A 115,343-nucleotide genomic window follows, 5' to 3' on the forward strand; every position below is an offset into this window, starting at 1 on the left:
CCTCGTGCGCCGGGGGCGACCGGGCGGTGACGGGCGGTGCGGAGCGGCCGTCCGGCTCGACTGGGGCGGGTCGGGGGCGCACACTCCGGGGGAGGGAGACGTCCGCCAACCGAATGAGGGAGGATCCGCCCATGGGGATCAGCCTGACCACCGATCGGCTCCTCGTCCGCGAGTGGACACCCGACGACGCCGAGGACGCCCTGGCCGTGTACGGCTCCACGGACGTCGCCCGCTGGCTGACGCCCGCGATGACGCAGGTCGCCGACGTCGAGGCGATGCGCGCGCGGCTGCAGGCCTGGGCGCAGGAGCAGTCGGGGCTGCTGCCGCCGCGCGGGCGGTGGGCGGTGGAGCGCCGGGAGGACAAGAGGGTGGTCGGCGGGTTGGGCATCCGTCCGCTGCCGCCGCACGAGGAGGACTTGGAGATCACCTGGCAGCTCGCCCCGCACGCCTGGGGCCAGGGGTACGCGACGGAGGCGGGTCTCGCGCTGCTGCGCTGGGCGTTCACCCAGGACGTCGAGGAGATCTTCGCGGTGGCCCGGCCGAAGAACGACCGGGCGCACGCGGTGGCGAAGCGGCTCGGGATGCGCTGGGTCGGTGAGACCGCCAAGTACTACGACCTGAACCTTCAGGTGTACCGGATCCGCCCGGCCGACCTGCCCGAGGGCCGTGACTGACGACGCCCCGGGCCGGCGTCAGCTCCGGCAGAGCCGCGCGGCGAGGTCGGCGGGCAGCGGGTAGCGGCGCTCGTCCGGGAGCAGCCGGCGGGCCTGTTCGGCGCGGCCGGCCCGGACCAGTTCGGCGGCGCGCCGGATCTGCGGGGTGAGGTCGGTGAGCCCGACGATCCACTCCTCGGCGTACCGGCGGACGGTCTCCCGCCCCAGGCCGACCTGGATGCTGTAGTGGTTGAGCGCCGCCCCGCGCAGCGACCGCTCCGGGTCCCACTGGACGTGCACCTCGGCCGCGGCCAGCCGCTGCTGGTCGCCGGTGGTCAACTCGCCCGCGGCCAGTGCCTGTTCCCATCCGGCCCGGGTGATCCGGACCGCCAGGACGCGTTCCTGCCCGGCCTTGGCGCCCCAGTTGCTGCGGTGCAGCAGCCAGGGCAGCGAGGGCTTGATCCAGGTCATCCGCCGGAACGAGAACGGCGCGACGAACCTCCCCGCGCGCAGCGCGGCGTCGGCGATCGCCGGCGCGTACGCCTGGTAGACGACGATCGTGCTGTCGTCGAAGTCTGCGCGCACGGCGTACAGGTCGGACGCCCGCCCGGACGCGGCGGGCCCACGGGACGAGCTGCGCTGCTGAGCCATCCCCCGACCCTGCCATCGCCGCGCCCCCGCCGGCCACGCATTTTCGGCGGGGGCTGCCTCTCGGCCGACGCCAAGCGCGGGACGGCCCGAGGATGTTGACGCGGCGTCAGCCGGTGGTGGCGACGCGTGCGGGCCGGACGGGGTGCTTGCTCAGCACCGAGACGCGGTTGAAGGCGTTGATGGTGATCGCCACCCAGATCACGGCGGAGATCTGCTCGTCGCCGAACACCGTCCAGGCCTGCGCGTAGGCCGCCTCCTGGGCGGTGGCGTCGGCGGGGTGGGTGGTCGCCTCGGCCAGTGCCAGTGCGGCGCGCTCGCGCTCGTCGAACAGCGCGGTGTCGCGCCAGGCGCTCAGCACGCCGAGGCGCTGCACGCTCTCGCCGGCCTGCAGCGCGGCCTTGGTGTGCACGTCCAGGCAGTAGGCGCAGCCGTTGAGCTGCGAGACCCGCAGGTTGATCAGTTCGACCAGGCGACGGTCGAACCCGGCCTCGGCGGCCGCCTCACGGACCGTCTCGGCGGTGGACCGCATGGCCCGGAAGGCCTGCGGGTGCTGCTTGTCGATGTAGACCCGCTGGTCGGGCGCGGTGGTCGCCACCTCGGTCACCTGAACTCCTCCGGCTGCGCGCTGGTGTTTGTCGGACACTACCCTCCATAATAGTTGAAGATGAAACGATTGGCGGAACGAGCCGCACGGAACTCCGGGTTCCGGACGGCCCGGGAGGGAACGACACCATGAGCACCACCGAGAACGGGCCCCGCCCGCAGACCGCCCGCGTCTTCCCGCCGCGGGACGTCCCGCTCGGCGGCCCGCGCGCGATGACCGTCCGGCGCACCCTCCCCCAGCGCGAGCGCACCCTGATCGGCGCCTGGTGCTTCATCGACCACTACGGCCCCGACGACGTCGCCACCACCGGCGGCATGGACGTCGCCCCGCACCCGCACATCGGCCTGCAGACCGTCAGCTGGCTGTTCAGCGGCGAGATCGAGCACCGCGACAGCCTCGGCGTGCACGCCTTCGTCCGCCCCGGCGAGCTCAACCTCATGACGGCCGGTCGGGGCATCGCCCACTCCGAGACCTCCACCGCCGCCACCACCGTCCTGCACGGCGTCCAGCTCTGGGTCGCCCTGCCCGACGAGCACCGGCACACCGGGCGCGACTTCCACCACCACGTCCCCAGCCCCGTCGCCCTCGACGGCGCCGAAGCCCGCGTCTTCCTCGGCACCCTGGCCGGCGACACCTCGCCGGTCCCCACCTTCACCCCCCTCCTGGGCGCCGAACTCACCCTCGACCCGGGCGCCACCCTCACCCTCGACGTCGACCCCGCCTTCGAACACGGCCTCCTCGTCGACCAGGGCGACATCACCTTCGCCGGCACCCCGCTCCACCCCGCCGACCTCGGCTACCTCGCGCCCGGCCCCACCACCCTCACCCTCACCAACCCCTCCCCCACCCCCGCCCGCCTCGTCCTCCTCGGCGGCACCCCCTTCGACGAGCCCATCGTCATGTGGTGGAACTTCATCGGCCGCACCGCCGAGGAGGTCGTCCAGGCCCGCGAGGAGTGGCAGCAGGCCTCCACCCGCTTCGGCGAGGTCCATGGCTACCCGGGCGACCGCCTGCCCGCCCCGGAGCTCCCGAACGTGGCCCTCAAGGCGCGCGGAAACCGTCTCTGACCTGCAAGACGCACCTCTCGGGGGTCGCGGGAAACGACCCGCCAAGGCATCCCGCGACCGCCTTCGACTACAGGCGAGGCACAGGCGAACGTCGCCGACCAAGCTCCTGGCCGCCCGTCTCGGACACCTCGCCGATTCCCATCTGCGGGCAGGTCCCGCATGCTGTGGGTGGATGAGTGCTGACCTTTTGCTGACTTTCCTGAAAGCGGCTCGGTCAGCCGGCGAGTCCGGCGAACTCCAACTGCTGGCGGAGGCCGCCACCGCCCTGTGCTCCTGGGACGAGACCTACGACCAGTGGACTCCGCAAGCCGCCACCCAGCGGTGGCTTCGCGTCCTGCGAGGTCCAGCTGCAGCGGAGGTGGCCGACGTGCTGCGCCGCTTTCCGGAATCGGCCCGCCACTACCGGGACCTGACGGAAGAAGCAGGTGTCGACCTGGCGATCGCCGCCGCCATGGTGTGGGCGCGGCAGAAACCGTCCGGCAGGGCTCGGCCGCCTGTTGGGGTGAGTGAACGCAGGCCCTACCCGACCGACTTGTCGGACGGGCAGTGGTCGTTGATCGAACCGGTGCTGGCGGCGTGGAAGGGCTGGCAGCGGTCAGTGGGTGGCCATCAGAGCGCTTACGCGATGCGGGAGTTCGTGAACTCGATCCTCTACCGGGGCAGGACCGACCGGGTCGCCCATGAACTCCTGCGCTGCTGGGTCCGCGAGCGGGCCCGCCGATTGGAGGACCCGACGGTGGTGGTGCTGGACACGCGGAGCGTCCACGCGGCCGCAGGGGTCCCTTCCTCCACGACCGGCCGGGGCGCGGCGGCATTGGTGCCGGACCGCAAGCGGGCCTTGGCCGTGGACGGCCATGGTCGACCAGGGCTTCAAGAAGCAGGGCATAGCGCACGGCAGGCGTGTGGGCATCGAACGGCCGGTGAAGCGAGTCGGCCATGGGCGCCAAGGACGACCTCGGCCCGGAGACGCTCGCGGGTGTCGGTGCCGCGCCTGCGGACGGCGGGGGCGAGGTCGGGATGGACGGTGGTGGTGTACCGCCCGCGCTGGAGTTGCTTGTCGGCCGTGGCCACGGCGTCGAGTCCTTCGTCGAGTTGGGCAGGAGAGAGGTAGACGTCGAGGTCGGGGCGGTAGCGCCAGCCGGGTCGGGTGAGGAACGCGCCGGGGTCGATCGGCAGGCCGTCGGTGACTGCGGCGGCGATCCCCAGATCGGTGTGCCGGCCGAACGCGACGTCAGGTTCCCCGGGTCGCAGCGCGGTGCCGGGGACGTCGAACGGCGATTCGGTGGCGACGCGGTGGCCCATCGTGCGCAGGGCCCGCACGGCGGAGCGAGTACGTTCCTCGCCGTCGCGCCCGGGATCGGAGAGGCGGAAGAACCCGGGTAGCTCGGTCGGCAGGAAGCCGACGGAGGGCAGCAGGGCGTCCGCCACCGGTCCCGTCATCCGCCCGCCGTGCGAGGCGTAGACGTCGGGGCGTCTGTGGTGGCGGAGGATCGTGACGTCGATGGTGTCGCCGTCGCCGATCGGGCCGGAGGTGTGGGTGGGAGCGGCGTTCGTCGGTGGGCCTCGGCCCGGGTTCGGGGCCGCTGGGCCGAGTCGGGGTCAGCGGCGGGGCGGTGGCGGCTGGGTGCCGCTCTGGTCCGGGCAGTTGGTTGACGGAGTGGGCGGGCGGGGAGAGTTCGGAGACGGGCCGGTTGGACGGGCTTGGGCCGCGTCGAGACGCGTCTGGTCGGGTTCGGACGCATGGGTGAGCGAGGGGGCCGTCCTGTTCGGCGACGGGACGGCGGTGAGCGCGGCGGCCTGCTGGGCGGCAGCGAGGACGAGTCCGGTGGGGAGGAGGGAATCGAACACCGCTGCTCATCTGTCCTGTTGCTGATCGCTGCTGGTTCGGCCGGTCGGCCTCCACTGCCGTGGCAGCGCCGGCGTGCCGGGCGTGCCGGGCGTGCCGGGCGGGCCGGGCGGGCCGGGATCGATCGAAGGGGACGAGGTCGGCACGGCGCCGCCCGTCGGAGCGCAGCGGGTCAACTGTTCACGGAGATGATCGACTTCGGGCTCGCGCTCAGGGCCGACAGATAGAATCGGTTGAAGCCCGCCACGGCGCCGGTACCAGGACCGAACCCGGTCACAAGGCGGCAGCCGACCAACCATCAGGTGATCCATGGCCAGCATCGCGGCGCTCCAGAACTGCGCCGAACGCCATCTGCACCACTACGTCGATCCATCGGGCCCGCGAGCGTTCCGGGTCTACGATCATCAGGGAAGCCCGGATCGGCTGGAACCACTCGACTGCCTCGCCCCGGCTCTGCTCAGCGTCCCCCTCGGCTACCGCCACGTCATTCCGCTGTTCCAGCCCGACGGCCCCGGCACACTCCTGCGGCACGCCATGCAAGCGGTCCTGGATGACGGCCGGTGCGCGACAGCCGATTTCCTCGACGTCGCGCTCGACGATCCTCAGGGGCCCTGGCAACTCGTCGATCAGGCGCTGGTCGCGAGCGGCGACGTCACGGGTGTCAAGGCAGTGGCGGTGACCAAGATCCTCCACCGCAAGCGTCCCCGCCTCGTGCCGATCTTCGACCAGGCCGTCTACCGCTTCTACACGGGACAGACGCCGCCCTCCGGTGCCTACCAGGACACGCCACGCAAGCTGTGGCCGCTGTACCAGACCGACCTGCGCACGCACCGCGAGTGGCTGACCGCACTGGCCTCGCCCGTGGTGACCCCGGACGGCAGACCGCTCAGCCTGCTCCGTGCAGCGGACATCGTCATCTGGGAACACCAGGTCACCGGCTGCGCGACCACTCTCGCCCCGGAGGGCAGCGTGCCCGTGTCAGGACAGGCTCCGATGGCCGGCTGAGCGTCTGGCCGTCGCTGGGCACCGCCGGTACGAAGCTCCCGACTGGCTCCTTCCTCCGATTCCTCCGGTGCACAGCAGGCGCGACGGCGAGCGACACGTCCACGGGAGCAGGGGGCCGTCACACGCGGTCTCCGTGTTCGGAACCCCGTGCGGGGAACGAAGTTGGTCGATCGGCCGATCTGGTGTCTCCGCTCGTGCGAGAGTCGGGCACCAGGCCGAGGACGCGGACCACGAGGCGAGCGACTTCGAGATCCGTCCCGCCCTCGAGGAGGCAGTTCCCGTGCGTGGAGCAGCCGGTTCGACGTCGTCGGCCGGGGTGCGGGCGAACGGACCGTCGTCGCCCGGGTCGCGGAACAGAGTCTTGGAAGCGCTCCGTGCACCCGGACCTCATCCTCCACGACCAGTGGCCGACGGCGAGCCGCCCGGAGACCGGCACCGGCTACTGACCGGATCCGCGTTGCGGTAGCGATTTCCTGACGGACCATCACCCGGATCGTGTCGTGTTCTGTACGCTTTTCATGCTGGGCGTGGGGGCGCCAGCACCGTGAACGTCGGGGGGCCCAAGTGAGCGTCCAGGAGACGCGGCGCGGCAGCGGACAGGCGGTGCGGATCGAGGACGAGGACGAACAACGCCGGTTGCCTGTCCACCATCTCGTCGGTCTGGCGGCCGGGGGTGTCTTCGGGTCGGGCTGGCTGGTGGGCGCGCAGAAGGCGTACGAGCAGGCCGGTTCCAGCGCCTGGCTGGCTTGGCTGGTCGGCGGCGGGCTGATGCTGGTGGTGGCCTGGGTCATGGTCGAACTGAGCAGTGCCGCACCCAAGACCGGCGGGCTGATCTTCCTGCCTTTGCAGAGCAGTGGACCGCTGGTGGCGACCGTGATCGCCGCCGGGCTGTGGATCTTCTACGCGATCAACTCGGCCAGCGAGGCCCTGGCGATGACCCAGGGCCTGTCCTGGAAGGTCTCCGGGCTGCTCGTCGACCACCGGCTCACCCTCGTGGGCTGGGGGTACACGTTGGTCTTCATGATGCTGATCTGCGCGGTCAACCTGATTGCACCGCGGCTCCTGTTCCGCTTCTCGACCGCCCTGACCCTGGCGAAGGTCGCCGTCCCCGTCCTGGCCGTCGTGCTGCTGCTCACCCACGGCGTGCAGCCCGGCATCCTGCCGTCGGCCGCCGATCCCCGCGGGCACGGCGGCAGTGCCGTGCTGGCCGCCGTGGTGAACAGCGGCGTGATATACGCCTACGTGGGGTTCCAGGCGCCACTGGAACTCGCCGGGAACGTCAAGCGGCGCGGGATCGGCGAGGCGGCCCGGCTGCGCTGGGCGGTCTTCGGGACGATAGTCGGCTCGACCGCCCTGTACATCGCGCTGCAGGTGGTCTTCGACCGGTTCCAGACGCACTGGCAGCCGCTGGGATTCCCGTCGCGCCAGGCCGTGGACGGGCCCGAATCGCCCTTCGTCGACTTCGCGTTCGCCGCCGACCTGAACGTTCTGGGGTGGCTGCTCAGGATCGACGCCGTGGCCTCGCCGTTCGGCGCCGGCGTCGTCTTCGGACAGGCCGTGACCCGCGAGGTCGCCGCGCTCAGCCGGGCCCACCTCACGCACCGGGGCCTGCAGAGCGCCCGCAGGGCCTCGCTGCGGCAGCGTTACGACGTCTACTGGCTGATCCTGCTGGCCGACTTCTTCATCGGGGCGATCGTGCTGTGGCTGGCCGGCGGGAGCTGGGCCCCGCTGACCGCCGTCACCGGGGTCCTGACGCTGATCATCTACGCCTTCCCCGGGGTGGTCCTGGTCTCGCTGCGGAGCAAGCTGGGCCGGCACTCTTCGCGGCGGCGCACCGTCCACGAGGGGCTGGCCCGGGTGAGTTTCACGCTGATCGCGCTGATCCTCTACGGCGCGGGTTGGGCAAGCATGTGGCGCGCCATGGCCTCGCTCGCCGGCGGCAGTGCCCTGCTGCTGGTACTCCCCGTCCTCTCGCGCCGGCTCCCGTTCCTCGGACGGATCTACGACGCCAAGGAGCACGTCACGCTCCTGCGCCACTGGCGCACCAGCGCGGCGGCCCGGGCGGCGATCTGGCTGACCGCCTACCTGGCCGCGCTGATGCTGCTGACGCTGCTGGGCAACTCCTCGGTCGGGACGCACCAGGAGTTCGCGGTGGGCGTGCTGGTGGCCGCCCTGGCGCTCGGCGCCTTCGAGATCCTGGTCAGGACCTCGCGCCAGCACGTGGGGCAGGAGGCCCCGCTGCTGCCGACGCCGACGCCCGCCCCCAACCTAACGAAGTGAGCGGACGACTTCCGCCGCCTCCGCGTCGTAGCCGTTCTCCCGCAGCAACTCGACCGCGTTCTCCCGGGCGTGGGTGTCGGCCCAGCGGCCCACCGTGGCGCGCAGCAGGAAGAGCCTGCGGTCGGCCGGCAGCGTGCTGTCCGGCTCGCGCAGCCGGGCGACGACGGCCGCCACGTCCTGGTGGCTGATGCGCTGCTCGTTCTCCAGGCAGCGCTCCAGCAGGTCCCAGCCGTCGCGCTCCGCGTCCCGGGCGTAGAGGCGGACCGCGATCTCCGCAATGACCTGCGCCGACCCCTCGGGCCAGCTGCCTGGGTCGGAGGGGTCCGCCAACTCCTTGAGGGCGAGGAAGACCGCGTCCGAGCGCCCGTCGACGCGCAGCCGCGTGACGTAGTCGACGAACAGTCCGGGGTCGGCGCCGTTGCCGAGCACGTGCGCGGTGAGCTTGCGCGCGGTCCTGCGCGCCACCCGGTAACGGTCGCTGGTGCGCTCGACCCGGCCGAGCAGCTCGGCCAGTTCGATCCCGGAGCGGCCCTCGACCTGTTCGGCCGCCGCGATCCACAGCAGTCGCCGGCACTCCGCCTCTGCGTTGAAGTTCGCCAGCACCTTGTCCAGGTCGGCCACCCTCGACCGCGGCCGGGGTCCGGCGGCCCCGCCGACCCCGACGGCGACGACGTCGGCGAGGAGGTCCTTGGTGGTCCGGGTGAGTATCTGGGAGCGGTGCCAGGCGATGACGAGCTCGGCAAGCTCGTCGTTGCTGCTCCGCGCCGCGGCGTGCCGTCGGATCTCGTCGCACTTCTCGGGCCGCGTGGTCGCCAACTGGCCGCAGATCTCGACGATGTCGTGCCGGGACAACCGGGCACCGACGTGTTCGACCAGGGTGTCGGGGTTGCCGGTCTCGCTGGCGATCAGCCGGGCGACGATCCGCCTGGTCGTGATCACCTGATCCGGGTCGGCCAGTTGGGCATCGACCCAGTTCTCCAGGATCTGCTCGGCCGGGCTGAGCTGGTAGAGCGCCCCGACCAGGTCGTGGAACTCGGCCGGGTCGGTGTCCGCCGCCTGCGTCGAACCGTGCCGGTCGATCGCGGACAAGGTCTGCAGGAGCAGCTTGGTGGCCTCCGGGTTGCAGCCCTGGTCGCGGAGCAGGATGTAGAGCAGCGCCTTGTCGAGATTGGTCCGTCCGGAGCTCGGCCGGGTGAAGACGCGCAGCGTCTTGTCCACCGGTCCCTGCGCCCGCCGGCACTCCCGGACGAAGACGGCGACGTCCGGCGCGGTCCGCTGGCAGGCGACGTCGTGCACGATGCCGTCGGTCAGCGGTGTGCCCCGCCCCGCTGCGCCGCGCCCCTCGGCCTCCCACTGCTTGCACGCGAGCTCCGCCGCCTGTTCGGCGCTGCGGCACAGGGCCGCGGTCGCCAGCATGTTGACGGAGTCCCAGTAGTTGAGGCGGTTCCGCGCGGGGAGGGCCGGGCTGGACGCGGGCATCGACGTCGAGGCCGCCGTGAGCAGATCGTCGATCGAGCGACTGACGGCGAACACGTGCAGCAGGCGGATCGCGGTGGCGGGCTGCGCCCCGTCGTCGTTGGCCGTACCCAGCCGGATGGCCTGCATGCGGCGCACGAAGCTCTCGATCGAGCAGGTGGTCACCCACCCGTAGCCGAGGGCCGAGGGGCGCTCCGGGCCGCCCCCGACGGCCTCGCCCGGCAGGCTGCCGCTCATGCGCGCGGCGCCCGCTCCACCCGGTTCCAGTACCGGGCGAAGGTCTCGGGCTCCTGGAACCGCGTGTTCGCCTTCTCGTCGAGGTGGCGCGCGAGGGACTGGCTGGCGTCGTCGGGCCGCCTGCTCAGCGTGCCGACGATGTCCCCGACCATCCGCTCGTCCCCGAACAGCACGTCGAGCAAGTAGTCCTGATCGATCATCAGGTGCCTGATCCAGTCCTCGGCGCTGACCGGCACCTGGCTCTGGTCCCGCAGCCGGCGCTCCATCCGGTTGGTGAACAGCGGGGTGCCGTCCCGGGCGTCGTTGAGCAGCATGCCCGGCACCTGGTGCGCGCAGCCCTCCATCTCCCGCCGCACCGCCTCGCGCAACAGGCCGATGGTCAGCCGGTCCTTGTGGTCCTTGGTGCCGCCCTGCAGGACGCGCAGCAGGTGTCCGCTGAACGGTGTGCACCGGTCCAGCGGCGCGGGCAGGCTCGAACAGCCCTCGGCGTCGGCGGCCCTGACGTTCCTGACGGCCGTGAAGACGCAGCTGCCCTCGTCCCGCCGGCCCAGCACCCCGGGCAGGACCATCGCCTCGTCCCCTCCGCTCAGGATCGGCAGCATGTTGGAGTAGCAGCAGTCGGCTATCAGGACCTTCAGCCGTGCCTTGGCCTTGCGCATGGCGCGGTAGAGGTACCAGCTGGAGAGCCAGGTCCACGGCTTGTCCTTGTACGAGGACCCCACCGCGAGGTGGACCTGACCGCCCGGCACGTCGCTCCAGTACTGGCCGTGGCCGACGTAGACCACCAGCAGGACGTCCTCGGGCCCGGTCGCGTCCGCGGCCCCCTGCAACGCCCGCATGACGTCGTCCGCGGTCCGCGCCTGCTCGCCGACCAGGACGCGGTAGCTCTCCGGACCCCACATCGCGTCGCCGGACAGGGCGTGCCCGTACATCAGGGCGCTCGCGCGGATCGTGGGATGGCCCGGCAGGCCCGAGTCCTCGGCGTACTCGCCCGGTCCGATCACCAGCGCCCGGGAGGCCATCTCAGCCGTCCTGCTCCTGCGCACCCGTCGCCTCGTCGTCGGGCAGGGCCTGCGCGTCGACCACGGCCTCCGGCCGGTCGAGCCGCTCCTCGCGCCAGCGCTCGACGACCTGTTTCACCCGCTCCAGCACCGCCTCGTAGGCCAGCTCGGTCGTCTTGCTCGCCACGGCCACCAGCAGGATCTCCACCAGGCCACCGCTGAGGACCTTGCCCTCGTCGACCGGCTCCTCGCGCCAGCCGAGGCCCGTCTGCGCGGCCAGCTCCTCCAGCAGCCGGGACGCGTCGTCCAGCCCCAGGGCCCCCTTGAGCGACACCGAAATCCTGGTCCCCACGCCCGCCCCCAGCCTGCTGCCGCCGACCCTTGCTCCCAGCGTACCCGGCCCAACGGCCGGACACCCGAGAGTCGCTGATGAACAGTCAGTCGAACTCGGCGACCGACGAGGAGACTCGCTGCCCATGGTCTTCCCTTCGTCCGGCGGCCGCTGCTCCTACGATCACCGGACCGAACCGGGCCCCGGCCGGACACGGCCGGCAAGGCTCCCGGTCAGGGACCTTCGGACCCTGCTGCGGCTTCGCCGGGCAGCCCGGGCCGGCGTCCAGCACCTCGGCTGTCCGCTCGCCGTGCCGGGCCGCGCACCGCCCGGTCAGAGCGCCGGTGAGCGGGGTGCACCCGATCCGCCGCCGCACCTACGTCCACACGAGCCGGCGGACGAGCTTCAGGACCTACGCCCTGCCGGTGCGCGCCTGCCGAGCTCCGCCCGATCCTCGCCGTCCGGGTGCACCATCGGCGTACCCCGGGGATCCGGCCGAGGGCCGGCCCGCTGTTCAGCGGCCCGCCGGAACCCGCCGGCGCAGCTTCGCGGCCTCGGCCTTCCAGGGCCGGCCCTCGTCCTCGCGGCCGGCCTTGCGGGCGAGGGCGGCGAGGGCCAGTCGCGGACGCCAGGTGGACCGGCTCAGGTCCTCGATCGCCACCGGGTGCGCGCGTTCGCCGAGTTCGACCGCGGCGCGGAAGGGCTGCTCCGCGCCCGCCGGGTCTCCGCTGTGCACCAGGAGCCCGTCCCGCAGGCACCAGGCGTCCGCGAACGCCTCGGCGCGTTCGATGGCGTCGCCGACGTGGCGGCGGGCCTCGTCGAGGTTGTTGCGGCCGGCCACCGCCGCACAGGCGAGGCAGTAGGGGACGATCGGCCGGTTGGGGTCGTCGGCCGGAGCGATCCACGCCCCGTGCTCGGCGGTCAGCGTCACCGCCGCCCAGTCGTGCAGCGAGCAGGGGGCGTGGAAGAGCGAGAAGCGGTAGTCGAGCCGGTCGGGCTCGTCGGCGAGCGCGACCTCGACCACCGCGGTCCGCCGTCCGGGAACTGGAGGAACTGGTCGCCGGCCGCTGGGACGGCAGCGCCCCCGAGGTCGCTCTCACCGCGGCCGACCTGACGGAGCCGGCGGCCCGCCGGCTGCGCCCCGCCGAACACGCCCTGCTGGCCTCGCCCGACGTCTTCCTGATGCCGGGTCAGGACGGCGAGCCCGACGTGGTGCCGGGCGAGGTCCACTTCGGCCTTCAGCTCTTCGGCAGCCTCCTGTGCTTCGTGGAGCGGACGGGCGACGCCGTGGCCACCGCCCGGGCCTGGACGGAGCGTCACGATCCGCGCGCGGGCCGGGTGATGAACGTGTCGATGAAGGAGCGGTTTCGCAGAGCATCGTCGTGCCCGGCGCCGAAGCGATCGGCCAGGACCCGGGGCCGCAGGCCGCGCTCGCCCGGGACGTGCAGGACCACCTTCGGGAATGGGCGCGCCGGGAGCTGCTGCCGATTGCGGATGCAGCAGGCCGAGCGGGCCGCGGTGCGCTGCGGCGACGCCGTCTGCACCCTGGCCCGGGACGCGGGCGGCCCGGTGCTGCGCGCCGCAGAGCGGCCGCCTGGCCGGTGCCTATCCTGTCGGGCGTCCCGAGGAGACCGTCGCCGTCCGCGGGTGGGTGCAGCCCGGAGGAAGCTCATCGAGGTTCACCGCCACCCAGTAGGTGTCCGGCGTGGTTGGGCACGGCAGCGGAGTCGGCCGGGTCATCGCACAGCCGAAGGCTGCTTCCCGGCCGAGCCTGCGGTACTCCCACCAATCGGTCGGGCAGCGGAACACCGAGCCCGTAGGCGTCGGTTCGGGCTGGATACTCGTGCACGGGCCGGTCGGGTAGTTGGAGTTGTCGCATGTGTACGCGCCGGGCGGTGTGCACAGGGCAAGCAGCGCCATCCCACCGAACAGCAGCACGAGCATGGTCACTCCCGCCCAGAAGCCCTGCGGGCCCAACTTTCGGCCCGGACCTTCCCCGTACATCTCGTCCCCCGTCCGCCGGACCCCACGCCTCCTGGAGGAAGTACCCGCCTCGCACCTGCCGCACCCCCTCCTCCGCTGGGCCGACGAGAGCGCCACCGCCGCCCGGGCGACCGCGAGCAGGCCGCCCACGCCGTCGGCAAGGCCGCCCCGGCCGCCCGCAACACCCGGGCCCGCCGCCGCACTCGCAGGCCTCGCCGCCGCAACCGGCGCTCTGCCCCGCCGAGGCCGCCCACGACCTCGAAGCGCTCCTCGAACTGGCCGAGCACGCGGCCACGGGCCGCTGACGCCCCGGCGAGCCGGTCCGATCGGAGCACCGACGCCCGAGCCGCAGTCGCCGCCACCGCGATGGCCGAGGTCGGCCAGCGCCGGACCCCGATGGTCACCGACGACGAGGAGCCGCGCGAGGCAACCTGGCGCGCGCGGGGTGCTGAACGCCGAGGACGCCCTCAAGGCCACCCACGCAGAGTTCCGGGTCGTCGACCTCGAAGCCCGGATCGCAGCTCCGCCGACTGATCCGCGCTACGCGGGGCGGAGTACCGGGTCGATCTCGGCCAGGACGTCGTGCAGCTGACGGGCCCCCGGGGCAACGCGGTCGTCAGTGTCCCGCAAGATCTCCTCGCACAGCTGCATCGCTCTGTCTCGGTCCGCGGAGAAGATGCTGAACACATCGACGATCGCGGTGTGGATCCAATCGCTGTGGTTCGGGTTGGCGACTGCCATCGCGGAGGCGACGACCGTCAGCCCGATCCTGTCCTTTCGCCGAAGCACGGCTTCTGCCGTCACCCGGGTGACGAAGGTGTCGCCCGGGTCGAGCACGAGCTCCAGCAGTGGCCCATGGGCCTCCGGCATGTCGGCGAAGGCCGCCAGGCCACGACCGGCATCAGCGCGGTCACGGTAGTCCTGGCTTCGTCCGAGCTCGCGGAGCGCCACGAAAGCAGCGTGCCGTGGGTCGCTGTCCCCTTTCAGCAGACCGCGCAGTCGCCTGACCTCGGCGATCAGGCGAGGCATGTCCTGTCGCGCGGAAGCGATGAAATCGAGGTCGGCATCCAGTTGCGAGTCCGGACTCACCTGGACCTGCTCTCCGTTGATGAACCGACTGAGATGGATCTCGTCGTCATCCACAGCAGTGGCCGGGGCGATCCGGATGCAGCTCGCCCTGCCGGTCGCACCGCGGGTCTCCAGCACAGGAATCCACGCACCCGCGGATGCGGCCTCGATGCGGTCCGCCATGGAATCGAGCTCTTCTTCAGTCGGCATGACGCGATCATCCGCGCCGACCGGGCAGACCGTCCACGGGATACCCAGCAAGCCAGGCCTGCACCGGTGTCCGGGCTCCTGGTCGATGCCGCTGCCGGTGGTCGGTTCTCCACGGCAGGTGCTCGGGGGCGGGGTGTGCGGGGTTTCCCGCAGCGACCGGCTCGTTGACCGGCGGTGGCCCTGCGACGGTGTCGCAGCGGCCCGCTAGAGTCCGCTGCGCCGTGTGCGGAGGCCCGGCGGGGGGGAACGTCCGGGCCGACGCGGGCTGCAGAGCCGGCGTGCCGTGCCCGGGTCGTCCGTCCGCGTCGGCTGCTCCGCTTCGACGAAGTCGACGGTGCCGGCGGCGTCGTCGCCGGCGGGCACCCGCAACGCCGGTGCCCGGCAGGGGTGGACCATCGGAGAGGAACGAACGGTCGTGTTCGAGGAGTGTCCGCAGTGTGGGGAGACAGGCAGCACCCTCAGGGCGCGCCGGGCGTACGAGGGTGACCCGCCCGCCTTCGAGGTGGCCCCGCCGCCCCCGCCTCCGGTGACCCGGGTCGCCACGTCCGAGCCCCGCTGGAACCTCCGTACCCGGACTGCGGCGTTGATCGTCGGCGGTTACCTGGCAGCTGGCCTGGTGGCGGTCCTGGCCGCCGACGCTGCCGGGCTGAGCGCGGCAGCCGTCCTGTCCGGGTTGCCGGTGCCCGGCGTCGTCGTCCTGGTGGTTCTCTGGCTGGCCCGCGGCCGGGCTCCGCTTCCCGCCGCCGACGCCGAGCAGGTGTCCTTTCACAACGCCATCTGGACCCGGCGGATGCAGGTGTGGGAGCACGCCTGGTTCTGCTCGGCCTGCCGGGTGGCGTTCTGGCCCGCCGGGGCGTTGAAGGCCGGTTTTCCCGCATCGCCCGCCGTGCCCGCCCACGAGATCCCGCTGACGATCGCCACGATGGCCGAGAGGGCGTACGGGCAGGCCTGACGGGGGCGGGACGGGCGGAGGCCGGCAGGCCCGGATCAACCGGGTGCCTGGGTCGAGGCGGCGGTGATGCCGGTCCGGGCGACGGCCTTGTCGAGCGGGTGGGGGCCGTCGGGTGCCGGTACCGTCCTCGGGCCACGGGTAGAGATCGACGGGCGTGAGCCGGTCCGCCTGGACGTCGCCGACGCCTGCCTCTCCGGCCGGACGGCGCGAGCGCTGCGCCCCGCCCCCCTTGCCGGACTTCGTGCGCGTCCGGGTGCTCTGGCGCGCCCTGCCGCCGCGGCTGGTCGCGTGGGTAGGTTCGCGCGTATGAAGCTCACCCTCCTCGCGGCCACCGCGGTCGCGGCGGCCGTTCTCCCTGCCGGTGCCGCAGTCGCTGCTCCCGCCGCGCCCCTCACCACCCGGGCGCCGGCCTCGACGCCGGGCCAGTGCCAGGACCACCTGGACGGCGGGATCTACTGCGGCTACGACCGCAGCAACGCCTACACCGAGCGCGGCGATGGCGGCGCGAGGGTGAAGGAACTCCAGTCGCTGCTGAACTACCACGGCTACCCGGTAGGGGTGGACGGATACTTCGGAGCTTCCACCGAGGAGGCCGTGAAGCGCTACCAGCGCAACGAGCACCTCACCGCGGACGGCAAGGTGGGCCAGGACACGTGGGGGTCCCTGCGCGTCTGACCCTCCGTCAAGGGCCCCGCACCGACAGGACGGACCGGGACAGCACGGTGGCCATTGATTCGGTGCACGGGTGGACACGGTCACCGCCACGGTCGAACGAGAGCCCCCGGCGAGGAGGCCCGGCCGAACCGGTGGCGCGGCCCCGACAGCGAACAGTCCCCGCGCTTCGCAGGACGGTCCGTCCGTAGCATCGGCCCACGGCCAGGACGCCGAGGCCGGGGACCAACTGCCCGGTGTGCGGGCTCGATCGGGGATACGAGCGCCGGGGTTCCGAGGGCTTGCCGCCCTCCTTCGGCATGTGCGCCCGCTGGTCCAGTTGAATTCGGCCACGAGGACGCCACGGACGCGATCGTGAGAGCCGCGCGGGAGCCCTGGAGCGGAGCCGGCTGTCCACCACCGCGAACAGCCCCAGGGCCGGGCTCTCCCCCGTGCAACTGGAGCACGCCGTGAGGCTGTCGCAGTAGGAGTGGACGCGGCCTCGGGATCCGCGTGACGGGAGCGGCCGATCGGTGCCGCACCCGCGGAATTCGATGCCGCCGGCGCCAGTGCCCGGACGGGTCCTGTGGTCGTCCGCCCCGCGCGAGCGAGGCCGGCTCGACGGAGCTCCCACCCGCCGGCCCCGGCCTTGGCCGGCTCGCTCCCGAACACTCGCCCTGCCGGCCGGCGAGCCGCGGCCCCGGTTCCGGACTGCGGCCCGCCTCGCCGTCATTCGGTGCGCGCCTCCGCCGGTCACTTCGGCGATGCCGGGGTGGGCCGGATACCAGAAATGCCCGCCCGCGCCGCGGAATTCACGCATCCCAACGGGGGCAGTGTGCGGGTGCTGTCAGTCCGGAACTGACAGGTTGCCAACCACTTCTGCGGGTCAACGGCCGCACTGATGACAACTCTTGACAGTGCTTCAGAGCCAAGACGATGATCACACCGCCAACCATCGACGACGAACGGGGTTGACGGGGAAACGCGCCTGAGCCGCCTTGCCTCGCATTCCTCGGGGGAAGGTGTGGGTCCTTGCTGATCCGTCCGATGACCGAGCACGAACTGACCGACGCGTACGGCATCCGCTACCAGCAGCTCTACCCGCACGGCGGGGAGGACCTGGCCCCCTGGGGGTTCGGCAGGGCCGTGGTCGAGCCCGGCGGGGCGACCGAGCCGCACCAGCACGAGGAGAACGAGGTCTTCGTCTTCCTGGAGGGCCGCGGCGAGATCACCATCGGCGAGGAGCGCGCGCCCGTCCACCCCGACCTGTCCGTGTTCATCCCCGGCGGCAGCCGCCACCACGTGACGAACGCCAGCAGCGACCAGCGGCTGGTCTTCCTCACCATCTACTGGCCGGAGAGCCACGGACCCGTCAGCCTCTGAGGAGCCCACTCGCGATGCCCGTGTTCAGCGTAGTCACCGCCGCACCGCCGACCCCGAACGGCGACCTCCACCTGGGGCACCTGGCCGGCCCGTACTCCGGGGCCGACGTCTACACCCGCGCCTGCCACCTGCGCGGCGAGGGCGCCCTGTACGCCACCGGCTCGGACGTCCACCAGAGTTACGTCCCGGCCAAAGCCCGCACGCTCGGCCAGGAACCCCTGGCGATGGCCCAGGGCTTCGCCGACGAGATCGCCGCCATCTTCGACTCGATCGGCTTCGCCGTCGACTCCTACGTCCGCCCCCAGCACTCGACGGGCCATCAGGAGGCCGTCCGCGACTTCGTGCTCGCGCTGGACCGGCAGGGCCGGCTGGAGCGCCGCACCGAGGACTGCCTGTACTGCGAGGGCTGCGAGCGCTACCTCTTCGAGGCGTACGTCCGGGGCGGCTGCCCGCACTGCGGCGTGGTCACGGACGGCAGCTCCTGCGAGGTCTGCGCCTGGCCCAACGTCTGCACCGACCTGGCCGACCCGCGCTGCACCGGCTGCGACGGGGTCCCCGTGCTGCGCTCCTACCAGCGCCTGGTCTTCCCGCTCGGCCGGTACACCGAGCGGCTCGCCGAGTACCACCGCCGGACGGTGATGAGCCCGCGGCTCCGCGCCTTCTGCCTGGAGCTGACCGAGGCCGGGCTCCCGGACATCCCGCTCAGCCACCCCACCGGCTGGGGTCTGCCGGTGCCGGTCGCGGGCTTCGAGGACCAGCGGGTCTACGTCTGGGCCGAGATGGCCCCGGGCTACCTCAACGCGGTGGCCGAGGCGCTCGGCCGCCGGGGCGACGCCGCCGACCTGCGGCAGGTGTGGGACGGCGCCGAGATCGTGCAGTTCTTCGGCTTCGACAACGGCTACTTCCACGCCGCGCTGATCCCCGCCCTGCTGATGGCCTACGACGAGGGGCTGCGGCTGCCGGACGCGCTGCTGACCAACGAGTTCTACGAGCTCGACGCGGCGAAGTTCTCCACCAGCCGCCGGCACGCGATCTGGGCGACCGACCTGCTGGCCCACGTGCCGGCCGACACCGTGCGCTTCGTGCTGGCCCTGGACCGGCCCGAGGACGAGCGGACCGACTTCACCTGGCAGCGCTTCCACGCCCTCGCGGACGGCGAGTTGGCCGGGCGCTGGCAGCCCTGGCTGGCCTCGGTGCTCGACCGCCTGGCGGCCGGCGCCGCCACCGGGCTCACCGGCCTGGGCGACGGGCACCGCGCGCAGCTGGCCGAGCTGGCCCGCCTCGCCGCCCGCGGCCACGGCGCCTACCTGGCCGGGAGCTTCTCGCCGCGCACCGCCGCCCGGACGCTCTGCGACCTGGTCGGCAGCACCGCCGAGTTCGCGGCCGCGCACCCCGAGGACGCCGCGACGCTCGCGGTGGAGGCGGCGGCCGCGCAGCTGCTCGCCCAGCTCGCCCACCCCGTCATGCCGGAGTTCGCCGAGCGGCTCTGGCGGGCGCTGGGGCACACCGGGCCGGTCCGCTGGACGGGCCTGCGCCCGCTGGCGGCCGAGGGCGCGGCACAGGCCGGGACCACCTTCTTCCTCCCGCAGCCCGCCGATCTGGAGGCCAAGGTGATGGACCGGTGAGCGGCCGGCTCCGTTGAGCACCGCGCTGGTCGTCGGGGCGGGGGTGGTCGGCCTCTCGGTCGCCCGTGAACTCGCCCTCCGCGGCCACCGGGTGACCATTGCCGACCCCAACCGGCCCGGCGAGCAGGGCCCTTCCGCGGCCGAGTCCCGCATTCTGCGCTGCGCCTACGGGGCGCGGAGCTGGTACGCGGAGCTCACTTGGCGGTCGCTCGGCCGCTGGCGGGAGCTGGAGCGCGAGAGCGGACAGCAACTGCTGGTCCCGTCCGGCGTGCTGAGCTTCGCCTCGCGGGGGACGGCCACCGGCTGGGAGGAGCGGTCGCTGGCCGCGCTGCGCCGCCTCGGCGTCCCGGCCGAGCGGCTGTCGCCCCGGGAGGTGGCCCGGCGCTTCCCCGCCGTGGGCACCGAGGGCCTGGAGTTCGCGCTGTACGAGCCCGAGGCCGGCGTGCTGCGCGCCCGCCCGGCCGTCCGGGCGCTGGCGGCCTCCTGCCGGGTGCTCGGCTGCGCGTTCGTGCGCGGCGAGGCCCGGCCGGCCGGGCCGGGGTGCGGGTGGACGACGCCGAGCACCGGGCCGACCTGACGGTCTGGGCGGTCGGCGCCGCCCTGCCCGGGATCTTCCCGGAGCTGGCCTGCGGGCGGCCGGCGGGCCAGGTGAGCTACTACCTGGATTCGCCCGCGCTGCCCTGCGGACCCGGGGCGCCGGCCTGGCTCGACCTGGGCCGTGCCATGTACGGCATCGGGGCGTTGAGCGGCGCCGGGGTCAAGGTCGTCCCCGACGTCGAGGCGCCGCCCGGTGTGCCGCCCGCCTCGCCGCCCGAACTGCCGGGCGCCGCCCGCGCCTACCTGCGGCAGCGGTTCCCGGCGCTGGCCGGGGCGCCGGTGCTCGCCGCCGAGACCTGCACCTACACGACCACCGAGAACGAGGAGTTCGTCCTGGGGCGGCACCCGGCCGCCCCGACCGTCTGGCTGGTCGGGGGCGACTCCGGCCACGGCTTCAAGAACGCGCCCGCATGGGGGAGTTACGTATGCGACGTACTGGAGGGCAAGACCTCGCCGCACCCGCGGTGGCGGCTGCGGCCGAGAGCGACGACCCGCTGACGGCGGCGCTGGACCGGCTCGTCCCGGATGCTCCGGGGCATGGCTTCGGGGCCGACATCGACGAGGCGCACACCGTGCTGCTGTCGGCGGCGGCCTCCCGGGAGGAGAAGGAGGCGGCGCTACGCCGCTGGTTCGGCGGCCACCAGCCGTGCGTCTTCGCCAAGGTGGCCGCCCGGCCGGACGCGGACCCGGCGCTCGACATCTGCTGGGTGGACGAGGAGGATCTGGCACGCGGCGCCGAGCACGTCGAGAAGCTGCTCCAACAGGCCCGCGAACGCTGGAAGTTGCGTGCCCTGGCGGGCCGCACCAGCAGTCTGCAGGTGATGTTCAACAGCGCCCGGCTGGCGCACGCCCGCCCCGGGCCCGAACTGCTGGAGGTTTTCCGGCTGCTGGTCGGGCTGTACCTGCCGGAGTGGGCGCCGATCGCGGCCGACACCATCTGCCTGGACGGCGTGCCACTGCGCCGGCCCGACGGGCGTCTGGAGCTCTTCGCGGCCAGCATGACGGTGTTCTTCACCGGCGCCCACCTCACCCGGGCGCACGACCACCGGGTGCCGGGCGGCATGCTGCTCAACGTCAACGCCGTGGGCCACCACACCCAGGCCGCGCACGACGCCGGCCGGTTCCGCACCCATGCCGAGGCCGTCCGCAACTCCCATGGCACGGCGCTGCGTTCGGTCGGCAACGGCGGCATCGGGCATCCGACCGGCCACAGCAGCACCTGGCACCTGGGCGGCGACCGCCCGACCGGCTACGGCCTGCGCCGGCCACCCCGGCCGGGCCATCTGCCGGCCGACGCCGACCCCGAGCGGTACGGCTCGCTCTACCACATCGACGTCACCGTCTCCTCGTACTACGCCGACCCGACCCCCTTCCCGCCGCCCGCCGCGGGGCCGGCTCCGGACGAATGGACCATGATGCTGGACTACTTCACCGCCGAGGAGAGCCCGGCCTACCACAACGCCGCGCTGATGACCGGGCTGCCCATCGGCCCGGAGCAGCTGCACGACGCGCCCTGGCGGCCGGAGCCCCGGCCGAACAGCCGGCGGGAGTTCTGATGGCCGGGCTGATGGACCTGCGCCCGGGCGCCACCCTGCCGGGCGGGGCGACCGTCCTGGGCGCCGTCCAGGTCCGCAGCGCCACCCAGCGCTGGGCGGAGTACCTGCTGACCGGCGGAACCGGCGGCGCGACGCTCTGGCTGGCGGTCGAGTCCCTGCCGGACGGCACCGAGCGCAGCTCGTACTGGCACCGCAGCACCGCCCGGGCGGCCGGCTTCGACCCCGATCTCCCCACCCTGGACGGCCAGTTGCTCGTCGTGGTCGAGCGCGGCGACGGCGAGTACCGGGCCGTCGGCGAGTTCGGCGGCCTGCCCGGCCTGCGCGCGGGCACCGGCCGGCTGCACTACGTCGACTACACCGGTCCCGGGCTCCGGGCCAGCCTGGAGCACTTCCGCCCGACGGACCACGACGGCCTCGACGGCTTCGACTCCCCCGGCCTCCTCGGCGTCGAGGCCCGGCCGCCCGCCTGACCCCCTCCCCCGCACCGACACCCTCACCACAGAACGGACCAGATACCCGTGGCCGACCGTCCCACCGAGTGGTGGAGCACCTTCTTCACCGACGTCTACACCGGCTCCGACCTGGAGCTCCGCGACGCGGCCACCGCCGAGGCGATGGTGCGCTGCGTCACCGGCGCGCTCGACCTGAAGCCCGGCGCCGCCCTGCTCGACCTGGCCTGCGGCACCGGCCGCCACAGCGTGCCGCTCGGCGCGGCGGGCTTCCGGGTCACCGGCGTGGACCTGATGGAGCCCTACCTCGAACAGGGCCGCGAGCGGGCCGAGCGCGCCGGGCAGCGGGTCTCCTTCGTGCAGGCCGACATGCGCGACCTGAGCGCCCTCCCCGAGGGCTCCTTCGACGCGGTGGTGAGCCTGCACACCAGCTTCGGCTTCTTCGACACCGAGGAGGAGAACCTCGCCGTCCTGCGCGAGGTCCGCGACCGGCTGACCCCGGGCGGCCGGCTGCTGATCGACGTGATGAACCGGGACTGGTTCCTCACCCAGAGCGGCGAGTCCTTCGGCACCGCGCCGGAGGAGTTCGTGGTCCGCAACTTCGACTCCAGCACCGGGACGACGTACCTGTACGAGGAGCGGTTCGACGCGCTGACCAGCCGGATCACCTGGAACATCCAGGCCTTCGACCCCGCCTCGGGTACCGTCGGCCGCAGCGTCACCGCCGACTACCGCGTGTACAGCGCCCACGAGCTCACCGCCCTGCTCACCCGCGCCGGCCTGAGCCCGGACGGGCTGCACGGGGACTACGACCTCAGCCCGTTCCACATCCACTCGCCGCACCTGATCTGCACGGCCGCCCGCCCGGCCGGAGAGGAGTGACCCCCATGCCTCGCACCTTCCAGGAGACCGCCCTCCACCGCATGATCCACGCCCAGGCGGAGGCCGTCGACCGCCTGGCCGAGGCCGACCTCGCACCGGTCGCCGAGCGGCTGGCCGGCGCCCGCCGGGTGCTGCTGCTCGGCACCGGCACCAGCCAGCACGCCGCCGAGCTCGGCGCCATGATGCTCGGCCACGCCGGGGTGGACGCCCGCTGGTCCTCCGCCGCCCAGTTCGCCCGCTGGGGCGCGCCGCTGCGCCCCGACGACGCCGTCGTGGTGATCACCCACACCGCCGAGACGGCCTACGCGCTGCGCTGCCGCGAGCAGGCGCTCGCCGCGGGCGTGCCCGCGGTCTCGATCACCGGCGTCGGCACCGCCGACTGGCCGGAGGCGGTCGAGACGGTGGCCAAGGAGCAGTCCGAGACCTACACCGTCAGCTACACCGCCGCCCTCACCGTGCTCGCCGGGCTCGCCCACCGCCTGGGCGCCGCGGACTACGGCCCCGAGCAGCTGCACCGGACCGCCGAGGCGATCCGCGAGGCCGGGCGGGATCCGGGCCTGGACGCCGTCGCCCTGCCCGCCCGGGCGCTGGCCGTGATCGGCGCCGGGCCCTGGGGCGTCACCGCCCGGGAGGGCGCGCTGAAGGTCCGCGAGGCCGCCCGCATCCTCGCCGAGGGCTACGAGTCGGAGCTCTACCTGCACGGCTCGGCCGTGCCGTTCGGGGCCGCCGACGGCCTGCTGCTGCTGGAGCCCGGGCCGACCAGGACGGCCTGACCGCCGCCCTCGGCGCGGCCGCCGCCGCGGAGGGCATCACCGTCGGCACCCTCTCCGCCACCGGCGCGGCCGCCGAGCTGCCCCCGGTGCTGGCCCAGCTCCCGCTCACCGTCCGCCTCCAACTGCTGGCCGGCCACTGGGCCGAACTCCGCCACCAGAACCCGGACGTGGCGATCGTCGGCGCCTGGGCCAAGACCGAACTGTGGGGCCTCGGCGCACCGTGACCCCCGCCCCGCCCCGGGGACACCCGGCTGGTCGGGATGAGCGGCAGCACCGTGTCCCCGGCAGTCGCGCCGGACTGCTGTCGGCCGGCCCGGTTCGGCCGCGCGGGGGCGCATCGCCGACAGCACCAGGTGCGCCTTGGCGCGGCGGAAGCGGCGGCGGAACACCGACCGGGCCTCGATCAGCGGGATCGCCCGCCTCGTGGCCCCGGGCTGTCCTGCCGCGCCCAGGCGGAGCAGTCACGGCATCCGTGCCTCGATCGCCGCGCGTGGACGGCCGGCGGCGTTCCCCTGCCGGGGCGCCGCCGGTGGCGGGTGGTCCGTCAGTGCTCCGGTCGCGGCGGCAGCAGCGGCACGCCGGTCATGACGGAGGCGATCGCGTCGGCCGTGAGCCGGTGCCAGGTCGCGGCGTCGCGCAGCATGCTGTGGCCGCCGTGGCGCATCGGGAGCGTCTGCACGCGGGCCCCGATCGCGGCCGCCCGGCGGGCGAAGGCGAACGACTCGGCGGCCGAGGTGATGCGGTCGCCCGGGTCGTGCAGGACCACCAGGTCCCGGTCGGCGAGTTGCCGGACCGGGTCGCCGGGGACGCACCAGGGCGCCAGCGCCACCACGCCGCGGACCTGCGGGTGGCCCGCCACCGCGAGCGCCGCCCGGCCGCCCATCGAGTGGCCGACCAGGGTGACGGCGAGCTGCGGCGCCAGGGCGGCCAGTTCGCCGAGGGCGCGGCGGGCGTCCCGGACGGGATCGGCCCGCGGGCCGTTCCAGCCGCGGTGCCGGTAGCGCACCAGGGCGGTCAGCAGGACGTCGCCGGGCAGGTCGCGGCGCACCGCCCGGCCGAACGGGATCATGCGGCGCGACGGCAGGTCGAGCCGGGTCGGCGGCTGCCGGCTCTCGGCCCGCCCGCCGGGGAGCAGCAGGACGGCGGCGCGTACCCGCGGCGGTACGTGGAGGAGCCGCAGGGCGGGCGGTTCCGTGACGGGCGGCGGTGTCATGGGCGTGTTCCCTCCGGTCGGACTGCCGGGTGTTCGGAGCGGGGCGGCTCCGCGGCTTGGTCGAAGGGCGGCCCGGCCGGTCAGTCCACCGGCGTCCAGGGGCCGAACCGCACCGGGACGCCCGGGGAGAAGAGCACGCTCGCCGGTGGTCCGGCGGCCTCCACGCCGGCGGCCGGGAGCAGGTCCTGGTCCAGTTCGCGCAGGCGGGCCCGGTGCAGCGGCCAGCGCGGGTGCTCGACCGGCAGGTACACGGTGCGGCCGCGGGTCCGGGTGTGCAGCCCCCAGCGGGCGGTGAGGAACTCGGCCAGCGGGCCCGGCCGTTCGAGCCCGGGGCCGACCTCGGCGCGGAGCACGCAGCCGGCCCGGCTGCCCGCCGGGCCCCGCAGCCGGCTGGCCAGGTGCAGCGCGCCGTCCTCGGCCGTCCAGTGGGTCTCCGACCAGCGGTACGGGAGGCCGAGCGCCGCCCGGCCCACCAGGACGGCGGCGAGCCGGGGGCAGTCGAGCGACCGGAACACCACGCCCCGGCGGCCCCGCCCGTCCACCGAGTACAGCCGGACGTTCACCTCGGGGAACGTCCCGAAGTACGGGATTCCTCCGCCGGGTCCGGGTCCCGTCCGCTCCGTGCCGAACACCACCAGCCCGACCCAGCTGGTGCCGTTGCAGACGTCGGGAGCCACGCCCGGCGGCATCAGGTCGGCCACGGCGGGGGGACGGACCGGCCAGTGCAGGAACAGCACGTTCCGCCAGTGCTGCGACAGGATCGGCCGGCCCACCCGCCGCGGCGCGGCCCCTGTCACGGGTTCGATCCTCACGCGTACCTCTCCCCGGCCGGTCGGCGCCACCTTCCACCAGCCTCCCACCGGCGGCCCGGCCGGCCCACGTGCCGCGTTGCCGCAGGGGAACGGGCGCGGCGGCGCGTGGCGGAGCGCGGCGGTGCGGTGCGGTCGCCTTCCGGGCAATCCGCGGCGGTCGCGGCTCCGAAGAGCGGGTGTTCCGCTTCTTCGTCCGTCGTGGCGGGTCCGTCGACCGCCGTGCTTGGGAGGATCGATCCCTGATGCTGCTTGTCCCGTCATCGGTCTGGCCGGCCGGCCTCCGGGCCGAGGGGGTGCCGCGGTGAGCGCCGTGGTCCGTCTCTCCGGCCCGGTTCGGCCCGGGCCCGATCTGAAGGAGCTGGTCGGCCGGGTCGCCCTGGGCGACCAGGAGGCGTTCGGCGGCCTGTACGACGCCGTGGCCGGTCCGGTGCTCGGGCTGGTGCGGCGGGTGCTGCGCGATCCGGCCCAGTCGGAGGAGGTCGCGCAGGAGGTGCTGCTGGAGGTGTGGCGCAAGGCCGCCCAGTACCGTCCCGACCGCGGCGAGGTGCTGGCCTGGGTGCTGACCATCGCGCACCGCCGCACGGTGGACCGGGTCCGGGCGGCCCAGGCGTCCGCCGAGCGGGAGCAGCGACTCGCGGCGGTCTCGCAGGGTCCGGCGTTCGACGAGGTCGCCGAGCAGGTCGAGGGCCGGCTGGAGCGGGAGCAGGTCCGGCGCTGCCTCAAGGGGCTCACGGAGCTCCAGCACGAGTCGGTGACGCTGGCCTACTTCCGGGGCTGTACCTATCCGCAGGTGGCGGCGCTGCTCGGCGTCCCGCTGGGGACGGTGAAGACCCGGATCCGGGACGGTCTGATCCGGCTGCGCGACTGCCTGGGGGTGACGGTGTGAGCACCGCCGACCTGCACACCCTCACCGGTGCGTACGCCGCGCACGCCCTCGACGACGCCGAGCGGGAGGAGTTCGAACGCCACCTGGCCCGGTGCCCCGCCTGCGCGCAGGAGGTCGCCGAGTTCACGGCCACCCTCGCCCGGCTGGGCGCCGCCCAGGCCGTTCCGGTCCCCGAGGAGCTCCGGAGGCGGGTGATGGCGGCTCTGGACACCGTCCGGCAGGAGCCGCCCGCCGGGCCGCCGCCGGGCCCGCGCCCGCTGCGGCGCAGGCTGCGCCGCTCGTGGCCGCGGTTGGCGCTGGCGGCCTGTCTGGCGCTCGCGGCCGCGGCCGGCGGCGTGGCCGTGCAGCAGCACGGCGAGAGCGAGCGGGCCCGGTCCCGGGCCGCCGCGCTCCAGCGGCAGCAGGCGCGGATCACCGAGCTGTTGACGGCTCCCGACGCGCGGATCGCCAGCGCCGGGGTGGCCGGGGGCGGCGGTGTCGCCACCGTGGTGTGGTCGCACGCCCGGGACGCCGCGGGGTTCCTCGCCTCGGGCCTGCCGGCCCTGGAGCAGGGCACCGCGTACGAGCTGTGGTTCGACGACGCGGGTTCCATGCGGCCCGCCGGCCTGATGTCCGACCCGGCCGGCGCGGTGCTGCTGAGCGGGCCGCTGAACGGGGCGCGCGGCGTCGGCGTGACGGTGGAGCCGGCCGGCGGTTCCGCCCGGCCGACGGGCGCGCCGGTGGTCCTCCTGTCGTTCGGCTGAACCCGCTCGTGCCCCCTGGCGGGGGGTGCTCACGTCGATGGCCGCTCCCGGCGGGGGAGCGGCCATCGGCGCGGTCCGGCCGTCAGGCGCGCCGGCGGGGCGGGAGCGGCAGGAAGGAGCTGGTGCGGGCGGTGTACTCGGCCCAGCCGGGGCGCTGCTGGGCGGCCATCCGGCGTTCCAGCAGGGGTTTCCCGCTGCCGAAGGCCAGCAGCCAGGTCATCAGCAGCGGGCTGGGCAGCAGGAGCAGCGCGGCGGGGTGGTGGGCGCTCAGCAGGTACAGGCCCCACCAGACGCAGGCGTCGCCGAAGTAGTTGGGGTGCCGGGTGTAGCGCCACAGGCCGCGGTCCATCACCCGGCCCCGGTTGGCGGGGTCCTGCTTGAAGCGGGCGAGTTGCCGGTCTCCGACGCTCTCGAAGAAGAGTCCGACGGCCCACAGGGCGGCCGCGGCGCCGTCGAGCGGTCCGAGGCGGTCGGGGAGGTACTGGGCGTACTGGACCGGCAGGGACACGAACCAGACCAGCAGGGCCTGGAGCAGGTAGACCTTCCGCAGGGCGTAGCGGGTGCGGGCCGGGCCCTCGGGTGCGCGGGACAGCATCCGGGCGTAGCGGGGGTCCTCGCCGGCGCCGCGGGAGCGCCACCAGATGTGCGCGGACAGCCGCAGGCCCCAGACGGCCACCAGGGCGGTGACCAGCAGGCGGCGGGCCGGGTCGCCGTGGCCGGCGGAGAGGAGCTGGCCGGTCACGGCGACGGCCGTGAAGGCGAGGCCCCAGGCGACGTCCACGCCGCGGTGGCGGCCGAGCCGGGCGCCGGCCGCGAACGCCGCCAGCAGCACGGCGAGCGCGACGCCGGCCGTGACGGCCAGGTTGAGGAGGAAGGCGCCGGTGTTCATGCGGGCTCCGGGTGCGGGTCGGCGGGGCGGACGGCGAGGATCTGGTCGACGCCCATCCGTCCCTCGGCGAAGGCCTGCGAACTGCCGGCCAGGTACAGCTCCCACAGGCGCACGGTGGGTCGGCCGACCATGGCGGTGAACTCGGTGCGGTGGCTGCGCAGGGTGTCGTGCCAGGCGTCGATGGTGGTGGCGTAGTGCCGGCGCATGGCCTCGGTGTGGACGACCTCGAGTCCGGCGTCCTCGATCAGGCCGACGGTCTGCCCGAGCGGGCGCATGTGCATGTCCGGCGCGATGTAGGCCTCGATGAACGCGCCGCCGCCCGGCGCCGCCGTGCCGCGCGACATCTGCTGGATCAGTACGCGCCCGCCCGGTTCGAGCAGGTCGTGCAGCCGGGCGGCGAACGCGGGGTACTCGTCCCTGCCGACGTGCTCGCCCATCTCGACGCAGCTGATCGCGTCGTGGCGGGACGGCTCGATGTCGCGGTAGTCGCGCAGTTGCACGTCGACGAGGTGGTCGACGCCGCAGCGGACCATGCTCTCGGTGGCCCACCGGTGCTGCTGGGCGGAGAGCGTGACGGCGGTGACCCGTGCGCCGTGGTGCAGGGCGGCGTGCCGGGCGAGGGCGCCCCAGCCGCAGCCGATGTCGAGCAGGCGCACTCCGGGGGCGAGCGCGAGCTTGCGGCAGATCAGGTCGAACTTGGCTTCCTGCGCCGCCTGCAGGCTCTGCCCTTCGTCGGTGTAGTACGCGCAGGAGTAGGCCATCGCCGGTCCCAGCAGGAGTGCGTAGAAGTCGTTGGACAGGTCGTAGTGGTGGCTGATCACGGCCCGGTCGCGGGCGCGGCTGTGCAGCGCGCCGCGGACGGCGGCGCGGCCGCCGGGGCGCGGTGGCGGGGTGCCGAGCGCGCCCAGGCGGACGGCGGCCGTCAGCAGGGCGGGCCAGGTCTGCGGGGCGGGCCGGGCGATCCGGCGTCCGGCCAGGGCGTTCCGCACCTGCGAGAGGCCGGTGGCGAGGTCGCCCTCGACGTCGAGCTCGCCCAGGATGTACGCGTCGGCGAGGCCGAGTTCGCCCGGCTGCCAGAGCAGTCGGCGCAGGGCCCGCCGGTGGTGCAGGACCACCACCGGCGTGTCGGCGGGGCCGGTGGTGGAGCCGTCCCAGGCTTTCAGGCGGAACGGGAGGGGCCCGCCGAGCAGGTCGGCGAGCAGCGGGCCGAGTACGGCGGCGGCGGTCACCGGGCCTCCTGCCCGCGGGTCAGCAGCAGTTGGTGGACGTCGAGGTATCCGGCGCGGAAGCCGGCCTCGGAGTGCGCGAGGTACAGCTCCCACATGCGGCGGAAGACCTCGTCGAAGCCGAGTGCCGCCACCTCCCGAGTGTGCCCGAGGAACCGTTCCCGCCACAGCCGCAGCGTCTCGGCGTAGTGCGGGCCGTACGCCGCGGTGTCGACCACCCGCAGGCCGCCGTGCCGTGCGGCGTTCTCCTCGACGGCGCGCAGGGAGGGGATCTGTCCGCCCGGGAAGACGTACTTGAGGATCCAGGTGTGCGTGCCGCTGCTGGCGAGCATCCGCGCGTGCGGCATGGTGATGGCCTGCAGCGCGACCCGCCCGCCGGGGGCGAGCACCCGGTCCAGGGTGGCGAAGTAGGCCGGCCAGAACGGGCGGCCGACCGCCTCGATCATCTCGACGCTGAGCACCGCGTCGTACCTGCCCTGCGCCGCGCGGTAGTCGCACAGCCGGACGTCGACCCGGTCGGCGAGGCCGGCGTCGGCGATCCTGCGGCGGGCCAGGGCCAGCTGCTCCTCGGAGAGGGTCAGGCTGACCACCCGTGCGCCGCGGGCGGCGGCGCGCAGCGCCAGCTCGCCCCAGCCGGTGCCGATCTCCAGCACCCGGGTGCCCGGGCCGACCCGGGCGAGGTCGAGCAGCCGGTCGATCTTGCGGTGCTGGGCCGCCGCGAGCCCGTCCCAGGACGCGGCCGGCGTGCCGTCGGCGCGGGTGGGGAAGAGCGCCGAGGAGTAGCTGAGGGTGGGGTCGAGGAACAGCGCGAAGAGGTCGTTCGACAGGTCGTAGTGCCGGTGGATGTTGCGCCGGGCGTTGCCGGTGGTCGGCCGTTCGCCGGCCGGCGTCCGGCGGACGGCCGCGCGGCGCAGCCAGGAGGTGCCGGGCGGGATCAGCTTCTCGGGCGCGGCGGCCAGGGCGGTCAGCAGGGCGACGAGGTCCGGGCTGTCCCAGTCGCCGGCCTGGTACGCCTCTCCGAAGCCGATCAGGCCGCTCGCCCCGACCCGGCGGAAGAAGTCCGCGGGGCGGTGCAGGGTCAGGACGGGGGCGCCGGGCCGGGCGGTCCGGTCAACCGGGCGGTCCGGTCGGTCGACCCGGATGCCGAGTCGGCCGGACGCCCGGCGCAGCAGCCGTTCCGCGACGGCGGCCCGCAGCCGGCCCTGCGGTACGCGGGCGACGTCCGGCCAGCGGCTCGGGTCGACGATGGGGGCCGGCGGGGCGGTGAGGTCGAGCTGGACGGTCATGCGGTGGACTCCTCGTGCGGGGTGTCGGACGGGGACGGCAGCGGGCACCCGGACGGGCCGCGCGGACCGGCGGGCCGTGGATGGACGGGCAGGCCGCGCAGCCACAGCCGGATGCCGCGGTAGCGGATGTGCGCGGAGACCGCGAGCGTGGGCAGCGGGTGGCGGAGCGCGGCGCGCAGCAGGACCGCGGCGCCGGCGGGCAGCGCCCGGCCCCGGAGGGTGGCGGTGAACGGGCTTCCCCCGTCGAGTTCCAGACGGACCGTCAGGTCCAGCCGGTCGCCGGGCTCGGGCAGCCGCATCCGGTAGCGGCCCGCCACCGGGAAGAACGGGGACACGTAGAACTCCTTGCGGGCCCCGGCGACGCCGTCCGGGCCGGGCCGCAGCAGGTAGCGGTGGCGGCCGCCGTAGGTGTTGTGCACCTCGGCGACGGTGCACAGCGGCCGGCCGGCGGCGTCCCGGCACCAGTACACGGTCAGCGGGTTGAACACGTGGCCGAGCACCCGTGCCTGGGTGAGCATCAGGACGCTGCCGCCGGCCAGGTCGGTGCCCTGCCCGGCGAGGAAGTCCGCGAGCTCGCGGCGGATCGCCTCCCCCGGGCGGAACCGGGCGAGCGGGCGCAGCCACCGGGGCACCGGGGGCATCCGGTCGAGGTCGACCAGCCAGAGGTAGCCGCGGTGCCGGAAGGCGTCGCGCAGCGGCGCGGTGCGCACGTGGGTGGTGACGTACGGGTAGAGCGCCGCGCCCCAGGGGCCCGGGAGGGTGCGGCGGCCGGGCCCGGTCATCGCGCGCCCGCGCCCAGCAGGGTGCGGGCCGCCGCGACGCCGGAGCGGCAGCCGTCCTCGTGGAAGCCCCAGCCGTGGTAGGCGCCGGCGAACGCGGTGCGGCCGGTGGCGAGTTCGGGCAGCCGGCGCTGCGCCGCGACCGTCCCGGCGGTGTACACGGGGTGCTCGTACACGGTGCGGGACACCACCGCGTGCGCGGGCAGCGGGGTGTCCCGGTCCTCGTTCAGGGTGACCAGGTAGTCGTCGAGGGTGTTCAGCCGCAGCAGCCGGTTGAGGTGGTACGTGACGCGGACCCGGTCGGCCGGGCCGTAGCAGGTCGGCATCCGGTAGTTCCACGAGGCGCGCGCCCAGGGTGCGCGCGGCAGCAGCGAGGCGTCGCGGTGCAGGACGGTGGGGTTGCGGGAGTAGCGGAACGCGCCGAGCACCTCGCGCTCGGCGGGGGTCGGGTCGGCCAGCAGCCGCAGTGCCTGGTCGGCGTGGGTGGCGATCACCACCGCCGCGGCGTCCGTGCTGCGCCCGTCGGCGGTCGTGATCGCGACCCCGTCCGGGTGGCGCCGCACCCGGCGGACCGGGGCGAGGCGGTGGACGGTGCCGAGCCGCTCGGCGATCCGCTGCACGTAGGTCCGGGACCCGCCGACCACGGTCTTCCAGGTCGGTGAGCCGGTGACCGCGAGCATGCCGTGGTTGTCGAGGAAGGTGAACAGGTAGCGGGCCGGGTAGTCGCCGGCCAGGTCCGGCGCGCACGACCACACCGCGGACACCACCGGGGTCATGTAGTGGCCGACGAAGTAGCGGCTGAAGTTCTCGGCGGCCAGGAACTCGCGCAGGCTCGGGTCGCCCGCGCCGGGGTCGGCGAGCAGCGCCTTGGCCCGCCGGTGGAACCGCGGCACGTCGGCCAGCATGGCCAGGTAGCTGGGGCGCAGCAGGGCGGACGGCTGCGCCAGCAGCCCGGCAGGGCCGCGCGCGCCCGCGTACTCCAGGCCGCAGCCGTCGCAGTGCACGGACATGCTCATCTCGCTGTCCCGGGTGCGGACCCCCAACTCCCGGAACAGCCGGGCCAGCTGGGGGTAGGTCCGCTCGTTGTGCACCAGGAATCCGGTGTCCAGGGCGAGTTCCCGCCCGTCGTGGCCGCGCACGGCCTGGGTGTGGGCGTGGCCGCCGAGGCGGTCGTCCGCCTCGAACAGCACCACGTCGGCGCCGGCCCGGTGGAGTTCGTACGCCGCGGTCAGGCCCGCCACCCCGGCGCCGACCACGGCGATCGGGCGGCCGGGGCGGCCGCCTCCGGGGCGCGGCTGACGGGGCGCGGGGGAGCCGGTGCGTTCGGAGACGGGCATCGTCACGGGGGCCTCTCTGACCTGGACCGCTGGGCGGCCGACCACGGTGTGCACCACCCATTCGGAGTGCTGCCCGTTGCGGATTGGCCGCCCGGGCGGCCAGCCGGGCCGCGGGCACCGGTGCGGAGCCGGCCGCGGCTCCGGGTCCGGTCGCGGCTCCGGCTCAGTCGAGGGCCCGGGCGGTGCGGAGCCGGAGCGCCAGGTCCTCGGGCGCGACCAGGGGCGCGGGGTAGTCGGGGGCGAGCAGCCACGGCCGGTGAATCGACGGGCCGGGCAGGTGGGCGAGTTCGGGCACCCACCGGCGGACGTACGCTCCGTCGGGGTCGTACCGGTCGGCCTGCCGGAGCGGGTTGAGCACCCGGTTCGGGCGGGTGTCGGTGCCGGTGCCCGCGACCCACTGCCAGTTCAGCTGGTTGTTCGCCAGGTCGCCGTCGACGAGCAGGCGCAGGAAGTGCGCGGCGCCGACCCGCCAGTCGTGGTGGAGCGTCTTGGTGAGGAAGGACGCGGTGAGCAGCCGGGCCCGGTTGTGCATCCACCCTTCGTGTTCGAGCTGGCGCATGCCCGCGTCGACGATCGGGTAGCCGGTGCGGCCCTCGCGCCAGGCGTCGGCCTCGCGCTCGTCCCGGTGCCAGCCGCCGTCCCGGGGGCGGTAGTCGCGGTGGGCGGCCTCGGGCCGGGCGGCGAGCAGTTGGTGGTGGAAGTCGCGCCAGGCCAGCTGCCGGACGAAGGCCTCCGCGCCGTCGCCGCCGTGCGCCCGGGCGCGGGCGGCCAGTTCGCCGGCCGACAGGCAGCCGAAGTGCAGGTACGGGGAGAGCCGCGAGGTGCCGTCGGCGGCCAGGGCGTCGTGCAGGTCGGCGTAGCCGTCGACGTCCCACCGCCGCCACTGCTGGCGGGCGGCGCTCTCGCCGCCGGGCGGCAGGCCGGGCGAGTGCGGACGGGCGGCGGGCAGTTCGGCGCTGCCGATGCCGTCCGGCGTGTCGAGTCGCCGGGGCGCCCCGTGCGGGGAGCGGCGCGGGGCCTGCTGCCAGGCCCGGTGGTACGGGGTGAACACCGCGTAGTGGTCGCGCCCGGCGGGGGTGACCCGGCCGGGCGGCACCACGGTCAGCACCGCCTCGTGGACGTGCAGCCGCCGGCCCAGCAGCCGGCGGAGCCTGGTCTCGCGGCGCCGGGCGAACGCGCTGACCCCGGCGGCCACGTGCACGGTGTCGGCGTCCGCCTCGGCGGCGATCCGGGCGGCCTGTTCGGCCGGGTCGCCGTGGCGCAGGACCAGCCGGGAGCCGATCCGCCGCAGCGAGGCGTCCAGGTCGGCCAGGCAGGCGGCCAGGAACGCCTGCCGGTTGGGGGCGGCGAAGCCGACCGCCGCCACGTCGGGGTCCAGGACGAACAGCGGTACGACCTGGTCGGCGGCGTGCCGGGCGGCGTGCAGGACCGGGTTGTCGTGCAGTCTCAGGTCCTGGGTGAACAGGGCGACGGCGACGGTCATCGGTGGTTCCTCGGTTCGGGTGCGGCGCGGGCCCGGTCACGGGCGACTGCCTGCCGTTCGGAGCGGACCCGTGCACCGGATTGCCCCGGCCGGGCGCGAAACGATGCACGATGGATGCGAGTCGCCTTCCGCTGCCGAAACGCTGCACGGTGGCGGCGTGAACCGGAGCACCCTCGCACGACCCGTCCCGCAACCGGCGGCCGCCGCCCCCGCCCGGGCCCGAGCGGCCGATCCGGCCCGGCTGATGGCCCTGGTGGCGCACGGCGACCAGGACGCGTTCGCCGCGCTGTACGAAACGCTCGCCCCGCCCGTGTACGGCATCGCGCTGCGGACGCTGCGCAGCCCGGCGCACGCGGAGGAGGTGACGCAGGAGGTCATGCTGGAGGTCTGGCGCACCGCCGCCGCGTACCGGCCCGAGCGCGGCAGCGTGCTCGCCTGGACGCTCACCCTCGGCCACCGCCGTGCGGTGGACCGCGTCCGCTCGACCCGGGCGGCCGGTGACCGCGAGGTCCGGGCCGCCCTGCGCGAGCGGCCCGTCGGCGAGTCGGTGGCCGAGCAGGCCGAGCGCCTCCTCGACGTCGAGCGGGTCAGGCGCGCCCTGGCCCGGCTCAGCCTGCCGCAGCGCGAATCGCTGGTGCTCGCGTACTACGGCGGCTACTCGCAGCGGGAGATCGCGCAGTACCTCGGTCTCCCGCTCGGTACCGTGAAGACCCGGATGCGCGACGGGCTCCGCCGGCTGCGCGCCGCGCTCGACGACCGCGAGCCGGTGGCACGGACGGCGTAGGGAGGACCCGGTGGCAGGGGAGGCATCCGTGAACGGGTACGGCACCGGGGGCCCGGACGACGGCGTCCGGACCGCCCCGCAGGACAGGCCGGCGGTGCGGGACGACGCACCGGACGCACGGGCGGCGGGCGGCGCCTCCGACGGCGCGGGCCTGCCCACGGGCGCCGTCGCCCGGCACCTCGGGGTCTCCCCCACCACGATCCGCTCCTGGGAGCGGCGCTACGGCATCGGCCCGTCCGGGCGCCGGCCCGGGCACCACCGCCGGTGGAGTCCGGCCGACATCGCCGTCCTGGAGGCCATGTGCCGCCTGACCGCGCGCGGCGTCCCGCCGGCCGAGGCCGCCCGGGCGGTGCTCGCCGCCGGGGCTGCCCGCCCGTCCCCCCGGCGCCGCCGGCGGACGAGGCGGCGGGCGGGCCGGGCGGCAGCCGCGCGCTGCACGTCGGTTCGGTCCGCCCGGAGTGCCGTGGCCTGGCCCGGGCCGCCGTCCGGCTGGACGCCCCCGAGGTTGCCCGCATCCTCCAGGACGCGGTCACCGCGCTCGGCACCGTCGAGGCCTGGACGGAGGTGATGCTGCCGGCACTCCGCGCGGTCGGCCGCAAGTGGGCCTCGGACGGCGAGCAGTACGTCGAGGTCGAGCACCTGCTCTCCTGGCACGTATCCACGGCCCTGCGGACCGTCGCCGTCCGCGCCGCCGCCCTGCGGGCGGTGCCGCCCGTGCTGCTCGCCGCCATGCCGGCCGAACAGCACACCCTGCCCCTGGACGCGGTCGCAGCCGGGCTCGCCGAGCGCACCCTGCCCTTCCGGATGCTCGGCGCGGCCGTCCCGCCCCGCGCGCTGCTGGACGCGGTCCGCCGGACCGGCCCGGGCGCCGTGATGCTCTGGTCCCAGAGCCCGCAGACCAGCGAGCCCGAGCTGGTCCGGCAGGTCGTCCGCACCGCCTGGGGCGCCCGGGGTTCCCGCAGCCACGCGATCGTCCTCGCCACCGGCCCCGGCTGGCACCGCTTCGACCCGCCGGAGGGCGCCGCCGGGCCGCGCACCCTGCTCAGCGCCCTCGACCTCCTCGAACGGGCCGTGACCGCCTGACCGGGCCTCAGCGGGTGCGGCCCGCGATCCCGGCACGGGCGGCCGGCGCGGCAGCCTGCTGCTGCTGCGCCCCGGGGTGGCGGTGGCGCCAGTAGGGGTTGTCGAACGGGAGCTTCCCGCTGACCCGGCCGTACATGCCGCAGGTGGCGATGACCAGGCCCATCACGAAGCTGAACACGACGTTGGGGATCCTGAAGGCCAGGACGTTCGCGCCGGAGTCCAGCAGGGCGAGGTTGACGAACCCGCTGAGGACGAAGAGGCCGCCCACCGCGATGGTGATCGTGGACGCCGTGCGGCCGCCGATCACGGCCCCGACGATCAGGACCGCGGCGGTGGCGATCGAGACCACGCTGAGCAGGCCGTTGCTCGACAGGCCCGCCACCCGCTCGCCGGTGGTGCCGAAGAACGCCAGGCCGTCGGCCAGGCCGAGACAGCCGAACGCCAGCAGGACGACGCCGCACAGGCCCGCACCCGCCCGGTGCACCCGGGCGAGTCGCCGGTCGGCGGGAAACTCGTCGCGGAAGTCCATGACAGTGCTCCTTCGCGTATCCGGAGGCCCCGTGCCTCCGGATCCCACCGTCACAGGCCGCGTGGCCCGTCGACAGTCGCAGCGAAGACGCACCGTTCGGCGACGGCTCAGTACAGGCCCTCCGGGGACGAGGTGGCGATCTGGAGCGGGCGGACGTTGGCGACGCCGTCGGTGGGCCACTGGTCGGTCGGGTGCCGGAGGGCCTGGTCGCGTTCCAGGATGTTGGGCAGGAACAGGTCCTCGTGGAGGACGGTGAGCCGGACCTGGCCGACCGTGCCGGGGGCGACCGGGGTCGAGCGGTCGGCCTTGTCGACCACCGCCATGGTGACCTGCGGGTAGTTCGGGACGTAGCTGATCAGTTCGCCGTCCCGCTCGACGTCCAGGCAGGCCGCGTTGCCGAAGGTGTTGCCGTAGGTCAGCCCGCAGATCCCGCCCTGGAGGGCGGTGGTGAAGCTCCGGTACATGTCGGCGCTGATCTGGGTGCCGCTCAGGCGTACGCCGTCGAGGGCGGCGACGAGTTCGGGCCGGTGCTGGCGGAGGGCCTGGAACAGCGCCGGGGTGGTGTTGACGTAGTGGACCCGGCCCGGCTCGAGGACATCGGCGATCTGCTCCAGCAGGTGGGCGGTGTAGTCGCCGACCTCGGCCAGGCGGCCCGTCCGGATCAGGCGCTTCACCCACCGGGGGTCCATGTCCACGGCGTACACCTGGCCGGCGTGGAGTTCGGAGACCTCCTGGACGCCGTTGCCGATCAGGTGCGGTCCGGTGGGGGTGGCCTGCAGCCAGGTGCGGCCCGGCTGGAAGCCCTCCCGCACGAAGGACCAGCGGCGCCAGAGCGCCCGGTGCCGCAGCATGTCGGGGGTGTAGAAAGCCCGGCAGGGGGTGCCGGTGGTGCCGCCGGTGTCCCAGACCCGGCCGACCAGCGGCCGGGGCACCGCCAGCGGGACGAGGTCCGCGGGGTCCTCGGTGCGCAGCCGGTCGAGCGGGAACGGGCCGAAGGCCGCGAGCTGGTCGTAGCGGGTGATGTCGCGCGGGTCGAAGTCCAGCCGGGAGAGCTGCCCGAGCCAGTAGGGGCTTCCGGTGACCGGGTCGAAGTGCCGGCGGACCACGGTGCGGGTCCACTCGTCGAGGTCGGTGTCCAGCCATCGCGCGATCTGGGCGTCCGGGTCGGCGCCGGTGGCGGCGGTCACGACAGGGCCGGGGCGCCGGAGAGGTCGATGCCGAGCTCGTAGGCGGTGGTCAGCGCCTGCTCGATGTGCTCGGGCCGCTCGATGTGCACCACCGGGAAGGGGAACGCCAGGATGCCCTCGGGAATCGAGGGGCCCATCACCAGCCCGAGCCGGACGCCCTGCTCCTTCATCCCGGTGTAGACGTCGACCAGGCTGATCGGGTCGGTGGAGTTGCGCTGGAAGAGGTCCCGGACGTCGGCGGCGGTGCGCAGCACCTTGGGCTCCAGGCAGGACAGCAGCGGGATCTCGGGGTCGCTGAACGGGATCGCGTCGATCCGCGGGGCCATGAACTCGCGGTAGGGCCGGCGCAGCGGGGTGTGGACGGCGATGGTGCGGCCGGGGAGCGGGACGACCGTTCCCGGCGGGACGTCGGCGGCGAGCGCGCCGAGTGCGTCGGCGTGGCCGGCCAGCATCATCAGGCGCTGGCTGCCGTCGGCCGTGGGGCCGAAGTCGCCGGCCAGGTAGACGCCGGGCAGGTTCTCGCCGGGGTGGCTGGGGGCGCCGTCGGTGACGGGGCCGAAGGCGATGGCTATGCCCTGCCGCGGGTCGTCGGCGGGCGGTTCCGGGGTGTCGCGGGAGGAGGCCAGCATCTCGAAGAGTTCCCGGCGCCCCAGCGATCCGGCGAGGCAGCTGGCGGTCATCGCGCCGAGGCTGAGGCCGCCGATGGCCGCGGGGCGCAGGTTGAACGAGGCGAGCACGTCGTGCACGCCGATCGCGAGGGCGGCTTCGCGGACGGTGCCGACGCTCTGGCGCTCCTCCTGGGCGGTCGGCAGGTCCTCCTCCAGGATCTGTCCGACCGTCAGCCCGGTCCACGCGGAGACCTGCTCGTACCAGCACTGCACGACCTCGTACGTCCGGTAGAGCTCCAGGCCGTGCGGCTCGGTCCCGACGCCGCCGCCGAACAGGTACCCCAGACTCATGACAGCTCCTGTGAATCGGTGTGAAAGGAGGGATTGGTGTGAAAGGAGGGAACGGTGGTGCGGCTCGGGCGTGGCGTGGCGGACGTGGTCGCACAATGCCGGAGAATGCGGCCTCCGACCGGACGTCCGGCGACCCGTCTCGCGCTGCGATATCGAGACGATATCCGGGTCTGGGAAAATCTCCGCCGGCCCGGCGGCGGACTGCATTTCCGGCCGCCGGAAAAGACTTTCCCGGCCCGCACTCGCGACGGCTCCCGCAACCGGGGAGGGGACGCCTTACCCCGTCCTCTTCCGGGAATCGATAAATTCCGGGAGAACACGGGGTGACCGTGCCCCGACGCCCGGCACCCCGGGGGAATGCGCCCGGGAAACGGCAGCCGGCCGGCGGGCGGCCCGGAAACTCCGGGCCTCAGGCGCGGAGCGCGCCGGCGAGGTGGTCGCGGAGCAGGCCGGCCACCTCGTCCGCCCGGCTGCTGAGGTAGAAGTGCCCGCCGGGGAAGACCTTGAGGTCGAACGCGGCCGTGGTGCGGTCGCGCCAGCGCTCGGTGTCGGCGACCGGCGCCCAGTGGTCCTGGTCCCCCACCAGGGCGGTGACCGGGCAGGCGACCGCGGCGTCGCGGTCGGCGCGGTAGGCCCCGACGGCGCGGTAGTCGCCGCGCAGCGCGGGCAGCACCATCTCCAGCAGCTCCTGGTCCTCGAGGAGCCGGGCGTCGGTGCCGCTCATGGCCCTGAGTTCGGCCACGATGCCCTCGTCGTCGACCGGGTGGGAGGCGTCGGGCCGGTCGTCGGTCGGCCCCTTGCGGCCGGAGACGAAGAGGTGGTCGACCCGGCCGCCGGCGCGCTCGATCCGCCGGGCCACCTCGAAGGCGACGAGCGCGCCCATGCTGTGCCCGAAGAGGGTCAGCGGGAGGTCGTCCCAGCGGCGCAGTGCCTCGGCCACCTCGTCCGCCACCCGGTGCAGGTCGTGCAGGCCGGCCTCCTCCCGGCGGTCCTGCCGGCCGGGGTACTGGACGGCCAGCAGGTCGACCGGGCCGTGCAGGGCGGCGGACATCGGGAAGTAGAAACTCGCCGAGCCACCGGCGTGCGGAAAGCAGACCAGCCGGCGCGTGGCCGTCGGCGAGGGGTGGAAGCGACGGCACCAGAGGTCGCTGTCCAGAGAGAGGGAGGTCATGGCGGCCTTTCATTCTCTTCTCGAAATCCGCGGCGGGCCGGCGGGCATGGGTGTGGCGATCGGGCGGGACATCCTTCGCACCGGCGGGCGGTCTGGTGCGCGCTTATACGGGGAGCTTTGAACGACGGTGATCGGTTACTCACGGGCACCGCATATGACAGCCTGCCATACCGCTCGGAATGTCAGCAAGTACCCACCGGAGCGCACCGATCCGCTCATGTCCGGGTTCAATTCCGGCCATCTCTTCGGTGATTGGCAAGGACGTTGCGATGCGGAGCAATCCGGTGGGTTTTACTTGGCTCCGTCCCGACGGTATCGGCCGGCCGGACCGCAGCCGTGTCGGCGGCACCGGTCCGGCCGCGCCCGCGCACCGCGGCTCCCGTCGCGGCGGTGCCGCGCGGCGCAACCCGGCACGAGCGCAACCCGGCACGAGCGCACGACCCGTGCCCGGGGCACGACCCGCACGCGGCGCACGACACGCACTCCAGGAACACCCACACCCAACAGGACCGTGTTGACGCGTACACGGCCCCCCAAAGAGGCCGGCGGCAGACCGGCCGTACGAAGAAGAGGACTCCCCCGTTGAACTTCCTGCTGCTGGGCCCGCTTTCGATCCGGTTGAACGCGTGCGAGGTGCACGTGTCGGCGCCGAGGCAGCGCGTGGTCATGGCGGCGCTCCTGTTCAACGCCAACCGGGTGACCTCGGTCGACCGGATCGCCGAGTACGTCTGGGACGGCGCCCCGCCGCCGAGCGCCGCCGCGACCGTCCGCACCTACGTGATGCGCCTGCGGCAGTCACTGGGCGAGATCGGCTCCGCCCGGATCCTCACCCGGGCGCCCGGCTACCTCCTCGAACTCGGCGAGCACGAGAGCGACCTCGGGCAGTTCACCGCCCACCGCCGGCGCGCGGCGGAGCTGGCCGAGCGCGGCGACCTGGAGGGCTCCTCCGCCGAGCTGGCCGAGGCGCTCGCGCTGTGGCGCGAGGAGCCGCTGGCGGACATCCCCTCGCAGACGCTGCGCGACGTGGAGGGCCGCTACCTCCAGGAGCTCCGCCTGCAGACGATGGAGCTGCGGTTCGACGCGGAGCTGTCGCTGCGCCGGCACGCCGAGATCGTGCCGGAGCTGGTGCGGCTGGTCCGGAAGCACCCCCTGCGGGAGGCCCTGGTGGGCAAGCTGATGCTGGCGCTGTTCCGCTCGGGACGGCAGTCGGAGGCCCTGGACCTCTACCGGCGCACCCGGGTGCTGCTCGTCGAGCAGCTCGGCACCGAGCCGAGCGCCGATCTGCGCGAGGTGCACCAGCGCATCCTGGCGGTCCACGACCGGCCCCGGACGCCCGCCCCGACCGCCCGGACCGCCCCGGCCGCCCCGGCCCCCTCGCCGGCGCAGCCCGCGAAGGCCCGGGCGGCGGCCCCCGCGCCGACGCCGGCCACCGGCTGGGACCGGCCCTGCTGGCCGAGTCCGGCGCAGCTCCCCTCGGTGCCGCTGCCGCTGTCGGCCCGCTCCGGCGCGCTGGCCCGGCTCCAGCACTTCCTCGCCGCCGGCTCGATGCCGGCGGGCATGGTGGCGACGGCGGTGGTGACCGGCCGGGGCGGTGTCGGCAAGAGCGCGCTGGCCCTGCACGCCGCGCACGCGGTACGCGGGTCCGCGGTGCACGGCCAGCTGTACGCGGACCTCGGCGGGGCGGCGCGGCCGCTGACCGCCCGGACGGTCCTGCCGCGGTTCCTGGCGGACCTGGGCGTGCCCCGGGACGAGATACCCGAGGGGGCGTCGGAGCGGGAGAGCCTCTACCGCTCGCTCACCGCGGGCCGCCGCCTGCTGGTGGTGCTCGACAACGCCTCCAGCACCGCGCAGGTGCGGCCGCTCATCCCGGGCAGCGGGGGCAGCAGACTGCTGGTGACCAGCCGGCGGCGGCTGGCCGACCTGGAGGGGGCGCGCACCCTTCAGCTCGGCCCGCTCGACGAGGCCGGATCGCTGGAGCTGCTGGGCAGCATCGTCGGCCCGGCCAGGGTCGGCGCCGAACCGCAGGCGGCCCGTACCGTGCTGACGGTCTGCGGGGGCCTGCCGCTGGCCATCCGGATCGCGGGGACCCGGCTGCTGGAGCGCCCGCACTGGAGCATCGGGCTCTTCGCCCGGCGGCTCACCGACGCCCCGCGGCTGCTGGACGAGCTGCACGCGGGCGACCTCGGTGTCCGGCCCTGCCTCGACGCCGACCACGCCGGGCTCCGGCGGGCCGCCGGGGCGGGGGTCGACCCGGCCGAGGTGTTCACCGCGCTGGGGGCCGCCGGCGCGTGGTCGGTCTCCGGCAGCCGCGTCGCGGTGATGTTCGGCTGCTCCGAGGAGCAGGCCGAGGAGGCCCTGGACGCGCTGGTCGAGGCGAACCTGCTGGGCGCGCCGACGGGGGGCCGCTACCCGCTGGACGCACTGCTGCGGGCCTACGCCCACGAGCGGGCGCAGGCGGTCGCCGCCCTGCGGCACGACCACTCGTACATGCGCGCCGGGTGACCGTCCCGGCGGCCGCTCGCCCCGATCCTTCTCGTCCCGTTCCCGTCCGTCCCGTTCCCGCCCGACCCGATCTCCTCCGAGAGGACCCTTCGCCATGGCCGACCAGACAGCAGCCACCCGCGACCTGCTCGCCTACGTCCGGGAGGTCTCCCTCCGTGACGACGACCTGCTCAGGGAGCTGCGGGAGACCACCGCGGACCTGCCCGGCGGGACCGCCATGCAGGTGATGGCCGAGGAGGGCCAACTGCTGGCCCTGCTGGTCGGGTTGACGGGGGCGCGGGCGGTGCTGGAGATCGGCACCTTCACCGGCTACAGCACCCTGTGCATGGCCCGGGCGCTGCCGGCCGACGGGGTGCTGGTCTCCTGCGACATCGAGGAGCGGTGGCCGGCCATCGGCGCCGAGTTCTGGAAGCGGGACGGCGTCGACTCGCGGGTCGACCTGCGGATCGGCGACGCCGCCGCGACCCTGGACGCGCTGCTGGCGGAGCGCGGACCGGAGAGCTTCGACCTGGTGTTCATCGACGCGGACAAGACCAACTACGTCCGCTACTACGAGAGTTCGCTGGCGCTGCTGCGTCCCGGCGGTCTGATCGTGGTCGACAACACCCTCTTCTTCGGCCGGGTCGCCGATCCGGCCGCCGTGGACCCGGAGACTGCGGGGGTGCGGGCGCTGAACCGGGTGCTGCACGAGGACCCGCGGGTGGAGCTGTCGCTGCTGGTGATGGCCGACGGGATCACCCTGGTCCGCAAGCGCTGAGCGCGGCGGGGCCCGGCGCTCCCGGGGCCCGGGAGCGCCGGGCCCCGCGGGCGTCACGGCGTGGCCGGGCCCCCTTCCGGCGTGTTCAGGTCGGGTGCGGCCACGTCGATGACGGTGGACACCACGCGTGGGCCGGGGGCCAGGTGCAGGCGCTGGAGTCCGCCGTCCTCCGGGGCCGGTGCGAGGACGTCGGCGCACGGGCACGGGGCTTCGTCGAGGCCCTCGAAGCCCGCGAACCGGTAGGCGATCTCCATCATCCGGTTGCGTTCGGTCGCCCGGAAGTCCGCGACCAGGTGGACCCCGGACCGGGCGGCGGTGTCGGCCAGCCAGTTCAGCAGGGTCGCGCCGGCGCCGTAGGCGACGACCCGGCAGGAGGTGGCGAGCAGCTTGAGGTGCCACAGGCCCGGGTGGCGCTCCAGCAGCAGGACGCCGACCGCGCCGTGCGGGCCGAACCGGTCGGTGAGGGTGACCACCAGGACCTCGTGCCGGGGGTCGGTGATCAGTTCGCGCAGCACGGCGTCCGGGTAGTGCACCCCGGTCGCGTTCATCTGGCTGGTGCGCAGGGTGAGTTCCTCGACCCGGGACAGCTCCTCGCCGGTGGCCCGGCCGATGCGCATCCGCAGGTCCAGGGAGCGCAGGAACTCCTCGTCGGTGCCGGGGGCGGCCTCCCGCTCGGCCTCGCGGCGGAAGCCGGCCTGGTACATCTGGCGCCGCCGCCGGGAGTCGACGGTGCTGGTCGCGGGGGTGAACTCGGCGAGGTCGGTGAGGGCGAGGACCTGCTCGGCCGGGTAGCACCGGACCTCGGGCAGGTGGAAGGCCACCTCGGCGCGTTCGGCGGGCCGGTCGTCGACGAAGGCGATGGTGGTGAGCGCGAAGTTCAGCCGGTCGGCGATCCGCTTCACCGACTCGGACTTGGCGCCCCATCCGATCTCCGGCAGGACGAAGTACTCGGCGAGGCCGAACGCCTCCAGCCGGGCCCAGGCGTGCTCGTGGTCGTTGCGGCTGGCGACGGACTGGAGGATGCCGCGGGAGTCGAGTTCGATCACCACCTTGCGCACCTCCTCCGGCAGGTGCACCTCTCCGTCCTCGAGCAGGGTGCCCTGCCAGAGGGTGTCGTCCAGGTCCCAGACCAGGCACTTGACGGTCGCAGCCATGTCGTCCTTCCTCGTCTCGTCGACCGCGGGCCCGCTCACGGCGCCCCCGGGGCGGAGAGGGCGTGCTGCGCCAGCATCAGCCGGCACAGCTCGTTGCTGCCCTCGATGATCTCCATCAGCTTGGCGTCCCGGTACGCCCGGGCCACCGTGTGCCCGTCCCGGGAGCCGGCCGAGGCCAGCACCTGGACGGCCGTCGCCGCGCCGCGGGCGGCCTGGGTGGCGCTGACGTGCTTGGCCAGCACGGTCGCCACCACCTGGTCCGGCGAGCCTTCGTCCCAGCAGCGGCTGGCGTGCTCGCAGGCCCGGGTGGCCACCTGCTCGGCCGTGTAGAGGTCGGCGAGGTGTCCGGCGACGAGCTGGTGCTCCGCGAGCGGCTTGCCGAACTGCTCGCGTCCGGCCGCGTGCGCGGCGGCCGCCGCCAGGCAGGCCCGCAGGATGCCGACGCACCCCCAGGCGACGGACATCCGCCCGTAGGCCAGCGCGGTGGTCACCAGCAGGGCGGGCGGCAGCCCGTGGCCGCCGAGGACGCTGTCGGCGGGCAGCCGCACCCCGTCGAGGTGCACGTCGGCGTGTCCGGCCGCGCGGCAGCCGAGCGGGTCGGCGATCCGCTCGATCCGGACGCCGGGCGCGTCGGCGGGCACCACGACGGCCACCGCGCCGTCCTGGTAGCGGCCGACGATGACCAGCAGGTCGGCGTAGTGGGCGGCGGTCACCCACTTCTTGTGCCCGTCGAGGACGACCGTGTCGCCGTCCCGGCGGACGGTGGTGGTCATCGCGGACAGGTCGCTGCCGGCGCCGGGCTCGCTGAAGCCGACGGCCGCCAGGTCGCCGCCGGTCAGCCGGGGCAGGTGGACGGCCGCCTGCTCGGCGGTGCCCAGGCGGTGGATGGTCCACGCGGCCATGCCCTGGGAGGTCATCACGCTGCGCAGCGAGCTGCACAGGCCGCCCACGTGGGCGGTGTACGCGCCGCTGCTGGTGCTGTCGAGCCCCCAGCCGCCGTACTGCTGCGGGACTTCGGCGCACAGCCGGCCCTCGGCGCCCAGCTCGCGGAGCAGGTCGCGCGGGATGAGGCCGGTCCGGTCCCACTCCTCCGCCAGGTCGCCGACCCGCAGGGCGACGGAGGCCATGGCGCCGCTCAGGTCCTCACCCATGCTGGCCGCCGGCGGGGGCCTGGAGGCGGGCCACCAATTCGGCCATCCGCCGCACGGTGCGGAAGTTGTCCAGCCGCAGGTCCGCGCCCCGGACGGCGATGGCGTAGGTCTTCTCCAGGTGCACCACCACCTGCATGGCGAAGAGCGAGGACAGGCCGCCGGCGTCGAACAGGTCGGTGTCGGCGTCCCAGGCGGTTCCGGTGCGTCCTTCCAGGAACTCCAGCAGTTCCTTCTCCAGGGTGTGGGTGTCGGGCGTGCTCATGGCTGTCTCCTTGTCGGGCTGTTCGGGGCTGTTCGGGGTGTTCGGGGGGCCTTCGAGGGTGTTCGGGCCGCTCAGGTGTAGTCGTAGAAGCCGCGTCCGGACTTGCGGCCGAGCCGGCCCTCGCGGACCAGCCGGAGCAGCAGTTCGGCGGGGCGGCAGCCCTCGTCGCCGGTGCGCTCGTGCAGCACGGTGAGGGAGTCGACGAGGTTGTCGATGCCGATCAGGTCCGCGGTGCGCAGCGGGCCGGTGGGGTGTCCCAGGCAGCCCTGCATCAGGGCGTCGACGTCCTCGGCGGTGGCGGTGCCCTCCTCGACGACCCGTGCCGCGTCGTTGATCATCGGGTGCAGGATGCGGCTGGTCACGAAGCCGGGCGCGTCCCGGACGGTCACCGCCCGCCGCCGCAGCGCCGTGAGCAGGGCCGCCACGGCGGCCATCGCGTGGTCGCCGGTCCTGGCGCCGCGGACCACTTCGGCGGTGCCGATCAGGTAGGGCGGGTTCATGAAGTGGGTGCCGACCAGTTCCTCCGGCCGTTCCAGGGCCCCGGCCAGTTCGTCGACCGGGATGGAGGAGGTGTTGGTGATCAGCAGGGTTCCGGGCCGGACCAGTCCGGAGACCTCGGACAGCACGGCGGCCTTGATCGCGGCGTTCTCGGTGACCGCCTCGACGACGGCGGTGGCTCCGGCGGCGGCCTTGAGCGAGGTGCCGGTCTCCAGGGCGCCGAGGGGCGTCCCGGCGGGCAGTGCGCCCATCAGTTCGGCCAGCCGGAGCTCGCCGTCGATCAGGTCCGCGGCGCGGTCGAGCCGTTCGCGGTCGACGTCGACCAGGTGGACCGGCAGGCCGTGCCCGAGGGCGAGGACGGTGATTCCGACGCCCATCACCCCGGCTCCCAGCACGGTGAGGGCGTGCCGCGGGGGTGAATCGTCGTACGGGGCGGTGGTCAACGGGTTCTCCTTCAGTCTCACGAGCCGTCGGTGGTACGGAGGGTGGTGGCGGGCAGGGTCGCGCCGAGCCAGTCGGCGACGGCGTCGCCGGTGGTCGCGACGTGCTGCTCCATGATCGAGAAGTGGTCTCCGGGGACGTCGACGACGGTGTCGGCGCCGGCCCAGGAGGCGCGCCAGTCGCCGGCGTCGGCGGACGGGCGGCCGAGCGGGGTGGAGGCGCGGACCAGCAGCAGCGGGGCGCCGACCGTCGGGGGCTTCCAGTCGTCGAGCAGCCGGAAGTAGCCGCCCATCGCGGTCAGCCGGGTGCCGTCCATCGGGGCCGCCCGGTCCTCGCGGGCGAACATGCCGCCCAGCAGGACGTCGTTGAACTGGGTGATGCCCCGGTTGTCGGAGAGGTAGGTGTCCAGCAGCACCACGGCCGCCGGGCCCGCGCCGCGCTGCTCCAGCGCGGCGGCCACTCCGTGGGCGAGCGTGCCGCCGGAGGAGGAGCCGGCCAGGATCAGCGTCCGGCCGGGCAGTTCGCGGAGCAGGGTCGTCGCCTGGTAGTCGAGCAGGGCCGCCATGTCGGCGGGCAGTTCCTCCTCTGCGGTGAACCCGGGGGCGTCCAGGGCGGCGACGGCGTAGCGGTCCCGGAAGCGGGAGGCGAAGCGGGCGTACTGGTGGGCGCCGCCGAGGGCGACGACGGAGCCGAAGCAGACCAGGACGGGGGCGTCGGCGCGCTCGTTCAGGCGCAGCAGCCGCGGGCCGGCGCCGGCGGCGGCGTGCTCGCTGCCGCGGTGGAAGGCCGGGCGCAGCGCGGAGGCGTTCTTGAGCAGCGCGATGCCCTCGTCGATCCGGCCGAGTGCGCAGGCCCGGCGGAACAGCACGCTCGCCGGGTCGGTGTCGGCGGGCTCGGTGTCGGGCGCGGCGGCGCCGGTCGGGGGCGCCGCTTCGGCCCGGGGGGTGTCCTCGGTCCGGGCCTCGGCGGCGAGGCGCGCGGCGAGCGCGGCGGGGGTGCCGCTGTCGAAGACGGCGGAGGGCCGCAGCCGCACTCCGGTGACGGCGGCGAGCCGGTTGCGGAGCTCGACCGCGGTCAGCGAGTCGAAGCCGACGGAGAGGAAGGGCGCGGTGGCGGACAGCGCCTCGGAGTCGGTGTGGCCGAGGACTTCGGCGGCCTCGGCGAGGACGAGTTCGCGCAGCACCAGTTCGCGTTCCTGCGCGTCGGCGGCGTTGTCGAGCCGGCGGCGCAGGGCCGCGGCGGCGGTCGGCGCCGCCTTCGCCCCGGCCGGCGCGGCCGGGGTGCGCCGGACCAGCGAGCGCAGCAGCGGGTGCACCGGGCCGTCGCCGCGCACGGTGAGGTCGAGGTGGGCCAGGACGACGGGGCTGCCGTCTCCCGGCGGGGCGGTGTCCGCGGCGCAGACCGTGTCCAGCAGGGCCATCGCCTCCTCGTCGGAGAGGCCGCGGGCGCCGCGCCGGTCGATCCGCCGCCGGTCGGGGGCGGCGAGTTCCGCCGTCATTCCGCTCATCCGCTCCCAGGGCCCCCAGGCCAGCGAGAGGCCGGGGAGTCCGAGCCGCCGGCGTTCCGCGACCAGGGCGTCGAGCGCGGCGTTCGCGGCCGAGTAGGACGCCTGGCCGGGGCTGCCGAGCACGCCCGCGGCGGAGGAGAAGACGAGGAACGCGGCGAGGTCCGCTCCGCGCGTCAACTCGTCGAGGTGGCGGGCGGCGTCGAACTTGGGCCGCAGGACGGCGGCCATCCGCTCCGCCGTCAGCCCGTCCAGCAGGCCGTCGTCGAGCACGCCGGCGGTGTGCACCACGGCGCACAGCGGGTGGCGTTCGGGGACGGCGGCGAGGGCGGCGGCCAGCGCCGGGCGGTCGGACACGTCGCAGCCGAGGGCGGTCAGCTCGGCGCCGGCGGCGGCCAGCTCCGCCGTCAGTTCCGGCAGGCCGGGGGCGTCGGCGCCGCGGCGGCTCAGCACCAGCAGGTGGCGCACGCCGTGCGCGGCGACCAGGTGGCGGGCCAGGACGGCCGCGAGCGCGCCGCCGCCGCTCAGCAGCACCGTGCCCTCGGGCGGCCCGAACGCGCCGGCCGGCCGGGCCGCGGGGTCGGGGGCGGGGGCGGCCGGCGGCCGGACCAGGCGGGGCGCGTACAGCACGCCGTCGCGCAGGGCCGCCTGCGGTTCGCCGGTGGCGAGCAGCTCGGCGAGCGCGTCGCCGAGGCCGTCCTGGTCCGGGCCCTCGATGTCCAGCAGGACGAACCGGTCGGGGTGTTCGAGCTGGGCGGCCCTGAGCAGGCCCCAGACGGCCGCCGCTCCCGGGTCCGCCGGCCGCGGCCGCGCGCCGTGCGGGCCGGTGGCACCCCGGGTGAGCACCACCAGGCGCGTCCGGGCGGTGGTGTCGTCGGCCAGCCGGGCCTGGACGCGGTCCAGGACCTCGGCGGCGACCGCGTGCACCGCGGCGGGGTCCGTACCGTCGGCGGTCGGGGGGCAGGTCAGCAGCACCGCGTCGGCGGTCGCGGGCCGGGGTTCGACGGGGAAGGCGGCGGGCAGCACCCGCTCGTCCCGCGGGCCGAGGAGGCCCCAGCGGGTGACGGGGCGCGGGCCGGGCCCGGCGGTGACCGGCGTCCAGCCGACGTGGAAGACCGAGCCGGAGGACGCCCGCAGCGCCGCGGTGGACGCCGTGCGCAGGGTGAGCGAGCCGACCGTCGCCACGGTGCGTCCCGCGGGGTCGGTGATCCGCGCGGTGACGGCGTCGGGGCCGTCGGGGCGCAGCAGGACGCGCAGGACCGGCGCGTCGGAGGCTTCGAGCGCGACGCGCTGCCAGGAGAACGGCAGCGGGACGCCGTCGGCGGGCTCGGCGGTCGCGGCGCCCTCGCGCAGGCCGGTGGTCTGGAGGGCCGCGTCCAGCAGGGCGGGGTGCACGCCGAAGCCGTCGGCGCCGGTGCCGGGGAGGCCGTCGGGCCGGGCCACTTCGGCGTGGATCGCGTCGGCAGTGCGCCAGGCGGCGCGCAGGCCGCGGAACGCGGGGCCGTAGGCGACGCCGCGGGCTTCGAGCAGCGCGTACAGCTCGTCCACGTCGAGCGGGACGGCGCCGGGCGGGGGCCAGGCGCCGGCCGGTTCGGCCGGGCCGTCCCGCTCGGCGGAGGGGTCGCGGGGGCCGACCGTGCCGGTCGCGTGCCGGGTCCAGGGCCGGTCGCCGGCGTCGGGGGCGGTTTCGGGCCGGGAGTGGAACTCGACCGGCCGCCGGCCGGTGCCGTCGTCGGCGCCCACCCGGACGCGCAGCTGGACGGCGTGGCCGTCGGGCAGCAGCAGCGGGGTGGCGAGGGTGAGTTCCTCCACGAGCGCGCAGCCGTGGTGGCGGCCCGCGTGGGCGGCCAGTTCGACGAGGGCCGCGCCTGGCAGGATCACCGCTCCGGCCACGGCGTGGTCGGCGAGCCAGGGGTGGGTGGCCGCGGAGAGCCGGCCGGTGAAGAGGGTGCCCGCGTCGTCGGGCAGGTCGATCGCGGCGCCGAGCAGCGGGTGGTCGGCGGCGGACTGGCCGCTGGCGGCCTGGTCGCGGTCGGCGGGCAGGGCGTCGAGCCAGTAGCGGCGGCGCTGGAAGGCGTAGGTGGGCAGGTCCACCCGCCGGGCGCCGGTTCCCGCGAAGATCCGCTCCCAGTCGACCCGCAGGCCCCGGACGTGTGCGGCGGCGAGGGCGAGTTGGAGCCGGCGGAGCCCTCCGGCTCCGCGCCGCAGGGTGTCGAGCACCACCGTCTCCGGGGCGCCCGCGTCGGCGGCCGTGTCCTCGATGCCGTACATCAGGGCCGGCTGCGGGCTGGACTCGATGAACACGCGGTGGCCGGCGGCGAGGAGCGCGCGGGTCGCCTGCTCGAACTCGACGGTCTGCCGCAGGTTGCGGTACCAGTACTCCGCGTCCAGGGCCTTCGTGTCCAGCAGGCCGCCGGTCACGCTGGAGTAGTACGGCACCGCGCCGGACTGCGGGACGATGCCGTCCAGGTCGGCGAGCAGCCGCTCGCGGACCTCTTCCACGTGCGCGGAGTGCGAGGCGTAGTCCACCTCGATGGAGGTCGCCCACACCCCTTCTTCCAGGAGTTCCGCGACCAGTGCCGCCACCGCGTCCGCGTCGCCCGAAACCGCTGTCGAGGACGGGCCGTTGACGGCGGCCACCGACAACCCGCCGGCGATCCGCTCCCGTACCGCCTCGACCGGCAGCGGCACCGAGGCCATGCCGCCCCGGCCCGCCAGCGCCGCCACCGCTCGGGAGCGCAGGGCCACCACTCGCGCGCCGTCCTCCAGGCTCAGACCGCCCGCCACCACGGCGGCGGCGATCTCGCCCTGCGAGTGGCCGACCACCGCATCCGGGACGACGCCGAACGAGCGCCACACCTCCGCGAGCGAGACCATCACCGCCCACAGAACGGGCTGCACCACGTCCACCCGCGCCAACAGCGCCTCCGAACCGAGAGCCTCCGTCAACTCCCAATCCACATAAGGCGCCAGCGCCCGCGCACACTCCCCCATCCGCGCCGCGAAGACCTCCGACCCGGCCAGCAGCTCCACGGCCATGCCCACCCATTGCGACCCCTGGCCCGGGAACACCAGCACCGACCGGCCCGGGACCGGCCCGCCGCCGACCGGCACGCTCACCGAGCCCTTGCCCCGCGACAGGGCGGCGAGCCCGGCCAGCAGCTCGTCCCGGTCCGCGCCCACCACCACCGCCCGCTCGGCGAACCGCGAACGGCCCGCCAGCAGCGAATGGCCCACGTCCAGCAGGCTCAGGTCCGGTTCCGCCGTGACCCGCTCGTGCAGCGCCGCCGCCTGCGCGCGCAGCGCCGCCGGGGTGCGGGCCGACAGGATCCAGGGGACGGCGGCCGGTGCGGCCGGCCGGTCGACCGGCTCGTCGGTGGCGGCGGGGGCCTGTTCGAGGATGACGTGGGCGTTGGTGCCGCTGGCGCCGAAGGAGGACACCCCGGCCCGGCGCGGCCGTCCGGTCTCCGGCCAGGGGGTGGCCTCGGTGAGCAGGGTGACGGCGCCCTCGGTCCAGTCGATCCGGGGTGAGGGGCGGTCGACGTGCAGGGTGCGCGGCATCAGGCCGTGCCGGATGGCGAGCACCGACTTGATGATCCCGCCGACGCCCGCGGCGGCCTGGGTGTGGGACAGGTTGGACTTCAGCGAGCCCAGCCGCAGCGGCTGCCCGGCGGGCCGGTCCTGCCCGTAGGTGGCCATCAGCGCCTGGGCCTCGATCGGGTCGCCGAGGACGGTGCCGGTGCCGTGCGCCTCGACCATGTCCACCTCGGCCGGGGCGAGTCCGGCGTGGGCGAGCGCGCTGCTGATGACGCGCTGCTGCGCGGGCCCGTTCGGGGCGGTCAGCCCGTTGCTGGCGCCGTCCTGGTTGACGGCCGAGCCGCGGATGACGGCCAGCACGGGGTGCCCGGCGCGCCGGGCGTCCGAGAGCCGTTCCAGCAGCAGCAGGCCCAGGCCCTCCCCGAATCCGGCGCCGTCCGCCGCGGCCGAGAAGGACTTGCTGCGCCCGTCGGGCGCCAGGCCGCGCTGGCGGCTGAATCCGACGTACAGGCCGGGGGTGGCCATCACGGTCACCCCGCCGGCCAGCGCGAGGGTGGTGTCGCCGGCGCGCAGGCCCTGGCAGGCGAGGTGGACGGCGACCAGCGAGGACGAGCAGGCGGTGTCCAGGGTGACCGCCGGGCCCTCCAGGCCCAGGGTGTAGGCGATCCGGCCGGAGGCGACGCTCGGGATGGTGCCGGTGCCGAGGAAGCCCTCCACCTCGTCGGGCACCCGGCCGAGGCGCGACCCGTACTCGCTGTAGATCACTCCGGTGTAGACGCCGGTGCGGCTGCCGCGCAGGGTGGCCGGGTCGATGCCGGCGCGTTCCACCGCCTCCCAGGACGCTTCCAGCAGCAGCCGCTGCTGCGGGTCCATGGCCAGCGCCTCGCGCGGCGAGATGCCGAAGAAGCCGGCGTCGAAGCCGGTCGCGTCGTGCAGGAAGCCGCCCTCGCGGACGTAGAAGGTGCCGGGGGTGTCGGGGTCGGCGTCGAAGCCGCCCTCGACGTCCCAGCCGCGGTCGGTGGGGAACGGCGAGACCGCGTCGCGCTCCTTGGACAGCAGCTCCCACAGGTCTTCCGGGGTGCGGACGCCGCCGGGGTAGCGGCAGCTCATCGCCACGACGGCGATGGGCTCGGCGGCGTCGTCGCGGAGCCGCCGGTTCTCCTGCCGCAGGCGCTGGTTGTCCAGCAGCGAGGCGCGCAGGGCGGCGACCACCTGGTCCGTGTCGGTGGGCATGGCGGTGGACTTCTCCTTCTGCGGCTGTCGGTCAGTCACGGTCGCCGTCCAGGGCCATCCGGACGAGGTCGTCCACGGCCATGCCGTGGATGTCGGCGGCGGGCGCCGGCGCCTCCGCCGTGCCCGGCCGGTCGGCGAGGGCGAGCAGCGCGTCGAGCAGGCCGGCCCGGCGCAGCGCGGCGGGCGGGATCGCGGCGAGCAGCGAGCCGATCTCGTGGTCCGCGCGGTCCGGCGTGCCGGTGGCGGCGGGACTGCCCGGCCCGTCGGGGGCCAGGCGCCCGGCGAGGTGGCGGGCGACGGCGGCCGGGGTGGGGTGGTCGAAGACCAGGGTCGCGGGCAGCCGGCGGCCGGTGGCGGCGCCGAGCCGGTTGCGGAGCTCGACGGAGGTGAGCGAGTCGAAGCCGAGGTCCTTGAACGCCTGGTCCGGGTCGACGGCCGCGGCCCCGCCGTGGCCGAGGACGTCGGCGGCCCGGCTCCGCACCAGGTCGAGCAGGGCGGCGAGGCGCTCCTCCGGGCCGAGGTCGGCGAGCCGGCGGCGCAGCGAGTCCGCTTCGGCCGCGTCCGCCCCGGAGGCGGGTCGGCGGGCGGCACCGGGGACCAGGGCGGACAGCAGGGCGGGGACGGGCCCGGTCCGGGCTGCCGTCCGGAGCCGGCCGAGGTCGATCTTGACCGGGACGAGCAGCGCTTCGTCCAGGGTGAGCGCCGCGTCGAACAGGGCCAGGCCCTCTTCGCTGCCGATGGCCGCGGTGCCTCCCCGGGACATCCGTCGCAGGTCGGCGGCGCCGAGCGTGCCGGTCATGGTGCTGCGCTGCGCCCACAGGCCCCAGGCGAGCGACTGGGCGGGCAGGTCGAGGGCGCGCCGGTGCTGGGCGAGCGCGTCGAGGAAGGCGTTGGCGGCCGCGTAGTTGCCCTGCCCGGCGTTGCCGACCGTGGCGGACGCGGAGGAGAACAGGACGAAGGCCGACAGCGGCAGCTCGCGGGTGAGGTCGTGCAGGTGGAGGGCCGCGTCGACCTTGGGCCGCAGGACGTGGCGCATCCGCTCGGGGGTCAGCGACTCGACCGTCCCGTCGTCCAGGACGCCGGCCGCGTGGACGACCGCGCACAGCGGCCGGTCGGCGGGAAGGCCGGCGAGCAGGGCGGCGAGCGCGTCCCGGTCGGCGACGTCGCAGGCCGCCACGTCCACCCGGGCGCCGTGCCCGCGCAGTTCGGCGGCGAGGTCGGCCAGGCCGGGGGCGGCCGCGCCGCGCCTGCCGACGAGCAGCAGGTTCCGCACGCCGTGCGCGGTCACCAGGTGCCGGGCCACCAGGCCGCCGAGCGCGCCGCCGGCCCCGGTGACGAGGACGGTTCCGCCGTCCGCGCCGATGCCGGCCGGCGCGGCCCGGTCCGGCTCCGCGGCGGCGGCCCGGGTGAGGCGGGCGGCGAGCAGCCGTCCGGAGCGGATCGCCAGCTGGGGTTCCGTTCCGGCCAGCGCCCGGGGCAGCAGGCCGGTCACGGCGGCCGGGTCGTCGGTGTCGATCAGCAGGAAGCGGTCCGGGTGCTCGGACTGGGCGGAGCGGACGAGGCCGCGGACTGCCGCGCCGGCGAGGTCGGTGACCTCCTCGCCGGCCGCCGTGGCGACCGCGCCCCGGGTGACGAGCACGAGCCGCGTGCCCTCCTCCCACCGCGGGTCGGCCAGCCAGTCCTGGACGAGCCGCAGGGCGTCGTCCAGCGCGCTGTGCACGGATGCGGCGTCGGGCGGGGACGGGACGGGCGGGGTGCGGTCGCACCAGGCCAGCACCGCGGTGGGCGACGGCGCTCCGGCGTCCAGCGCGGCGCCGAGCGCGGCCAGGTCCGGGTGGCTGTCCGGGAAGAGCTCGCCACCGCCGAGGACGGCCCAGCTCCCGAGGGGACCGGCGGGCGCGGTGGCGGGCGCCTCCGCCCACTGCACCCGGTAGAGGGACTCCGGGCCTCCGCCGGGGCGGAGGGCGTCGAGGTCGATCGGGCGGACGGCGAGCGCCTCGACCGACACGACCGGGAGGCCGTGCGGGTCGGTCGCGTCGATCGACACCGAGCCGTCCGGCCGGAAGCCGAGCCGCACCCGGAGCGCGGTGGCCCCGGAGGCGTGCAGCCCGACCCCGCTCCAGGAGAACGGTAGTCCGGCGGACGGCCGGCCCTGGCCCGCCCCGGTCCCCGGCTCGGCGCGCAGGAACAGCCCCTGGAGGGCGGCGTCCAGGAGTGCGGGGTGCACGCCGAACGCGGAGCCGGACCGGTGCTGGTCCTCCGGCAGGCGGACCTCGGTGAAGACCTCCTCGCCCCGGCGCCAGGCAGTGGTGAGCCCGCGGAAGGCGGGCCCGTAGCCGTAGCCGGAGGCGTGGAACCGCTCGTACAGGTCGTCGACGGGGATCGGCACGGCACCGGCCGGGGGCCACGCTCCCTCGCCGCCCGGTACGGGCGCGGGCGTCTCGGCCCCGGCGGTGATCCGGCCGGTCGCGTGCGCGGTCCACTGCGGGGTCGCCGCGTCCTCACGGCACGAGAACAGGTCCAGCGAGCGGCCCCCCTGCGCGTCCGGAGCGCCGACCCGCACCTGCACCCGGACGGCGGTGTCGACGGGTATCAACAGCGGCTGCTGGAGCGTCAGTTCCTCCACCAGCCGGCACCCGGCCTCGTCGGCGGCGCGTACGGCGAGTTCCGCGAAGGCCGCGCCGGGCAGCAGGACCGTACCGGCCACCGCATGGTCGGCCAGCCAGGGATGGGTGCGCAGCGAGAGCCGGCCGCTGAGCAGCAACTCCCCCGTGTCGGCCAGCTCGACGGCCGCCCCCAGGACGGGGTGGTCGGCCGGGTCGAGCCCGGCCGCGCCCACATCCGCCGCCGCGACGGGCGCCGGCTCGGGCCAGTAGCGGGTGCGCTGGAAGGCGTACGTCGGCAGCTCGACGCGACGCGCACCCGGGAACGCCCCCGACCAGTCGACGCCCAACCCGCGCTCCCACGCGCGACCGACCGCGCGCAGCACCTGCGCCGGGCCGCCCTCGCCACGGCGCAAGGTCCCCAACACCGCGGCTTCGACCCCCGCGGCCTCCACCGACTCCCCCACCGCCACGCCCAGCACCGCATGCGGGCTGGACTCGACGAAGAACCGGAAGCCCTCCTCCAGCAGCGCTTCGGTGGCCCGGCCGAACTCGACGGTCTGCCGCAGGTTGCGGTACCAGTACTCGGCGTCCAGCGCCTTCGTGTCGAGCCAGCCGGCCGTCACCGTCGAGAAGAACGGCACCCCACCGGAGACCGGCACGATGCCGTCCAGGTCGGCGAGCAACCGCTCCCGGATCTCCTCCACGTGCGCGGAGTGCGAGGCGTAGTCCACCTCGATCAGGCGCGCCCGCACCCCCTCGGCCTGGAACTCCTCCACCAGTGCGGCCACCGCGTCCGCATCACCCGACACCACTGTCGAGGACGGGCCGTTGACGGCGGCCACCGACAGCTGGCCCGCGATGCGCTCCCGCACCGCCTCCACCGGCAACGGCACCGAGGCCATGCCGCCGAGTCCGGCCAGCGCCCGGATGGCCAGGCTCCGCAGGGCAACGACCTTCGCCCCGTCCTCCAGACTCAGACCACCCGCCACCACAGCCGCCGCGATCTCCCCCTGCGAGTGACCCACCACCGCATCCGGCACCACACCGAACGACCGCCACACCTCGGCCAGCGACACCATCACCGCCCACAACACCGGCTGCACCACATCGACCCGGGCGAGCAGCGCCTCCGAGCCGAGCGCCTCCGTCAACTCCCAGTCGACGTACGGCGCCAGCGCCTGCGCACACTCCCCCATCCGCGCCGCAAAAACCTCCGACCCGGCCAACAGCTCCACAGCCATCCCGACCCACTGCGACCCCTGACCCGGGAACACCAGCACCGAACGGCCGTCGACCGGGCGACCGCCGTCCCACGCTCCCGAGTCGTCGTCGGCCATCCGGCCGAGCAGAGTGGGGAGTTGGTCGCCGTTCCCGACCAGGGCCTTGCGGTATTCGAAGGCGGTGCGCGCGTGCAGGGCGGCCCCGATGTCGCGCGGGTCGGATCCGGGGGTGCGGTCGAGGTGGCGGCGGAGCCGGTCGGCCTGGAGGCGCAGGGCCTGCGGGCTCTTCGCGGACAGCAGCCAGGGCACCGCCGGTACGACGGGGGTGCGCGCGGCCGGCGGGGCGTCGTCCTCCTGGGGAGTGTGCTCGAGGATGGTGTGGACGTTGGTGCCGCTCAGGCCGAAGGAGGACACGCCGGCCCGGAAGGGGCGGCCGTGGCGCGGCCAGGGCTGGTGCTCGGTGGCGAGGGCCAGCGCTCCGCGTGTCCAGTCGACGTGGCTGGAGGGCGTGCCGACGTGCAGGGTGCGGGGCACCTGTCCGTGCTGCATGGACAGCACCGTCTTGATGACTCCCGCCACGCCCGAGGCCGCCTGGGCGTGGCCGAGGTTGGACTTGAGGGAGCCGACCAGCAGGGGCTGTTCGGCGGGCCGGTCCTGGCCGTAGGTGGCCAGCAGGGCCTGGGCCTCGATGGGGTCGCCGAGGGTGGTGCCGGTGCCGTGTGCCTCGACCACGTCCACGTCGGCGCTCGTCAGGCCCGCGTCCGCGAGGGCGGCCCGGATCACCCGTTGCTGCGAGGGGCCGTTGGGGGCGGCGAGTCCGTTGCTGGCGCCGTCCTGGTTGATCGCCGAGCCGCGGACCACGGCCAGTACCGGGTGGCCGTTGCGGCGGGCGTCCGAGAGCCGTTCCAGCAGCAGGACGCCGACGCCTTCGCCCATGCCCATGCCGTCCGCGTCGTCGGAGAAGGCCTTGCAGCGGCCGTCCTCGGCGAGTCCCCGCTGCCGGGAGAAGCTGATCAGGGAGCCGGGGGTCGCCATCACGGCGACGCCGCCGACCAGGGCGAGCGAGCAGTCGCCGCCGCGCAGCGCCCGGCCGGCGTAGTGCATGGCGACGAGGGAGGAGGAGCAGGCCGTGTCCACGGTGACCGCGGGGCCTTCGAGGCCCAGGGTGTAGGCGACCCGGCCGGAGACGACGCTTGGTGCGCTGCCGGTGAGCAGGTGGCCGTCGCCTTGCTCGGACTGGGCGACGACGGCCGCGTAGTCGGCGTAGTTGACGCCGGTGAAGACGCCGGTGCGGCTGCCGCGCAGGGCGGCCGGGTCGATGGCGGCGCGTTCGATCGCCTCCCAGGTGGTCTCCAGGAGCAGCCGCTGCTGGGGGTCCATGGCGAGGGCCTCGCGCGGCGAGATGCCGAAGAACTCGGCGTCGAACTGGGCGACGTCGTGCAGGAAGCCGCCGTGCCGGGTGGTGGAGGTGCCGGGGTGGTCGGGGTCGGGGTGGTAGAGCGCTTCCAGGTCCCAGCCGCGGTCGGTGGGGAGTTCCGAGACGACGTCGCCGCCGTCGGCGAGGAGCTGCCACAGGTCCTCGGGGGTGCCGATGCCGCCGGGGAAGCGGCAGGCCATGGAGACGATGGCGAGCGGCTCGTCGGCGGGCGCGGGCGGCTGCGCGGCGGTGTCGGGGCCGGCGGGGGCGGGTTCGGCGTCCGGCCGGCCGAGCAGTTCGGCGCGGATCTCCCGGGCGAGTGCGGTGGACGACGGGTGGTCGAAGATCAGGGTGGACGGCAGCCGCAGTCCGGTGGCGGTGTTGAGCCGGTTGCGGAGTTCGACGGCGGTGAGGGAGGCGAATCCCATGTCCTGGAAGGCCATGCCGGGCCGGATCGCGTCCACCTCGGCGTGGCCGAGGACGGCTGCCGCGTGGGTGCGGACCAGGTCGAGCAGCAGGCGGTGCTGTTCGGGTTCGCCGAGGGCGGCGAGCCGTTCGCGCAGCAGTGCGGCGGCGGGTGCCGCGGCGTCGCCGGTCGTGGCCTCCAGGGCACGGCGGGCTTCGGGGACGCCGGTCAGCAGCGGGCTGGGGCGGCCGGAGGTGAAGACGGCGGCGAACCGCTCCCAGTCGACGTCGGCGACGGCGAGGACGGTCTCGTCGTCGTCGAGGGCCTGCTGCAGGGCGTGGACGGCCAGGTCGGGGGCGATCCGGGGCAGGCCGTGCTCCTCCAGGTTGAACAGGTCGGCGTCGGCTCCGGCGGCCCGGTCCTGGTAGGGGTTCTCGGCCTGCCAGATGCCCCAGTCGACGGTGGTGGCGGTGAGGCCGCGGGCGCGGCGGTGCTGGGCCAGGGCGTCGAGGTAGGCGTTGGCCGCGGCGTAGGCGCCGTGGTCGCCGCTGCCCCAGACTCCGGCGATCGAGGAGAACAGGACGAAGGCGTCGAGTTCGCGGTCGAGCAGGGCGTCGAGGTGTTCGGCGCCGGCGGCCTTGGCGGCGACGATCTGCTCGAACGCGGACATCGGTGTGCCGTCCAGCGGGGCGAGCGCGACGAAGGCGGCCGCGTGGACGACCGCGGTGACCGGGTCGCCCGCCGTCTCCAGGCCGGTGAGCAGTGCGGCGACGGCCTGACGGTCCGCCAGGTCGCAGACGGGCAGGGTGAGTCGGACGCCGAGGGCGGCCAGTTCCGCGGTGAGTTCGGCCGCGCCGGGTGCCTGGGGGCCGCGGCGGCCGGGGAGGACGAGGTGGGTGGCGCCGCTGCGGGCCAGCCAGCGGACGAGGTGCGGGCCGACGGCGCCGGTGCCGCCGGTCAGCAGGACGGTGCCGCGGGGCTTCCAGGGCGTCGTGCGGCGGCCCTCGTTCCGGGGGGCGCGCCGGAGGCGGCGGGCCAGCAGGCCGGTGGGGCGCAGCGCGAGCTGGTCCTCGCGGCCGGGGCCGGTGGCGGTCAGTGCGGCGGCGAGCCGGGTGCGGGCGCGGGCGTCGAGGTCGGGCGGCAGGTCGACGAGTCCGCCCCAGCGGGTGGACTGTTCGAGCGCGGCCACCAGTCCGGTGCCCCAGACCAGGGCCTGGCGGGGGTCGGTGACCGGGTCGTCGGGGCCCGTGGACACGGCCCCGGTGGTGGCGCACCAGAGGGGTGCGGTGAGGCCGAGGTCTCCCAGGGCCTGCACCAGCGCGACGGTGAGGGCCGTCCCGGCGGGCAGGGCCGGGTGCTCGGGGTGCGGCCGGTCGGCGGCGGCCAGCAGCGACAGCACGCCGGTCGGGACGCGGTCGCCGAGGGCGCCGGCGAGCGTGTCGGCGAGCTCGGTGCGGCGGACGGCGGCGTCCGTGAGCGCGGCCGTGACGACGGTGGCGCCCGCTTCGGTGAGGGCGAGCAGCGGGCCGCGGACCCGGGCGTCGTCCTCGTGTCCGGCGGGCAGGACGACCAGCCAGGTGCCGGCGGCGACGGCGGGCGGCGGCTCGGGCAGCGGCTGCCAGCCGATGCGGTAGCGCCAGGAGTCGACGACGCTCTCCGCGCGCCGCTGCTGGCGCCAGCCGCGCAGGGCGGGCAGCACGGGGGCGAGGGCGTCCTCGTCGACGGCGAGCCGGGCGGCGATCTCGGCCGGGGTCTCGTGGTCGACCAGCTGCCAGAAGGCCGTGTCGTGCGGGTCGGCGGCCGGGGCGGTGTCGGGCCGCGCCTCCGGCTCCAGCCAGTAGCGGCGCAGCTGGAAGGGGTATCCGGGCAGCGCGGTCGGGCGGGCGCCGGTGCCGGCGTACACCGCGGACCAGTCGACGGCGGCGCCCGCCACCCACAGTTCGGCGGCGGAGCGCAGTGCCCGGCGCAGTCCGCCCTCGTCGCGGCGCAGGGTGCCGACGACCACGGGCGGCTCCGCGGCGCCGGTGGCCTCGGCGGTGTCCTGGAGGGCCATGGTCAGCACCGGGTGCGGCGACACCTCGACGAAGACCTCGTGGCCCTGCTCGACCAGGGAGCGCACGGCGGCGTCGAAGCGGACGGTCCCGCGGAGGTTGCGGTACCAGTAGTCGGCGTCCATCTCCGTGGTGTCGAGCCGGTCGCCGGTGACGGTGGAGTACAGCGGGATCCGGGCCGGGAGCGGGCGCACGCCGGCCAGTGCGGCCAGCACCTCGGACCTGATCCGTTCGACCTGGGCCGAGTGCGAGGCGTAGTCCACGGGCACGGCGCGGGCCCGGACGCCCTGCGCGCCGCAGTGGGCGAGCAGTTCGGCCAGTGCCCGGCTCTCTCCCGAGACCACCACGGCGGCGGGCCCGTTGACGGCGGCCACCGACAGCTTCCCGTCCCAGGGGGCGATCTCGGTGCGGACCTGCTCCTCGGGCAGGGACACCGCGACCATGCCGCCGAGTCCGGCCAGCGCCCGGATGGCCCGGCTGCGCAGGGCGACGACCTTCGCGCCGTCCTCCAGGCTCAGCGCGCCCGCGACCACGGCGGCGGCGATCTCGCCCTGGCTGTGTCCGACCACGGCGTCGGGCCGGACGCCCCAGGACTCCCAGTGCGCGGCCAGCGCCACCATCACCGCCCACAGCGCCGGCTGCACCACGTCCACCCGGTCCAGCGAGGGCGCCCCGGGCGCGCCCGCCAGGACGGCGGGGAGCCGCCAGTCGACGTGGGCGGAGAGCGCGGCGTCGCAGGCGGCGAGGCGGTCGCGGAAGGCGGGGCTGTCGGCGAGCAGGTCCAGGGCCATGCCGGCCCACTGGGAGCCCTGGCCGGGGAACACCAGGGCGGTCCGGCCCTCGACCACCCGGCCGGTGCCCGTGACGACCTCGGCGGACGCGGCAGCGTCCGGGAGCTCCGTGCCCGCTCCGGACAGCGCGGCGAGGCCGTCCAGCAGGGCGTGCTGCCCGTCGCCGATCACCACGGCCCGGTGTTCGAAGGCGGACCGGGTGGTCGCCAGCGAGTACCCGAGGTCGGCCGGCCGGGCGGGCGCACCCGCCGCGAGCCGGGCGTGCAGCCGGGCCGCCTGCTCGCCGAGCGCGGCCGCGGTGCGGCCGGACAGCACCCAGGGCAGCACCGCCCCGGGCACCGGTTCCGGCCCGCCGGCCGGCTCGGGCTCCGACTCCGGCGCCTGTTCGAGGACGACGTGCGCGTTGGTGCCGCTCATGCCGAAGGAGGAGACCCCGGCGCGGCGCGGCCGGTCGACGGCGGGCCAGTCGCGGGCCTCGGTGAGGAGTTCGACGGCGCCCGAGGCCCAGTCGGCGTGCGGGGTGGGCGCGTCCACGTGCAGGGTGCGCGGCAGGATGCCGTGGCGCAGCGCGAGGACCGTCTTGATGACTCCGGCGACGCCGGCGGCGGCCTGGGTGTGCCCGATGTTGGACTTCAGCGAGCCCAGCCACAGCGGCCGCCCGGCGGGCCGGTCCTGGCCGTAGGTGGCCAGCAGGGCGTCGGCCTCGATCGGGTCGCCGAGGGTGGTGCCGGTGCCGTGCGCCTCCACGGCGTCCACGTCGGCGGCCGTCAGGCCCGCGTCCGCGAGTGCGGCCCGGATGACCCGCTGCTGCGACGGGCCGTTCGGCGCGGTCAGGCCGTTGCTGGCGCCGTCCTGGTTGATCGCCGAGCCGCGCAGCACGGCCAGCACCGGACGGCCGTTGCGGCGGGCGTCCGACAGCCGCTCCAGCAGCAGCATGCCGACGCCCTCGCCCCAGCCGGTGCCGTCCGCGGCCGCCGCGAACGGCTTGCAGCGGCCGTCGGGGGACATCGCGCCCTGCCGGCTGAACTCGACGAAGACCGCCGGCAGCGCCATCACGCTGACCCCGCCGGCAAGGGCGAGCGAGCACTCGCCGGCCCGCAGCGCCCGCGCCGCCAGGTGCAGCGCCACCAGCGAGGAGGAGCAGGCGGTGTCCACGGTGACGGCGGGGCCCTCCAGGCCGAGCGCGTAGGAGACCCGCCCGGACATCACGCTCATCGAGTTCCCCGTCATCAGGAACCCCTGGACGGCTTCGGCGGCGCCGGAGCCCAGCGTCGCGTACCCCTGGTCGATGGCCGCGGCGTACACCCCGGTGCGGCTGCCCCGCAGGGTGAGCGGGTCGATGCCGGCCTGCTCGACGGCCTCCCAGGACGTCATCAGCAGCATCCGCTGCTGCGGGTCCATCGCGACCGCCTCGCGGGGCGAGATGCCGAAGAACTCCGGGTCGAAGTCGGCCGCGCCGTCCAGGAACGCCCCCCGCCCGGGGACGGTGCCGCCGGACGGCCAGGCGCGCTCCCAGCCCCGGTCGCCGGGGACGGGCGCGACGGTGTCGCGGCCTTCGGCGAGCAGCTCCCACAGCTCCTCCGGGGTGCGGACCCCGCCGGGGAAGCGGCAGCTCATCGCCACGATCGCGATCGGCTCGCCGGCCCGGGCCTCGGCCTCCCGGAGCCGCTGCCGGGTCTCGCGGAGGTCGATGGTCACCCGGTTGAGGTAGTCGCGCATCCTCTGGTCGCTCACTGGACACCGCTGCTTTCGTCTCGGGCTGCTCGGGTCTCGTCCCGGAGGACGCGGGGGGTGCGGGGCGCGCGGGAGGCGCGGGACGGTGTCATGCGGACCCCAACTGCCGGTCGAGGTACTCGAACATCTCGTCGTCGCTGGCCGCCTCGATCAGCTCGGGGGCCAGGTCGTCCGGGTCGCCCGGGTCGCCCGCCGGGCGGGCGGGGGCGGCCGGTGCCGCGGCGGGCAGCGGGCGGGACAGCACTTCCCGGAGCCGGGCGGCGAGTTCCTCGCTGACGCCGTCCTGCGGCAGGGCGTCGAGCAGCGACTCCAGGGCGTCGAGCCCGGCCCGGACCGCCGCGTCGGCGCTCGGACGGGCGGCGCCGGCCCGCTCGGCGAGGTGGCGGGCCAGCGCCTCCGGGGTGGGGTGGTCGAAGACCAGCGCGGCCGGCAGCCGCAGCCCGGTCGAGGACGCCAGCCGGTTGCGCAGCTCGACCCCGGTGAGCGAGTCGAAGCCGACGTCTTTGAACGGGCGGGCCGGGCGGATCAGGTGCGGCGAGCTGTGGCCGAGCACCGCCGCGGCGGTGCCGCGCACCAGGTCGAGCAGGGTCCGGTGCAGTTCGGCCTCGGGCAGTTCGGCGAGCTGCTGCGCCATCGACCGGGTGGGCAGCTCCGCCGCGGCGGCACCGGTCCGGGCGGGCCGGACCAGGCCGCGCAGCACGGCGGGCAGCCGGTCGTCCGCCCGCAGCACGGACGGGGCGATCCGGGCCGCGAGCCGGTAGGCGTACGGGGAGTCCAGCGCGGCGTCGAACAGGGCGAGGCCCTCCGCCGAGGTCAGCGCGCCCGCTCCGACGCCCCGGCCCGAACCGACCGCGGCGGTCATCCCGCTGCGCTCCTCCCACAGGCCCCAGCCGATGGACAGGCCGGGCAGTCCCTCGGCCCGGCGTTCGGCGGCGAGGGCGTCGAGGACGGCGTTGGCGGCGGCGTAGTTCGCCTGCCCGGCCGCGCCGAACTGGGCGGCGCCCGAGGAGAACAGCACCAGCGCCGCGAGGTCGAGGTCCCGGGTGAGTTCGTGCAGGGCCAGTGCCGCGTCCGCCTTGGGCCGCAGGACCCGGTCGAGGTGCTCCGGGGTCAGCCCGGCGACCGTGGCGTCGTCCAGCACGCCGGCCGCGTGGACGACGGCGGTCAGCGGGTGCGCGGCGGGCACCGACCCGAGCAGGGCGGCGAGCGCGTCCCGGTCGGCGACGTCGCAGGCCGCGACGGTCACCGAGGCGCCGAGCCCGGTCAGTTCCGCGACCAGCTCCGGCATTCCGTCGGCGGCCCCGCCCCGGCGGCCCGCCAGCAGCAGGTGCCGGGCGCCGTGCGCGACGACCAGGTGCCGGGCCAGCAGCCGTCCCAGCGTGCCGGTGGCCCCGGTGACCAGCACGGTCCCCTCGGGGTCCGGCGCAGCGGGCAGCAGCAGGACGTTCTTGCCGACGCCCCGGGCCTGGCCGAGCGAGCGCAGCGCGGCCGGGGCCTGCCGGACGTCCCAGCCGGTGACGGGCAGCGGTTGCAGCACGCCCTGCTCGAACAGGTCCAGGATCTCGGCGAGCATCTCGCCGATCCGCTGCGGACCGGCCTCCATCAGGTCGAACGCCCGGTAGCGGACCCCGGCGTGCTGCCGGGCGACCTCCTCGGGGTCGCGGATGTCGGTCTTGCCCATCTCCACGAACCGGCCGCCGTTCGGCAGCAGCCGCAGGCCGGCGTCGACGAACTCCCGCGCCAGGCTGTCGAGCACGACGTCGACGCCCTGCCCGCCGGTGGCCGTCAGGAAGGTGTCGGCGAAGTCGGTGGTGCGGGACGAGGCGATGTGCTCGGCGTCCAGCCCGCCGGCCCGCAGCACGTCCCACTTGGCGGGCGAGGCGGTCGCGAACACCCGCGCACCGGCGTGCCGGGCGAGTTGCACCGCGGCCGTGCCGACGCCGCCGGCCGCGGCGTGGATCAGGACCGATTCCCCGGGCAGCAAGCCGCCGAGGTCGAACAGGCCGTAGTGGGCGGTCAGGAAGGCCACCGGCACGGAAGCGGCGCGGGCGAAGGACCAGCCCGCCGGTATCCGGGCGACGGTGCGGCGGTCGGCGACGGCGGTCGGGCCGAACGCGCCCGAGAAGATCCCCATCACCCGGTCCCCGGGCACCAGATCGTCCACGTCCGGACCCACCTCGATCACCGTGCCGGCGCCCTCGCTGCCCAGGCCCTGGTGCTCCGGGTCGGGGTCCAGGCCGAGCGCGGCGATGACGTCGTGGAAGTTCAGCCCGGCGGCGCGCACCGCGATCCGCACCTCGCCCCGGCCCAGCGGAGCGAGGGCATCCGGGGCGGGCTCCGCCAGGATGTCCTCGACGGAGCCCTTGCCGTCGGTGGTGAGCCGCCAGCCGGTGCCGTCCGGCAGCAACAGCGTGCCGTCCGGCCGTCCGCCGCGGACCAGCCGCGGCAGCAGCAACGAGCCGGTCCGCAACGCCAGTTCGGGTTCCCCGGCGGCGAGCGCCGCGGGCAGGGCCTCCGCCGGGTCGGCGGTCCCGGCCGCGTCGACGAGGAGGAAGCGCCCGGGGTGCTCGGCCCGCGCGCTGCGCACCAGGCCCCACAGGGCGGCCTGGGCGGGATCGACGGGCCGGTCGACCGGCCCGGTGCGGACCGCGTCCCGGGTGAGCAGGGCCAGCCCCGCCGCGGCGAACCGCTCGTCGGCCAGCCACTCCTGCACCAGGGCGAGGCCCCGGTGCGCGGTGGCGCGGACCCGGTCCGCGGGGTCGGGCAGCTCGGCGCTGGCCACGGCCGCCACGACGACCTCGGGGAGAGCGGCGCCCGCGTCGAGGGCGGCGCGCAGGGCGTCCAGGTCCGGCCAGGACACCGCACCGGGGACGGCACCGCCGAGAGCGGCCCAGGTCGGCGCGGCGCCCTCGGCCGGGTCGGCGGCCGGGGTCCAGTCGAGCCGGTACAGCAGCTCGGCATGGGCGGCCGCGGCGAGCGGCCCGCCCGCGGCCGGCGGCCGCAGCAGCAGGCCCTGGACGCCGATCACCTGCCGGCCCGACAGGTCGTGGGCGTGCAGGGTGACGCTGTCCGGCGCGTCGGCGGCGAGCCGCACCCGCAGCGTGGTGGCCCCGGTGATCCCGGCGGTCACACCGGTCCAGCTGAACGGCAGCCGGGCCCCACCCTCCTGGTCGGGCAGCAGCGCCGAAGACTGGAGGGCCGCGTCCAGCAGCGCGGGGTGCAGCACGCATCCGGCGGCGTCGGCGTGCTGCTGCTCCGGCAGCACCACCTCGGCGAACACCTCGCCGCCGCGCAGCCACGCGGCCCGGATGCCGCGGAAGGCGGGCCCGTACTGGTAGCCGGCCTCGGCGAAGCGCTCGTAGAGGTCGCCGGTGTCCACGGGTTCCGCACCGGACGGCGGCCAGCTCAGCAGACCGGCCGCGGCTGCGGCCTGGTCGCCGGCGGCCCGGGACGCCAGGATGCCGGTGGCGTGCTCGGTCCAGGGCGCGTCGGCGTCCCGGGCCGTCCGGGCGAACACGCTGAGCCTCCGCCGGCCCTCGCCGTCGGGCCCGGCGACCCGGAGTTGCAGGTGGGCAGCCTCCTCCGTTGGGAGCACCAGCGCCGACCCCAGGGTGAGTTCCTCGACCACCGGGCACCCGGCCTCGACCCCGGCGCGCAGCGCGAGTTCGAGGAAGGCCGTGCCGGGGAGCAGCACGGCGCCCGACACGGCGTGGTCCGCGAGCCAGGGGTGGGTGCGCAGCGAGATCCGGCCGCTGAGCAGCAGCTCACCGGAGTCCGCGACCTGCACCGCCGCACCGAGCAGCGGGTGCCCGGTCGTGGCGAGACCCGCCGAGGCGATGTCCTGGCTGGTGGTCGGCACGTCGAGCCAGTAGCGGGTGCGCTGGAACGCGTACGTCGGCAGCTCGACGCGGCGCGCACCGGGGAACGCCCCCGACCAGTCGACGTCCAAGCCGCGCTCCCACGCGCGACCGACCGCGCGCAGCACCTGCGCCGGGCCGCCCTCGCCACGGCGCAAGGTCCCCAGCACCGCCGCGTCGACCCCCGCGGCCTCCACCGACTCCCCCACCGCCACGCCCAGCACCGCGTGCGGACTGGACTCGACGAAGAACCGGAAGCCCTCCCCCAGCAGCGCTTCCGTGGCCTTCCCGAACTCGACGGTCTGCCGCAGGTTGCGGTACCAGTACTCGGCGTCCAGCGCCTTCGTGTCGAGCCAACTACCCGTCACCGTCGAGAAGAACGGCACCCCACCGGAGACCGGCACGATGCCGTCCAGGTCGGCGAGCAACCGCTCCCGGATCTCCTCCACGTGCACGGAGTGCGAGGCGTAATCCACCTCGATCAGGCGCGCCCGCACCCCCTCCGCCACCAGCTCATCCACCAGTGCGGCCACCGCGTCCGCATCACCCGACACCACCGTCGACGACGGGCCGTTGACGGCGGCCACCGACAACCGGCCCGCGATGCGCTCCCGCACCGCCTCCACCGGCAACGGAATCGAAGCCATGCCGCCCCGACCCGCCAACGCCCGGATCGCCAGACTCCGCAGAGCGACGACCTTCGCCCCGTCCTCCAGACTCAGACCACCCGCCACCACAGCCGCCGCGATCTCCCCCTGCGAGTGACCCACCACCGCATCCGGCACCACACCGAACGACCGCCACACCTCGGCCAGCGAGACCATCACCGCCCACAACACCGGCTGCACCACATCGACCCGCGCCAACAGCGCCTCCGAACCCAGCGCCTCCGTCAACTCCCAGTCGACATACGGCGCCAGCGCACGCGAGCACTCCGCCATCCGCCCGGCAAAAACCTCCGACCCGGCCAGCAGCTCGGCAGCCATGCCCACCCACTGCGACCCCTGACCCGGGAACACCAGCACCGAGCGACCGGACACCAGCCCGCCGCTCGGCGCCGCACCACCCTGCGCCAACGCGGTCAGGTGCTCGGCGAGGTTGTCCTCCGTGCCGACCAGTACCGCGCGCTGTGGAAGTGCGCTGCGGCCGGTGGCCAGCGAGAAGGCCACGTCCGCGGCGCGCACGCCGGTCCCGTCGCCGAGGCGGGCCGACAGTGCTGCGGCCTGGGCCTGCAACGCCTCGGGGGTGCGCGCCGAGAGGAGCACGGGGACGGCGGCGGGGGCGGCGGGGGCGGGGGCGGAAGCGGTCGGCTCGGCCGGCACAGCCTCCAGGATCACGTGCGCATTGGTGCCGCTGACGCCGAACGAGGACACGCCTGCCCGGCGCGGACGGCCCGTGTCGTCCCACACGCGGGCCTCCGTCAGCAGCCGGCCGGCGCCCGCCGACCAGTCCACCTCGGGTGTCGGGCCATCCACGTGCAGCGTCTTCGGCATCACGCCGTGCCGCAGCGCCAGCACCGACTTGATGACGGCCGCCACCCCGGCGGCTGCCGAGGCGTGGCCGATGTTCGACTTCAGCGAGCCGATCCACACCGGCCGGTCCGCGGGCCGGTCCTGCCCGTAGGTGGCCAGCAGCGCCTGCGCCTCGATCGGGTCGCCCAGCCGCGTCCCGGTACCGTGCGCCTCCACCACATCCACATCCGCGGCAGTCAGCCCCGCATCGGCCAGCGCCGCCCGGATCACCCGCTGCTGCGACGGACCGTTCGGCGCCGTCAGACCGTTGCTCGCACCGTCCTGGTTCACCGCCGAACCCCGCACCACCGCCAGCACCGGATGCCCGTTGCGCCGCGCGTCCGACAGCCGCTCCAGCAGCAGCATGCCGCTGCCTTCGCCGAAGGCGGTTCCGTCGGCGGCGGCGGCGAAGGACTTGCAGCGGCCGTCGGGGGCGAGTCCGCCCTGCCGGCTGAACTCGACGAACAGTTCGGGGCTGCACATCACGTTGACGCCGCCGGCCAGGGCCAGCGAGCACTCGCCGGAGCGCAGCGCCCGGACGGCGAGGTGCAGGGCCACCAGCGAGGAGGAGCAGGCCGTGTCCACGGTGACCGCGGGGCCTTCGAGGCCGAAGAAGTAGGCCAAGCGCCCGGAGACGATGCTTCCCGAGTTTCCGGTGCCGAGGAATCCCTCGACGTCCTCGGGGATGTAGGGCAGCAGTCGGGCGGCGTAGTCCTGCTGCATCAGGCCGACGTAGGTGCCGACCGGGGCGCCGCGCAGGGTGGCCGGGTCGATGGCGGCGCGCTCGAAGAGCTCCCAGGTGATCTCCAGCAGCAGCCGCTGCTGCGGGTCCATGGCGAGGGCCTCGCGCGGCGAGATGCCGAAGAACTCGGCGTCGAAGTCGGCGGCGTCGTGCAGGAAGCCGCCGTGCCGGGTGATGGAGGTGCCGACGCGCTCGGGGTCGGGGTCGTAGAGGGCGTCCGGGTTCCAGCCCCGGTCGGTGGGGAATTCGGAGATGCCGTCGCGGCCGTCGGCGAGCATCCGCCACAGGTCTTCGGGGGTGCGGACGCCGCCGGGGAGGCGGCAGGCCGCGGAGACGATCGCGATCAGGTCGTCGTCCGCGTCCCGGTCCCGGACGGCGGGCGGGGTGGGCGCGGCGGCCGTGGCGGTGTCCGTGAGTCCGGCGCGCAGGAAGTCCGCGAGCGCCGCCGGGGTCGGGTGGTCGAACACCAGGCTGGCGGGGAGCCGCAGGCCGGTGGCGGCGTTCAGGCGGTTGCGCAGTTGCACCGAGGCGAGCGAGTCGAATCCGAGTTCGCGGAAGGCGCGTCCGGCGTCGAGGGTGTCCGGCGAGGCGTGGCCGAGGACGGCCGCGGCGTGGGTGCGGACGAGTTCGACGAGCAGCCGGGTCCGTCCGGGGCCGTCGAGGGCGGCGAGGCGCAGGCGCAGGGCGTTGTCGTCGGCCGCGGCGGCTTCAGCGGCCCGGCGCGGCGGTGTGCGCACCAGGCCGCGGAGCAGCGGCGGCAGGGTGCCGTCGGCCGCCGCGGTCCGCAGCGCGGCGGTGTCGAGGCGCATCGGGACCAGGACGGGCCGGTCGACGGTGAGGGCGGTGTCGAAGAGGGCGAGTCCCCGCTCGGTGGAGAGTGGCGGCATGCCGGACCGGGCGAGGCGTCGTACGTCGTCCTCGCCGAGGTGTCCGGTGAGGGCGCTGGGCTGCTCCCACAGGGTCCAGGCCAGGGACTGGCCGGGCAGTCCGGCTGCCCGGCGCCGGGCGGCGAGGGCGTCGAGGAAGGCGTTGGCGGCGGCGTAGTTGGCCTGTCCGGGGCCGCCGAAGGTGCCGGCGGCGGAGGAGAACAGCACGAAGTGCGTGAGGTCGTGGTCGCGGGTCAGCTCGTGCAGGTGGAGGGCGGCGTCGACCTTGGGGCGCAGGACGGCGTCGATCCGCTCGGGGGTGAGTGCGGTGACGACGCCGTCGTCGAGGGCGCCGGCGGTGTGGACGACGGCGGTCAGCGGGTGCGCGGGCGGCAGGTCGGCGAGGACGGCGGCCAGGGCGTCCCGGTCGGCGGCGTCGCAGGCGACGACGTCGGTTTCGGCGCCGAGCGCGGCGAGTTCGGCCCGCAGTTCCTCGGCTCCGGCGGCGGCCGGGCCGCTGCGGGAGAGCAGCAGCAGGTGCCGGACGCCGTGTCCGGTGACCAGGCGGCGGGCGACGTGGGCGCCGAGCAGGCCGGTGCCGCCGGTGACGAGGACGGTGCCGTCGGGGTCGAAGGCCCGGAGCGGCCCGGCCGCGTCGTCGGCGGGGTCGTTCGCGGGGACGCGGGCCAGTCGGGGGATGCGGACCTGGTCGCCGCGGACGGCGGTCTGCGGTTCGCCCGTGGCGAGGGCCGCGGCGACGGCCGGGGAGGTGCCGTGCTCGTCCTCGGCGTCGAGGTCGAGCAGGGCGAAGCGCCCGTGTTCGGACCCGGCCGAGCGGACCAGGCCCCAGAGCGCGCTGTGTGCGGGGTTGCGGACGTCCTCCCCGTCCCGGGCGGCGACCGCGCCCCGGGTGGCGAAGACCAGGCGGGAGTCGGCGAAGCGGTCGTCGGCGAGCCAGCTCCGGATGTCGGCGAGGGCCCGGTGGAGGGCCGCGCGGACCGCCTCGGCCGGTCCGGCCGCGGGCGCGGGCTCGGCGCAGAGGAGCAGGACCGTCCCGGGTACCGGCTCCCCGGCCTCGGCGGCGGCCAGCAGCGTGGCGAGGTCCGCGGTGCGGTGGACGGGAATGCTGCCGGCGCGCGGGGGTGCGGCGACCCACTCCGTGGCGTAGAGGTCCCGGTGGTGGCGGCCGCGGGGGGCGGGGTCGGTGCCGAGGGCGGCGGTGCCCGCGGGTCGCAGGACGAGCGCGTCCACGGTCGCCACGGGGGCGCCGGTCGCGTCGGCGACGGCGAGCGCCAGCGCGTCGGGTCCGGCCGGGGTGAGCCGGACGCGGATCGTCCCGGCGCCGGTGGCGTGCAGGGTGACGCCGTTCCAGGAGAACGGCAGCCGTCCCTCGGGGTGGGCGTCCGCGCCGGGGGTGCCGGGCACGCCGGTGGCGTGCAGGGCGGCGTCCAGCAGGGCGGGGTGCAGGCCGAAGCGGGCGGTGTCGGGTGCGGGTCCGGCGGGCGCGACGGCTTCGGCGAACAGTTCGTCGCCGCGCCGCCAGGCCGCGCGCAGGCCCTGGAAGGCGGGGCCGTAGGCGAATCCGCCGGCGGCGAAGCGCTCGTACAGTCCGTCGAGGGCGAGGGGTTCGGCGCCGGGCGGCGGCCAGGGCATCGGCCCGGCGGGCTCGGCGTCGTCGGCCGCGTCCGGGGCGAGGACGCCTTCGGCGTGCTTGGTCCACTCGTCCTCGGGGTCGCCGTCGGCGGGCGCGTCGGGCCGGGAGTGCAGGCCGATCGGGCGGTGGCCGCGGGCGTCGGGGCTGCCGACGGTGAGGCGCAGCACGGTGCCGCCGTGTTCGGGCAGCACCAGGGGTGCCTGGAGGGTGAGTTCCTCGACGCGGGGGCTGCCGATCCGGGCGCCGGCCTGGAGGGCGAGTTCGAGGAAGGCGGTGCCGGGGAGCAGGGCCCGGCCGCCGACGGCGTGGTCGGCGAGCCAGGGGTGGGTGCGGGCGGAGAGGCGGCCGGTGAGGAGCAGGCCGTCGCTGTCGGCGAGGTGGACGACGGCGCCCAGCAGCGGGTGGTCCGCCGGGGTCAGTCCGGCGGAGCCGACGTCGGCGGCGGGCGCGGCGCCGTCCTCCAGCCAGTACGGCTCGCGCTGGAAGGCGTAGGTGGGCAGTTCGACCCGGCCGGGGCGGCGGCCGACGAAGACGGCGTCCCAGTCCGGGGAGACTCCGCGCAGGTGGAGTTCGGCCAGTGCCTCGGTGAAGCGGCGCGGGCCGCCGTCGTCGCGGCGCAGGGTGCCGACGGCGGTGGCGTCGGCGCCCGCGTCCTCGGCGGTCTCCAGGATCCCGACGGTGAGGACGGGGTGCGGGCTGCTCTCCAGCAGGACCTGGTAGCCGTCGGCGAGCAGGGCGCGGGTGGCCTGTTCGAACCGGACGGTCCCGCGGAGGTTGCGGTACCAGTAGTCGGCGTCCAGGGCGGTGGTGTCCGTCAGCAGGCCGCCGGTGAGGGTGGAGTAGAACGGGACGGCGGACGGGCGGGGGGTCAGTCCGTCGAGCGTGGCGAGCAGGTCGGCGCGGATGTCCTCGACGTGGGCGCTGTGCGAGGCGTAGTCGACGGGGATGCGCCGGCTGCGGACGCCGAGGGCGGCCGTCCGGTCGAGGAAGGCGTCGAGGGCGTCGGTGTCGCCGGAGACCACGGTGGAGGCGGGTCCGTTGACGGCGGCGACGGAGAGCCGGCCGTCCCAGGGGGCGAGGTGGTCGGCGACCTGGGCGGCGGGCAGTGCCACCGAGGCCATGCCGCCGCGGCCGGACAGCGCGCGGATCGCGCGGCTGCGCAGGGCGACGACCCGGGCGGCGTCGTCCAGGGACAGCGCGCCGGCGACGCAGGCGGCGGCGATCTCGCCCTGGGAGTGGCCGATGACGGCGCCGGGGGTGATGCCGTGGGAGCGCCACAGTTCGGCCAGCGAGACCATGACGGCCCACAGCGCGGGCTGCACGACGTCGACGCGGTCGGCGGGCGGGGTGCCGGGGGCGCCGCGCAGGACGGCTTCCAGCGACCAGTCGACGAAGGGGGCGAGGGCGCGTTCGCAGTCCGCGATGCGGGCGGCGAACGCGGGTGCGGAGTCGAGGAGTTCGACGGCCATGCCGGGCCACTGGGAGCCCTGGCCGGGGAACACCAGGGCCACTTCGCCGCCGGTCCCGGCGGTGCCGAGGACCAGTCCGGGGGCGTCGAGGCCGGCCGCCAGGGCGTCCAGGCCGGCCCGGAACTCCTCGGGGCGGGCGCCGATCAGCACCGCCCGGTGCTCGTGCGCGGCGCGGGTGGTCGCGAGGGCGTGGCCGATCTCGGCGGGGCCGGGCCCGGGGTGGGCGTCGAGGTGTGCGCGGAGCCGGGCGGCCTGGGCGCGCAGCGCCGGGGCGGTGCGTCCGGAGAGCACCCAGGGCAGCACGGCGGGGGCGGCCGGCCCGGCCGGGTCGGCGGGCTCCGGGACGGGCGGCTCCTCGGCCTGTTCGAGAACGACGTGCCCGTTGGTGCCGCTGACGCCGAAGGAGGAGACCGCGGCGCGGCGCGGCCGTCCGGTCTCGGGCCAGGGGGTGTTGGCGGTGACCAGCCGGACCGCGCCGGCGGTCCAGTCGATCTGCGGGGACGGCTCGCCGGCGTGCAGGGTGGGCGGGACGGTGCCGTGCCGCATGGCGAGGACGGTCTTGATGACGCCGCCGACGCCGGCCGCCGCCTGGGTGTGCCCGATGTTCGACTTCAGCGATCCGAGCAGCAGCGGCTGCCCGTCCGCGCGGTGCTGCCCGTAGGTGGCCAGCAGGGCCTGGGCCTCGATCGGGTCGCCGAGCGGGGTGCCGGTGCCGTGCGCCTCGACCACGTCCACGTCGGCGGGGGTGAGTCCGGCGTTGGCCAGGGCCTGCCGGATGACGCGCTGCTGGGCGGGGCCGTTGGGGGCGGTGAGCCGGCTGCTGGCGCCGTCCTGGTTGACGGCGGTGCCGCGGATCAGGGCGAGCACCGGGTGGCCGTGGCGGCGGGCGTCGGAGAGGCGCTCCAGCAGGAGCATGCCGACGCCCTCGCCCCAGCCGGTGCCGTCGGCGGCCGCGGAGAAGGACTTGCAGCGGCCGTCCCGGGCCAGCCCGCCCTGGCGGCTCATCTCGACGAACGGGACGGGCGTCGACATGACCATCGCGCCGCCGGCCAGGGCCAGGGTGCAGTCGCCGGCCCGCAGGGCCTGGGCGGCGAGGTGGATGGCGACCAGCGAGGAGGAGCAGGCGGTGTCGATGCTGACCGCCGGGCCCTCCAGGCCGAAGGTGTAGGCGACCCGGCCCGAGGCGACGCTGTCGGAGCTGCCGCTGCCGATGTAACCGGCCACGTCGTCGGGGACCTGGCGCAGCCGGACCGCGTAGTCCTGGTACATCACGCCGGCGAAGACGCCGGTCCGGCTGCCCCGCAGGGTCGCGGGGTCGATGCCGGCCCGTTCGAAGGCCTCCCAGGTGGTCTCCAGGAGGAGCCGCTGCTGGGGGTCCATGGCGAGCGCTTCGCGCGGGGAGATCCCGAAGAAGCCGGGGTCGAAGTGCCCGACGTCGTCGAGGAAGCCGCCCAGCGCGGTGTGGCTGGTGCCGGCGCGCAGCCCTTCCGGGTCGTCCAGGTGGTCGAGGTCCCAGCCGCGGTCGCCGGGGAAGCCGGTGATGGCGTCGGTGCCTTCGGTGACCAGCCGCCACAGGTCCTCGGGGGTGCGGACGCCGCCGGGGTAGCGGCAGCTCATCGCGACGACCGCGACGGGTTCGCGGGCGGCCTCCTCGGCCTCGGTCAGGCGCCGGCGGGTGTGGTGCAGGTCCGCCGTCACGCGCTTGAGGTAGTCCCTCAGCTTGTCGTCGTTCACCATCGGGGGCCGCCGTCCTGGTTCGCGGGTCGGGTCGGTGTCATGACCGGCCGAGTTCGTTGTCGATGAGGTCGAAGAGTTCGTCGTCGCTGGCGCTGTCCATCCGGTCCTCGATGGAGGCGGCCGCCGTGCCGTCGCCGTCGGCGGCGGGGGCCGCCGGGTCGAGGGTGCGCAGCAGTTCCCGGAGCCGGCCGGCCAGCCGTTCGCGGTCCGCCGGGTCGTCGGGGACGCCGTCGAGGGCGCCCGCCAGCCGGTCCGGTTCGGCGAGGCCGGGGAGCGGTCCGGGCCCGGCGTCGGGGAGCAGTTCGGCGGCGAGGTGCTCGGCGATCGCGGCCGGGGTGGGGTGGTCGAAGAGCAGGGTGGCCGGCAGCGGGTGGCCGGTGGCGGCGCGCAGCCGGTTGCGCAGTTCCACCGCGGTCAGCGAGTCGAAGCCGACCTCCAGCAGGCCGCGTCCGGGTTCGACGGCGGCCGGGCCGCTGTGGCCGAGCACCAGGGCGGCGTGCGAGCGGACCAGGTCGAGCAGGACCCGGCCGCGCTGCGTCTCGTTGAGGGTGCCGAGACGCTGCTTGAGTGCCTCGGGCCCGTCGGGTCCGGTGCCGGCCGCGGGGGCCGCGGCGCCGCGCCGGGCGGCGGGGCGCACCAGGCCGCGCAGCAGGGCGGGGACGCCGCCGGTGGCGGCCTGGGCGCGGACGGCCGCGGTGTCGAGCCGCAGCGGGAGGACGACCGGCTCGTCGAGGGTGCCGGCGGTGTCGAAGAGCGCCAGCCCCTGGGCGGGGTCGAAGGCGACGATCCCGCCGCGGGCGATCCGCCGCAGGTCGGCCTCGGTGAGGCCGCCGGTCATGCCGGTGCTGTTGTTCCACAGGCCCCAGGCGAGCGAGCGGCCGGGCAGCCCGTCGGCGCGGCGCCGGTGGGCGAGGGCGTCCAGGAAGGCGTTGGCGGCGGCGTAGTTGCCCTGGCCCATGCCGCCGAAGACGCCGGCGATGGACGAGAACAGGACGAACTCGGACAGCTTCAGGCCGGCGGTGAGTTCGTGCAGGTTGATCGCCGCGTCCACCTTGGGGCGCAGCACCTGCTCCAGTTGCGCGGGCGTCATGGTGGCGACGACGCCGTCGGCCAGGACGCCCGCGGCGTGCACCACGCCGGTCAGCGGGTGCGTGGGCGGCAGGGCGGCGAGCAGGGCGGCGAGGGCGTCGCGGTCGGCGGCGTCGCAGGCGGCGATCTCGGCGTGCGCGCCCAGGGCGGCGAGGTCGGCGAGGAGTTCCGCCGCGCCGTCGGCGGCGGGGCCGCTGCGGCTGGTCAGCAGCAGGTGCCGGACGCCGTGCTCGGCGGCCAGGTGGCGGGCGACGTGGGCGCCGATGGCGCCGGTGCCGCCGGTGATCAGGACGGTTCCGTCGCCGCCCCAGCCGGGTGTGCGCCCGGTGGCGGCCAGCGGTACCCGGGCCAGCCGGGCGACGTGGACGGTCCCGGCCCGGATCGCGAGCTGGGGTTCCCCGGAGGCGAGGGCCTCGGCGAGCAGGGCGGGCGGGGTGTCCGCGCCGTCCAGGTCCAGCAGGACGAAGCGGTCGGGGTTCTCGGTCTGCGCCGAGCGGACCAGGCCCCAGAGCGCGGCCGCGGCCGGGTCGGGTGCGTCGCCGTCGCCGGTCACCGGGACGGCGCCGGTGGTGACCAGGACCAGCTTGGTGCCGGCCAGGCGCTCTTCGGCCAGCCAGTCGCGCAGCAGGGCGAGCAGCGTGCCGAGGCCGTCGTGGACGGCGTCGCGGAGCGTTCCGGACGGTGTACGAAGGGCGGCCAGCACCGTCCGGGGCGCCGGGGTGCCCGCGTCGAGCCGGGCGGACAGCGCGGCGAGGTCGGCGACCGGCCGGCCGGGGAGCGTCCCGCCGCCGAGCACGGTCCAGGAGTCCGGGTCGGGGGCGGCGCCGGCCGTCGCGGCGCGCCCGGGCAGTGCCTGCCACTCGGGGCGGAACAGTTCCTCGTGGTGTCCGGCCCGGGTGGCCGTGAAGCGGTCGCGGGAGACGGGCCGCAGCACCAGGGAGCGGGCCGAGAGCACCGGCCGCCCGGTGGTGTCGCTGACCTGGACGGCGACGGCGTCGCGGCCGGTGGGGGTGAGCCGCAGCCGGAGTTCGGCGGCCCCGGAGGCGTGCAGGCGCACCCCGTTCCAGGAGAACGGGAGCCAGCCCTGCGCGGGCCCCTCCAGGACGTCGAACACCAGCGCGTGCAGGGCGGCGTCCAGCAGCGCCGGGTGCAGGCCGAACGCGGCGGCGTCCGGCCGCTGCTCCTCCGGCAGGCTCGCCAGGGCGTACACCTCGTCGCCGAGCCGCCAGGCCGCGCGCAGGCCCTGGAAGGCGGGGCCGTAGGCGAACCCGCCGCCCGCGAAGCGGTCGTACAGGCCGTCGGTGTCGAGCGGGACGGCACCGGGCGGCGGCCAGGCCCCGGGGTCCACCGGGGTCGCCGGGTCGGCGGCCGCGGCGGAGCCGAGAAGGCCGCTCGCGTGCCGGGTCCAGGGGGCGTCGGGGCCGGCGTCGGCGGCCCGGGCGTGGACGCTCAGCGGGCGGGTGCCGGCGGCGTCCGGGGCCCCGACGGTGAGCTGGAGGGCGACGGCTCCGCCCGCGGGGAGCACCAGCGGTGCCTCCAGGGTCAGTTCCTCGACCTGGTCGCAGCCGACCTGGTCGCCCGCGCGGACGGCGAGTTCCAGGAACGCGGTGGCGGGGAACAGCACGCCCTCGTAGACGCCGTGGTCGGCCAGCCAGGGGTGGCTGCGGACCGAGAACCGGCCGGTGAACAGGAAGCCGTCGGAGTCGGCGAGTTCCGTTCCGGCGCCGAGCAGCGGGTGGCCGACGGCCTGGAGTCCGGCGGCGGGCAGTCCGGTCGCGGCCGGGCCGGCCTGCAGCCAGTAGCCGGCGCGGTGGAAGGCGTAGGTCGGCAGGTCGACGGCGGGCCGGGCCGGGCCGTCGGCGTGGACGGCGGCCCAGTCCACGGGCACGCCCGTGACGTGCAGCCGGGCCAGGGCGGCCGTCGCCGCGGGCGCCTCGGGCCGGTCCTTGCGCAGCAGCGGCACCAGCGCGGGGCCGTCGGCGGCGCCGGTAAGGCAGTCGTGGCCCATGGCGGTGAGCGCGCCGTCGGGGCCGAGTTCGACGAACGCGGTGACGCCGTCGCGCTCCAGGTGGCGGATGCCGTCCTGGAAGCGGACGGTGCCGCGCACGTGCTCCACCCAGTAGTCCGGCGAGCCGAGCTGCTCGGCGGTGGCCGGCTCGCCCGTCAGGTCGGAGATCACCGGGACGGCGGCCTCCCCCGGGACGATCCGGGCCACCACGTCGCGGAACTCGGCGAGCATCGGCTCCATCAGGGGCGAGTGGAAGGCGTGCGAGACCCGCAGCCGCCGGGTCTTGCGGCCGCGCGCGGCGAGCTGGGCGGCGATCTCGTCCACCGCCGCCGCGTCGCCGGAGACCACGGTCGAGGCCGGGCCGTTGACGGCGGCGAGGCCGACCCGGTGCTCGCGGCCCGCGAGCAGCGGCAGCACCTCCTCCTCCGCGGCGGCCAGGGCGACCATCGCTCCGCCGGCCGGGAGGGCCTGCATCAGCCGACCCCGGGCGACCACCAGCGCCGCGGCGTCGGGCAGCGTGAACACCCCGGCGACGTGGGCGGCGGCCAGCTCTCCCACCGAGTGGCCGAGCAGCCGGTCGGGGCGCACGCCCCAGTGCTCGACCAGGCGGAACAGGGCGACGCCGAGCGCGAACAGGGCGGGCTGGGCGTACTCGGTGCGGTCGAGCAGGCCGTGGCCGGGGTCGCCGGGGGCCGCGTCGACCACCTCGCGCAGCGGGCGGTCGAGCAGCGGGTCGAGTTCCGCGCAGACCGCGTCGAAGGCGTCGGCGAAGACCGGGAACCGCGCGTACAGTCCGGCGCCCATGCCGGTGCGCTGGCTGCCCTGGCCGGGGAACAGGAAGGCGGTCTTCACGGCCGGGCCGGTCACCCCGCGCACCAGGTCCGCCGACGGCTCGTCGGCGGCGAGGGCTTCGAGCGCCCGGAGCAGGGACTCCCGGTCGGTGCCGGTGAGGGCGGCCCGGTGTTCGAAGGCGCTGCGGTGCAGCGCGAGCGAGCGGCCGAGGTCGGCGACGGCGAGGGCCGGGTGGTCCTCGACGTGCCGGAGCAGCCGGGCCGCCTGCTCGCGCAGCGCGTCGGCGCCGCGGGCGGAGAGCAGCCAGGGCAGGGCGGGCGCGTCGGCCGGCGCGGGGGCGGCCGGGGCCGGCACGGGGGCGGCGGCCGGGGCGGGTTCGGTGGGCTGTTCGAGGATGGTGTGGGCGTTGGTGCCGCTGACCCCGAACGAGGACACCGCGGCCCGCCGGGGGCGGCCGGTCTCCGGCCACGGGGTGTCGTCGGTGAGCAGCCGGACCGCGCCGGCGGCCCAATCGACGTGCGGGGTCGGCGCGTCGACGTGCAGGGTGCGCGGCAGCGTCCCGTGCCGCATGGCCTGCACCATCTTGATGATTCCGGCGACGCCGGCGGCGGCCTGGCTGTGTCCGATGTTCGACTTCAGCGACCCGAGCCACAGCGGGTCCTGCTCGCCGCGGTCCCGGCCGTAGGTGGCCAGCAGCGCCTGGGCCTCGATCGGGTCGCCCAGCTTGGTGCCGGTGCCGTGCGCCTCCACCGCGTCGACCTCGGCGGCGGTCAGGCCGGCGTCGGCGAGGGCCGCCCGGATGACGCGCTGCTGGGAGGGCCCGTTGGGGGCGGTCAGGCCGTTGCTGGCGCCGTCCTGGTTGACGGCGGAGCCGCGGACCAGGGCGAGCACCGGGTGGCCGTTGCGGCGGGCGTCGGAGAGGCGTTCGAGGACGAGCAGTCCGGCGCCCTCGGCCCAGGAGGTGCCGTCGGCGGCGGCGGCGAACGGCTTGCAGCGGCCGTCCTCGGCGAGCACCCGCTGCCGGCTGAACTCCACGAACGCGCCCGGGGTCGACATCACGGTGACGCCGCCGGCCAGCGCCAGCGAGCATTCGCCGGCCCGCAGCGAGCGGGCCGCGAGGTGGACCGCGACCAGCGAGGAGGAGCACGCCGTGTCGATGGTCACCGCGGGCCCTTCGAGGCCGAGGCTGTAGGAGATCCGCCCGGACGCCACGCTGCCGGCGCTGCCGATGCCGAGGTAGCCCTCGACCTCCTCGGAGGGTTCGGTGATCCGCGAGCCGTAGTCGTGGTGGCTGCAGCCGACGAAGACGCCGCTCGGGCTGCCCTTGAGGGAGAGCGGGTCGATGCCGGCCCGCTCGAACGCCTCCCAGGAGAGTTCGAGCAGCAGCCGCTGCTGGGGGTCGATGGTCAGCGCCTCGCGCGGGGAGATCCCGAAGAACGCCGGGTCGAAGCGGTCGGCGTCGTGCAGGAAGCCGCCTTCCCGCGCGTAGGTGCTGCCGGCCCGGTCCGGGTCGGGGTCGTAGAGGCCGTCCAGGTCCCAGCCGCGTCCGGTGGGGAAGCCGGTGATCGCGTCGCCGCCGCCCGCGACGAGCTCCCACAGCTCCTCGGGGGTGCTGACGCCGCCGGGGTAGCGGCAGCTCATGCCGACCACGGCGATCGCCTCGTCCTCGGGGACGGCGGCGGCCGCGGGCGGCTGCCCGGGGGCGTCGGGGGCCTCGGTGGCGGGTACCCCGGGCAGTTCGGCGCGCAGGTGTCCGGCCAGGGCGGTGGCGGTGGGGTAGTCGAAGGCCAGGGTCACCGACAGGCGCAGGCCGGTGGCCGCGGCGAGCCGGTTGCGCAGTTCGACGGCGGTCAGCGAGTCGAAGCCGATCTCCTTGAACGCCTGGTCGGGGCCGACCGCCTCGGGCCCGGGGTGGCCGAGCACGGCGGCGACCTCGCGGCGGACCAGGTCGAGCAGGGCCCGGTCGCGTTCCGCCGGGGGCAGTGCGGCGATCCGCAGGGCCGGCGGCTCGGCGCCGTCGGCCCCGGCCCCGGGCCCGGCCGCGGCGGCGAGCGCGTCGCGCACCTCGGGCAGGTCCGCGAGGGCGGCGCTGGGCCGGAGCGCGGTGTAGGCGCGGGTGAAGCGGTCCCAGGCGAAGTCGGCGACGAGGACGTTGGTGTCCTCGTGGTCGAGGGCGCGGAGCAGCGCGGTGGTGGCCGTGGCGGGGTCCATGGCGGGCAGGCCGTCGCGGATCAGCCGCTCGGCGACCGCTCCGGCGGCGAGGGTCTCGCCACCCCACAGGCCCCAGGCCACCGAGGTCCCGGGCAGTCCGAGGTCGCGGCGGTGCCGGGCCAGCGCGTCGAGGTGGGCGTTGGCGGCGGCGTAGCTGCCCTGGCCGGTGCCGCCGAGGGTGCCGGCGAGCGAGGAGAACAGCACGAAGGCGGTCAGGTCGAGTCCGCGGGTGAGCGCGTCGAGGTTGCGCGCGCCGTCGAGCTTGGGGCGCAGGACGCCGGCCGCGCGTTCGGGGGTGAGGGAGTCGATCACCCCGTCGTCGAGGACGCCGGCGGTGTGCAGGACGGCGCGCAGCGGGCGCTCGGCCGGTATCGCGGCGAGCAGCTCCGCCAGGGCGTCGCGGTCCGCGACGTCGCAGGCCGCCACGGTGGCCTCGGCGCCGAGCTCGCGCAGTTCGGCGAGCAGGGCCTCGGCGCCGGGGGCCTGGGCGCCGCGGCGGCTGGTCAGCAGCAGGTGCGCGGTGCCGGTGCGGGCGAGGCGGCGGGCGATCTGGGCGCCGAGGCCGCCGGTGCCGCCGGTGATCAGGACGGTGCCCTCGGGTGTCCAGTCGCGGGCGGGGGCGGTGTCGCCGAGTGCGGCGTGGACGACCCGGCGGCCGTACAGGCCGGTGGCGCGCACCGCGAGCTGGTCCTCGCCGTCGGGGTTGGCCAGGGCTTCGGCGAGCCGGGTCGCGGCCCGGTCGTCGAGGCGTCGCGGCAGGTCGACCAGGCCGGCCCAGCGCTGCGGGTACTCGACGCCGGCGACGCCGCCGAGGCCCCAGGTGAGGGCCTGCAGGGTGCTGTCGATCCGGTCGGACCGGCCGACCGAGACCGCGCCCCGGGTGGCGGTCCAGAGCGGAGCGTCGGTGCCGAGGTCGCCCAGGGCCTGGAGCAGCGCGACGGTCAGGGTGAGGCCGAGCGGGAGCTCCGATCCCTCGCCGTGCGGTTCCTCGGCCAGGGCGAGCAGCGACAGGATTCCGGCGGGCGGCCCGTCGGCGCGGTCGTGGGCGTCGCGGAGCAGGGCGGCGAACCGCGCCCGGTCGGTCGCGTCGTGGCCCGCCTCGACCAGGACGGGGGTGGCGCCGTGTCCGCTCAGGGCGTCCGCGGCGAACGCGACGGCCGGGTCCTCGGCGGCTCCGGCCGGGGCGACCAGGAGCCAGCTGCCGGTGAGCCGGGGCCGTTCGGCGGCCGGCAGGGGCTTCCAGGCGACCCGGTAGCGCCAGTTGTCGGCGGTCCGGTCGTCGGCCCGGCCGCGCGCCCACTCGGCGAGGGTGGGCACCAGGGAGGCGAGCGAGGCCCGCAGTTCGCCGTCCTCGACCCGCAGGGTGGTGGCGAGGGCGTCCAGGTCGCCGCGGTCGACGGCCGTCCAGAAGCCGGAGTCGGCCGGGCCGGTGCCGGTCGCGGCGGCGGTGCCGGCCACGGTGTCGGCGGGCCGGCCGGGGGTGCTGTCCAGCCAGTAGCGCTGCTGCTGGAAGGCGTAGGTGGGCAGCGGCCGCTTGCGTGCGCCGGTTCCGGCGAACACCGCGTCCCAGTCCACCGGCAGGCCGCGGACCTGGAGCTCGGCGAGTGCGGAGAGGAAGCGGCCGGGGCCGCCCTCGGTGCGGCGCAGGGTGCCGACCACGGCCCCGTCGGCGACCCCGGCCGCCTCGACGGCCTCCTGGATCCAGACGGTCAGCGCGGGGTGGGTGCTGCACTCGACGAAGGTGTGGTGCCCGTCGGCGACGAGCGCCTCGAGCGCCCGGCCGAACTCGACCGGCCGGCGCAGGTTCTCGTACCAGTACGCGGCGTCCAGGCCCGCGGTGTCGACGGGCCCGCCGCTGACGGTGGAGTAGAACGGGACGGCGGAGGTCCGCGGCGCGATGCCGTCGAGGAGGGCGAGCAGTTCCTCGCGGAGCTCCTCCACCTGGGGCGAGTGGCCGGCGAATTCCACGCCGGGGACCGGCCAGGCCAGGACGCCCACCTCGGCGTACTGCTCGCGCAGCCGTTCCAGGGCGGCGGGGTCGCCGGAGACCGTCACCGAGGTCGGCCCGTTGACCGCGGCGACGTCGAGTGCCCCGCCGTGGGCGGCCAGCGCCTCGCGCACGGCCTCGACCGGCTGCGGCACGAACAGCATGCCGCCGCGTCCGGTCAGGGCCAGCAGGGCGCGGCTGCGCAGCGCGACGATCCGGGCGGCGTCGTCCAGCGAGAGCGCGCCGGCCACGCAGGCGGCGGCGATCTCGCCCTGGGAGTGGCCGACCACGGCGTCGGGGACGATGCCGTGCGCCCGCCACAGTTCGGCCAGCGAGACCATCACGGCCCACAGCACCGGCTGCACCACGTCCACCCGGTCCAGCGGGGGCGCGTCGGGCTCCTCGCGCAGGACGGCGAGCAGCGACCAGTCCAGGTGCGGGGCGAGGGCGCGTTCGCAGGCCGCGATGCGGGCGGCGAACGCCGGGGCGTGGTCGAGCAGTTCGCGGGCCATGCCGGCCCACTGGGAGCCCTGGCCGGGGAAGACGAAGACGGTCCTGGTCGACCGGGCGACGGTGCCTTCGACCAGGCCGGGTGCGCGCTCGCCCGCGGCGAGCGCGGCCAGGCCGCCCAGCAGGGCCGCCCGGTCGCCGCCGACGACGGCCGCACGGTGCTCGAAGGCGGTCCTGGTGGTGGCCAGCGAGTAGCCGATGTCGGCGGACGCCAGCTCCGGCCGCCCGGTCAGGTAGGCGTGCAGCCGCGCCGCCTGCTCCTTCACGGCCGCGGCGGTCCGCCCGGACAGCACCCACGGGACGACGGCGGGGGCGGGCTCGGCGGCGGCGGTCAGCGCGGGTGCGGGCTCGGCGGGCGGCTGTTCGATGACGACGTGCGCGTTGGTGCCGCTCAGGCCGAACGAGGAGACTCCGGCCCGGCGCGGTCGGCCGGTCTCCGGCCAGGGGGTGGCCTCGGTGAGCAGGGCGACGGCGCCCGCCGTCCAGTCGACGTTCGGGGTCGGCCGGTCGACGTGCAGGGTGCGCGGCAGTTCGCCGTGCTCCATGGCCAGCACCATCTTGATGATGCCGCCGACGCCGGCGGCGGCCTGGGTGTGCCCGATGTTCGACTTCAGCGACCCGAGCCACACCGGCCGGTCGGCGGGCCGGTCCTGGCCGTAGGTGGCGAGCAGCGCGTCGGCCTCGATCGGGTCGCCCAGCCGGGTGCCGGTGCCGTGCGCCTCGACGGCGTCCACGTCGGCGGCCGTCAGCCGGGCGTTCGCCAGCGCGTCGCGGATCACCCGCTGCTGGGCGAGGCCGCTGGGCGCGGTCAGCCCGTTGCTCGCGCCGTCCTGGTTGATCGCCGAGCCGCGCAGCACGGCGAGCACCGGGTGGCCGTTGCGGCGGGCGTCCGAGAGGCGTTCCAGGAGCAGCAGGCCGACGCCCTCGGCCATGCCGAAGCCGTCCGCGGCGGCGGCGAAGGACTTGCAGCGCCCGTCCTCGGCGAGCCCGCGCTGCCGGCTGAAGCCGGTGAACGACAGCGGGGTGCCCATCACGGTGGCGCCGCCGGCCAGGGCCAGCGCGCACTCCCCCGAGCGCAGCGACTGCGCGGCGAGGTGGACCGCCACCAGGGACGAGGAGCAGGCCGTGTCCACGGTCACCGCGGGCCCCTGGAGGCCGAGTTGGTAGGCGACGCGGCCGGACAGGACGCTGGTGGAGATGCCCGCGATGAACAGGCCCTCCAGCTCCTCGGGGATGTCCCGCAGGGTGCCGCCGTAGCCCTGGTAGGAGGCGCCGGCGAAGACGCCGGTCGGGGTGCCGCGCAGGGTGGACGGGTCGATGCCGGCGCGCTCGATCGCCTCCCAGGAGGTTTCCAGCAGCAGGCGCTGCTGCGGGTCCATGGCCAGCGCCTCGCGCGGGGAGATGCCGAAGAAGCCGGGGTCGAAGCGGTCCGCGTCGCGGACGAATCCGCCCGCGGCGGCGTAGCTGCGGCCGGGCCGGTCGGGGTCCGCGTCGTACAGCGCGTCGAGGTCCCAGCCGCGGTCGGACGGCAGCCCGGAGACGGCGTCGTGCCCGTCCGCGACCAGCCGCCACAGGTCCTCGGGGGTGCGGACGCCGCCGGGGTAGCGGCAGCTCATGGCGACGATCGCGATCGGGTCGTCGTCGACGGCGGCGGGTGCCGCCGCCGGGAGCTGCCGGACGGTGGCGGGCTCGGCGGCGGCGCCGAGCAGGCCGGTCTCCAGTCGTCCGGCGAGCGCGGTCGCCGAGGAGTAGTCGAAGACGACGGTGACCGGGAGCCGCAGGCCGGTGGCGGCGTTGAGCCGGTTGCGCATGTCCACGGCGGTCAGCGAGTCGAAGCCCAGCTCGCGGAAGGCGCGGCCGGGGGCGACCGCGTCGGGCGAGTCGTGGCCGAGGACGGCGGCCGCGTGGGTGCGGACCAGCTCGACCAGCACCCGGGTCCGCTCGGCGGCCGGGAGCGGCTCCAGCCGTTCGCGCAGCGCCGAGGGGGTGGCCCCGGTGGCGGGCCCGCCGGTCTCCGGGCCGGCGGCCAGCGCGCTGCGCACCTCGGGGAGTTCGCCGATCAGCGGGCTGGGGCGGGCGGAGGTGAAGACCGTCGCGAAGCGCTCCCAGTCGATGTCGGCGACCACGGTCACCGTCTCGTCGTGGTCCAGGACCTGCTGGAGGCCGGTGATGGCGACGGCGGGCGGCATGAAGAGCACGCCGTGGCCGCGCAGGGTCTCCTCGGCGAGTTCGGCCGCCATGCCGCCGGCCCCGTCCTCGGGGCTCCAGATCCCCCACACCACGGAGGTCGCGGCGAGGCCGCGGCTGCGGCGGTCCTCGGCGAGGCCGTCGAGGTAGGCGTTGGCGGCGGCGTAGGCGCCGTGGACGGCGCTGCCCCACACCCCGGAGATGGAGGAGAACAGCACGAACGCGTCGAGCGTGTCCCGGTCGAAGAGCCGGTCCAGGTTGCGGGCGCCGCCGACCTTGGCGTGCAGGGTGTCGGCGAACTCGGCCGCGTCGGTTTCGGGCAGCGGCACCAGCAGCCCGGCGCCCGCGGCATGGAAGACGGTGCTGATCCGGTGGCCGTCCTGTTCGAGGCCGTCCTTCAGTGCGCGCAGGGCGTCCGGGTCGGCGACGTCGCACGCCGCCAGGGTGGCCCGGGCACCGAGCGCGGCCAGGTCCTCGGCGAGTTCCGGCGCACCCGGCGCGTCCGCGCCGCGCCGGCTGACCAGCACCAGGTGCTCGGCGCCCCGCCGGGCCAGCCAGCGCGCGATCTGCGCGCCGATCCCGCCGGTGCCGCCGGTGATCAGCACGGTGCCCCCGGGCCGCCAGTTCCGCCGCGGCGCGGCGTCGCCCAGGGCGGACCGGACCAGCCGCCGGCCGTGGCAGCCGGTGGCCCGGACGGCCACCTGGTCCTCGTCCCCGGCCTGACCGGCCAGCACCCGGCAGAGCCGCCGCGCGGCGTCCTGGTCCAGGTCCTCGGGGAGGTCGACCAGTCCGCCCCAGCGCTGCGGGAACTCCAGCGCGGCGACCCGGCCCAGCCCCCAGAGCAGGTTCTGCGCGGCGCTGACCCCGCTCCCGGCGTCCGTCTCCCCTACCGACACCGCGCCCCGGGTGGCCCACCACAGCGGCGCACCGACCCCGGTGTCGCCGAGGGCCTGCACCAGGGCCAGGTTGAGCGCGGTGCCCAGCGGGACGGCGGGGTGCGCCGGGTGCGGGCGCTCGTCGAGGCCCAGCAGCGACAGCACTCCCGCCACCGGCCCGGGCAGCCCGTCGAGGGACGCGCGTATCCGCTCGGCCAGCACGGCCCGGTCGGCCGCCGCCCCGGTGACCCGCAGGTGGACCACCGCGGCCCCGGCCTGCTCGACGGCCCGGACGGTCTCCTCCGCCCGGCGGGCCCCGTCCTCGGGCTGCCCGTCCGCGGACAGCACCAGCCAACTGCCGTCCAGGGCGGCCGCCGGGCCCTCGGGCAGGGCCCGCCAGGTCACCCGGTAGCGCCAGGAGTCGACCACCGAACGCTCGGTGCGCTCGCTGCGCCAGTGGGCGAGCGCGGGAAGCACCACGTTCAGCGGGTCCTCGGGCGCCACACCGAGGGCGCTGGTGAACCGGTCCAGGTCACCCCCGCCCAGGGCCTCCCAGAAGTCGTCGCCCCCGGCGGCCCCGCCCGCCACGGGAGCGGTGTCCTCCAGCCAGTACGGCCGCCGCTGGAAGGCGTAGGTGGGCAGCGGGACGCCGACCGAACGGTGTCCGGCGAACACCCGGTCCCAGTCGGGCAGCAGGCCGCCCACGTGGGCCTCTCCCAGCGAGGTCAGGAAGCGGTCGGGGCCGCCCTCGCCGCGCCGCAGCGTCCCCACGACCACGGCGGGCCCCTGCGCGGAGCCGGCGGCGTCGGCCGCATCGGCGCTCTGCTGCACACCGAAGGTGAGCACGGGGTGCGGGCTGGACTCGACGAAGAAGCGGAAGCCCTCCTCCAGCAGCGCTTCGGTGGCCCGGCCGAACTCGACGGTCTGCCGCAGGTTGCGGTACCAGTACTCGGCGTCCAGCGCCTTCGTGTCGAGCCAGCCGGCCGTCACGGTGGAGTAGAACGGCACCGCACCGGACTGCGGGACGATGCCGTCCAGGTCGGCGAGCAACCGCTCCCGGATCTCCTCCACATGTGCGGAGTGCGAGGCGTAGTCCACCTCGATCAGGCGCGCCCGCACGCCCTCCGCCACCAGCTCCTCGACCAGCTCGGCCACCGCGTCCACGTCACCCGACACCACGGTCGACGACGGGCCGTTCACCGCCGCCACCGACAGCTGACCCGAGATACGCTCCCGCACCGCGTCCACCGGCAACGGAATCGAAGCCATGCCGCCGAGTCCGGCCAGCGCCCGGATCGCCAGGCTCCGCAGTGCGACGACCTTCGCCCCGTCCTCCAGGCTCAGGCCACCCGCCACCACAGCCGCCGCGATCTCGCCCTGCGAGTGGCCGACCACCGCGTCCGGCACGACGCCGAACGACCGCCAGACCTCGGCCAGCGACACCATCACCGCCCACAACACCGGCTGCACCACATCGACCCGCGCCAACAGCGCCTCCGAACCGAGCGCCTCCGTCAACTCCCAGTCGACGTACGGCGCCAGCGCACGCGAGCACTCCGCCATCCGCCCGGCAAAAACCTCCGACCCGGCCAGCAGCTCGGCAGCCATGCCCACCCACTGCGACCCCTGGCCCGGGAACACCAGCACCGAACGGCCGGACGACACGCCGTCGCCCTGCACCAGGCCCGCCGCCGAGCGGCCCTCGGCGAGTGCCTTCACGCCGTCGAGCAGCCGCTCCGGGTCGGTGCCCACCACGACGGCCCGCCGTTCGAAGGCGGTGCGGGTGAGGGCGAGGGCGCGGCCGGTGGCGGCGGGCCGCAGGGGGCCGGGGGCGGCGTCCAGGTGTGCCAGCAGTCGGGCGGCCTGGGCGCGCAGCGCCTCGTCGGTGCGCCCCGACAGCACCCAGGGCAGCGGGTGCGGGCCGTCGTCGGCCGCGGTGTCGGCCGCGGGTTCGGCTTCCTCGGCCGGGGCCTGTTCGAGGATCAGGTGGGCGTTGGTGCCGCTGACGCCGAAGGCGGACACGCCGGCCCGGCGCGGGCGTCCGGTGTCGTCCCAGGCGCGGGCCTCCGAGAGGAGTTCCACGGCGCCCGAGGACCAGTCGACCATCGGGGTGGGCCGGTCGGCGTGCAGGGTTTTGGGCAGTTCGCCGTGCTCGATCGCCAGCACCATCTTGATGACGCCGCCGACGCCGGCCGCCGCCGAGGTGTGGCCGATGTTGGACTTCAACGAGCCCAGCCACAGGGGCCGTTCGGCGGGCCGGTCCTGGCCGTAGGTGGCCAGCAGGGCCTGCGCCTCGATGGGGTCGCCGAGGGTGGTGCCGGTGCCGTGCGCCTCGACCGCGTCCACCTCCGAGGCCGTCAGGCCCGCGTCCGCGAGGGCCGCCCGGATGACCCGCTGCTGCGCGGGGCCGTTCGGTGCGGTCAGGCCGTTGCTGGCGCCGTCCTGGTTGATCGCCGAGCCGCGGATCACCGCCAGCACCTGGTGGCCGTTGCGGCGGGCGTCGGACAGCCGCTCCAGCAGCAGGACGCCGACGCCCTCGGACCAGCCGGTGCCGTCCGCGTCGGCCCCGAACGCCTTGCAGCGGCCGTCGGCCGACAGCGCGCGCTGGCGACTGAACGCCACGAACGCGTCGGGGGTCGCCATCACGGCCACCCCGCCGGCCAGGGCCAGCGAGCAGTCGCCCGCCCGCAGGGCCCGGATCGCCAGGTGCAGGGCGACCAGGGAGGAGGAGCAGGCCGTGTCCACGGTCACCGCGGGCCCTTCCAGGCCCAGCGTGTAGGCGATCCGGCCGGAGGCCACGCTGCTCGCGGTGCCGGTGTCCAGCAGGCCCTGGACCTCGGGGAGGTGGCGCGAGCCCGCGCCGTAGTCGTTGCCGATCGCCCCGAGGAAGACGCCGGTGGCGGTGCGGCGCAGCGAGCGGGGGTCGATCGCGGCCCGCTCGACGGCTTCCCAGGCGGTCTCCAGCAGCAGCCGCTGCTGGGGGTCGGTGGCCAGGGCTTCGCGCGGCGAGATGCCGAAGAACTCGGCGTCGAACTCGGCGGCGTCGTGCAGGAAGCCGCCGTGCCGGGTGTAGGAGGTGCCGGGCCGCTCGGGGTCGGGGTCGTAGAGGCCCTCCAGGTCCCAGCCGCGGTTGACCGGCCAGGCGGAGATCGCGTCGGCGCCCCGGGAGAGCAGGTCCCACAGGAGTTCGGGCGTGTCGGCGCCGCCGGGGTAGTGGCAGGCCATGGAGACGATGGCGATCGGTTCGTGGCGGGCCTGCTCGGCCTCGCGCAGCTGCCTCCGGGCGTCACCGAGGTCGGCAGTGGCGCGCCTGAGGTAGTCGAGCAGCTTCTTGTCGTCGGACATCAGTGCCAGCTCTCTCTCAGACGTTCCCGAAGTCGTTGTCGATCAGGGCGAACAGCTCGTCCGCTGTCGCCGTTTCGGTCACCGTGGCGGTGTCCTGCACCGCCCCGGGAGGTACTGCCCCGTCGCCCGGTGCGCCGGCGCGTCGGCGCCAGCCGCGCAGCAGTTCGTCCAGTCGTTCGCCGACCCCGTCGCCGTCGTCCGCTCCGGGCGGGGCGGCCGTGAGGAGCGCGGCGAGCCGGTCCAGCTCGGCGAGCAGCGGCGAGGGCGGTGCGGGCGCGGCGGACAGTTCCGCGTCCAGGTGGGCGGCGAGCGCCTCGGGTGTCGGGTGGTCGAAGACGGCCGTCGGCGGGACGGCCAGCCCGGTGGCCTCGCACAGCGCGTTGCGGAACCGCACGGCGAGCATCGAGTCGAAGCCGACCTCGGCGAAGGTGCGTTCCGGGCGCACCGGGCCGGTTCCGGGGTGGCCGAGGACGGCGGCGGCGTGCCGGGTGACCAGGTCGAGCACCGCCTGGCGGCGGGCCCGCGGGTCCAGCGGGGCCAGTCGGGCGGCCAGCTGTTCGGCGGGGGTGCCGTCCTCGTCGGCTGCGGGCTGCGGCGCGGTCTCGGCGGGCGCGGCGGCGGGGGCGGCCGTGCGGCCCGGGGTGGCCAGCCAGTACCGGTCGCGCTGGAAGGGGTACGTCGGCAGCAGTACGGGGGCGGGCCCGGGCGTCCCGGTCCAGGGGGTCCAGTCCACCGGGCCGCCGCCGGCCGCCCAGGCCTCGGTGAGCGAGGCCAGCAGCCGGTCCCGGCCGCCGTCGCCGCGCCGCAGGGTGCCGACGGCCGACACCTCCCGCCCGGCCGCCGCGGCCACCGCCTCGATCCCGGCGAGCAGCACCGGGTGCGGGCTGACCTCGACGAGCAGGGTGTGGCCGGCGTCCAGCAGGGTGCGGGTCGCTCCGGCGAAGTCGACCGGTTCGCGCAGGTTGCGGTACCAGTAGGCGGCGTCGAGCGTCTCTCCGGCGACGGGTTCGCCGGTCACCGTCGAGTAGAGCGGGACGGCCGAGGCGCGGGGGCGGATCCCGGTGAGGGCTTCGCGCAGTTCGTCCTCGATCTCGGCGACCTGGGCCGAGTGGGCCGCGTAGTCCACCGGGATCGCCCGGGCCCGGACGCCTTCCCGCTCGCAGGCCGCGAGCAGGGCGGCCAGTTCCCGGGGCTCCCCGGAGACGACCACGGCCTCGGGGCCGTTCACCGCGGCCACGCAGGCGCGTCCGCCGGCGGGCAGCAGGGCCGTGGCGCGCTCGGCGGAGGCGGCGACCGACACCATGCCGCCGCGGCCCGACAGCTTCAGCAGCGCCTGGCTGCGCCACGCCACCACGAGGGCGGCGTCGTCGAGCGTGAGTGCTCCGGCGACGCAGGCGGCGGCGATCTCGCCCTGGCTGTGTCCGACCACGGCGTCCGGGGTGATCCCGGTGTCGCGCCAGTGCGCGGCCAGCGCGACCATCACGGCGAACAGCACCGGCTGGACGACGTCCACCCGGTCGAGCGTCGGGGCGCCGGGCGCGCCGCGCAGCACCTCGGTCAGCGACCAGTCGGTGTGCGGGGCGAGCGCCCGTTCGCAGGCGGCGACGGCGTCGGCGAACGCCGGGGAGGCGTCGAGCGCCGCCGCGGCCATGCCGGCCCACTGCGAGCCCTGGCCGGGGAAGACGAAGACGGTGCGGCCGCCGCGCGCCCGGTCCTGCACGGCGCCGGGGGCGGGTTCGCCCGCCGCGAGGGCGTCCAGCCAGCCGAGCAGCGCGGCCCGGTCGCGGCCGGTGGCGGCCGCCCGGAAGGGCAGCGCGGAGCGGGTGGTGGCGAGCGCCCGGGCGGCCGCGGCGGCGCCGACGGCGGGCTCGGCCCGCAGGTGCTCGCCCAGTCGGCGGGCCTGGCGGCGCAGGGCCGCGGGGGTCGTGGCGGAGAGCAGCCAGGGCACCGCGGCCGCGGTCTCCTCGGCCGGTTCGCCGTCGGTGTCCGCCTGCGGCGGGCCGTCGGCGGCGGGTGCTTCCTCGAGGATGGCGTGGGCGTTGGTGCCGCTCATGCCGAACGCGGAGACGCCGGCCCGGCGCGGGCCGCCGCCGTCCGGAGCGTCCCAGGGGCGGGCGTCGGCGAGCAGCCGGACCGCGCCGCCGGTCCAGTCGACCCGGCTGGACGCCTGCCGGGCGTGCAGGGTGCCGGGGAGCACGCCGTTCCGCAGCGCGAGGACCGTCTTGATGACTCCGGCGACGCCGGCGGCGGCCTGGGTGTGGCCGATGTTGGACTTCAGCGAGCCCAGCCAGAGCGGGCGGTCGGCGGGCCGGTGCTGGCCGTAGGTGGCGAGCAGGGCCTGGGCTTCGATGGGGTCGCCGAGCACGGTGCCGGTACCGTGCGCCTCGACCAGGTCGACCTCGGCGCCGGTGAGTCCGGCGGTGGCGAGCGCGGCCCGGATCACCCGCTGCTGCGCGGGGCCGCTCGGGGCGGTCAGGCCGTTGCTGGCGCCGTCCTGGTTGACGGCGGTGCTCCGGACCAGGGCGAGCACCGGGTGGCCGAGGCGGCGCGCGTCGGAGAGGCGTTCCACCAGCAGGACGCCCACGCCTTCGCCCCAGCCGGTGCCGTTCGCCCCGTCGGCGAAGGAGCGGCAGCGGCCGTCGGGCGACAGGCCCTGCTGGCGGCTGAACTCGACGAAGACGTCCGGGCTCGCCATCACCGCGGCGCCGCCGACCAGGGCGAACGAGCAGTCGTCGGCCCGCAGCGCCTGGCCGGCCAGGTGCAGGGCCACCAGCGAGGAGGAGCAGGCGGTCTCCACGGTCACGGCGGGGCCGCCGAGGCCGAGGGTGTAGGCGATCCGGCCGGAGGCGACGCTGGTGACGGTGCCGCTGAGCAGGTGGCCCTCGACGTCGGCGGCCGGGTCCTGCGGGCCGTTGCCGTAGCCCTGGGAGGCGACGCCGACGTAGACGCCGCCCTCGCTGCCGCGCACCGACGCGGGGTCGAGTCCGGCCCGTTCCAGCGCCTCCCAGCTGGTTTCCAGCAGCAGCCGCTGCTGCGGGTCCATGGCCAGCGCCTCGCGCGGCGAGATGCCGAAGAACTCCGGGTCGAACTCGGCCGCGCCGTCCAGGAAGCCGCCGCCGGTGGCGTAGAAGGTGCCCGGGTGCAGCGGGTCCGGGTGGTAGAGGTCCTCCAGCGGCCAGCCGCGGTCGGTGGGCAGCGCGGCGATCGCGTCCACTCCGTCGGCGACCAGCCGCCACAGGTCCTCGGGCGAGCGGACGCCGCCCGGGAACCGGCAGGCCATCGAGACGATCGCCAGGGGTTCGTCGGCCGTCGCGGGCCGGGCCGCGCCGGCGGCGGGGTCGGCCGTGGCGTCGGCGCCCGGTTCGGTGCCGCCCAGTTCGGCGAACAGGTGGGCGGCGAGGGCGGCCGCCGTCGGGTGGTCGAAGACGGAGGTGAGGGCGAGCGGCAGGGCGGTGGCCGCGACCAGCCGGTTGCGGAGTTCGACGGCGGTGAGCGAGTCGAAGCCCGCCTCCCGGAACGGGCGGTCGGCGGCGAGACCGACGGCCGACTCGTGACCCAGGACGGCGGCCGCCTCGGTCCGGACCAGCTCGGTCAGCAGCTTGCGGCCCTCGGGCCCGGACAGCCGGTGCAGCCGGTCCGACCACGACGGGTCGCCGCCCGTGCCGGGCCCGGTGCCGGCGGAGGTGTCGGCGGCCGCGGGGGCGCCGTCCGCCGCCCGGAACTCCGCGGCGGCCGGCAGGTCGCGCAGCAGCGCGCTCTCCCGGACCGACCCGAAGGTGGGCGCGAAGCGGCTCCAGTCCAGCGCGGCGACGACCGGTTCGGGCTCGTCCTGGGCCGGCGCCAGGCCGAGCGCGGCGAGCGCCGCGGCGGGGTCCATCGGCAGCAGCCCGTGGCGGCGCAGGGCGTCGCCGACGGCGCCTTCGGCCATGCCCGCGCCGGCCCAGGGGCCCCAGGCCACCGAGGTGGCGGGCCGGCGCCGGCCGCGCCGCGCCGCGGCGAGGCCGTCCAGGTAGGCGTTGGCCGCCGCGTACGCGGCCTGGCCGCCGCTGCCCCAGGTGCCGGAGATCGAGGAGAACAGCACGAAGGCGTCCAGCGGTTGGCCGTCGAGCAGGGCGTCGAGGTGGGCCGCGCCGCGCGTCTTGGCCGCCGTCCGCAGGGCGAGTTCCTCCGGTGTGCAGTCCATCAGGGCGGTGTCCGAGGTGAGTCCGGCGGTGTGCACCACGGCCCGGACGGTGTCGCCCTCGGCGTGCAGCCGTTCCAGGACCTGTTCCAGTGCGCTGCGGTCGGCGACGTCGCAGGCCAGCAGGGTGCTCCGGGCGCCGAGCGCGGCCAGGGCGTCGGTCAGCGCCTCGGCCCCGGGGGCGTCGGGGCCGCGCCGGCTGAGCAGGACCAGGTGGTCCGCGCCGCGCTCGGCGAGCCAGCGCGCCACCTGGGCGCCGAGGCCGCCGGTGCCGCCGGTGACCAGGACGGTGCCGCGCGGCGTCCACGGGGCGGGTGCGGGTGTCGTCGGCTCGGGTGCGGGGAGGAGCCGGCGGCCCAGCGCCACCGGGCCGCGCACGGCCACCTGGTCCTCGCCGTCCAGTCCGGCGAGGACCGCGCACAGCCCGTCCAGCGCGGGCCCGTCCAGCTGTTCCGGCAGGTCGACCAGGCCGCCCCAGCGCAGCGGGTGCTCCAGTGCCGCGACCCGGCCCAGGCCCCACACCTGGGTCTGCTCGGGGCGGACGCCCTCCGTGCCGTCGGCGGCCACCGCGCCGCGGGTGGCGCACCACAGGGGTGCGTCGGTGCCGCTCTCGCCGAGGGCCTGGACCAGCAGCAGCGTGCCGGTCAGGCAGGCGTCGAGCGTCGGCAGCTCCGGGTGGGGGCCCTCGGCCAGCGCGAGCAGCGACAGGACGCCGTCCAGGGTGCCGAACTCCGGGAGCAGCGCGGCCAGTTCGGCGCGTTCGACGGCGGGCTTGACCCGGGTCACCACCACGTCGGCGCCGTGTCCGGCGAGGGCCTGTTCGCAGGCGAGCGCGGTGTCCTCGGCGCCGGGTCCGTCGGGGACGACGAGCAGCCAGCGGCCGGCGAGGCGGGGCTCTGCGGGGACGGTGAGCGGCTCCCACCCGATCCGGTAGCGGTGCGGGGCGGCGGGGGTGGCGGTCCCGCGGCGGGCGCGCCAGGCGGCGGGGGCCGCGTCCGGTGCGGCTTCCGGCCAGAAGCGCCGGTGCTGGAAGGCGTAGGTGGGCAGGTCGACCCGCCGCACGTCGGTGCCGCTCCAGCCCGCCGACCAGTCGACCGCCACGCCGCGCAGGTGCAGCGAGGCGAGGGCGGTGCGGACCGCGTCCGCCTCGCCGCGGTCGCCGCGCAGCAGCGGCACCGCCCCGAGGCCGCCGGGGGCGGCGGCGGGGTCGGGGTCGGCGAGGCAGGTGTGGAGCATGCCGGACAGCACGCCGCCCGGTCCGAGTTCGAGGTACGTGGTCGCCCCCTCGGCCCGCAGCCGGCGGGCCCCTTCCAGGAAGCGCACGGTGCCCCGGGCGTGCCGCACCCAGTACTCGGGGGAGCGGAGTTCCGCGGCCGTGGCGGTGCGTCCGGTCAGGTTGGAGACGATCTCGGTGCCGGGCGCGTGGTAGGTCAGCGACTCGGCCACCTCCCGGAAGGCGTCGAGCATCGCGTCCATCCGGGCGGAGTGGAAGGCGTGGCTCACGCTCAGCCGCCGGGTGCGCCGGCCGCGGGAGCGGATCGCGCCGGCCAGGCGCTCCACCGCGTCCTCGTCGCCGGAGAGGACCACGGAGTCGGGTCCGTTGACGGCGGCGATGTCCACCGCGTCCGGGTCCTCGTCGGACAGGGCCCGGCGCACTTCCTCCTCGCCGGCCTCCACGGCCACCATCGCGCCGCCGCCGGGCAGTTCGTCCATCAGCCGGCCGCGGGCCGTCACCAGCGCGCAGGCGTCGGGCAGGTCGAGCACGCCGGCGGCGTGGGCGGCGGCGAGTTCTCCGACGGAGTGCCCCATCAGCAGGTCGGGCCGCACGCCCCAGTGCCGGACGAGCCGGAACAGCGCGGTCTCCAGGGCGAACAGCGCGGGCTGGGTGTACCGGGTGCGGTCGAGCAGTTCCGCGCCGGGGGTGCCGGGTTCGGCGAACAGGAGGTCGCGCAGGTTCAGGTCGAGGTGCGGGTCGAGGCCGGTCAGCACCTCGTCGAGGGCGTCGGCGAACACCGGGTCCTCGCGGTAGAGCTCCGCGCCGGCGCCGGCCCGCTGGCTGCCCTGTCCGGGGAAGAGGAAGGCCGTCCGGCCGGGGCGTCCGCCGCCGCCGGTGAGCAGCCGGCCCGCCGTGGTGCCGCGGGCGAGTGCGGTGAGCGAGCGCCGGACGGACGCCCGGTCCCGCCCGAGGACGGCGGCCCGGTGCTCGTGCAGGGCCCGGCCGGTGGCGAGCGAGTAGGCGACGTCCACCAGTTCGACGTCCGGGTCGGCGTCGAGCCGGCCGACCAGCCGGCCGGCCTGGGCCCGCAGCGCCTCCGGGGTCCTGGCGGAGAGCAGCAGCGGCACGGGCGGGCCGGTGCGGCGGGCGGTGGGGGCGGCGGCGACCGCCGCGAGGGCCACCGTGGCGGCGGGGACGGCGGCGGCCTCCGGGGTGGGGGCGGCCGGGGTGTCGGTCCGGTCCAGGGCGGGGACGGCCGCGATGGCGGGTGCCTGCTCGACGATGGCGTGCGCGTTGGTGCCGCTGATGCCGAACGAGGACACGCCGGCCCGGCGCGGGCTCCCGGTCTCCGGCCACGGGGTGTGCGCGGTGAGCAGCCGGAGGCCGCCGCCGGACCAGTCGACGTGCGGGTTCGGCGTCCTGGTGTGCAGGGTGCCGGGCAGTTCGCCGTGGCGGATGGCCAGCACCATCTTCATCACTCCGGCCACTCCGGCCGCCGCCTGGGTGTGGCCGATGTTCGACTTCACCGAGCCGAGCCACAGCGGCCGGTCCGCCGGCCGCTCCGGTCCGTGGACGGCCTGGAGCGCCTGCGCCTCGATCGGGTCGCCGAGGACGGTGCCGGTGCCGTGGGCCTCGATCGCGTCGATCTGGTCGGCGCGCAGCGCGGCATCGGCCAGGGCGGCGCGGATGACCTGCTGCTGGGACGGGCCGTTGGGGGCGGTGAGGCCGTTGCTGGCACCGTCCTGGTTCACGGCGGTGCCGGTGATCAGCGCGAGGACGGGGTGGCCGTGGCGCAGGGCGTCGCTGTGGCGCTCCAGCAGCAGCACGCCGGCGCCCTCGCCCCAGCCGGTGCCGTCCGCGTCCGCCGAGAACGCCTTGCACCGGCCGTCGGCGGCGAGCCCGCGCTGCCGGCTGAACTCCACGAACAGCCGCGGGGTGCTCATCACGCTCACGCCGCCGGCGAGGGCCTGCTCGCAGTCGCCGCGCCGCAGCGCCTGGACGGCCAAGTGCAGCGCCACCAGGGACGAGGAGCAGGCGGTGTCGACGGTGAGCGAGGGCCCCTGGAGGCCGAGGACGTAGGACAGCCGACCCGACAGCACGCTGGCGGTGTTCCCGGTGAGCAGGTGGCCCTCGGAGACTCCTTCGGCGCCTTCCAGCAGCGCGGAGTAGTCCTGGCCGTTGGTGCCGATGTAGACGCCGACCTGACGGTCCTTCAGCGCGGTCGGGTCCTGCCCGGCGCCCTCGACGGCCTCCCAGGCGGTCTCCAGCAGCAGCCGCTGCTGGGGGTCCATGGCGAGGGCCTCGCGCGGCGAGATGCCGAAGAACTCGGCGTCGAACTCGGGGGCGTCGTGCAGGAAGCCGCCCTGCCGGCTGTAGGTGGTGCCGGCGTGGTCGGGGTCGGGGTGGTACAGCCGCTCGGTGTCCCAGCCCCGGTTGGACGGCCAGTCGCCGACCGCGTCGGTTCCCTCGGCGAGCAGCCGCCAGAAGTCCTCGGGCCGGGCGACCCCGCCGGGGAAGCGGCAGCCCATGCCGACGATCGCGATCGGCTCGTTGCCGACGGCCTCGGCGGGCCGGGCGGACTCGTCGCCGCCGCTCGCCGCGTCCGGCAGGTCCCGGTCCAGGTCAAGGTCGAGCTCGGCGAGCAGCCGGTCCGCGAGGGCCGACGGCGTGGGGTGGTCGAAGAGGACGGTGGCGGGCAGGGCCAGTCCGGTGGCGGCGGCGAGCCGGTTGCGCAGCTCAACCGCCATCAGGGAGTCGAAGCCGAGCGCGGAGAACGCCCGTCCGGGCTGGACGGTGTCGACGCCGGGGTGGCGCAGGACCGTCGCCGCGTGGGTGCGGACCAGTTCGGTGAGCGCCCGGACCCGGTCCTCGTGGCTGGGCAGGTCGGCGATCCGCTGCCGCAGGGTGTCGGGAGCGCCGTCGCCCTCCCGGGGCGCCGTCGGTGCGGCGGCGTCCGGGGCGGGGCCGGCGGCGGCCGGGTCCGGCATCCCGTCGAGCAGGGCGGCGGACCGCAGGCCGATGCCCGCGGTGAAGCGCTTCCAGTCGACGTCGGCGACCACGACCAGCGCGTCGTCCGCCTCCAGCGCCCGGCCGATCGCGGTGACGGCCGTCTCGGGCTCCATCACCGGCAGGCCGAGGTCCCGCAGCCGGCCGGCGACCTCGTCCGAGAGCAGGCCGGGCCCGGCCCAGGCGCCCCAGGCCACGGAGGTGCCGGGCAGTCCGGCGGCCCGGCGGGCGGCGACCAGTGCGTCGACGGCGGCGTTGGCGGCCGCGTAGTTCCCCTGCCCGGGGTTGCCGACCACGCCCATCAGCGAGGAGAACACCACGAAGGCCGACAGGTCGAGGCCCGCGGTGGCCTCGTGCAGGTTCCGGGCGGCGGTCAGCTTGGCGCGCAGCACCACGGCGAGCCGCGCCGGGTCCAGGGCGTCGAGCACACCGTCGTCGAGGACGCCCGCCGCGTGGACGACGGCGGACAGCGGGTACCGCGCCGGGATGCCGGCAATCAGCTCCGCCAAGGCGGCCGGGTCGGCGACGTCGCACGCCGCGAAGGCCACCTCGGCGCCGAGCGCCGCCAGTTCGGCCCGCAGCGCGTCCGCACCGGGCGCCTCGGCGCCGCGCCGGCTGACCAGCAGCAGCCGCTCCGCGCCCTGCCCGGCCAGCCAGCGCGCCGTGTGCGAGCCGACGCCGCCGGTGCCGCCGGTGACGAGGACGGTGCCCCGCCAGCGCGGGCGGACGTCCGTTCCGCCGTCCCGGGCCTTCGGCACGGCAGGGGCGGGCCGGAGCCGGCGTCCGTGGACCCCGGTGGAGCGCACCGCCACCTGCTCCTCGTCGGCCGCGGCCCCCGCGAGCACCGCGCACAGGCGGCGGGCGGCCCGGGCGTCCAGCACCTCGGGCAGGTCGACCAGACCGCCGTGGCGGTGCGGGTGCTCCAGGGCCAGCGTCCGGCCCAGCGCGGCGGAGGCGGCCTGGCCGACGTGCCCGGGCCGCTCCGCGCCGCCCAGGACCGCCGTTCCCTCGGTCAGCGTCCACAGCCCGGCCCGGAGGTCCGCGTCCTCCAGCGCCTGGGCCAGCGCGAGGGTCAGCGCCGCGCCGCCGGGCAGGTCGGGGTGGTCGGGGTGGGGGCGCTCCTCCCAGGACAGCAGGGACAGCACGCCGGCGATCGGCTGCTCCCCCGCCGTCTCCGTGAGCAGCGCGGCCAGCTGCTCGCGGGTCGCGCCCGGATCGGCGACGACGCACGGGAGGAGCTCGACCCCGGCCTCACCGAGCGCGTCGAGGACGGCCGCCGCAGCGCCGCCCTCGGGCCGCAGCGCGAGCCAGCGACCGGGGAGGCCGTCCGCCGGCGCGACCGACAGGGGCGCCCAGGCCACCTGGTAGCGCCACGAATCCGCCGTCCGCTCACGGCGCCTGACGGTCCGCCAGGTGGCCAGCGCGGGCAGCACCTCGACCAGGGCCGCCCGGCCGACCCCGAGGATCTCGGCGAGCTCGGCGGGGTCCCGCCCTTCCAGCTCGTCCCAGCGCTCCTCCACGGGGGCGGCCGGGACGGCGGCGGGGGCTGTCAGCCAGTAGCGGGTGCGCTGGAACGCGTACGTGGGCAGCTCGACGCGGCGCGCACCGGGGAACGCCCCCGACCAGTCGACGCCCAAGCCGCGTTCCCAGGCCCGGCCCACCGCGCGCAGCACCTGCGCCGGGCCGCCTTCCCCGCGGCGCAAGGTCCCCAGCACCGCGGCTTCGACGCCGGCGGCCTCCACCGACTCCCCCACCGCCACGCCCAGCACCGCGTGCGGACTGGACTCGACGAAGAAGCGGTGGCCGGCGGCGAGGAGCGCTTCCGTGGCCCGGCCGAACTCGACGGTCTCCCGCAGGTTGCGGTACCAGTACTCGGCGTCCAGCGCCTTCGTGTCCAGCAGGCCACCGGTCACGCTGGAGTAGAACGGCACGCCGCCCGAGACCGGGGTGATGCCGTCCAGGTCGGTGAGCAGCTGCTCGCGGATCTCTTCCACGTGCGCGGAGTGCGAGGCGTAGTCCACCTCGATCAGCCGCGCCCGCACCCCCTGCTCTACGAACTCCGCCACGAGCGCAGCCACCGCATCCGCATCACCCGACACCACGGTCGACGACGGACCGTTGACGGCGGCCACCGACAACCGACCGAGCCGCTCGCGCACCGCCTCCACCGGCAGCGGAATCGAGGCCATGCCGCCCCGCCCCGCCAACGCCCGGATCGCCAGGCTCCGCAGAGCGACGACCTTCGCGCCGTCCTCCAGGCTCAGACCACCAGCCACCACAGCAGCCGCGATCTCGCCCTGCGAGTGCCCCACCACCGCATCCGGAACCGCGCCGAACGACCGCCACACCTCCGCAAGCGACACCATCACCGCCCACAGCACCGGCTGCACCACATCGACCCGGGCGAGCAGCGCCTCCGACCCCAGCGCCTCCGTCAACTCCCAGTCGACATACGGCGCCAGCGCCCGCGCACACTCCGCCATCCGCGCCGCAAAAACCTGCGACCCGGCCAGCAGCTCGGCAGCCATGCCCACCCACTGCGACCCCTGCCCCGGGAACACCAGCACCGACCGGCCGGACACCAGCCCGTCGCTCGACGCCGCAGCACCCTGCGCCAGCGCCTTGACGCCGTCGAGCAGTTCGCCGCAGTTCCCGCCCACCAGCACCGCGCGGTGCGCGAAGGACGCGCGCCCCGTCGCCAGCGAGTGGCCCACGTCCGCCGCATCGAGCCCGGGCTCCGCGGCCACCCGCTGGTGCAGCGCCTCCGCCTGCGCGCGCAGGGCCTCGGCGGTGCGCGCGGACAGCGGCCAGGCGACCGTCCCGGGTCGCGGGGCGTCCTCCTCTGCCTCGGCCGGCACGGACTCCAGGATCACGTGCGCGTTCGTCCCGCTGATGCCGAAGGAGGACACGCCCGCGCGGCGCGGCCGGCCCGTGTCGTCCCACGCGCGGGCCTCCGTCAGCAGCCGGCCGGCGCCCGCCGACCAGTCCACCTCGGGCGTGGGGCCGTCCACGTGCAGCGTCTTGGGCATCACGCCGTGCCGCAGCGCCAGCACCGACTTGATGATCCCGCCCACGCCCGCCGCGGCCTGGGCGTGGCCGATGTTGGACTTCAGCGAGCCGATCCACACCGGCCGGTCCGCGGGCCGGTCCTGCCCGTAGGTGGCCAGCAGCGCCTGCGCCTCGATCGGGTCGCCCAGCCGCGTCCCGGTACCGTGCGCCTCCACCACATCCACATCCGCGGCAGTCAGACCCGCGTCGGCCAGCGCCGCCCGGATCACCCGCTGCTGCGACGGACCGTTCGGCGCCGTCAGACCGTTGCTCGCACCGTCCTGGTTCACCGCCGAACCCCGCACCACCGCCAGCACCGGATGCCCGTTGCGCCGCGCGTCCGACAACCGCTCCAGCAGCAGCATGCCCGCGCCCTCGGCCAGGCCGAAGCCGTCGGCGGCTGCCGCGAACGCCTTGCAGCGGCCGTCGGGGGCGAGTCCGCCCTGCCTGCTGAACTCGACGAGCATGCCGACCGTGGACATCACGGTCGCGCCGCCGGCCAGCGCCAGCGAGCACTCGCCGGAGCGCAGCGCCCGGACGGCGAGGTGCAGGGCCACCAGGGAGGAGGAGCAGGCCGTGTCCACGGTGACTGCCGCTCCCTCCAGGCCGAGGGTGTAGGCCAGGCGGCCCGAGGCGACGCTGCCGGTGTTGCCGGTCAGCAGGTGGCCGCCCTCGTCGGCGCCCTGTTCGAGCGAGGGGCCGTAGTCCATGGTCATCGCGCCGACGTAGACGCCCGTCGGGGTCCGCCGCAGCGTGGCCGGGTCGATCCCGGCCCGCTCCAGCGCCTCCCAGGTGGTCTCCAGCAGCAGCCGCTGCTGCGGGTCCATGGCGAGCGCCTCGCGCGGCGAGATGCCGAAGAACTCGGCGTCGAAGTCGGCGGCGCCGGCGAGCGTGCCCGCCTCCCGCTGGTAGTACCGGCCCGGTGTGCCCGGGGCGGGGTCGTACCGTCCGGCGGTGTCCCAGCCGCGGTCGTCGGGCAGCGCGGAGACCGCGTCGGCGCCCGCCGACAGCAGCTCCCAGAGCTCGTCGGGGCTGCCGACCCCGCCGGGGTAGCGGCAGCCCATGCCGACGATCACCACGGGGTCGTCGTCCGCGGGCCGCCGCACCGGCCGGTCCGCGCCGGTGCTCCGCTCGGGCCGGTCGCCGCCGATCCGGGCGCACAGGTACCCGGCCAGGGCGGCCGGGGTCGGGCAGTCGAAGACGGCCGTCGCGGGGATGCGCAGCGCGGTCGCGGCGCTCAGCCGGTTGCGCAGTTCCACGGCGGTGACGGAGTCGAACCCCAGGTCGAGGAAGGCCAGGTCGGCGGGGACCGGCTCGGTGCGCCCGGTCACCGCGGCGATCTCCTCGTCCACCAGCCGGGTCAGGACGGCGAGCCGCTCCGCCGCGCCCAGGGCGGCGAGCTCCGCGCGGTACGCGTCGCCCGCGTCCGGGCCGTCGCCCGCGTCGTCCGGCCCGTCGGCGTCGGCCGGGCCGGGCTCCGTGAGCGCCGCCAGGACGGCCGCCGGCAGTTCGTGCACGCCGGCGTGCTCCTCGGCGGGCGGCGTTTCCCGTTCCGGGGCGGCGCCGCACACGTACAGGTCGCCGAGCGAGGCCAGGAAGCGGGCCGGGCCGCTCTGGTCCCGGCGCAGCGTCCCGAGGACGGCGGCCTGCGCGCCGTGTTCCTCCGCGCAGTCGGTGAGGGCGGAGGTCAGCACGGTGTGCGGGCTGACCTCCAGCAGGGCGCCGTAGCCGTCCCGCAGCAGGGCGCCGGCCGCCTGGTGGAACCGGACGGTGTTGCGCAGGTTGCGGCACCAGTAGTCGGCGTCCAGGGCCGGGGCGTCGAGTCGGTCGCCGGTCAGTCCGGAGTAGTAGGGCAGCCGCGGGGTGCGGGGCCGGATCGGGGCGAGGTCGGCGCGCATCCGGGGGACGATCGCGTCGATGTGCGGGGAGTGGGCGGCCAGGCCCACCGCGATCCGCCGTGCGTGCACCGCGTCGGCGGCGAGGTCGGCGAGGAGTTCGGCGGCGGCGTCGCGGTCGCCGGAGACGATCACGGAGCGCGGGCCGTTGTGCGCGGCGACGACGAGGCGGCCGTCCCAGCGGCGCAGCCGCGGTTCGACCTCGCCGGCCGGGGCCATGACGGCGACCATGTCGCCCTGTCCGGCCAGGGTGGCCTGGGCCTGGCTCCACAGCGCGACGACCCGCGCGGAGTCGTCCAGGGACAGCGCGCCGCTGACCGCGGCGGCGGTGACCTCGCCGACGCTGTGCCCGAGCACGGCGGCGGGTTCCACGCCGTGGGAGCGCCACAGTTCGGTGAGCGACACCGTCACGGCGAACAGCAGCGGCTGCACCACGTCGGCCCGGTCCGCGGCGGGCGCGCCGGGCGCGTCCGGGTCGCGGAGCACGTCGATCGGCGACCAGTCGAGGAACGGTTCCAGGGCCTGTGCGCACGCCTCCATCCGGTCGCGGAACACCGCGGAGGCGTCCAGCAGGTCCACGGCCATCCGGGGCCACTGCGCGCCCTGACCGGGGAACACGAAGGCGACCCGGCGGCCCGCGCCCGCGGTGCCCTCCGCCAGGCCGGGCATGCTCCGGCCGTCGGCGAGCGCGTCCAGCCGCCGCAGGAAGCCGTCCCGGTCGTCGGCCACCAGGGCCGCCCGCCGGCTGCCCGCGGCGGCGGTGCGCGCGAGGGCGAGCGCGATGTCCCGGGGGCTCCAGTCGTCACGACCGGCCAGGTACCCGTGCAGGCCGCGCGCGCCGGCCGCCAGCGACTCCCTGCCGCTGCCGGCCAGTGTCCACAGCAGCGGTGCTTCCGTACCGTCGGGGTGCGCCATCGTCTCTTCGGACTCCTTCACGGCGAGCGGGACCACCGGTCGCCGAACCGTGGCGGGCGACCCGCTCTCGCGGGTCGCCCGCCGACCGGGACGCCTTCGTCAGGCCCGGTGCGTTGCGCCACCGGACCTGCGACGTCGATCTTTCCTACGGCGGATAGCAGCCCGATAGCGCAGGCCGCGACACGACGCGGGCGGGGGAGCGGGCGGGGCGCGGAGCGGCGGAACAGCCCGCGCGCACCCCGCGCAGCGGGTCGGCCGTCCGGTCAGCCGGACTGCCGCGGGCCCCGGCCGCGCGGCGCCCCGAGCTCCCGCCAGATCCCGTCCAGCGCCGCCACGAACGCTTCGACCTGCGCGGGCTGGTGGACGGCCCCGGGCGCGCTGCGGAGGATCTCCTGCCCGGCGCGCACGCTCGGCGCGTTGATCGCCTGCACGTAGATGCCGTGGCGGTCCAGCAGCAGGGCGGAGATCCGCTGGGCGAGCGCGTCGTCCCCGACGAAGATCGAGACGATGTGCGAGCCGTCGGAGACGAAGGGGATGCCGTGCTCGGTGAGCAGCCGGTGCGTCAGCCGGGCGTTCGCGTGCAGCCGGTCGCGCTCCTCCTCCGAACCGCGCAGGTGCCGGACCGCGGCGAGCGCGCCCGCCACGACGGCCGGCGGCAGGGCGGTGGTGAAGATGAAGGAGCGGGACAGGCCGCGCACCGCGTCGACCAGTTCGGCGGGGCCGGCGATGTACCCGCCGGTGGTGCCGAATCCCTTGGCGAGCGTTCCCATGATGACGGTGAACTCGTCCGCGATGCCCAGGCCCGCGGCGATTCCGGCGCCCTCCGGTCCGTACATCCCGACCGCGTGGACTTCGTCGAGGAAGGTCATCGCACCGTACTCGCGGGCGATCCGGGCGATTTCGGCGAGCGGCGCGACGTCGCCCGCCATCGAGTAGACCGACTCCGCGACGATCATTTTCGGCCGGTCGGGATCGGCGGCGGACAGCAGTTCTTCCAGGTGCGCCGTGTCGTTGTGCCGGAATATGTGCTTCTGGGCGCCGCTGTGCCGGAGTCCGTCGATGATCGAGGCGTGGTTCATCTCGTCGGAGAAGACGACGCAGTCCTTCGGCCGGCCGGCCAGGACCGTGAGCGCTCCGTCATTGGCGGTGTATCCGGAGGTGAAGAGGAGGGCGTCCTCCTTACCGTGCAGATCCGCCAGTTCGCGTTCCAGCAGCACGTGGTAGTGGTTGGTCCCGCCGATGTTCCTGGAGCCGCCCGCGCCCGCGCCGTACTCGTCGAGGGCCTCGCGGGTGGCCGCCAGGACCAGCGGGTGCTGGCCCATGCCCAGGTAGTCGTTGCTGCACCACACGCTGATCTCGGCGGCGTCGCCGTCCCGCAGGCTCCGGGCCGCCGGGAATTTCCCGGCGAGCCGGCCGATCTCCAGGAACTCCCGTTCCGCCTTCGGGGATCCGCCCTCCTTCATGTGCAGGGCGAAGAGCTCCAGGTATTGGTTCATGACGACCCTTTCTCCGAAGGCTGCACCGATGCGGGGCCCGGACCGGCTGAGGGAATTGTCCCAGAGCGGAATATCACTTCGATGGCGCAGCGTGCGACAATTCGCTTTCCGCCGCGCGTCCGCTTTCCCGATTCGCACCCTGGTGGCCGCGCTTTACCTGTTGTAGGCTGTGCGGAAATTCCTCGGACCGGCACTTCTGGAGTTTCCCATGCCGTCGGACGAAACGTATGTCAGCAAAATCCTTGAGGTAATCTCCGCGGAACCGGAGAAGGTGGTCCTGTCCTGGCGCGACCGGACGCTCACCGCGGCGGAGCTGACCGCCCTGGTCCGGTCGGCCGCGCAGGCCCTGCACCAGCAGGCCGGCGGGAGCGGGACGGACGCCGTGGTCGCCGTCCTGACCGTCACCAACACCGCCCCGACCCTGGTCCTGCGGTACGCCGCGAACCTGGTCGGGGCCACGGTGGTCCACCTGCACACCACCAACGCGGTCGACCCTGCGGACCACCTGGCCGCCGAGGCCGAGCTCAAGATCCTCCGGGAGACCGGCGCGACGCACCTGGCCGTCGACGCGGAGAACCTCGCGGCCGCCCGCGAACTGCGCGAGCGGCTGGGCGCCCCGCTCACCCTGGTCGCCCTCGGCGACCTCGGCCCGGACGTCCTGGACCTGACGACCGGGGATCCGGACGCGCTGGACCCGGCCGGCATCGAGATCGCCCCCGACCGGCCCGCGGTGGTGACCTACACCAGCGGGACGACCGGCCGGCCGAAGGGCATCGCCTTCGACTTCCGGGCCCGCAACGGCTTCATCTCCGCCGGCCTGCAGATGGGCTGGCGCTCGGTCTACCTGGCCTGCCTCCCGCTCAGCCACTCCAGCGGCGCCACGGCCGACGACTCGCTCGCCTCCGGCGGCTCGGTGGTCCTGCGGGACGGCTTCGACCCGGGCGACGTGCTGCGCTGCATCGAGCGCCACGGGGTCACCCGGATGCTGCTCTCCCCTCCCCAGCTCTACCTGCTGATGGACCGTCCGGAGGTCGGCTCGACCGACCTGTCCAGCCTGCAGATGGTCACCTACCTGGGCTGCCCCGCCTCCCCGGAGCGCCTGGCCGAGGCGGTCAAGGTCTTCGGCGACGTGCTGCTCCAGGTGTACGCGACCAGCGAGGCGGGCTTCGTCAGCATGCTCTCGCCCGCCGAGCACCTCGACCCCCGCCTGCGGGCCACGGTCGGCCGCCCGATGCCCGACTGGGTCCGGATCACCGATCCGGACGACCACCGCGACCTGCCGCCGGGCGACATCGGCGAGGTCTGCGTCCGGTCGCCGTTCACGATGAGCGAGTACGTGGCCGAGCCCGAGCTCACCGCCCGGACGGTACGGGACGGCTGGGTGCACACCGGCGACCTCGGCTTCGTCGACGCGGACGGCTACCTGCACCTGCGCGGCCGGATCGGCGAGGTGATCAAGACCAACGGCATCAAGATCCACCCGGTGACGGTGGAGAACGCCCTGCTGGCCCATCCCGACGTGGTGCAGGCCGCCGCGTTCTGCGTCCGCGACCAGGACCGGATCGAGTACCTGCACGCCGCCGTGGTGCTGCGCGAGGCGGGCACGGCCGGCCCCGACGAACTGGCGGAACACGTCCGGACCGCCCTCTCGCCCAAGCACGTCCCCGCGCTGATCCGGGTCCGCTCCGCGCTGCCCCTCACCGGGGTCGGCAAGCCGGACAAGGCGCGGCTGGCCGCGGAAGCGGGCGGGTGAGACTCCCGTGACCCTCTCGGTGGCGGCGATCCTCGCCGAGTCCGCGCTGCGCCGGCCGGAGCACCCGGCGATCGTGTCCGGCTCCCGGAAGATCACCTACCGCGAGCTGTGGGACGGGGCCCGCAGGTACGCGGCGGTGCTGCGCGCGCGGGGCATCGGCCCCGACGACAAGGTGGCGCTGCTGCTGCCCAGCACCCCGCACTTTCCGCTGGCCTACTTCGGCGTGCTCGCGCTCGGCGCGGTCGCCGTCCCGGTCCACGCCCTGCTGCGGGCGGAGGAGATCGCGTACGTGCTGCGGGACTCCGGCGCGGCGGCGCTGATCTGCGCCGCCCCGCTGCTGGCCGAGGGCGGCAGGGCGGCGGAGACGGTCGGCACTCCCCTGCTCACCGTCATGGAGGAGGAGGCGGAGGCGGGCGTCCCCGGCCGGCAGCTGGACGTGCTCGCGGCCCGGAGCGCCCCGATCGACCGCCAGGTGCCGCGCGACCCCGCGGACATCGCGCTGGTCCTCTACACCTCCGGCACCACCGGCCGGCCCAAGGGCGCCCTGCTCACCCACCTCAACGTGGTGATGAACGTCGACACCACCATGCTGTCGCCGTTCGAGTTCACCGCGGACGACGTCCTGCTCGGCTGCCTGCCGCTGTTCCACACCTTCGGCCAGATCTGCGGCATGAACACCTGCTTCCGGGCGGGGGCGACCCTGGTGCTGATGCCGCGCTTCGACGGGCCGGGCGCGCTGGACCTGATGGTGCGGGAGGGCTGCACCGTGTTCATGGGCGTCCCGACGATGTACACCGCGCTGCTCGAAGCGGCCGGCGCCGACCCGCGCCGGCCCGCCCTCGACCGCGCGTTCTCCGGCGGCGCCGCGCTGCCGGTGGCGGTCCTGGACGCGTTCCGGGAGACCTTCGGCTGCCCGGTCCTCGAAGGGTACGGGCTGACCGAGACCTCGCCGGTGGTGGCCTACAACCAGAAGGCGTGGCCGCTGCGGCCCGGCACCGTGGGCCGGCCGATCTGGGGCGTCGAGGTCGAGATCGCCCGGGCCGAAACGGCGGACCGGATCGAGCTGCTGCCCGCCGGCGAGACCGGGGAGATCGTCGTCCGCGGGCACAACGTGATGGCCGGCTACCTGAACCGGCCGGAGGCGACCGCCGAGGCCGTGGTGGACGGCTGGTTCCGCTCGGGCGACCTCGGCGTCAAGGACGACGCGGGCTACCTGACCGTCGTCGACCGCAAGAAGGACGTGGTGCTGCGCGGCGGCTACAACGTCTACCCGCGCGAGGTCGAGGACGTGCTGGCCCGCCACCCGGCGATCGCCCAGGCAGCCGTCATCGGGCTCCCCCACCCCGTCCACGGCGAGGAGGTGTGCGCGGTGGTCCGGGCCCGCCCCGGCGCCGCGCCCGGCCCGGAGCTCGGCGCCGCGATCACCGCCTGGAGCCGGGAGCGGATGGCACTGTACAAGTACCCGCGCCGGGTGGAGTTCGTGGACGCCTTCCCCCTCGGCCCCAGCGGCAAGGTGCTCAAACGCGAACTCGTCGCCCGCTTCACCGCCGAGGGCCCGCACTGAGCCCGGGCCGCGGTGAAGCAGTGCCGGCTCAGCGGGGGCGGCGGTGGCGGCGAACGGCGTCGTGGGCCCGCTCCAGGCCGTCGACGATACGGGCGTGGTCGTGCTGGGCGAGGGTGACGTAGAGGGCGTCCACGACGGTGAGTTGGGCGGTCCGGGAGGCGGTGCCGCCGCTGCGGAAGGCGGTCTCCCGGGCGGCGGTGAGCAGCACCAGGTCGGCGGCAGCGGCAGCCGGGGAGCGGGGGCTGCTGGTGACGGCGGCGGTGCCGGCCCGCGCGGCGCGGGCCTCCTCCAGGACCTCGACCACCTCCCTGGCCCGCCCGGAGTGGCTGAAGCCGATGGCGAGGTCGCCGGGTTCGAGGAGCGCGGCGATCATCAGGGCGGCGTGCACGTCGCCGGCGAACACCGCGCCGTGGCCGAGCCGTTGGAGTTTCTGGCTGGCGTCCAGGGCGGCCAGTGCGCTGGAGCCGACGCCGACCACCAGGATGCGGCGGGCCCGGCGGACGCCTTCGCCGAGCGCGGCGAGCACGTCGAGGTCGAGCCCGGCGGCGGTCTCCTCGGCGGCCCGGGCGCTGGCCCGGCCGACCTTGCGGACCAGCTGGGCCGGGGCGTCCTCGGGGCCGAGGTCGCGGGAGAGGTCGAGGTCGGCGCGGTCGTCGGCGCGCAGGCGTTCGGCCTCGGCGGCGCGGGCGAGCCGGAGTTGGGCGTAGCCGCGCAGTTCGAGGCTGCGGCAGAAGCGGTGCACGGTGGTCTCGGAGGTGCCGGCGGCGCGGGCGAGTTCGGTGATGGTCCGCTCGGCGGCGAGACCCGGGTCGGCGCTCACCAGGTCGGCGATGCCGCGTTCGGCGGGCGGCAGTTGGTCGCGGCGGTGACGGATGCGGGCGAGCAGGTCGTCGGTCACGGCGCTGACTCCAGTGATGCGGGCGCGCGGCACTGGCGGAGGTCGGCCTGACCTGCGGGACCACCTCCTGCACGCCCTCGGCGTCCCGGAGGACGCCCGCGCCTGACCGGCCCCGGCCGGTGACCGGCTCGGCCTCGGCCTCCGGCGGGCCGCGACCCGTCCGGTCGACCCGGGTCAACCGGCGCGCGCAATGAGCACCCTCGTGCGCCCTTCCGGGCCCGGCGGCCGGGCGGGACGATGGCACCCGGCCGGTATTCCGTCCGGCCGGGCATCGGGGAGGAGAGGTCATGGGCGAGCACGAGAAGCCGGAACCGGATCCGGGAACGGGAACGCCTCCGCCGGGCAACGCGGACGGCAAGGTCGACAAGCCGCAGCCGGGCACCGGCAAGCACAAGAAGTAGGGGGGAACGCGGTGACCGCGGTCGACAGCACCACGAGCCCGTCCACGGCCGAGGCGTGGCGACAGCACCTCGACGCCGAGATGGCGCGCACCGGGCAGTGGCCGGAGCGCTCGCCGTGGATCCGCCCCGCGGTCGCCGCGCTTCCCCGCGACCGGTTCGCCCCCGCGCGCCTGTGGGACTGGGACGGGCACGCCTGGCAGCCCGTCGACCGCGACACCGACCCCGCACGCTGGCTCGAACACCTCTTCGGCCACCCGAGCCGGCCCGCGGTCACCGAACTCGCCGGCAACCTGCCCTCGTCCAGCCTGTCCGCGCCCGCCGTCGTGGTCGACATGCTCGACTCGCTGCTGCCGGAACCCGGCCACCGCGTCCTGGAGTTGGGCACCGGCACCGCCTGGAACGCCGCCCTGCTCGCCCACCGCGCCGGACCCGGCCTGGTGACGTCGATCGAGGTCGACCCCCGCCTCGCGGCGGCCGGCGCCTCCCGCCTGCGCGCCGCCGGCCTGGACGTTCACGTGCGGGCCGGGGACGGCACCGCGGGCCTGCCCGCCGGCGCGCCGTACGACCGCGTCATCGCCACCTACGCCGTCGAACGGATCCCGTGGCCGTGGATCGAGCAGAGCGCACCCGGCGGCCGCCTGGTCGTGCCCTGGGGCCGGCTCGGCCACGTCGCGCTCACCGTCGCCGAGGACCGCGGGAGCGCCACCGGCTGGCTCCAGGGCCTGGCCCGGTTCATGCCCGACCGCACCGGCGCCACCGCCGGCGGCCCGGAACGCGGCTTCACCGAGATCCGCCGCAGCGCCCCGCCCGGACCGGAGCGGCGCACCGAGCGGGATCCGGCCGAACTGCGGGACTGGGACCTGCTGTTCCACCTGCGGGTCGTCCTCCCGGAGGTCCGCGTGGAGACCGCGGCCGACGCGGACGGGGTGTCGGCGTGGATCCACGACGGCGCCTCCTCCTGGGCCACCCTCTCCTCCACCCCCGACGGCGTGTTCGTCCACCAGGGCGGCCCCGCCGCCTCGCCGAGGAGGTCGGCGCGGCCAGGGACGAGTGGGCCGGCCTCGGCCGCCCGGAGGTCTACGACTACGGCATGACCGTCACCCCCGACGCGCAGTGGGCGTGGTTCGGCGACCCGGCCACCGGACCGCGCTGGCCCACCCCGGCCGCCTGACCCGGCGCCGTTCTGCCGGCTCGGACCGGACGCCCGGCGAGCCCCTGCCGTGCGGCCCGGCGGGCGGCGGCGCCCGTCCGTACCCGGCGGGGCACGACGACACGGCCGGTGCGGGCACGGTGCGTCGTCGACCGGTCGGTGTCGTCAACTCCCGTGGATCCTGCTCAGACGCGTACGGGCTCCGGCGCCGGCCGCCGCGTACGGGGTGCCCGTTCGTCGCGGGTGGTCGCCGCGGCCACCGCGCTCGCGGCCACTGCGAGGGCCGCCGCCGCGAGCGGGAACCAGCGCCCGCCCAGCAGTCCGATCGCCGCCGATCCGGCCACGCCGCCGGCCGCCGTCCCCAGGTACAGGGCGCTGCTGTTCAGCGAAATCAGCAGGGGTGCGCTGCCCGGGTCGATCGACGCCAGGCGGTGCGGCAGGGCCACCGACACCGCCCACCCCGCCAGTGGCACCACCAGGGCGTAGCCGAGCGCCCCCGGCATGGAGCGCCCCAGCCAGGGCAGCGCCGCGAACGCGCCCGCCGCGGCCGCCGAGCCGGCCAGCAGCACCCGGCGCACCCCCAGCCGGTCCACCAGGCGCCCGCCCAGCCAGCTGCCGACCACCGACATCACCCCGCAGGTCAGCAGGACCACGCTCAGCCGGCCGCCGTCGCCGCCGGTGGCGCCCGAGACGGCGGTGGCCAGGTAGATGTAGACGCTCTGGAAGGCGAGGAAGAACACCAGCGTGGTGGCCGCCGCGCCGAGCACCCGGGGCCGGCCCAGCGGCGCGAGGCGCGCCCGGAGGGTGGGGGCGGCGACGGGCGCGGGCAGGTCGCGCAGCAGCAGGGCCAGGCCCGCGAGCGCGGCCAGGCCCAGGGCGGTGACCAGCCACATCGTCAGCCGCCAGTCGGCGCGCCCGACCCAGGTGCCCACCGGCACGCCCAGCGCGGTGGCCACCGTCATCCCGCCGAGCACGGTGGCCAGCGCGCGTCCGCGCCGCTCGGGGGCGACCAGGGTGGTGGCCACGGCGTTGGCGGTCGGCGTGTAGAGGGCGGCGCCGGCCGCCGCCAGCACCCGGGTGGCCAGCAGCAGGCCGTACGTGGGGGCGAGGGCGCTGAGCGCGTTGGCCGCGCTGAACACGGCGAGCGCGGTCAGCAGCAGGCGCCGGCGCGGCCAGCGGGCGGTGAGCGTGGCCAGCACCGGGGCCAGCAGCGCGTAGCCGAGCGCGAAGACGGTGACCAGCTGGCCGGCGGCCGGTACCGACACGCCCAGGTCGGCGGAGACCGGGCCGAGGATGCCGGCCACCACCATCGTGTCGGTGCCCACGGCGAAGGTGCCGAGGGCGAGCAGGAGCAGGCGTACGGGCACGGGAAACCCCCCGGGGTGCAGGAAACGGTTCGACGGACGGGCGTGCAGGACTGCCGCGCAGCCTCTGTTGGACAAGCATGCAACAGTTGGACGCTCGTCAAACATTCGAGGATGGGTGGATGATTGTCAAACAATCCCTGCCCGGCCACCGCCCCGAGGAGCACCCGCCCCCGTGACCGACACCGAGCGGCTGCCCCAGCCCGCCACCGCCGACATCGACCTCGTCACCGTGCTGCACGCCCTCGGCGACCCCGTCCGGATGACCCTGCTGCGCAGCTACGCCGACGGCGCCGAACACTCCTGCGACCCCCGCGGCCTCGGCCTGGACCACCTCCACAAGTCGACGGTCTCCCACCACCTGCGCGTCCTCCGCGAAGCCGGCGTCACCACCACCCGCGTCGCCGGCCGCAACCGCTTCGTCAGCCTGCGCCGCACCGACCTCGACGCCCGCTTCCCCGGCCTGCTCGACACCCTCCTCGCCGCCGCAGCCTCCTGACGCCCGACGGCGGGCCGGCACACACCACCCGCGCCCGCACCAGGGCGGTCGGTGCGCGAACGGCAGCAGTGCCCGTGGGCCGAAATTCCCGATCCCGCCCCACCGCCACCGCAGTTCTGCCATGCTCACCCACAGCATCCGAGGCGTCACCAGGGGTAGGCAATGCAGTTCACCTTCAGCGCGATCGCGCTCCTCGCGGTCATCATCGTGCTGCGCCTGCGCAGGCCGACCGCGCCGCGCACCCGCTTCGACGACAAGCTCGGCGCCGCGTACTGCGTGGTCTTCGGCGTTCTGATCGCCGCCACCCCGGTCGGCCGGGCCATCCTGGACTTCGTGGCCTCCCTCACCCGGAACATCCACTGACCGTCCGCCCCCGCGCCCCGGCGGGCGAAGCGGCGCGCGGCGCAGGGCGGGCGGTCAGGCGCGCGGGCCCGCCGCGGCGCGGGGCGGGGGCACGACGAAGCCGCCGCGCTTGAAGGTCTCCAGCAGCACCGTCACGTCGATGTCGCCGACCCCGTCCAGGCCGCCCACGACGCCGGTCAGGAAGTCCTGGAGGTGGTGGGGGTCACGGACCGCGAGGTGGGCGCAGATCTGGTGGTCGCCGGTGATCGAGACGAGGGTCATCACCTCGGGCCGTTCCGCGAGGGCGCGGCCGACGGCGTCCAGGTGACGGTAGCCGACGTTCAGCCACAGCAGTGCCTCGGTGGTCAGTCCGAACAGCGACGGGGCGACGTCCGCGCGGACCCGGACGACGTTCTGTTCGAGGAGTCCGGCGAGTCGACGGGAGGCGGTGGCCTGGCTGACGCCGAGTTCGCCGGCCAGCCGGGTGGTGGACATCCGGCCGTCCTGGGCGAGGAGTTCGACCATCCGCTGTTCGTCGGGGTGCAGGCTCACCTCGCCGTGCCGCGCCCCGAACGGGACCGGTGAGGGCTGCCGGAGGGCCGCCGCCTCGGCGGGGGTGAGCGCGCCGCCGCTCCACTCGTGGCTGCCGGTGTAGAAGCGCAGGACCGGGTAGGAGGAGGAGCTGCGGACCTGGGGCGGCATCCCGTCGAAGAGCAGGGCGCGCAGCGTGTCGTCGCTCTTGGGGACGAGCTCCACGAAGTGGTCGGAGGAGCCGAGCAGGGCCAGCACCGTCCGGGTCTCGGCGAGCCGGGAGAACGTCTCCGCGATCTCCCGGGCGCGCCCGGTCTCGACGCGCAGCCGGAGCAGCACCGGGGCACGCCGGCCGATCAGCTGGGTGTCGAGCAGCCCGACCACGCGGACCAGCCCCGATTCGAGCAGCCGCTGACCGCGCCGCGCCGTGCTGCGCTCGGGGAGGCGGAGGACCTGCGCGATCTGCTCCCAAGGGGCGCGGCCGTGGAGCTGCAGGGCGCAGGCGATGCGCCGGTCCGTCTCCTCCGAGCTGTCGGAAGTAGTCACCTGAGCCTCCATCACGTCCGAACTATGCGCAGCAGGCTACTGCTTGACGGATTCATTCGCCACTGCCAGAGTGGCCGGCGTTGCGGCACGGCTGAGGGAGGGAAGCTGTGAAACACGCGTGACCGGACGGACGGAACGCCGGTCCGGGAGTCCCGGCGCGAAGCGGCGGAGGCCGACCTGTCGGCGCTCTCGCAGCGGTACGCGTGCGGTCCGAACCGCGGGCACCGCCTGCTCCACTGCACCCGAGCGTGGGCTGCCCGCCCTTGCGGCGGCTTGGGCGGGCAGCCCCCGCCGTGCTCCCCCAACTCGCCGTGTCGGCCGTGCCCCTGACACCCGATCAGGCCACTGGGGCCCGCCGGCCCCGCCCCTCCTTCCGTCGATCCCGCATCGGAGACACCCATGCCCCTCGCCCCGAGCACCGCGGCACAGGACGCCGCCACGCCCCTGCGACCCCGCATCGACGACACCGGTGCCGGCACCGGGGAGCGCCGCGCGTGATGATCGGCCTGGAAGTGGTGGCGTCCTACGCCGGAGTGGCTCTGCTCGGGGCCATGTCGCCCGGCCCCGACTTCGCGCTCGTCAGCCGTTTCGCCGCGCTGCGCGGACGGGCGGCGGGCCTGGGGGCGGCCGTGGGCGTCGCGGTGGGCATGGCGGTCAACACCGCCGCCGCCGTGGTGGGCGTCGGCGCCGCGCTCGCCGCCTCGCCCGCCGTGTTCCGGGCGATCACGCTCGCGGGCGCGGCCTACCTGTGCCACCTCGGCGTCCGCTCCCTGCTGGCGGCCCGCGCG

General features: G+C 75.8%; 61 protein-coding genes and 2 pseudogenes (1 of these 63 cut by a window edge). 29 read left to right on the top strand and 34 right to left on the bottom strand.

Annotation, left to right across the window (positions count from 1 at the left end; all coding sequences use genetic code 11):
- The first annotated feature begins 131 nt into the window (after positions 1 to 131).
- Positions 132 to 674, top strand: a complete 543-nt coding sequence (locus tag KCH_RS01655; protein ID WP_035858326.1) for a GNAT family N-acetyltransferase — start codon at positions 132 to 134, stop codon at positions 672 to 674.
- Positions 675 to 692: 18 nt separating this feature from the next.
- Here the strand turns inward: KCH_RS01655 and KCH_RS01660 are convergent, their stop codons facing one another.
- The gene (locus KCH_RS01660; RefSeq protein WP_084223105.1) at positions 693 to 1,304 is read right to left on the bottom strand and encodes a DUF4291 domain-containing protein; all 612 of its coding nucleotides are present in this window, start codon (positions 1,302 to 1,304) and stop codon (positions 693 to 695) included.
- Between the two features lie 106 nt (positions 1,305 to 1,410).
- Positions 1,411 to 1,908, bottom strand: coding sequence for a carboxymuconolactone decarboxylase family protein (locus tag KCH_RS01665; RefSeq protein ID WP_035858329.1), 498 nt, complete (start codon positions 1,906 to 1,908; stop codon positions 1,411 to 1,413).
- Between the two features lie 128 nt (positions 1,909 to 2,036).
- On the opposite strand from KCH_RS01665, the gene KCH_RS01670 reads away from it, so the two are divergent.
- Both KCH_RS01670 and KCH_RS46985 read left to right on the top strand, forming a co-directional pair.
- Positions 2,037 to 2,975: a pirin family protein gene (locus KCH_RS01670; protein ID WP_051652624.1), complete on the top strand. Its 939-nt coding sequence runs from the start codon at positions 2,037 to 2,039 to the stop codon at positions 2,973 to 2,975.
- Positions 2,976 to 3,477: 502 nt separating this feature from the next.
- Positions 3,478 to 3,825, top strand: a pseudogene (locus KCH_RS46985) (transposase); the annotation flags it as partial.
- Positions 3,826 to 3,845: 20 nt separating this feature from the next.
- On the opposite strand, the gene KCH_RS42120 reads toward KCH_RS46985, so the two are convergent.
- Entirely contained in the window at positions 3,846 to 4,415 is a 570-nt protein-coding gene (locus KCH_RS42120) for a hypothetical protein (RefSeq protein WP_167573912.1), read from the bottom strand.
- 715 nt (positions 4,416 to 5,130) lie between these two features.
- Between KCH_RS42120 and KCH_RS40745 the strand changes: the two genes are divergently transcribed.
- Both KCH_RS40745 and KCH_RS01690 read left to right on the top strand, forming a co-directional pair.
- A complete protein-coding gene (locus tag KCH_RS40745) occupies positions 5,131 to 5,826 on the top strand; it encodes a DUF6308 family protein (RefSeq protein WP_157031832.1) in 696 nt (231 codons plus the stop codon).
- Between the two features lie 564 nt (positions 5,827 to 6,390).
- Positions 6,391 to 8,106: an APC family permease gene (locus KCH_RS01690; RefSeq protein WP_157031833.1), complete on the top strand. Its 1,716-nt coding sequence runs from the start codon at positions 6,391 to 6,393 to the stop codon at positions 8,104 to 8,106.
- Here the strand turns inward: KCH_RS01690 and KCH_RS01695 are convergent.
- The 6 genes from KCH_RS01695 to KCH_RS43740 all read right to left on the bottom strand — a co-directional run bounded on the left by KCH_RS01695 (position 8,095) and on the right by KCH_RS43740 (position 14,412).
- Positions 8,095 to 9,819 (bottom strand): hypothetical protein, encoded by a 1,725-nt coding sequence (locus KCH_RS01695; RefSeq protein ID WP_035858340.1) that lies wholly within the window; start codon positions 9,817 to 9,819, stop codon positions 8,095 to 8,097. The genes KCH_RS01690 and KCH_RS01695 overlap by 12 nt on opposite strands.
- Positions 9,816 to 10,841, bottom strand: coding sequence for a caspase family protein (locus KCH_RS01700; RefSeq protein WP_035858342.1), 1,026 nt, complete (start codon positions 10,839 to 10,841; stop codon positions 9,816 to 9,818). Before KCH_RS01700 ends, KCH_RS01695 begins: the two co-directional genes overlap by 4 nt.
- A gap of 1 nt (position 10,842) precedes the next feature.
- Complete coding sequence (locus KCH_RS01705; protein ID WP_035858344.1) at positions 10,843 to 11,154, bottom strand: hypothetical protein; 312 nt, start codon at positions 11,152 to 11,154, stop codon at positions 10,843 to 10,845.
- A gap of 511 nt (positions 11,155 to 11,665) precedes the next feature.
- Entirely contained in the window at positions 11,666 to 12,175 is a 510-nt protein-coding gene (locus tag KCH_RS01710; protein ID WP_035858346.1) for a hypothetical protein, read from the bottom strand.
- Between the two features lie 292 nt (positions 12,176 to 12,467).
- Complete coding sequence (locus tag KCH_RS40750; RefSeq protein WP_157031834.1) at positions 12,468 to 12,605, bottom strand: hypothetical protein; 138 nt, start codon at positions 12,603 to 12,605, stop codon at positions 12,468 to 12,470.
- A 1,069-nt stretch (positions 12,606 to 13,674) separates the two neighbouring features.
- Positions 13,675 to 14,412, bottom strand: coding sequence for a hypothetical protein (locus KCH_RS43740; RefSeq protein WP_244305086.1), 738 nt, complete (start codon positions 14,410 to 14,412; stop codon positions 13,675 to 13,677).
- 583 nt (positions 14,413 to 14,995) lie between these two features.
- Between KCH_RS43740 and KCH_RS01725 the strand changes: the two genes are divergently transcribed.
- From KCH_RS01725 to KCH_RS40755, 11 genes are all read left to right on the top strand, one after another.
- Positions 14,996 to 15,364 carry a hypothetical protein gene (locus tag KCH_RS01725; RefSeq protein ID WP_157031835.1) on the top strand — a complete coding sequence of 123 codons (369 nt, stop codon included), beginning with the start codon at positions 14,996 to 14,998 and terminating at the stop codon, positions 15,362 to 15,364.
- A gap of 306 nt (positions 15,365 to 15,670) precedes the next feature.
- Positions 15,671 to 16,039: a peptidoglycan-binding domain-containing protein gene (locus KCH_RS01730; RefSeq protein WP_051652626.1), complete on the top strand. Its 369-nt coding sequence runs from the start codon at positions 15,671 to 15,673 to the stop codon at positions 16,037 to 16,039.
- Positions 16,040 to 17,047: 1,008 nt separating this feature from the next.
- Positions 17,048 to 17,398, top strand: a complete 351-nt coding sequence (locus KCH_RS01735) for a cupin domain-containing protein (RefSeq protein WP_035858351.1) — start codon at positions 17,048 to 17,050, stop codon at positions 17,396 to 17,398.
- 14 nt (positions 17,399 to 17,412) lie between these two features.
- The gene (locus KCH_RS01740; RefSeq protein ID WP_051652627.1) at positions 17,413 to 19,023 is read left to right on the top strand and encodes a methionine--tRNA ligase; all 1,611 of its coding nucleotides are present in this window, start codon (positions 17,413 to 17,415) and stop codon (positions 19,021 to 19,023) included.
- 13 nt (positions 19,024 to 19,036) lie between these two features.
- On the top strand, positions 19,037 to 19,600 hold the full coding sequence (locus KCH_RS46390) for an NAD(P)/FAD-dependent oxidoreductase (RefSeq protein WP_051652628.1): 564 nt from the start codon (positions 19,037 to 19,039) through the stop codon (positions 19,598 to 19,600).
- Complete coding sequence (locus KCH_RS46395; RefSeq protein ID WP_167573949.1) at positions 19,570 to 20,118, top strand: FAD-dependent oxidoreductase; 549 nt, start codon at positions 19,570 to 19,572, stop codon at positions 20,116 to 20,118. Before KCH_RS46390 ends, KCH_RS46395 begins: the two co-directional genes overlap by 31 nt.
- On the top strand, positions 20,046 to 21,176 hold the full coding sequence (locus KCH_RS42130; protein ID WP_167573951.1) for a hypothetical protein: 1,131 nt from the start codon (positions 20,046 to 20,048) through the stop codon (positions 21,174 to 21,176). The genes KCH_RS46395 and KCH_RS42130 overlap by 73 nt, the downstream gene beginning before the upstream one ends.
- Positions 21,176 to 21,646, top strand: a complete 471-nt coding sequence (locus KCH_RS01760; protein WP_035858353.1) for a DUF4178 domain-containing protein — start codon at positions 21,176 to 21,178, stop codon at positions 21,644 to 21,646. The genes KCH_RS42130 and KCH_RS01760 overlap by 1 nt, the downstream gene beginning before the upstream one ends.
- A 48-nt stretch (positions 21,647 to 21,694) precedes the next feature.
- Entirely contained in the window at positions 21,695 to 22,507 is an 813-nt protein-coding gene (locus tag KCH_RS36635) for a class I SAM-dependent methyltransferase (protein WP_051652630.1), read from the top strand.
- A 5-nt stretch (positions 22,508 to 22,512) separates the two neighbouring features.
- Complete coding sequence (locus KCH_RS01770) at positions 22,513 to 23,280, top strand: SIS domain-containing protein (RefSeq protein ID WP_035858354.1); 768 nt, start codon at positions 22,513 to 22,515, stop codon at positions 23,278 to 23,280.
- 86 nt (positions 23,281 to 23,366) lie between these two features.
- The gene (locus KCH_RS40755; protein WP_157031837.1) at positions 23,367 to 23,504 is read left to right on the top strand and encodes a hypothetical protein; all 138 of its coding nucleotides are present in this window, start codon (positions 23,367 to 23,369) and stop codon (positions 23,502 to 23,504) included.
- 320 nt (positions 23,505 to 23,824) lie between these two features.
- On the opposite strand, the gene KCH_RS01775 is transcribed toward KCH_RS40755, so the two are convergent.
- Both KCH_RS01775 and KCH_RS01780 read right to left on the bottom strand, forming a co-directional pair.
- Positions 23,825 to 24,493 carry an alpha/beta fold hydrolase gene (locus tag KCH_RS01775; protein WP_035858355.1) on the bottom strand — a complete coding sequence of 223 codons (669 nt, stop codon included), beginning with the start codon at positions 24,491 to 24,493 and terminating at the stop codon, positions 23,825 to 23,827.
- Between the two features lie 80 nt (positions 24,494 to 24,573).
- Complete coding sequence (locus KCH_RS01780) at positions 24,574 to 25,290, bottom strand: YqjF family protein (protein WP_035858357.1); 717 nt, start codon at positions 25,288 to 25,290, stop codon at positions 24,574 to 24,576.
- 316 nt (positions 25,291 to 25,606) lie between these two features.
- On the opposite strand from KCH_RS01780, the gene KCH_RS01785 reads away from it, so the two are divergent.
- Positions 25,607 to 26,191 carry a sigma-70 family RNA polymerase sigma factor gene (locus KCH_RS01785; RefSeq protein WP_051652632.1) on the top strand — a complete coding sequence of 195 codons (585 nt, stop codon included), beginning with the start codon at positions 25,607 to 25,609 and terminating at the stop codon, positions 26,189 to 26,191.
- Complete coding sequence (locus KCH_RS01790; protein ID WP_035858359.1) at positions 26,188 to 26,934, top strand: anti-sigma factor; 747 nt, start codon at positions 26,188 to 26,190, stop codon at positions 26,932 to 26,934. The genes KCH_RS01785 and KCH_RS01790 overlap by 4 nt, the downstream gene beginning before the upstream one ends.
- A gap of 82 nt (positions 26,935 to 27,016) precedes the next feature.
- Here KCH_RS01790 and KCH_RS01795 read toward each other — a convergent pair whose 3' ends face one another.
- From KCH_RS01795 to KCH_RS01820, 6 genes are all read right to left on the bottom strand, one after another.
- On the bottom strand, positions 27,017 to 27,823 hold the full coding sequence (locus KCH_RS01795; RefSeq protein ID WP_035858361.1) for a DUF1295 domain-containing protein: 807 nt from the start codon (positions 27,821 to 27,823) through the stop codon (positions 27,017 to 27,019).
- The gene (locus KCH_RS01800; protein ID WP_035858363.1) at positions 27,820 to 29,052 is read right to left on the bottom strand and encodes an SAM-dependent methyltransferase; all 1,233 of its coding nucleotides are present in this window, start codon (positions 29,050 to 29,052) and stop codon (positions 27,820 to 27,822) included. Before KCH_RS01800 ends, KCH_RS01795 begins: the two co-directional genes overlap by 4 nt.
- Positions 29,049 to 30,335, bottom strand: coding sequence for a class I SAM-dependent methyltransferase (locus KCH_RS01805; protein ID WP_035858365.1), 1,287 nt, complete (start codon positions 30,333 to 30,335; stop codon positions 29,049 to 29,051). The genes KCH_RS01800 and KCH_RS01805 overlap by 4 nt, the downstream gene beginning before the upstream one ends.
- Complete coding sequence (locus KCH_RS01810) at positions 30,332 to 31,117, bottom strand: DUF1365 domain-containing protein (protein WP_051652633.1); 786 nt, start codon at positions 31,115 to 31,117, stop codon at positions 30,332 to 30,334. The genes KCH_RS01805 and KCH_RS01810 overlap by 4 nt, the downstream gene beginning before the upstream one ends.
- On the bottom strand, positions 31,114 to 32,451 hold the full coding sequence (locus KCH_RS01815; RefSeq protein WP_084223115.1) for an NAD(P)/FAD-dependent oxidoreductase: 1,338 nt from the start codon (positions 32,449 to 32,451) through the stop codon (positions 31,114 to 31,116). The genes KCH_RS01810 and KCH_RS01815 overlap by 4 nt, the downstream gene beginning before the upstream one ends.
- Before the next feature lie 163 nt (positions 32,452 to 32,614).
- Positions 32,615 to 33,934, bottom strand: a complete 1,320-nt coding sequence (locus tag KCH_RS01820) for a cryptochrome/photolyase family protein (protein ID WP_035858367.1) — start codon at positions 33,932 to 33,934, stop codon at positions 32,615 to 32,617.
- Between the two features lie 157 nt (positions 33,935 to 34,091).
- On the opposite strand from KCH_RS01820, the gene sigK reads away from it, so the two are divergent.
- From sigK to KCH_RS01830, 3 genes and pseudogenes are all read left to right on the top strand, one after another.
- Complete coding sequence (sigK, locus tag KCH_RS01825) at positions 34,092 to 34,718, top strand: ECF RNA polymerase sigma factor SigK (protein WP_035858369.1); 627 nt, start codon at positions 34,092 to 34,094, stop codon at positions 34,716 to 34,718.
- Between the two features lie 94 nt (positions 34,719 to 34,812).
- A pseudogene (locus KCH_RS46400) lies at positions 34,813 to 35,007 on the top strand (MerR family DNA-binding transcriptional regulator); the annotation flags it as partial.
- An 11-nt stretch (positions 35,008 to 35,018) separates the two neighbouring features.
- Positions 35,019 to 35,801, top strand: coding sequence for a B12-binding domain-containing protein (locus KCH_RS01830; protein ID WP_341865331.1), 783 nt, complete (start codon positions 35,019 to 35,021; stop codon positions 35,799 to 35,801).
- Positions 35,802 to 35,808: 7 nt separating this feature from the next.
- On the opposite strand, the gene KCH_RS01835 is transcribed toward KCH_RS01830, so the two are convergent.
- The 4 genes from KCH_RS01835 to KCH_RS01850 all read right to left on the bottom strand — a co-directional run bounded on the left by KCH_RS01835 (position 35,809) and on the right by KCH_RS01850 (position 39,647).
- Positions 35,809 to 36,330, bottom strand: a complete 522-nt coding sequence (locus tag KCH_RS01835; protein WP_035858371.1) for a DUF4383 domain-containing protein — start codon at positions 36,328 to 36,330, stop codon at positions 35,809 to 35,811.
- 107 nt (positions 36,331 to 36,437) lie between these two features.
- Positions 36,438 to 37,517, bottom strand: a complete 1,080-nt coding sequence (locus tag KCH_RS01840; protein WP_035858373.1) for an arylcarboxylate reductase — start codon at positions 37,515 to 37,517, stop codon at positions 36,438 to 36,440.
- A complete protein-coding gene (locus KCH_RS01845; RefSeq protein ID WP_035858375.1) occupies positions 37,514 to 38,476 on the bottom strand; it encodes a malonyl transferase in 963 nt (320 codons plus the stop codon). The genes KCH_RS01840 and KCH_RS01845 overlap by 4 nt, the downstream gene beginning before the upstream one ends.
- 409 nt (positions 38,477 to 38,885) lie before the next feature.
- Positions 38,886 to 39,647, bottom strand: a complete 762-nt coding sequence (locus KCH_RS01850; RefSeq protein WP_035858377.1) for a thioesterase II family protein — start codon at positions 39,645 to 39,647, stop codon at positions 38,886 to 38,888.
- A gap of 582 nt (positions 39,648 to 40,229) precedes the next feature.
- Between KCH_RS01850 and KCH_RS01855 the strand changes: the two genes are divergently transcribed.
- Together KCH_RS01855 and KCH_RS01860 are read left to right on the top strand one after the other, a co-directional pair.
- Positions 40,230 to 42,149 (top strand): AfsR/SARP family transcriptional regulator, encoded by a 1,920-nt coding sequence (locus KCH_RS01855; RefSeq protein ID WP_035858379.1) that lies wholly within the window; start codon positions 40,230 to 40,232, stop codon positions 42,147 to 42,149.
- Between the two features lie 94 nt (positions 42,150 to 42,243).
- The gene (locus KCH_RS01860; RefSeq protein WP_035858381.1) at positions 42,244 to 42,906 is read left to right on the top strand and encodes an O-methyltransferase; all 663 of its coding nucleotides are present in this window, start codon (positions 42,244 to 42,246) and stop codon (positions 42,904 to 42,906) included.
- A 53-nt stretch (positions 42,907 to 42,959) separates the two neighbouring features.
- Here the strand turns inward: KCH_RS01860 and KCH_RS01865 are convergent, their stop codons facing one another.
- The 10 genes from KCH_RS01865 to hemA form a co-directional block, all read right to left on the bottom strand.
- A complete protein-coding gene (locus KCH_RS01865; RefSeq protein WP_035858383.1) occupies positions 42,960 to 44,060 on the bottom strand; it encodes an HAD-IIIC family phosphatase in 1,101 nt (366 codons plus the stop codon).
- 35 nt (positions 44,061 to 44,095) lie between these two features.
- The gene (locus tag KCH_RS01870; protein WP_035858384.1) at positions 44,096 to 45,211 is read right to left on the bottom strand and encodes an acyl-CoA dehydrogenase family protein; all 1,116 of its coding nucleotides are present in this window, start codon (positions 45,209 to 45,211) and stop codon (positions 44,096 to 44,098) included.
- The gene (locus KCH_RS01875) at positions 45,204 to 45,473 is read right to left on the bottom strand and encodes an acyl carrier protein (RefSeq protein ID WP_035858386.1); all 270 of its coding nucleotides are present in this window, start codon (positions 45,471 to 45,473) and stop codon (positions 45,204 to 45,206) included. The genes KCH_RS01870 and KCH_RS01875 overlap by 8 nt, the downstream gene beginning before the upstream one ends.
- Positions 45,474 to 45,544: 71 nt before the next feature.
- Positions 45,545 to 46,414 (bottom strand): 3-hydroxyacyl-CoA dehydrogenase family protein, encoded by an 870-nt coding sequence (locus tag KCH_RS01880; protein ID WP_035858388.1) that lies wholly within the window; start codon positions 46,412 to 46,414, stop codon positions 45,545 to 45,547.
- 17 nt (positions 46,415 to 46,431) lie between these two features.
- Positions 46,432 to 52,686: a type I polyketide synthase gene (locus KCH_RS01885; protein WP_035858390.1), complete on the bottom strand. Its 6,255-nt coding sequence runs from the start codon at positions 52,684 to 52,686 to the stop codon at positions 46,432 to 46,434.
- A 31-nt stretch (positions 52,687 to 52,717) separates the two neighbouring features.
- Complete coding sequence (locus KCH_RS01890; protein WP_425268724.1) at positions 52,718 to 62,911, bottom strand: type I polyketide synthase; 10,194 nt, start codon at positions 62,909 to 62,911, stop codon at positions 52,718 to 52,720.
- An 88-nt stretch (positions 62,912 to 62,999) separates the two neighbouring features.
- On the bottom strand, positions 63,000 to 74,747 hold the full coding sequence (locus tag KCH_RS01895) for a type I polyketide synthase (protein WP_035858393.1): 11,748 nt from the start codon (positions 74,745 to 74,747) through the stop codon (positions 63,000 to 63,002).
- Between the two features lie 37 nt (positions 74,748 to 74,784).
- Positions 74,785 to 89,751 carry a type I polyketide synthase gene (locus tag KCH_RS01900; protein ID WP_035858394.1) on the bottom strand — a complete coding sequence of 4,989 codons (14,967 nt, stop codon included), beginning with the start codon at positions 89,749 to 89,751 and terminating at the stop codon, positions 74,785 to 74,787.
- Positions 89,752 to 89,767: 16 nt separating this feature from the next.
- Positions 89,768 to 104,011 carry a type I polyketide synthase gene (locus KCH_RS01905; protein WP_035870486.1) on the bottom strand — a complete coding sequence of 4,748 codons (14,244 nt, stop codon included), beginning with the start codon at positions 104,009 to 104,011 and terminating at the stop codon, positions 89,768 to 89,770.
- A gap of 263 nt (positions 104,012 to 104,274) precedes the next feature.
- On the bottom strand, positions 104,275 to 105,507 hold the full coding sequence (hemA, locus tag KCH_RS01910; protein ID WP_035858396.1) for a 5-aminolevulinate synthase: 1,233 nt from the start codon (positions 105,505 to 105,507) through the stop codon (positions 104,275 to 104,277).
- A gap of 208 nt (positions 105,508 to 105,715) precedes the next feature.
- On the opposite strand from hemA, the gene KCH_RS01915 reads away from it, so the two are divergent.
- Positions 105,716 to 107,260, top strand: a complete 1,545-nt coding sequence (locus KCH_RS01915) for an AMP-binding protein (protein ID WP_035858398.1) — start codon at positions 105,716 to 105,718, stop codon at positions 107,258 to 107,260.
- A 7-nt stretch (positions 107,261 to 107,267) separates the two neighbouring features.
- Positions 107,268 to 108,824 (top strand): long-chain-fatty-acid--CoA ligase, encoded by a 1,557-nt coding sequence (locus tag KCH_RS01920; RefSeq protein ID WP_035858399.1) that lies wholly within the window; start codon positions 107,268 to 107,270, stop codon positions 108,822 to 108,824.
- A 28-nt stretch (positions 108,825 to 108,852) separates the two neighbouring features.
- Here KCH_RS01920 and KCH_RS01925 read toward each other — a convergent pair whose 3' ends face one another.
- Positions 108,853 to 109,722: a MurR/RpiR family transcriptional regulator gene (locus KCH_RS01925; protein ID WP_167573953.1), complete on the bottom strand. Its 870-nt coding sequence runs from the start codon at positions 109,720 to 109,722 to the stop codon at positions 108,853 to 108,855.
- 412 nt (positions 109,723 to 110,134) lie between these two features.
- Between KCH_RS01925 and KCH_RS01930 the strand changes: the two genes are divergently transcribed.
- Positions 110,135 to 111,217, top strand: a complete 1,083-nt coding sequence (locus KCH_RS01930) for a methyltransferase domain-containing protein (protein ID WP_244305090.1) — start codon at positions 110,135 to 110,137, stop codon at positions 111,215 to 111,217.
- 241 nt (positions 111,218 to 111,458) lie between these two features.
- Here the strand turns inward: KCH_RS01930 and KCH_RS01935 are convergent, their stop codons facing one another.
- A complete protein-coding gene (locus KCH_RS01935; protein ID WP_035858401.1) occupies positions 111,459 to 112,640 on the bottom strand; it encodes an MFS transporter in 1,182 nt (393 codons plus the stop codon).
- A gap of 172 nt (positions 112,641 to 112,812) precedes the next feature.
- Between KCH_RS01935 and KCH_RS43755 the strand changes: the two genes are divergently transcribed.
- Complete coding sequence (locus KCH_RS43755) at positions 112,813 to 113,136, top strand: ArsR/SmtB family transcription factor (RefSeq protein WP_244305091.1); 324 nt, start codon at positions 112,813 to 112,815, stop codon at positions 113,134 to 113,136.
- A gap of 162 nt (positions 113,137 to 113,298) precedes the next feature.
- Complete coding sequence (locus KCH_RS01945; RefSeq protein ID WP_035858404.1) at positions 113,299 to 113,499, top strand: hypothetical protein; 201 nt, start codon at positions 113,299 to 113,301, stop codon at positions 113,497 to 113,499.
- 54 nt (positions 113,500 to 113,553) lie between these two features.
- Here the strand turns inward: KCH_RS01945 and KCH_RS01950 are convergent, their stop codons facing one another.
- Positions 113,554 to 114,555 carry an Lrp/AsnC family transcriptional regulator gene (locus KCH_RS01950; RefSeq protein WP_035858406.1) on the bottom strand — a complete coding sequence of 334 codons (1,002 nt, stop codon included), beginning with the start codon at positions 114,553 to 114,555 and terminating at the stop codon, positions 113,554 to 113,556.
- A gap of 497 nt (positions 114,556 to 115,052) precedes the next feature.
- Here KCH_RS01950 and KCH_RS01955 point away from each other — a divergent pair, with 497 nt between their 5' ends.
- Positions 115,053 to 115,343, top strand: the start of a protein-coding gene (locus tag KCH_RS01955) for a LysE family translocator (RefSeq protein ID WP_035858407.1). The gene runs 348 nt beyond the window's last position; only the first 291 of its 639 coding nucleotides appear in the window; its start codon is at positions 115,053 to 115,055; the stop codon falls past the right edge of the window.

The organism is Kitasatospora cheerisanensis KCTC 2395 (genome assembly GCF_000696185.1).
Classification (GTDB): Bacteria; Actinomycetota; Actinomycetes; order Streptomycetales; family Streptomycetaceae; genus Kitasatospora; species Kitasatospora cheerisanensis.

Bases quoted from the DNA above. Each gene is read 5' to 3' on its own strand.
- KCH_RS40745 (WP_157031832.1), top strand. From the start codon at position 5,131: ATGGCCAGCATCGCGGCGCTCCAGAACTGCGCCGAACGCCATCTGCAC.
- KCH_RS01820 (WP_035858367.1), bottom strand. From the start codon at position 33,934: ATGACCGTCGCCGTCGCCCTGTTCACCCAGGACCTGAGACTGCACGAC.
- KCH_RS01870 (WP_035858384.1), bottom strand. From the start codon at position 45,211: ATGGGTGAGGACCTGAGCGGCGCCATGGCCTCCGTCGCCCTGCGGGTC.
- KCH_RS01805 (WP_035858365.1), bottom strand. From the start codon at position 30,335: ATGACCGTCCAGCTCGACCTCACCGCCCCGCCGGCCCCCATCGTCGAC.
- KCH_RS01810 (WP_051652633.1), bottom strand. From the start codon at position 31,117: ATGACCGGGCCCGGCCGCCGCACCCTCCCGGGCCCCTGGGGCGCGGCG.
- hemA (WP_035858396.1), bottom strand. From the start codon at position 105,507: ATGAACCAATACCTGGAGCTCTTCGCCCTGCACATGAAGGAGGGCGGA.
- KCH_RS42120 (WP_167573912.1), bottom strand. From the start codon at position 4,415: ATGACGGGACCGGTGGCGGACGCCCTGCTGCCCTCCGTCGGCTTCCTG.
- KCH_RS43740 (WP_244305086.1), bottom strand. From the start codon at position 14,412: ATGCCGACTGAAGAAGAGCTCGATTCCATGGCGGACCGCATCGAGGCC.
- KCH_RS01695 (WP_035858340.1), bottom strand. From the start codon at position 9,819: ATGAGCGGCAGCCTGCCGGGCGAGGCCGTCGGGGGCGGCCCGGAGCGC.
- KCH_RS01875 (WP_035858386.1), bottom strand. From the start codon at position 45,473: ATGAGCACGCCCGACACCCACACCCTGGAGAAGGAACTGCTGGAGTTC.
- KCH_RS01945 (WP_035858404.1), top strand. From the start codon at position 113,299: ATGCAGTTCACCTTCAGCGCGATCGCGCTCCTCGCGGTCATCATCGTG.
- KCH_RS01860 (WP_035858381.1), top strand. From the start codon at position 42,244: ATGGCCGACCAGACAGCAGCCACCCGCGACCTGCTCGCCTACGTCCGG.
- KCH_RS01795 (WP_035858361.1), bottom strand. From the start codon at position 27,823: ATGAACACCGGCGCCTTCCTCCTCAACCTGGCCGTCACGGCCGGCGTC.
- KCH_RS01670 (WP_051652624.1), top strand. From the start codon at position 2,037: ATGAGCACCACCGAGAACGGGCCCCGCCCGCAGACCGCCCGCGTCTTC.
- KCH_RS01895 (WP_035858393.1), bottom strand. From the start codon at position 74,747: ATGGTGAACGACGACAAGCTGAGGGACTACCTCAAGCGCGTGACGGCG.
- KCH_RS01760 (WP_035858353.1), top strand. From the start codon at position 21,176: ATGGCCGGGCTGATGGACCTGCGCCCGGGCGCCACCCTGCCGGGCGGG.
- KCH_RS01845 (WP_035858375.1), bottom strand. From the start codon at position 38,476: ATGAGTCTGGGGTACCTGTTCGGCGGCGGCGTCGGGACCGAGCCGCAC.
- KCH_RS01850 (WP_035858377.1), bottom strand. From the start codon at position 39,647: ATGACCTCCCTCTCTCTGGACAGCGACCTCTGGTGCCGTCGCTTCCAC.
- KCH_RS01770 (WP_035858354.1), top strand. From the start codon at position 22,513: ATGCCTCGCACCTTCCAGGAGACCGCCCTCCACCGCATGATCCACGCC.
- KCH_RS01915 (WP_035858398.1), top strand. From the start codon at position 105,716: ATGCCGTCGGACGAAACGTATGTCAGCAAAATCCTTGAGGTAATCTCC.
- KCH_RS01835 (WP_035858371.1), bottom strand. From the start codon at position 36,330: ATGGACTTCCGCGACGAGTTTCCCGCCGACCGGCGACTCGCCCGGGTG.
- KCH_RS01660 (WP_084223105.1), bottom strand. From the start codon at position 1,304: ATGGCTCAGCAGCGCAGCTCGTCCCGTGGGCCCGCCGCGTCCGGGCGG.
- KCH_RS01655 (WP_035858326.1), top strand. From the start codon at position 132: ATGGGGATCAGCCTGACCACCGATCGGCTCCTCGTCCGCGAGTGGACA.
- KCH_RS01900 (WP_035858394.1), bottom strand. From the start codon at position 89,751: ATGTCCGACGACAAGAAGCTGCTCGACTACCTCAGGCGCGCCACTGCC.
- KCH_RS01885 (WP_035858390.1), bottom strand. From the start codon at position 52,686: ATGCCCACCGACACGGACCAGGTGGTCGCCGCCCTGCGCGCCTCGCTG.
- KCH_RS01740 (WP_051652627.1), top strand. From the start codon at position 17,413: ATGCCCGTGTTCAGCGTAGTCACCGCCGCACCGCCGACCCCGAACGGC.
- KCH_RS01775 (WP_035858355.1), bottom strand. From the start codon at position 24,493: ATGACACCGCCGCCCGTCACGGAACCGCCCGCCCTGCGGCTCCTCCAC.
- KCH_RS01700 (WP_035858342.1), bottom strand. From the start codon at position 10,841: ATGGCCTCCCGGGCGCTGGTGATCGGACCGGGCGAGTACGCCGAGGAC.
- KCH_RS01905 (WP_035870486.1), bottom strand. From the start codon at position 104,011: ATGGCGCACCCCGACGGTACGGAAGCACCGCTGCTGTGGACACTGGCC.
- KCH_RS01730 (WP_051652626.1), top strand. From the start codon at position 15,671: ATGAAGCTCACCCTCCTCGCGGCCACCGCGGTCGCGGCGGCCGTTCTC.
- KCH_RS01815 (WP_084223115.1), bottom strand. From the start codon at position 32,451: ATGCCCGTCTCCGAACGCACCGGCTCCCCCGCGCCCCGTCAGCCGCGC.
- KCH_RS42130 (WP_167573951.1), top strand. From the start codon at position 20,046: ATGCGACGTACTGGAGGGCAAGACCTCGCCGCACCCGCGGTGGCGGCT.
- KCH_RS01865 (WP_035858383.1), bottom strand. From the start codon at position 44,060: ATGGCTGCGACCGTCAAGTGCCTGGTCTGGGACCTGGACGACACCCTC.